Source organism: Microvirga brassicacearum, assembly GCF_008757455.1.
In the GTDB taxonomy this organism is placed as follows: domain Bacteria; phylum Pseudomonadota; class Alphaproteobacteria; order Rhizobiales; family Beijerinckiaceae; genus Microvirga; species Microvirga brassicacearum.
The window spans coordinates 200-83170 of record NZ_VCMV01000079.1; the positions used below are offsets into that span (position 1 = coordinate 200).

General features: G+C 60.4%; 70 protein-coding genes and 2 pseudogenes. 41 read left to right on the forward strand and 31 right to left on the reverse strand.

Annotation, left to right across the window (positions count from 1 at the left end; all coding sequences use genetic code 11):
- Positions 1 to 257: 257 nt before the first annotated feature.
- Together FEZ63_RS24150 and FEZ63_RS24155 are read left to right on the forward strand one after the other, a co-directional pair.
- Complete coding sequence (locus tag FEZ63_RS24150; RefSeq protein WP_150949889.1) at positions 258 to 1610, forward strand: aspartate aminotransferase family protein; 1353 nt, start codon at positions 258 to 260, stop codon at positions 1608 to 1610.
- 43 nt (positions 1611 to 1653) lie between these two features.
- Positions 1654 to 3138: a M81 family metallopeptidase gene (locus FEZ63_RS24155; RefSeq protein ID WP_244622972.1), complete on the forward strand. Its 1485-nt coding sequence runs from the start codon at positions 1654 to 1656 to the stop codon at positions 3136 to 3138.
- A gap of 17 nt (positions 3139 to 3155) precedes the next feature.
- On the opposite strand, the gene FEZ63_RS24160 is transcribed toward FEZ63_RS24155, so the two are convergent.
- The 6 genes from FEZ63_RS24160 to FEZ63_RS24185 are packed head-to-tail and all read right to left on the reverse strand — an operon-like array spanning position 3156 to position 9731.
- Complete coding sequence (locus FEZ63_RS24160) at positions 3156 to 4091, reverse strand: carbohydrate kinase family protein (RefSeq protein ID WP_150949894.1); 936 nt, start codon at positions 4089 to 4091, stop codon at positions 3156 to 3158.
- Entirely contained in the window at positions 4079 to 5176 is a 1098-nt protein-coding gene (locus tag FEZ63_RS24165) for an ABC transporter ATP-binding protein (RefSeq protein WP_150949896.1), read from the reverse strand. Before FEZ63_RS24165 ends, FEZ63_RS24160 begins: the two co-directional genes overlap by 13 nt.
- Entirely contained in the window at positions 5176 to 6690 is a 1515-nt protein-coding gene (argH, locus tag FEZ63_RS24170) for an argininosuccinate lyase (RefSeq protein ID WP_150949898.1), read from the reverse strand. Before argH ends, FEZ63_RS24165 begins: the two co-directional genes overlap by 1 nt.
- A 2-nt stretch (positions 6691 to 6692) precedes the next feature.
- Positions 6693 to 7550, reverse strand: coding sequence for a carbohydrate ABC transporter permease (locus tag FEZ63_RS24175; protein WP_150949900.1), 858 nt, complete (start codon positions 7548 to 7550; stop codon positions 6693 to 6695).
- Positions 7550 to 8467 carry a carbohydrate ABC transporter permease gene (locus tag FEZ63_RS24180; RefSeq protein WP_244622973.1) on the reverse strand — a complete coding sequence of 306 codons (918 nt, stop codon included), beginning with the start codon at positions 8465 to 8467 and terminating at the stop codon, positions 7550 to 7552. Before FEZ63_RS24180 ends, FEZ63_RS24175 begins: the two co-directional genes overlap by 1 nt.
- A gap of 10 nt (positions 8468 to 8477) precedes the next feature.
- A complete protein-coding gene (locus FEZ63_RS24185) occupies positions 8478 to 9731 on the reverse strand; it encodes an extracellular solute-binding protein (RefSeq protein ID WP_150949902.1) in 1254 nt (417 codons plus the stop codon).
- Between the two features lie 217 nt (positions 9732 to 9948).
- Between FEZ63_RS24185 and FEZ63_RS24190 the strand changes: the two genes are divergently transcribed.
- The 4 genes from FEZ63_RS24190 (at position 9949) to FEZ63_RS24205 (ending at position 17781) form a co-directional block, all read left to right on the forward strand.
- Positions 9949 to 11175 (forward strand): ROK family protein, encoded by a 1227-nt coding sequence (locus FEZ63_RS24190; RefSeq protein WP_150949904.1) that lies wholly within the window; start codon positions 9949 to 9951, stop codon positions 11173 to 11175.
- A gap of 23 nt (positions 11176 to 11198) precedes the next feature.
- The gene (locus FEZ63_RS24195; RefSeq protein ID WP_150949907.1) at positions 11199 to 13628 is read left to right on the forward strand and encodes a PIG-L family deacetylase; all 2430 of its coding nucleotides are present in this window, start codon (positions 11199 to 11201) and stop codon (positions 13626 to 13628) included.
- Between the two features lie 212 nt (positions 13629 to 13840).
- Entirely contained in the window at positions 13841 to 16741 is a 2901-nt protein-coding gene (locus FEZ63_RS24200) for a penicillin-binding protein 1A (RefSeq protein ID WP_150949909.1), read from the forward strand.
- The gene (locus FEZ63_RS24205; RefSeq protein ID WP_150949911.1) at positions 16741 to 17781 is read left to right on the forward strand and encodes a hypothetical protein; all 1041 of its coding nucleotides are present in this window, start codon (positions 16741 to 16743) and stop codon (positions 17779 to 17781) included. Before FEZ63_RS24200 ends, FEZ63_RS24205 begins: the two co-directional genes overlap by 1 nt.
- 60 nt (positions 17782 to 17841) lie before the next feature.
- Here FEZ63_RS24205 and FEZ63_RS24210 read toward each other — a convergent pair whose 3' ends face one another.
- Positions 17842 to 18339: a hypothetical protein gene (locus tag FEZ63_RS24210; RefSeq protein ID WP_162419838.1), complete on the reverse strand. Its 498-nt coding sequence runs from the start codon at positions 18337 to 18339 to the stop codon at positions 17842 to 17844.
- A 1179-nt stretch (positions 18340 to 19518) separates the two neighbouring features.
- Here FEZ63_RS24210 and pip point away from each other — a divergent pair.
- From pip to FEZ63_RS24265, 10 genes are read left to right on the forward strand one after another with little or no spacing between them, the layout of a single operon-like run.
- Positions 19519 to 20469: a prolyl aminopeptidase gene (gene pip / locus FEZ63_RS24220; protein ID WP_244622974.1), complete on the forward strand. Its 951-nt coding sequence runs from the start codon at positions 19519 to 19521 to the stop codon at positions 20467 to 20469.
- Between the two features lie 9 nt (positions 20470 to 20478).
- A complete protein-coding gene (locus FEZ63_RS24225; RefSeq protein ID WP_150949920.1) occupies positions 20479 to 22296 on the forward strand; it encodes a S9 family peptidase in 1818 nt (605 codons plus the stop codon).
- 25 nt (positions 22297 to 22321) lie between these two features.
- Entirely contained in the window at positions 22322 to 23767 is a 1446-nt protein-coding gene (locus tag FEZ63_RS24230; protein ID WP_150949922.1) for a M20 family metallopeptidase, read from the forward strand.
- A 34-nt stretch (positions 23768 to 23801) separates the two neighbouring features.
- Complete coding sequence (locus FEZ63_RS24235; protein ID WP_244622975.1) at positions 23802 to 25442, forward strand: ABC transporter substrate-binding protein; 1641 nt, start codon at positions 23802 to 23804, stop codon at positions 25440 to 25442.
- Between the two features lie 10 nt (positions 25443 to 25452).
- Positions 25453 to 26523, forward strand: coding sequence for an ABC transporter permease (locus FEZ63_RS24240; protein WP_150949923.1), 1071 nt, complete (start codon positions 25453 to 25455; stop codon positions 26521 to 26523).
- An 8-nt stretch (positions 26524 to 26531) separates the two neighbouring features.
- Complete coding sequence (gene nikC / locus FEZ63_RS24245) at positions 26532 to 27458, forward strand: nickel transporter permease (protein ID WP_150949925.1); 927 nt, start codon at positions 26532 to 26534, stop codon at positions 27456 to 27458.
- A complete protein-coding gene (locus FEZ63_RS24250; RefSeq protein WP_162419840.1) occupies positions 27451 to 28317 on the forward strand; it encodes an ABC transporter ATP-binding protein in 867 nt (288 codons plus the stop codon). The genes nikC and FEZ63_RS24250 overlap by 8 nt, the downstream gene beginning before the upstream one ends.
- Positions 28314 to 29114, forward strand: coding sequence for an ABC transporter ATP-binding protein (locus FEZ63_RS24255; RefSeq protein ID WP_150949928.1), 801 nt, complete (start codon positions 28314 to 28316; stop codon positions 29112 to 29114). The genes FEZ63_RS24250 and FEZ63_RS24255 overlap by 4 nt, the downstream gene beginning before the upstream one ends.
- On the forward strand, positions 29111 to 30130 hold the full coding sequence (locus tag FEZ63_RS24260) for a serine hydrolase domain-containing protein (protein WP_150949930.1): 1020 nt from the start codon (positions 29111 to 29113) through the stop codon (positions 30128 to 30130). The genes FEZ63_RS24255 and FEZ63_RS24260 overlap by 4 nt, the downstream gene beginning before the upstream one ends.
- Before the next feature lie 22 nt (positions 30131 to 30152).
- Positions 30153 to 31547, forward strand: a complete 1395-nt coding sequence (locus FEZ63_RS24265) for an MmgE/PrpD family protein (RefSeq protein WP_201274280.1) — start codon at positions 30153 to 30155, stop codon at positions 31545 to 31547.
- Here the strand turns inward: FEZ63_RS24265 and FEZ63_RS24270 are convergent.
- Positions 31502 to 32449, reverse strand: a complete 948-nt coding sequence (locus FEZ63_RS24270; RefSeq protein ID WP_150949932.1) for a LysR family transcriptional regulator — start codon at positions 32447 to 32449, stop codon at positions 31502 to 31504. The genes FEZ63_RS24265 and FEZ63_RS24270 overlap by 46 nt on opposite strands.
- Positions 32450 to 32712: 263 nt before the next feature.
- On the opposite strand from FEZ63_RS24270, the gene FEZ63_RS24275 reads away from it, so the two are divergent.
- From FEZ63_RS24275 to FEZ63_RS24285, 3 genes are all read left to right on the forward strand, one after another.
- Entirely contained in the window at positions 32713 to 33636 is a 924-nt protein-coding gene (locus FEZ63_RS24275) for a DUF6963 family protein (protein ID WP_150949934.1), read from the forward strand.
- A 523-nt stretch (positions 33637 to 34159) separates the two neighbouring features.
- Positions 34160 to 34696: a Fur family transcriptional regulator gene (locus FEZ63_RS24280; protein ID WP_150949936.1), complete on the forward strand. Its 537-nt coding sequence runs from the start codon at positions 34160 to 34162 to the stop codon at positions 34694 to 34696.
- A gap of 78 nt (positions 34697 to 34774) precedes the next feature.
- On the forward strand, positions 34775 to 35395 hold the full coding sequence (locus FEZ63_RS24285; RefSeq protein WP_150949938.1) for a class I SAM-dependent methyltransferase: 621 nt from the start codon (positions 34775 to 34777) through the stop codon (positions 35393 to 35395).
- 135 nt (positions 35396 to 35530) lie between these two features.
- Here the strand turns inward: FEZ63_RS24285 and FEZ63_RS24290 are convergent, their stop codons facing one another.
- Complete coding sequence (locus FEZ63_RS24290) at positions 35531 to 36334, reverse strand: outer membrane protein (RefSeq protein WP_150949940.1); 804 nt, start codon at positions 36332 to 36334, stop codon at positions 35531 to 35533.
- Between the two features lie 343 nt (positions 36335 to 36677).
- Between FEZ63_RS24290 and FEZ63_RS24295 the strand changes: the two genes are divergently transcribed.
- Positions 36678 to 37304: a DUF938 domain-containing protein gene (locus tag FEZ63_RS24295; RefSeq protein WP_150949942.1), complete on the forward strand. Its 627-nt coding sequence runs from the start codon at positions 36678 to 36680 to the stop codon at positions 37302 to 37304.
- Here the strand turns inward: FEZ63_RS24295 and FEZ63_RS24300 are convergent.
- A complete protein-coding gene (locus FEZ63_RS24300; RefSeq protein ID WP_162419841.1) occupies positions 37301 to 38104 on the reverse strand; it encodes a metallophosphoesterase in 804 nt (267 codons plus the stop codon). The genes FEZ63_RS24295 and FEZ63_RS24300 overlap by 4 nt on opposite strands.
- Positions 38105 to 38422: 318 nt before the next feature.
- Here FEZ63_RS24300 and FEZ63_RS24305 point away from each other — a divergent pair, with 318 nt between their 5' ends.
- The 4 genes from FEZ63_RS24305 (at position 38423) to FEZ63_RS24320 (ending at position 43925) form a co-directional block, all read left to right on the forward strand.
- Positions 38423 to 39268, forward strand: coding sequence for a hypothetical protein (locus FEZ63_RS24305; RefSeq protein WP_150949946.1), 846 nt, complete (start codon positions 38423 to 38425; stop codon positions 39266 to 39268).
- 381 nt (positions 39269 to 39649) lie between these two features.
- On the forward strand, positions 39650 to 40798 hold the full coding sequence (locus tag FEZ63_RS24310; protein WP_150949948.1) for a patatin-like phospholipase family protein: 1149 nt from the start codon (positions 39650 to 39652) through the stop codon (positions 40796 to 40798).
- Positions 40799 to 40890: 92 nt separating this feature from the next.
- Positions 40891 to 42621 carry a gluzincin family metallopeptidase gene (locus FEZ63_RS24315; RefSeq protein WP_150949950.1) on the forward strand — a complete coding sequence of 577 codons (1731 nt, stop codon included), beginning with the start codon at positions 40891 to 40893 and terminating at the stop codon, positions 42619 to 42621.
- Positions 42618 to 43925, forward strand: coding sequence for a hypothetical protein (locus FEZ63_RS24320; RefSeq protein WP_150949952.1), 1308 nt, complete (start codon positions 42618 to 42620; stop codon positions 43923 to 43925). The genes FEZ63_RS24315 and FEZ63_RS24320 overlap by 4 nt, the downstream gene beginning before the upstream one ends.
- A 70-nt stretch (positions 43926 to 43995) precedes the next feature.
- Here the strand turns inward: FEZ63_RS24320 and FEZ63_RS24325 are convergent, their stop codons facing one another.
- On the reverse strand, positions 43996 to 44403 hold the full coding sequence (locus FEZ63_RS24325) for a hypothetical protein (RefSeq protein WP_150949954.1): 408 nt from the start codon (positions 44401 to 44403) through the stop codon (positions 43996 to 43998).
- Positions 44404 to 44756: 353 nt separating this feature from the next.
- Here FEZ63_RS24325 and FEZ63_RS24330 point away from each other — a divergent pair, with 353 nt between their 5' ends.
- Positions 44757 to 45164 (forward strand): hypothetical protein, encoded by a 408-nt coding sequence (locus FEZ63_RS24330; RefSeq protein WP_150949956.1) that lies wholly within the window; start codon positions 44757 to 44759, stop codon positions 45162 to 45164.
- A 108-nt stretch (positions 45165 to 45272) separates the two neighbouring features.
- Here FEZ63_RS24330 and FEZ63_RS24335 read toward each other — a convergent pair whose 3' ends face one another.
- The 4 genes and pseudogenes from FEZ63_RS24335 to xth all read right to left on the reverse strand — a co-directional run bounded on the left by FEZ63_RS24335 (position 45273) and on the right by xth (position 50168).
- Positions 45273 to 45935, reverse strand: coding sequence for a redoxin domain-containing protein (locus tag FEZ63_RS24335; protein ID WP_150949958.1), 663 nt, complete (start codon positions 45933 to 45935; stop codon positions 45273 to 45275).
- A 27-nt stretch (positions 45936 to 45962) separates the two neighbouring features.
- A complete protein-coding gene (locus FEZ63_RS24340) occupies positions 45963 to 48965 on the reverse strand; it encodes an ATP-binding protein (protein ID WP_162419842.1) in 3003 nt (1000 codons plus the stop codon).
- A gap of 132 nt (positions 48966 to 49097) precedes the next feature.
- Positions 49098 to 49316: pseudogene (locus FEZ63_RS26345) on the reverse strand (hypothetical protein); the annotation flags it as partial.
- A gap of 30 nt (positions 49317 to 49346) precedes the next feature.
- Complete coding sequence (xth, locus tag FEZ63_RS24345; RefSeq protein WP_150949962.1) at positions 49347 to 50168, reverse strand: exodeoxyribonuclease III; 822 nt, start codon at positions 50166 to 50168, stop codon at positions 49347 to 49349.
- 213 nt (positions 50169 to 50381) lie between these two features.
- Between xth and FEZ63_RS24350 the strand changes: the two genes are divergently transcribed.
- Together FEZ63_RS24350 and FEZ63_RS24355 are read left to right on the forward strand one after the other, a co-directional pair.
- Positions 50382 to 50960 carry a GNAT family N-acetyltransferase gene (locus tag FEZ63_RS24350; protein ID WP_150949963.1) on the forward strand — a complete coding sequence of 193 codons (579 nt, stop codon included), beginning with the start codon at positions 50382 to 50384 and terminating at the stop codon, positions 50958 to 50960.
- 72 nt (positions 50961 to 51032) lie between these two features.
- Entirely contained in the window at positions 51033 to 51767 is a 735-nt protein-coding gene (locus FEZ63_RS24355; protein WP_244622976.1) for a DUF4336 domain-containing protein, read from the forward strand.
- A 71-nt stretch (positions 51768 to 51838) separates the two neighbouring features.
- Here FEZ63_RS24355 and FEZ63_RS24360 read toward each other — a convergent pair whose 3' ends face one another.
- Positions 51839 to 53107, reverse strand: coding sequence for an RNA polymerase sigma factor (locus FEZ63_RS24360; protein ID WP_150949965.1), 1269 nt, complete (start codon positions 53105 to 53107; stop codon positions 51839 to 51841).
- A 221-nt stretch (positions 53108 to 53328) separates the two neighbouring features.
- Entirely contained in the window at positions 53329 to 53751 is a 423-nt protein-coding gene (locus FEZ63_RS24365; RefSeq protein ID WP_150949967.1) for a YciI family protein, read from the reverse strand.
- A 347-nt stretch (positions 53752 to 54098) separates the two neighbouring features.
- Here FEZ63_RS24365 and FEZ63_RS24370 point away from each other — a divergent pair, with 347 nt between their 5' ends.
- Entirely contained in the window at positions 54099 to 54692 is a 594-nt protein-coding gene (locus FEZ63_RS24370) for an ankyrin repeat domain-containing protein (RefSeq protein WP_420846329.1), read from the forward strand.
- Between the two features lie 96 nt (positions 54693 to 54788).
- On the opposite strand, the gene FEZ63_RS24375 is transcribed toward FEZ63_RS24370, so the two are convergent.
- Positions 54789 to 55769 carry an ABC transporter substrate-binding protein gene (locus FEZ63_RS24375; RefSeq protein ID WP_150949971.1) on the reverse strand — a complete coding sequence of 327 codons (981 nt, stop codon included), beginning with the start codon at positions 55767 to 55769 and terminating at the stop codon, positions 54789 to 54791.
- Between the two features lie 254 nt (positions 55770 to 56023).
- Positions 56024 to 57778, reverse strand: coding sequence for a cache domain-containing protein (locus FEZ63_RS24380; RefSeq protein WP_150949973.1), 1755 nt, complete (start codon positions 57776 to 57778; stop codon positions 56024 to 56026).
- Between the two features lie 447 nt (positions 57779 to 58225).
- On the opposite strand from FEZ63_RS24380, the gene FEZ63_RS24385 reads away from it, so the two are divergent.
- On the forward strand, positions 58226 to 59608 hold the full coding sequence (locus FEZ63_RS24385; protein ID WP_244622977.1) for an NfeD family protein: 1383 nt from the start codon (positions 58226 to 58228) through the stop codon (positions 59606 to 59608).
- Positions 59609 to 59610: 2 nt separating this feature from the next.
- On the forward strand, positions 59611 to 60429 hold the full coding sequence (locus FEZ63_RS24390) for a slipin family protein (protein WP_150949975.1): 819 nt from the start codon (positions 59611 to 59613) through the stop codon (positions 60427 to 60429).
- A 43-nt stretch (positions 60430 to 60472) separates the two neighbouring features.
- On the opposite strand, the gene FEZ63_RS24395 is transcribed toward FEZ63_RS24390, so the two are convergent.
- The 3 genes from FEZ63_RS24395 to FEZ63_RS24405 all read right to left on the reverse strand — a co-directional run bounded on the left by FEZ63_RS24395 (position 60473) and on the right by FEZ63_RS24405 (position 62982).
- Positions 60473 to 61720 (reverse strand): glycosyltransferase, encoded by a 1248-nt coding sequence (locus FEZ63_RS24395; RefSeq protein WP_150949978.1) that lies wholly within the window; start codon positions 61718 to 61720, stop codon positions 60473 to 60475.
- 21 nt (positions 61721 to 61741) lie between these two features.
- Positions 61742 to 62383: an alpha/beta hydrolase family protein gene (locus tag FEZ63_RS24400; RefSeq protein ID WP_150949980.1), complete on the reverse strand. Its 642-nt coding sequence runs from the start codon at positions 62381 to 62383 to the stop codon at positions 61742 to 61744.
- Positions 62384 to 62451: 68 nt separating this feature from the next.
- Positions 62452 to 62982, reverse strand: a complete 531-nt coding sequence (locus FEZ63_RS24405) for a GNAT family N-acetyltransferase (protein ID WP_150949983.1) — start codon at positions 62980 to 62982, stop codon at positions 62452 to 62454.
- Between the two features lie 448 nt (positions 62983 to 63430).
- On the opposite strand from FEZ63_RS24405, the gene FEZ63_RS24410 reads away from it, so the two are divergent.
- Both FEZ63_RS24410 and FEZ63_RS24415 read left to right on the forward strand, forming a co-directional pair.
- On the forward strand, positions 63431 to 63739 hold the full coding sequence (locus FEZ63_RS24410; protein ID WP_150949985.1) for a hypothetical protein: 309 nt from the start codon (positions 63431 to 63433) through the stop codon (positions 63737 to 63739).
- A gap of 173 nt (positions 63740 to 63912) precedes the next feature.
- Positions 63913 to 64206 carry a GIY-YIG nuclease family protein gene (locus FEZ63_RS24415; protein WP_150949987.1) on the forward strand — a complete coding sequence of 98 codons (294 nt, stop codon included), beginning with the start codon at positions 63913 to 63915 and terminating at the stop codon, positions 64204 to 64206.
- A 165-nt stretch (positions 64207 to 64371) separates the two neighbouring features.
- On the opposite strand, the gene FEZ63_RS24420 is transcribed toward FEZ63_RS24415, so the two are convergent.
- The 5 genes from FEZ63_RS24420 to FEZ63_RS24440 form a co-directional block, all read right to left on the reverse strand.
- On the reverse strand, positions 64372 to 65592 hold the full coding sequence (locus FEZ63_RS24420; protein WP_150949989.1) for a TIR domain-containing protein: 1221 nt from the start codon (positions 65590 to 65592) through the stop codon (positions 64372 to 64374).
- A gap of 532 nt (positions 65593 to 66124) precedes the next feature.
- A complete protein-coding gene (locus tag FEZ63_RS24425; RefSeq protein ID WP_150949991.1) occupies positions 66125 to 66544 on the reverse strand; it encodes a hypothetical protein in 420 nt (139 codons plus the stop codon).
- A gap of 30 nt (positions 66545 to 66574) precedes the next feature.
- Positions 66575 to 69451: a hypothetical protein gene (locus FEZ63_RS24430; protein ID WP_150949993.1), complete on the reverse strand. Its 2877-nt coding sequence runs from the start codon at positions 69449 to 69451 to the stop codon at positions 66575 to 66577.
- Entirely contained in the window at positions 69448 to 70935 is a 1488-nt protein-coding gene (locus FEZ63_RS24435) for a site-specific integrase (protein ID WP_150949995.1), read from the reverse strand. Before FEZ63_RS24435 ends, FEZ63_RS24430 begins: the two co-directional genes overlap by 4 nt.
- Positions 70925 to 72196 (reverse strand): tyrosine-type recombinase/integrase, encoded by a 1272-nt coding sequence (locus tag FEZ63_RS24440; protein ID WP_162419843.1) that lies wholly within the window; start codon positions 72194 to 72196, stop codon positions 70925 to 70927. Before FEZ63_RS24440 ends, FEZ63_RS24435 begins: the two co-directional genes overlap by 11 nt.
- A gap of 693 nt (positions 72197 to 72889) precedes the next feature.
- Between FEZ63_RS24440 and FEZ63_RS26105 the strand changes: the two are divergent.
- The 3 genes and pseudogenes from FEZ63_RS26105 to FEZ63_RS24455 form a co-directional block, all read left to right on the forward strand.
- Positions 72890 to 73000 (forward strand): annotated as a pseudogene (locus tag FEZ63_RS26105) (arsenate reductase ArsC); the annotation flags it as partial.
- Between the two features lie 334 nt (positions 73001 to 73334).
- Positions 73335 to 73967, forward strand: coding sequence for a hypothetical protein (locus FEZ63_RS24450; RefSeq protein ID WP_150949999.1), 633 nt, complete (start codon positions 73335 to 73337; stop codon positions 73965 to 73967).
- Entirely contained in the window at positions 73942 to 74316 is a 375-nt protein-coding gene (locus tag FEZ63_RS24455; RefSeq protein ID WP_150950001.1) for a hypothetical protein, read from the forward strand. The genes FEZ63_RS24450 and FEZ63_RS24455 overlap by 26 nt, the downstream gene beginning before the upstream one ends.
- Positions 74317 to 74569: 253 nt before the next feature.
- Here FEZ63_RS24455 and FEZ63_RS26350 read toward each other — a convergent pair whose 3' ends face one another.
- The 4 genes from FEZ63_RS26350 to FEZ63_RS24475 all read right to left on the reverse strand — a co-directional run bounded on the left by FEZ63_RS26350 (position 74570) and on the right by FEZ63_RS24475 (position 77787).
- Entirely contained in the window at positions 74570 to 74842 is a 273-nt protein-coding gene (locus FEZ63_RS26350) for a glutathionylspermidine synthase family protein (protein WP_150950028.1), read from the reverse strand.
- Between the two features lie 149 nt (positions 74843 to 74991).
- Entirely contained in the window at positions 74992 to 76590 is a 1599-nt protein-coding gene (locus FEZ63_RS24465; protein WP_150950003.1) for a P-loop NTPase family protein, read from the reverse strand.
- Positions 76591 to 76983, reverse strand: coding sequence for a DUF6634 family protein (locus FEZ63_RS24470; RefSeq protein ID WP_150950005.1), 393 nt, complete (start codon positions 76981 to 76983; stop codon positions 76591 to 76593). It abuts the gene before it with no gap.
- Positions 76984 to 77094: 111 nt separating this feature from the next.
- A complete protein-coding gene (locus FEZ63_RS24475; RefSeq protein WP_150950007.1) occupies positions 77095 to 77787 on the reverse strand; it encodes a P-loop NTPase family protein in 693 nt (230 codons plus the stop codon).
- Positions 77788 to 78034: 247 nt separating this feature from the next.
- Here FEZ63_RS24475 and FEZ63_RS26355 point away from each other — a divergent pair, with 247 nt between their 5' ends.
- The 6 genes from FEZ63_RS26355 to FEZ63_RS24505 all read left to right on the forward strand — a co-directional run.
- On the forward strand, positions 78035 to 78277 hold the full coding sequence (locus tag FEZ63_RS26355; protein WP_150950009.1) for a helix-turn-helix domain-containing protein: 243 nt from the start codon (positions 78035 to 78037) through the stop codon (positions 78275 to 78277).
- A gap of 405 nt (positions 78278 to 78682) precedes the next feature.
- Complete coding sequence (locus tag FEZ63_RS24485) at positions 78683 to 79555, forward strand: substrate-binding domain-containing protein (protein WP_150950011.1); 873 nt, start codon at positions 78683 to 78685, stop codon at positions 79553 to 79555.
- The gene (locus FEZ63_RS24490; protein ID WP_244622978.1) at positions 79552 to 80994 is read left to right on the forward strand and encodes a sensor histidine kinase; all 1443 of its coding nucleotides are present in this window, start codon (positions 79552 to 79554) and stop codon (positions 80992 to 80994) included. Before FEZ63_RS24485 ends, FEZ63_RS24490 begins: the two co-directional genes overlap by 4 nt.
- Positions 80984 to 82306 (forward strand): sigma-54-dependent transcriptional regulator, encoded by a 1323-nt coding sequence (locus FEZ63_RS24495; RefSeq protein WP_150950012.1) that lies wholly within the window; start codon positions 80984 to 80986, stop codon positions 82304 to 82306. The genes FEZ63_RS24490 and FEZ63_RS24495 overlap by 11 nt, the downstream gene beginning before the upstream one ends.
- A 109-nt stretch (positions 82307 to 82415) precedes the next feature.
- On the forward strand, positions 82416 to 82868 hold the full coding sequence (locus tag FEZ63_RS26360) for a GNAT family N-acetyltransferase (RefSeq protein WP_201274282.1): 453 nt from the start codon (positions 82416 to 82418) through the stop codon (positions 82866 to 82868).
- Positions 82801 to 82971, forward strand: a 171-nt coding sequence (locus FEZ63_RS24505; protein ID WP_150950014.1) for a carboxymuconolactone decarboxylase family protein, incomplete at its 3' end; no start/stop codon positions are given. The genes FEZ63_RS26360 and FEZ63_RS24505, both read left to right, overlap by 68 nt.

The window sequence follows — 82971 nt, forward strand, 5'->3', positions numbered from 1 at the left end:
CGCCCCGCGGCACCCCTACACGAAGCGCCTGCTCTCGGCGATTCCAGCCCTCGAGACCGTCGCCGGCGGCGGCGTCCAGCTGAAATGGCGCTTCGAGAAGGAAGCCGACGGCGTGGCATTGATGCACGCCTGATCGCCGAGGGTGGTGCGCTCCTCCGATTGACCGATCATTTTTCCGCCTCGTGAAACAGCCGGCCGTTTACAAGAAACGCCTGATCGGGCCTTGCTAGGGGACATTGCCTCGGAGGGAGCCCGCCTTGCCCGTTGATTCCCAAGCGGAGAGCCACGCCACCCGTTTGTCTTCGCCCCTCTCGTTCGAGCAATCGGCACGGCAGGTGCGAGACAATTCCCAGTGGATCTCGGGTGGAGTGAACAGCAACTTTCGCCTGAATATCTCACCGACACCACTCGTGTTTGAGCGAGGGGAGGGGCCGTATCTCTACGATGTCGATGGCAATCGGCTGATCGATTATTACCTCGGCATGGGTCCGATGATTCTCGGACACCGACCCGAGGCTTTGTGCGATGCCGTGCGTGATCAGATCGAGCGGGGTATCCTCTTTGCCGGACAGACGCAGGTCGAAGCCGAGGCGGCCCGCCTCGTGTGCGAACTGGTGCCATGCGCCGAACGGATGCGGTTCGGGACCTCCGGCTCGGAAGTGGATCAAGCGGCGCTCCGCCTTGCCCGCGCTGCAACGGAGCGGCAAAAAGTCGTGAAGTTCGAGGGACATTATCACGGCTGGTTCGACAACGTCTTGTGGTCGACCGCACCCTCTCTCGATGTGGCGGGACCCGCCGACCAGCCCGTCCCCGTGGCCGGCAGCAAGGGGCAGTTGCCGCAATCCGCGGATGCGCTCGACGTCCTGCCCTGGAACAACCTCGAGATCCTCCAGCGCCGCCTCGCGAAAGGCGATGTCGCTGCCGTGATCATGGAAGCGGCCATGTGCAACGCCGGTGCCGTGCATCCGGCTCCAGGCTATCTCGAAGGCGTGCGCGAGGCTTGCACCCGTTACGGCACGATTTTGATCTTCGACGAAGTCATCACGGGTTTCCGGTTGGCGCCCGGCGGCGCGCAGGAGCGCTTTGGCGTCCTGCCCGATCTTGCGACCTTCGGCAAGGCGATTGCGAACGGCTTCCCGGTGGCGGCGATTGCGGGCAGAGCCGATCTTCTCGACATGTTTTCGAGCGGGGGTGTGGTTCACGGGGGAACCTACAACGCGCAACCGATCTCGATGGCTGCAACGGTCGCGACGCTGCGATCGCTCAAACCGTCGCTGTATTCGTTGATCGACCAGCGTGGCACGCGCCTCATGGAGGGAATGAGGGAAGCGTTCGCTTCGGCGGGCGTTCAGGCCGTGGTTACCGGCTTCCCGCAGATCTTCCACGTCGCCTTTGGCCTCGACGCGCCAGCGCGCGACTATCGGGATCTCGCTCGCTCAAACAAGAAGGCCTATGTCGCCTTCACCACAGGCCTGCTCCACCGCGGCGTGCGTGCGCTCGAGCGAGGCGCATGGTTCATGTCGGTGACGCATGATGACGCGGTGGTCGACGAGACGATTGCGGCGGTTGCCGATGTGGCGCGCGAGCTGAAGTCGACGGGCGTTCTGTAAAGGGCTTGCGACAACAGTCTAGGAAGGGTGCAGAGAAGTGCGCGTGTTCCTGTCGGGTTTGTTTCATGAGACCCATTGCTTCGTGTCCGAGATCACCGGCATCGAAAGATTTTCGCAATTGCACGGCAACGCCATTCTTGGCCGAAGGGGCGATCGATCCCAGATCGACGGTTTTCTGGAGGTTGCGGAGAATTATGGCTGGGATGTTTTGCCCGGGGTCAATTATGTAGCGACTCCATCCGGTACGATTGATCATCAGGTCTTCGAGCAGTTCTGGACGGAGCTGGAAGGTTCGTTGGCGGCGGCGTTGAATACCGGGCTCGATGCCGTCTACCTCGCACTCCACGGGGCCATGGTCACCGATTGCTGTTTCGATCCGGAAGGGGAGTTGCTCACCCGGATCCGTGCGCTCCCGGGGGCGGACGCTATCCCCATCTTCGGCGTCTTCGATCTCCACGCAACCTTCACCGGGCGCATGGCGGAATTGTCGAACGCTCTCGTTTGCTACCGCGAGAATCCACACATCGATGCCTATGACAGCGCGGTTCGCGCGGCCGAACTTCTGGCTCGAATGTTCGAGACGAAGCAATTGCCACGCACGTTCTGGCGTCAACTGCCTCTCATGTGGCCCCCGACCGGAACGGGCACCGCCGATAGTCCGATGAAAGATCTCGAAAGCCTCGCCCGACGCATCGAGGCCGAGGATCCGGCGATCTGGGCCGTCAACGTCATCGCGGGATTTCCGTTTTCAGACGTGCCGGACGCCGGCGTCAGCTTTTCGATCGTGACGACCGCCGGAGAGAGCACCGCCAACAAGGCCCTCGACCGCCTTCGGGAATGCGCCTGGTCACTCCGGATGGCGGGCTTGCCAAAGGAATTGCCCATCGATGACGCGCTGGCGCGGATTTCTCGCGATGGTACCGGGCCCGCCATCCTCGTGGAACCATCCGACAATATCGGCGGTGGCGCGCCAGGAGACGGCACCGCGGTACTGCGCGCGCTTGTGCAGCATCGGATACCTCGCTCTCTGGTGGTGATCAACGATCCGGAATCGGTGGCAGCGCTTAACGGCGTCGCGAATGGCGGCCGCGCAACACTCCGGATTGGCGGGAAGGGGAGTTCCCTCGACGAAGGCCCGCTGACGCTCGACATCGAGCTCGTGTCGCGCAGCGACGGGCGGTTTACCTTAGAGGATCGCCAGAGTCATCTGGCGGCATCGCAAGGCACCCGGATCGACATGGGCCCTTGCGCCGTCGTGCGCCATGAGAATGTGACGATCCTCCTGACAACGCGAAAGACGCCGCCTTTCGATCTTGGTCAATTACGGAGCCAGGGCATCGAGCCGACGGAGATGCTGGTCATCGGCGTGAAGGCCGCGGTGGCTCATCGCCGCGCCTACGATCGAATTGCGGCTGCGAGTTACACCGTCGCCACGCCGGGGCCGTGCTCAAGCGACCTATCGATTCTGCCATATCGGAATCTACGGCGGCCAATCGTACCGCTGGATCCGATTGCCGACTTTCGATGACGCCAAAGAGGCGCCGGCTACCGCGGCTCACCCGCCCGCCGCGTGGCAGGCTTGGAACCGTGGGCTAAAATGCTGGCCCCCCCGGCGGCTTGCACCGAACGGCTGCCTGCCGCGATGGCTGATTCAAGGCAGGCCGCTCCCTCTGCGCCAGAGAGCCAAAGGTGGAGAAAGCCTGCATTGAAAGCGTCGCCCGCGCCAGTCGTATCGATGACGGGCACTCTCGGAGCATGACGTTCGATCCGTTCGCGTCCCTGCGCAAGGGTGCCGCCGTCGGCGCCCCGCTTCAGGACGACGTGCGGAAAATGGTCGTTAAGCCGTTGCAATCCCTCGGCGACGTCGTCCGTGCGCGCAATCGCCATCAATTCTTCGACGTTGGGAAGAAAGACGTCGATCCCACGACAGGTGTCGAGAAAGTTCCCGTCATTGATGAGCGTGTCATCCCAGCTTGGATCGAGGGACACCGTCAGGTCGCTGCCCTTGGCTAAATCGATCAGACTAGGCAACTCGGCGAGCGTCGCGTATTCGGCGATGTGAAGATGCCGGATGCCGGGAGCACGCAAAGCGGCAGCGAGCGTCGCGGGCCGCCCGTGGCCGGCTCGGCGAGATAGAAAGGCGCGATCCTGAGGCTGCACGATCGCAATCGTCACTTGTGGGCCAGCGTCTTGGGCCCGTTCGGCGAATGTCAGATCGACGCCGCTCTCGACGATGGCCTTCTCCAGAGAACCTGATAGGGGATCGGTCCCTAAGCGGGTGACCAGCATCGCAGGCCTGCCGAAACTCGTCAGATGGGCGGCGGTGATGAAGGCGCCACCGCCTGGAACAATGGCGATATCGTCGGCAAACAGTTCACGCCCCAGGACTGGCAGGCCGCTCAGGCCCGTGAACACCAGATCGCAATAGGTTCGACCAAGGCAGAGGACGCCTCCTTCGGGCGCCGAGCTTACGTTCGACATAGGGCCCGTTCAGATTTGGCGTCGAACAGATAGAGACTTCCCTCCGGCGCGCGGACGGTCACCCTGTCGCCCGCTCGTGGAATGATTTTTCCGGGCGCGGTCGCGATCACTGCCGTCCCGCCGATCTCCAGATGCACCAATGTCTCCGATCCAAGCGGTTCGACCACCGATACCTCGCCTTTCAGGGCGATCCCGGTTCCAGCGCCGGCCTGATCGACGACAAGATCGTGGGGCCGGACGCCGACGAGAACGTCCGCACCAATGTCGGCTATGGGAAAGTTCGAGGGCAGGCGCACGCTGGCTTGCACCTGGTCCAACTCAGCCACTCGGTGGCCAGCCTGCTCGCGAAGCGTCGCCGGAATCAGGTTCATGGTCGGGCTGCCGATAAATCGGGCCGTAAACACGTCCGTCGGATTATCGTAAAGCTCCATCGGCGTCCCAACCTGCAGGATATGGCCATCACGCATCACCACGATGCGATCGGCCATGGTCATCGCTTCGACCTGGTCGTGCGTGACGAACACGATCGTGGTCCCGAGACGCTGATGCAGCTTCTTGATTTCGATGCGCATCTGCGCTCGTAATTGGGCGTCCAGGTTCGACAAAGGCTCGTCGAACAGGAAGGCGACGGGATTGCGGACCATGGCGCGCCCGATGGCGACGCGCTGGCGTTGGCCGCCCGACAATTGCGACGGCCTGCGATCGAGCAGGCTTTCGAGCCCGAGAAGCCGCGCTGTGTCGGCGATCCGCTTCGTCTTTTCTCCGTGCGTCAGCTTGCTGGTGTAGAGACCAAAGCCAATATTCTGCGCAACGGACATGTGCGGATAGATGGCGTAGTTCTGAAACACCATCGCGATGTTTCGATCCTTTGGTTCGAATTCATTGACCACATGGCCGTCAATGCTCACGGTCCCTTCCGAAATGTCCTCAAGGCCGGCAATCATGCGCAGGGTCGTTGATTTCCCGCACCCCGAGGGCCCGACCAATACGACAAACTCACCGTCGTTGACACGAAGATCAATGCCATGGACGACGGCCATCTTGCCGTATCGTTTGACAAGGCGATCGAGTGCGATCGTGGCCATCAGGCTCCTCCTAGAAGCGATTGGAATCGCGTATCGAGTTCGATCTGCGCCTGATCTTCCCGCAGGCGAATATGCTCCGCGGCGAGTTTCATTCCGGCAAGCTTTTCGCGATAGCCGTCCAACGCCGCACGGAGCGGCGCGGTTGCCGGGCCGCCGAAGCGCTGACGGACCGCGACGAAATATTCGGGCGATACGATCTCGGCAAAGCTCAGTTCATCGATTGTCGTCTCGCGCTGCGTTGCGGTCGAGAATGCCAGTCGGAAAGCCTCATAACCATCCTTGGCGAGGTCGCCTTCGCGTTGAACGACCGAGCGCGCTACAGCGGCCGCAATCTCATGGGCTTCGCGGAACGACAGGCTCTCGCGACGCACCAGGCTATCCGCCAGCTCGGTCACGGTGATGCAACTGCGGCGGATGTTCTCGCGCACACGCGATGCGTCGATGCTGATCGCGCCGGCCACGGCCGCGAGAAGATCGAGGACGCGCCCACCAGAGGCAAAAGCTTCGTAACCCGCGCCTTGCGTCTCGCCCTCGCTGTCGTTCATGTCCGTGAACGGCGTATTGTGCATCACGTCGAGCATCCCGCGCGCCCGGCTGAACGTCTGGGAAGCGAGATGGCGAAGGTGCTCGATGGGAACCGGGTTTCGCTTTTGCGGCATGATGGAAGAGATCTGCACGAAGGCATTCGGAACATAGATTTGTCCGACCTCAAAGCTGCTCCAGAACTGCAGATCTTGAATCGGGCGGCCGAGGTGAAGGAACATCAGCGCCACGGCCGAGTAGGTCGACGTCACATAATCGACCGCTGCGATGCAGCCATAGGAGTTCTCCAGCGGCGCCGAAAATCCGAGCAGCTTTGCCATCCGCTCTCGATCGATCGGAAAGCCGGACGTGGTTATCGCAGCAGCTCCCATGGGTGACTGATCGACGATTTCGCGCGCAGCGGCGAGGCGATCGATATCGCGGAGCAGCACCTCAATGATCGCGCCGAGATAATGCCCAAACGTCGTCGGCTGCGCGGGCTGACCATGGGTGTAGGCGACGATCAGCGTCGTTTCTTCGCGGGTCGCGACGGCGATCAGTGTGTCGGCGAGATGGCGCGCCTTCTCGAGCAACCGGTCGACATGATGCTTCAGCGCGAGCTTGAACAGCGTATGGTCGATATCGTTGCGAGACCGAGCCGTGTGGAGGCGTCCTGCGAGATCGGGCCCAAGCCTGTCCTTAAGTTCTTTCTCGATGAGGAAAAAGAAGTCCTCGACTTCCCCCGTATAAGTCAGAGACGAGACATCGAGCTCGGAGTCGATAGCCACGAGAGCCCGCGCGAGGTCCTGTGCTTGCCTCGCGTCGAGAATCCCCGTTTCCTGCAGCATGACGAGATGTGCGCGGTCGATGCGCCGGAATCCATCCATATGATGGGCTTTCGCACCCTCGAAAAGGGGGCGAAGAACCGTCTCCTTATAGATCGGATCGGGAAAGACGCTTGTGTCTGTGTGCTGGAATTGGTCGCCTGCCATGGTCAGCCTTTCAATCCAGCCAGCATCACGCCGCGCACGATATAGCGCTGGAGAAGCAGGAAGACGAGCAGCGTGGGGATGGTGGCGAGGCTGGCACCCGTCATGATCATCTCCCATTGGATCGCCTGTTCGACCGCGAAACTCGAGAGGCCGATGGGCAGCGTGTAGAGTTCCCGACTGTTGGTCACGATCAATGGCCAGAAAAAGGCTGTCCAATTGCCGAGGAATGTGAAGATCGCGAGCGCCGACAGGGCTGGCGTGACGAGGGGCATTGCGACACGCCACCAGATCGTAAATTCATTGAGGCCGTCGATGCGCGCCGCTTCCAGGAATTCGTCGGGCACCGTTTCGAAGAACTGCTTCATGAGAAAGGTGCCGAACGCCGTCATCATGCCGGGGAACATGATGCCCCAGTAGGAATCGATCCAGCCGAAGGTGCTCGCCATGAGATACCACGGAATCACCAGCATCTCGGTCGGAATCATCAAGGTCGAGAGAATCGCGATGAAAACCACGTAGCGGCCGCGGAATCGAAACTTCGCAAGCGTGTAGCCAACGAGCGAATCGAAGAAGACATTCGATACCGTGACGGCGACTGCCACCACCAGCGAATTGAGGAACCACCTCAGGAAACGCCCGTCCGACAGGACGGTCCAATAATTGTCCAGCGAGGGAGACGCGGGGATGAGCTTCAGATCGTAGACTTGCGAAGCATCCTTCAGCGATGTCGACAACATGAAGAGGATCGGCGTGACCATCACAAGTCCGCCCAGGAAAAGCAAAGTCCAGGAGACAATTCGGCTGGGACGAAAGGCGGTGTGCGACGATCTGGCGCCAGACAGCGTGATCTGAGGTGTCATCAGCGATCCTTCAAGACGCGCAGCTGGATCAGCGACACAACGAGCAAGATCGCAAACAGCACAACCGTCTGCGCTGCCGCATAGCCCATGTCGAAGGATTTGAAGGCCGTCTGGTAGATCATCATGACAAGCGGCTTTGTTGTATTGAGAGGACCGCCTGGATCATTGAAGTTGATATTATAAACCTGATCGAAGATCCGCAAAAAGCTGATCGACGAGAACACGACCAGGAAGACGATCGTCGGCTTCAGGAGAGGAAGCGTGATACGGCGAAGGATAGTGAACTCGGATACGCCGTCGATGCGGGCAGCCTCATAATAGGATGTCGGAATAGCGCGGAGCCCGGCAATGAAAATGATGATCTGGAATCCGAGGCCGGCCCAGACAGCCGGCGCCAGGACCGCTGGAAGCGCTTGAACCGTCGAGCGGAGGAAGGGTTGCTGGGGAAGCCCGACCCAGGTCAGGAAGCCGTTGATGACGCCAATGGGAACGGGTTGATAGAACCACCGCCAGACCCATGCCATCGCGGCCGCCGTCGTGAGAAACGGGAGAAAATAAATCGCCCGGATGAGGCCGTGCATGAATTGGACACGATCGAGATAATAGGCAATGGCGAAAGAGAGCAGCAGGCTGATCGGTGTTCCGATGATCAGATACAGGAAGGTGTTGCGAAAGACCTGCCAGAACAGCGGATCCTGCACCAGGCGTGTGTAGTTCTCGAGGCCGACAAAAGATGCCGGCCTCATCAGGCTCCAATTGGTGAAGGACAACGCGATGGCCTGCAGCGTGGGCCAGAACCGGATCACGCTGTAGAACAGGATCGGGATCGCCAGAAAGGTCCATGCCCACAGGACTCGCTTGTGGCTCAGGCTCAGGCCATCCCACAAGCGAGTTGATTTTGCACGCGCGGCGATCACGTTGCGTCCTTTACTTGGTCGCGCGATCGATGATCGCCTGCTCGGCTTTCGCCGCCTCGGCGAGCGAAGCTTTCGGATCCTGATTCTGGAGCAGAACGCGATTCACCATGTCGATGGCAGTCTGGCGCTGCGCCGCTTCGTCGACGAACATCGTCGTGTGCGCGTATTCCAACCCTTTGAGGAACGGACCGTAAATTGGATTTGTGAGGTTCTTTTCCGTCATCGCGGCTGCACGGCGCGCCGGCAGTTCCCCGACCACCTGCAGCCACAATTCCATGGCCTCGGGCGAACTGATGTAGGCCAGGAATTTCTTCGAAGCCTCGAGCTTCTCGCCCTGGACCTTGCTGGTAATCGCATTGGCGAAGTAGCTCGCGTAATTGCTGCGCATGCCCTTGGCATCCGCCGGCAATTCCGTGACGCCCCACTCGAAAGACTTGATGGACGCGAATGCGCCGAGGCGGAACGTGCCATCGATCGTCATGGCGGCGAGGCCGCCCTTGAACGCGGCCTGTCCTTCATCCATGAAGCCGGTCAGACCGACTTTATGCTTGGTCTGCAGATCCGTATAGAACGTCAGAGCCTTCAAACCCGCATCGCTGTCGTACGCAACCTTGCGGTCGTTGTCAGTGTACGGAACACCGCCATTCTGCCGGATGAGAACCTCCCGCCACCATTGGTGATCCTGCCCCGCCATATCGAGCGTGAAGCCCTCGGAGATGATATTGCCGGCGCTATCACGCTTCACCGTCTTCTGGGCGGCAGCGAGGAACGCTTCGAGCGTCTGCGGAGGCTTGTTTGGATCGAGACCGGCAGCTTCAAAGATTTTCTTGTTGTAGAAGAGCGCCAGCGAACGCACGGCGGTCGGAAGCCCGTAATATTCGCCGCCGCGCTGCATAGCTTTCACGATGGGGAAGAAATCGGCTTCGATCTTGTCATGCGGAAAGGCATCCTTCGGGAGCGGCTGGATGAGTTTGCCGGCGACGAAGCCATCAACCCAGCCGTAGAAGAGCTGAACCACATCCGGCCCCTGTCCCGCCGTCACGGCTGACGCGACCTTGGTCTGATACTCGGCGTAGGGGAAGGTCGTGTGCTTGATGGTGATGCCCGGGTTTGCGGCCTGGAACTTCTGGATCAGCTGATCCATCGCCTTCACGCGCGTCTCGAAAACATATTGCCAATATTCGATCTCGACGGCCGCGGCCGCGTTGGCGGCAAGGACACTGACACCGAAAGCGAGACCCGCGAGCATTTTCCGTAAGCGCATGGCGAAACCCTCCAACATGCCCGCCTGGCGTGTCGCCGGAGCGTGGCAAGTACGTTCCCATTATTGTTCCGAGCGGCACTAGGCGCTCGATTGTTCCGAGCGACGCAAAGGCGCTCAACCCAAGCAGGGTCGCGTTTGCATCACCTGCTGTCAATAAAATAATTCACTTGAGTTAATCGGCTGCGCTTGCCATCCTGGGAACGAGACAGGTCTAGAGATGCCGCGCACGAAAACGTTGCCGTCTGCAAAAGTTGCCATCGGCAACAACCCTGAACGCAACAGAACCCACAATCGCCGGGTGGTCCTCGATGCCGTCCGGTTGCATGGCCCTATCGGGCGCACCGACATCGCACGCCGGGCGCATCTCACCTCGCAGGCAGTCTCCAACATCGTGGGAGAGTTGCTGAGCGAGGGGCTGCTTCTTGAATGCGGCAGGCGTCGTTCCGGCCGCGGCTTGCCGCCGGTTCAGGTCATCGTCAATCCGGACGGCGGAATGACCATCGGGGTCGAAATGGCTGCCGATCACTTGGTCACGGTGCTCGTCGACCTCACCGGAAGAGTCCGGGCGCATCATACCATCGCCTTCAACGACCCCACACCAGACCAAGTCGTGCCCCGGCTCATGACGTCGATCGAGCACGTGTGCCAGTCGTTGCCGGGCGCATCGGAGCGATTGCTGGGGATCGGCGTGGTGATGCCCGGTCCTTTCGAAATCGAAGGCATGAGCTCGGTCGGGCCCACCACCTTACCCGGCTGGTCGGGTCTGGATGCGGCCGCGTTCCTGACGGAGGCCATCGGAAGACCGACGATCGTCGAAAATGATGCCACAGCCGCAGCTGTCGGCGAACGACTTCACGGGGCGGGCCGATCCCTCAAGGATTTCTGCCTCGTCTATTTTGGTGCGGGTCTTGGCCTCGGCATCGTCAGCGAAGGTCGCCCATTTCGAGGCGCTTTCGGAAACGCCGGAGAGATCGGTCACGTGATCGTGGCGCCGCAAGGCGAACTGTGCGCGTGCGGCAATCGGGGCTGCTTGGAACGCTATGCGTCCGTTCATGCATTGAAGGAGCGGCTTCGCAAGCACGGCATCGCATGCGACAGCGCGTATGATCTTGAAGCGGCACAGGCGAACCGGAATCCGATACTGGCAGCATGGGTCGTCGATGCTGCGGCAATGCTCGCACCGGTCGTCGGATTGCTGGAGAATCTTTTCGATCCGGAAACGATCGTTTTTGGCGGCGCGCTGCCGGACGCGCTGATGGACGAGCTCATCGCGGCACTGGCACCGCTGCCGTTGAGCGTGGCAAGCCGCCGTGAGCGCCGCGTTCCTCGTGTCATGCGAGGCGCGACGGGCTCCCTGACAGCCGCCTTGGGCGCCGCTGCGCTGCCGCTTCTCGAAACGATGACGCCGAAGCTCGATACGGGTGCTGCCGTTTCACCAACCTGAGCTGAACCAGGAAGGACCTTCCCATGCTACGGGATCATGAGCGTATTGCGCGGGAGATGAGCGATCCCGGTTTGGTCCGCCTGCATCGCAAACTTGAGCGACTCTCGTCCGTTCTGACGGTCATGAACACCGGCGCCCACCCCGACGATGAAAAGAACGGCCTGCTCGCGGCCCTTCGTTTCGGGCTTGGCATGCGGGTCGTGGTCGCCTGCTCGACTCGTGGAGAGGGGGGCCAGAACGCAATCGGCACGGAGCGCGGCGCGGCGCTTGGCGTGGTTCGCACCGGGGAGATGGTGGCGGCCGCCCAGGTGCTCGACGCCGACGTGGTGTGGCTCGGGCATGGCCCCGATGACCCGGTGCACGATTTCGGATTCTCCAAGAACGGCGACGATACGCTGGCTCGATGGGGCGAAGACCGCATCGTCGAACGTCTCGTGCGAACCTATCGCGAGGAACGTCCGGATATCGTCATCCCGACCTTTCTCGATGTGCCCGGTCAGCACGGCCACCACCGCGCCATGACGCGAGCTGCCGAAGCAGCTGTGATGGCCGCAGCCGATCCCGATGTTTATCCGCATCACTTCGACGAAGGCCTGAAGCCTTGGTGCGTGGCCAAACTCTATCTGCCGGCATGGTCGGGCGGGGGATCGACCTATGATGACGAGGTCCCGCCACCAGAAACGACGCTCGAAGTGAATGCCGGGCCCGTCGATATGGCGACAGGCGTGCCGTTCGCGCGCATTGGCGAATGGTCGCGCGCCGCGCATCGCACGCAGGGCATGGGCGTATGGCTTGAAGCACCCACCCAAACATGGCCATTGCATCTTCGGCTCGGTCGTTTGTCCCCCGACGGCAAAGAGACAGATATCCGCGACGGGCTCCGGGCTTGTGTCGGGAGCCTCGCCTCACTCGAGGGGATGTCGGCAGCGGCGGCAGACCATCTCGTGCGCGCTCAGCATTCCATCGCGTCGGCGCAAGCTGCCTTTCCTCACCGGGAAGCAATCCTCAAGGCGGCCCTTCACGCGGCCGAAGCGGTCGAGAATGCCATCGGCACCATGCCCGATGAGATGCGACATGTGGTCGAGCATCGCCTGCGACGTAAGCTGAGGGAACTCGACGCTGTCATTCTTGAAGCGCACGGCGTGCATGCACGCGCTTGGGCGGAGCCGACGGAGGTTGTGCCCGGGGGGAAAGTGATCGTGAGCGCAGCGCTCATGACAAGTGACGAGGATGCCTGGGCCAAACCCACCGCTATCCCTGCGCTGGCCGTATCTCACGGCTCGGTATCACGGGGGATTCACAATTTCGATCTAGCCGTTTCGGTGGACGCTAAGTTGACGAACCCATACCCGGCCTGCCACCGCGCGCTCGGGGGCAATGGGGAGTTGGCGCTTACGATCGGTACGGAGATCGGCGGCCGTGTGGTGCACACGATGGTGGATCTTGAAGAGCCACTGCGCATCGTACCCGAGCCACAAATCACCATCGAACCGCGCGCAGTGATCATTCGGCTGTTTGAAATACCATCGTCCATCGAAGCCCAAATGCTGGCCCGCAGCGCATCCGGGGTTCCTGTTCTGGCCGGTCCCGAGGGCTGGCACGCACGAACCGCCGGCGATCACATTTTCATTGAGCCGCCGCCCGACGTGAAGGCGGGTCTATACGCCTTCAACGGGACCTGGAACGGTGCTGCTGTCTTCCGGGGGACCTCGATCGCTTATCCGCATATCGGCCGGACCACCTTCTTCGAGCCCGAAACTTTGAAGATTCTCGCCCTCGACCTCACACTGCCTGAGTGCACCACGGTCGGCTATGTGAGTGGGGGGAGCGATCGGGTCGGTGACTGGCTCAAGGCGATGGGCTTTGATGTGACGGAGTTGGAACCGCTCGACTTACAAGGTGATCTCGCGCGCTTCTCGACCATCGTCATCGGTACGTTGGCGTTCTCCACGCGGACCGAACTCGCAGCGGCGTCGGAGCATTTGCGCCGCTATGTGGAGGCCGGTGGCCATTTGGTGACGCTTTATCAAAAACCCAGTGAGGGCTGGAATGCCTCCACAACGCCACCGCGCCCGATCGAAATCGGCTCTCCGTCCGTGCGGTGGCGCGTGACGAATCCGGATGCGCCCGTGAACGTTCTTTCTGCCGATCATCCGCTCCTGGCAGGGCCAAACGTCATCGGCGACGATGACTGGGCGGGATGGGATAAGGAGCGCGGAATCTACTTCGCGTCCGACTGGGACGATGCTTATGTGCCGCTAATGACCGTGGGCGATACGGGCGAGAAACCTCTGAGCGGCGGGCTGATTTCCGCCACGATCGGCAGGGGCCGTCACACCCATGTTGCTCTGGTTCTTCATCACCAACTCGACCGGCTCGTGCCCGGTGCGTTCCGGTTGCTCGCCAATCTCATGCAGCCAACCTCCTCATTCCTTGGCGGCGCCCAAGACTGACCATCAGGCTGTGGCCGCGACAGTGATGCGGGGCTTCGTGCACCACACGGCAGGAATCTATCGCTACCGAAACTATGTTTCGCTAACTTGTCACATTTTCGTCCCGGATCATTCCGGCGGCCGAGGCAGGCACGCGTCGACAAGTCATCTTAAAAACAGCCGCTTTTGGGGCGAAGCTTGTCTTGGATGATAAATCGGATTGTGGCGGTCGAATGAGCGCGATTATCGTCAAGATCTTTGCAGCGGCTCTCACCCTGAGCCAGGTCTTGATCGAGCCGGACTCCGTTCGGACATCTTTTGATCCGGAGCAGGATCAGGGCGAGGTGACGCAGATCCTCAAGGAGGGTTGCGCCCATATGCGGCGAGCGTTCGATATCGAGGAAATTAACCTCGACGATTTGATCACGACCGCGATGGACGACCCGCAGGCTGTGACAGGCGACGTGAAGGTGCTGCAGGGTCTGAGCTTTGGCGACCTGTATGCGGCTTACCGGCAGTTCTGCAAGAACGAACACGTCAGTCCTTCTCCGGTGAATTTGAGCGAGGTTATTACATATTACAATTTGGCACTGGCCGATCTTCCTGACGCCACAATGCTGAAAGGCCTGAAACTGCCAGGAGCCACAATCATCCTCGACGGAGCTGGCAGGCGGTTTGCGGAGGTTTATGAGCCGGACCATCGGCGCATCTGGGTTCCCCTGTCCGATATTCCCGAGCCCGTGCAGCAGGCTTTCATCGCGGCTGAAGACAAGCGGTTCTATCAGCACAGGGGAATCGATGAGCGCGGCGTCATTCGGGCATTCGTGGAAAACCTGGCGCGGTCCGGTCGGCCCGTCGGGGGGTCAACGATCACCCAGCAGGTCGCCAAGAACCTGATTGTCGGTGATGACGTCACCTACGAGCGCAAGATGCGAGAAATGATCGTCGCCTCGCGCATCGAACGAACTCTCAGCAAATCGGAAATTCTCGAAATTTATCTCAACTCGATCTATCTCGGGCGCGCCTCGTGGGGCATTGAAATGGCGGCTCAAAGCTATTTCGGGATCTCTGCACAAAAGCTGAGCGTCGAAGAAGGAGCGCTTCTCGCAGGCTTGGCGAAAGGTCCAAACTACTACAACCCGGACCTTTATGCCGACCGGGCTCGGGAGCGGCTGGCCTATGTGCTTAGCCGGATGCGGGAGGATGGCGCACTTACCCATGAGCAGGTGGGGCGGGCCCTCGGATCGTTGCCGCCGACCGTGGCGTTTCAGCGTCCCTTCCGCGATACGGGATTCTATTTTGTCGATCATCTGAGCCGTGACGCCCGGACGCTCGCCGGAATCGACCGCCTCACAGGCTCCTCTTATACCGTCCACTCTACCATCGATCCGGCTCTGCAGGAGGGAGCGGAGACAGCTCTTCAGGAAGGCCTCGCACGTTACGAGCTCAGTGTCGGTCGTCAGCGGTTCCAGGGCGCCGAAGTCAATCTTGCAAAACCAGTCAAGGACCTTGAGGGGTCAAGCCCACTGGATTCGACCTCTGCGCCCGCATGGCGCCGCGCTCTGGAAGCGGCACGCCTGCCGCTCTATGACGTGCAATGGTCGCCGGCGATCGTGGTGGCGAAGGGCAGAGAGCGAAAGAAAGGCGCAACCGTCGTCGAGGTCGGGCTCACGGACGGGCAAATCCTGCCCCTCGTCGTGTCGGATGCTGCTGCCCGTCGCAACTTGAAACTTTACGACGTGGTGCGAGTGCGGGTCACCAGCCCCAAAGGCAAGACCGGCATGCGGGCGGAACTCCGCACGCCTCCGAGCGTGCAGGGAGCGGCCGTCGTGTTGGAGAACAAGACCGGCCGGATCCTGGCGATGACCGGTGGTTTCTCTTATCCGTTAAGCCAGCTCAACCGCGCCACGCAGGCACACCGGCAGCCGGGCTCTGCCCTTAAGCCACTCACCTATCTGGCCGCCTTGGCGAAAGGCCTGCAGCCGAACACGCTGGTGTGGGATTCTCCCATCACGCTGCCGCCGCTCAGTGGCGTGGAGAATGCACGCGGAAGGGATTACTGGTCGCCGAAGAATTATGATGGAACCGGATCTGGCATCATGACCTTGCGGCGTGCTCTCGAGAGTTCGAAGAACCGTGTCACCGCTCGGCTGCTTGATGGTGGAATCGAGTCAGAGCCGGAGCAAAGCCTCCAGCGGGTGTGCGAGCTCACTCTTGAAGCGCAGCTTTATGTCGAGTGCGTGCCGCACTATCCGTTCGTGCTCGGTGCTCAGCCGGTACGCCTCCTCGACCTCGCCGCCTTCTATGCCGGCATCGCCAACGAGGGAGCTCGGCCAACACCCTTTGCAATTGAGAAGATCGAGGAGCGGGGACGCACCGTTTATGCCCGAAAGGTGAGCGCGCCAGTGCCGATCGGCTCTGCTGACGGCGCCGCATTCTACCAACTCAAGACAATGCTGCAGGGTGTATTGGAGCGAGGGACAGCTCGCGCCCTGCGTGCACTCGCGCCCTATGTAGCAGGAAAAACAGGAACCTCGGACAACGAGAACGACGCCTGGTTCATCGGCTTCACGAACGAGGTCACAGTCGCGGTCTGGGTCGGGTACGATAACGCCGGCGGCAAGCGTCGAACCCTCGGAAGAGGCCAGACCGGAGCGAAGGTCGCGATCCCGATCTTTCAAGCCATCCTTGAGGCTGCGTGGACGCACCATTCGCCGAAAGCCGTGCTGAACCCGCCTTCACCTCAGGCGGCTCGGCAACTTCTTGCCTTGCCGATCGACGTCAACACCGGCAACCGGGTGACCGATGGGCGTGCCGGAGCATTCATCGAGTACTTCCGCTTAAGCCGGTTCGGGCAGCTCCACGAGACGCAGTTTCGCCTCGTGCGGCCGGCCGAAGCGTATGCATTCAGGCATCCCAATCCGTGGGGCGACGGCGAGGAGTTCGGCGGCTTCGAAGACTCCCGCGTTGGTGGACCTAACCGTTTTGGACAAGGATGGCTGGAGGCTCCTCGCGCCGACGGGCCTCCGCAGCATCGTCCCGATGCGCGCACGCGATGGTGGGAGGAGGGCCGCCGCTTCCATCCTCGACGGATCGATCCGGATTACTTCTGGGGCAATGGGTGGATTTACTGATGAAACCGGAGCTATGGCTTAACCGGATAATTCTCGCCCTGGTCCTTCTCTCCGCCCCGTTCGGAGGTTCTCGTGCGGCGGAGTTTCGCATTGAGGAGGTTCGATCCGCCACGGCCGTGCCTCCGGCGCAGCTGCAACCGAAAACGATCGTCTTTAGCGATCATCGTGACGACAAGCTGACCGATCCGGGAACAGGCCTCATTCGCTTTGCGGATTGGTCGCGCGCGATGCCGCAGCGAAAGCGGCTGCTAAGTCTTTTCCCGGATTATGTTGAGCCGACGATCCAGGTCACCGTGAACGGCATCACGACATCGTACACGGAGAAGCTGCACATGTACGTGGTCGAGGCGCGGCTCCTCATTACAAAGCCGCCAGGGACGGTCGATCTCACCCGCTTTGCACGGCTTGACGTGTTGGAGACGATCGACCCTGCCATCAAACACCGCCCCATTGCGGCCGACCAGGCGCGTCCCTACACGACTCGGGAAAGCGCTCACAATCGCCACCCAGATCGGCATTGGTGTGAAGAGCCTCGGAGCCTTTGCATCGAGTCGCACTACGCCCTCGAGGGAAAGCTGCCCATCGGCATCCGGCTCGCCAACAAGCTGGAGGAGGGGGGCAAAAAGATTTCGGAGTTCATCGAGTTCCAGAGCGAGATCCACGTGTGGGAGCCACAGGAGATCGAGCGGAACGATCTTGCCTCGCTGACCGGCCTTCAATCTTCAGTCACCGGCGTGCTTGAGCAAACGATCTTCGATGTCAATCAAGTGATGCAGTTTGGCAAGTTGATGGCCGTCCTGCAGGAGCACCCCTCGGATAAGGGCACGACAGTCGCGACGGTTTTCATGGTGCTTGCCATTGAAACGGATGTACTGGAGCGAAAGAGGGAGTTTGAAAGCGTCCCAGTGCTGCGAAATCTCATCCCCGCGCAGGTGCTTATGGGAAAAAGCTCGTTCAACTCCGGGGATTCCATCAGCGCCGGACTGCCGAATTATACGCGCAATCGAATTCACGCCATCGCCAGCCTGCTTGAGCAATGATTGTCGAGCGTCCAGCCGACTCAATGCAGGCGCCACCCTGGCAGCAACATGGCCCGGTTTTTATGACGGGGGCGCGGCGGTGGAACTGTCCGCAGGGGCTGCCTCTCGAGGCTTCTCTCCCAACAAGACTCGCAACTCTTCGCTGAGACTATCGAGGGGGATTGTCTTGTAGTCGGAGACGGTCACACACTTGTTCTCGATGCTCGCCAAGACCACGGCGGAAGCAGACGGGCGATTTTCGTCAGCCTGCACACGCGCTGGGCCGCGTCTCTCATCAGAGACTTCCAAATCATCTTTCCTGACCGCGATGACGTACCAGACGTTTCCACCTTTTGCGGCTTCCGTCAGGGTCCGAATTTTCAGCTTCGCCTCGTTCAAAGCCTTGCGGCGTTCTTCGACCGATTCACCCCGCGTGAACGCCAGATTTGGTGGCGTATCTCCACTTTCCCCATAGGGATGGATAAAATTCAATGTCATCCTCAATCCATCCACCTTGACTTCTTTGACCGGGAGAGCGGTGGCCTCTCGCCGCCCCTGAACGAAATCGCGGACTGCCACATCGCACGACCTGAATTCATCCTGGTCCTGCGCAGCCTGGTTGGGCGGCGCGCGCTCCGGAGTGGGAGGGGGACTTCTTCGGCGCGTCGCACCCTCGGTTCCCGTGGTAAGCGCCATTGCGCACGCGAGAGCTAATGCGAACACGGGTGTCATGCCTCTATCCTTCCTGGAGTAGGAAGAACGTCGCCAACTCACCCCAAGCAAAGCTTTCTTGACCTGGGTTAAGAGCCGAGAACGCAGCATCTTGTACGATGTGAAATTTAGCACTTTGCCGATGGGGGAGCAATCAGATGGACGAGCGGACCTCGCATCGCTTGCACGTTATTGCGCGAGTGGGTGTGCGGTCGACGGCGATCCGGTGGCCTAGGTGTGTCTCTGCGGCTCAAATTGCCGAGACGGGAACGCTCGCCCGCGAGATTCGGTTAGGCCCTGTCAGAACCGGGTGCGGGGACCGACTGCACTCTCTTCGCGATAGGGTCGAGCCGGCCAAAAACGAAAGTCCCTCCCGACGGGCCGAGAGGGACGTATCGAGGATTAGAGAATACCCGAAGGCGCGGCGCCCTCAGGGAGCCCGCGCGCTAAAAAGCCCGCTCCAAGCGGGCCAGCTGCTGCCCTGCAGGCCCTGCCTGTGGAGCGCGCAACCTGGAGACCCCTTGGAATGGGCTCGACAGCCCGCCCAACGGTCAAGTGTACTATCCCCCGCCGATCTCTTCGATGACGATGCCGGTCCCGCCGCAAATTGGGCAATCTGTCGATCCGATCTTGCCGGTGCCTTGGCACTCCCGACAAACATTTTCGCCCGCACCGGGTGTCCCCGGATCGGCCTGGTCTCCAGGATGGAGCCTCGGCTTACCGGAACCAACGTTCTTCGGCCGTTTGTCATTCATGATCCCGCTCCAGCTACGTCCGTGATGACAACGCGGTCCAAAAACCATTGGTTGCCTGGGCTCGCTGGTCGTTCTCGTTCACGGCATCGGTGGACCTCTGCTGAGGTGGCATGAACTCGGTCATAGCCCGGATAACTATTCCAACCCGTCATACCCCAGAACGATTTCGCATTGGACATTCTCGCGGTGCGATCGAGACTGCCTCCATCGACGCGGGGGTAGTCGCCCCGCCGCGGATTTCGGTCCGGGCTTTCTCCGATCGAGCATACGGTTCAGCGCGTGGGATGGTGAAGTGCAAGAAGCGGTTACAACAATACAGAAATTTCGCCTGCGCGTCAGCGACTTGCATGAACTTCATGTCGAGGAACACGGAAATCCAAACGGAACTCCCATCGTGTTCCTCCATGGTGGGCCCGGAGGCGGAACGTCTCCCGCACAAATTCTGAGCTTCGACCCCACCCGGTTCCGCATAATCTCGTTCGATCAGCGTGGCGCCGGCCGATCCACGCCAAGTGCGGAGATTGCCGAGAACACGACCTCCGCTCTCATATCGGATCTCGAGGTCATCCGCGAAAGATTGCAGATCGAGCGCTGGTTCGTCGCCGGTGGATCATGGGGGAGTTGCCTCGCACTTGCCTACGGCGAAGCGCATCCGGAGCGTTGCCTCGGTTTTCGTCTTCACGGAATTTTCCTGGCAGGTCCGGCGGACATCGACTGGTGGTTTCATGGCAGCCGAATGATCTTTCCCGATCACTGGGAGAGTTTTGCGTCGTTTATCCCCGCGAATGAGAGGCATGACCTTCTTTCGGCGTATTATCGGCGTCTCGTTTCGGACGACCCGGAAACACGCCTTGCGGCCGCGATCTCGTTGCGAACGTTTTCAGCGACGACGCAGACGTTCCTGCCAGATCCTGATCACGTCAGTCGGTTGATCGAGCCGGCGGCGGCGCTCGCAGTGTCTCGCATCTTCACGCATTACTGCATGAACGGCGCATTTCTCGAACCCGATCAGCTGATCAAGAACATCGACTGCATTCGCCATCTGCCGTGCGAGATCGTCCAGGGGCGCTATGATACCGTGACGCCGATGGCATCGGCCTGGGCGCTTGCAAAAGCCTGGCCGGAGGCACGCTTCACCATCGTCACCGAAGCCAATCATCAGTCCACACGCGGGCCGATGGCCGAAGCGCTCCGCGAGGCAGCTGATCGGCTCTCGTTCACCCTCGCAACTGCAGCCGCCTGAGGAGATGAGATGCTGGAGCGTCGACGCGGCATCGTTGCCACTGACATTGAACCCTACCTGGAGATCCGCAGCGCGAGATCCCCAGCCCTCTCGTTCGACGGCGCTCTTGTTGCTTATCTCAGCGACGAGAGTGGCTTCAACCAGATCTGGCTCAAGCCAGCGGCAGGTGGTTCTCCGTGGCGATTGAGCAATACGGCCGAACCGATAGGCACGATCGCCTTCAATCCCAAAAGCCGCGATCTCATGTTCACAATGGATTGCGGCGGGGATGAGCGCCATCAGATCTGGTATGTGCCGGAGGCATCGGGCATTCCGGTGCAGCTGACCGATGATCCGGATACTGTGCATGTCTGGGGCTGCTGGTCGCCGGACGGCAAGAGGATCGCGTTCGCCTCCAATGCCCGCGTCAAAGCCGACATGGACATCTATGTCACCGACATCGCAACGCAATCGACCCGTTGCGTCCTGCAAGGCAGCGGCTTTCGCGAAGCCGTCGGTTTCTCCATCGACGGCAATACCCTGATGGTGCGGGATTCCAGCCGCGCGATGAACGATCAGGATCTCTATCGCCTCGACCTTCAGACCGGGAAGACCGAGTTGATCCTGCAGCGAGAAGGGAGGGCTCGTTACCTGGCGCCGAAGATGCTGAAGGACGGAAGCGGCTTCCTGGTGATCACCGACCGCAACCGCGAATTCCAAGGCATTGCCTTTTATCGATTTTCCGACCGCTCGCTCACATTCCTCGCGACGCCGGAAGCACAGGACGTGGAGGCCATCGCGCTCTCGCCAGATCAGTCGAGAATTGCCTATGTGGTCAATCGCGAAGGCTGGAACCGCATCGTGGTTCACGACCGTTCGACGGGGCTGGAGCGCACGTTGGAGGGCCATCCCGCGGGCGTGATCGCGTCCCTCGTCTGGACGCCCGATAACCAGGCTATCCTGTTTTCGCTCGAAGGAGCTGCCACGCCCTCGGATCTTTGGCGTGTGGATCCGGCGACGAGTGCCTTCGAGCAAATTACGTCTTCATCGAAGGCGGGGGTGGATCTCTCCTCTTTCGTTGAGCCGCGTGTTGAGCGGGCCCGGAGCTTCGATGGGCTTCCCATTCCGTTCCTGGTGTACGAGCCAACCCTTGCGGCTCCGCCGAAAGGCTATCCGGCCGTCATCATCATTCATGGCGGACCTGAGGCCCAGTGGACTCCCACGTTCCGGCCAGACATTCAGTTCCTGCTTGGACAGGGCATTCTGGTGGTGGCTCCGAATGTGCGCGGCAGCACCGGATATGGCCGCACCTACCAGCACCTCGACGATCGTGAGCTGCGCATGGATAGCGTGGCGGATCTCAAGGCTGTGCGCCTCGCATTGGGTGCGCGGGACGACGTGGACGCCAATCGTATCGCCATCTTTGGCCGTTCCTATGGCGGGTTCATGGTGCTGTCGGCACTTACTGAATATCCTGAACTTTGGAAGCTCGGGGTCGAATTCTATGGGATCGCCAATTTCCTCACCCTCCTTCAAACGACGGGTCCGTGGCGCCGAAACCTGCGTGCCGCCGAATACGGAGATCCGGCCGAAATCAAAGCAGAACTCGAGCGCTTTTCGCCCATCCATCGCATTGATCGCATCCGCGTCCCGCTGATGATCGCGCAAGGTCTGGACGATCCGCGCGTGCCGGCAAGCGAGAGCGAAATGGTCTATTCCTGCATGCGAGGCCTCGGCCAGCAGGTCGACTATCACCGCATCCCGCACGAAGGACATGGTTTCGCCCGTATCGAGAATCGCCGCACCGTATTCGGAGCTCTGGCACGGTTTCTCGAGCGGCATCTTTGAGTGCGATTTTGATCAGGAGAACGACGTGAAGAATTCGGGCCAAGTCTGGCAGTTGGTTGACTCGAAGAAGTCGATATTCGAAGCGTTGAGCGACCGCATCTGGGGCATGCCGGAGATCGCATACACCGAATATCGCTCGGTCGCCGAGCACACGGCGATGTTGCGGGCCGAAGGCTTCCGCGTAACAGAAAACGTCGCCGGTATTCCGACTGCCGTCATGGGTGAGTCAGGCGAGGGCGGCCCGGTCATCGCCATCCTTGGTGAATACGACGCGTTGCCCGGCCTGAGTCAGGAAGCCGGCGTAGCAGAGCACCGTCCTGTGCCCGGCATCGGCCACGGGCACGGCTGCGGTCACAACATGCTGGGTGCCGCCGCTTTGCTGGCTGCCACTGCAATCAAGGATTGGCTTGCTGAAAGCGGCCAGCAAGGCCGTGTTCGCTACTACGGTTGTCCTGCCGAGGAGGGTGGGGCGGCCAAGGCCTTCATGGTGCGTGCCGGAGCTTTCGACGATGTCGATGTCGCCATCTCATGGCACCCGGCTTCCTTCACCCGCGTGGATGAGGCGTTGTCGCTTGCAAATACCCGAATGGATTTCAAGTTTACCGGTCGCGCGTCCCACGCCGCCGCCGCGCCCCATCTCGGCCGAAGCGCGCTCGACGCTGTCGAGTTGATGAATGTCGGGGTCAACTATCTCCGGGAGCATGTTCCCTCCGACAGCCGCATCCACTATGCGATGCTCGATTCCGGTGGGATTGCGCCAAACGTTGTTCAGGCGAACGCCAAGGTGCGTTATGCGATACGTTCTCGCGATCTAGCCGGCATGCTGGCGCTGAACGAGCGCGTGAAGAAGGTGGCCGAGGGCGCCGCACTCATGACCGAGACAAAACTCGACATCAGCATTATGAGCGCGGTTTCCAACCTGCTCGGCAATACGCCGCTCGAAGAGGCGATGCAGGCGAACATGAACCATCTTGGGCCCGTGCTTTTCGACGATGCCGACCGTGCCTTCGCGGCTCAAATCCAAGCGACCTTAAGCGACGAGGACGTCGAGAACGATTATCTGCGGGTTGGCGTCGCCCCGAAACCCGACACTCCCCTCTGCGACTTCATCGTTCCGATGGATCTCAAGGGAGAACCGATGATCGGCTCGACCGACTTGGGCGATGTCAGTTGGGCGGTGCCGACCGTGCAGGCTCGCGTGGCGACCCATGCGATCGGCACCCCGGGTCATTCCTGGCAAATTACCGCACAAGGAAAAATGCCGACGGCCCACAAAGGCATGGTCTATGCCGCGAAAGCGATGGCCGGAACAGCGTTTGATGTCTTGTCCGACGGAACGCTGCTGGCGCGCGCAAAGCGCGATCACCATGAGCGTACTGCGCGTACCCCCTATGTCTGCCCGATCCCATCCGACGTGCAGCCACCGCTTCAGCCCCGACCGCGGGAAATCGCCGATACGAACCAACGATAATCGGCAGCCACAACGGACCGCCGGATCCATAACAATGACAGAGAGAACAACCATGCGCATGAACAGAATTTCCGCCCGCACCCACCGTCATCACCTCGCCGCGACGGTGGGCGCTGCCGCGCTCACGCTGGCGCTCGACGTTTCAGCCGCGACCCCGCCATCCGGGCTCATCATGGCGTGGAACATCGATGCGATCAGTACGTTCGATCCCGCCCAGATCGGCGAGGTCGTGACGAACGAGATCATCCAGAATACGTGCGATCCCCTTGTGGATTTCGACACCGCTGACGAGACCAAGATCGTCCCTCGTCTCGCTAAGAGCTGGGACGTATCGGAGGATGGAAAGCAGATCACGTTTCATCTTCAGGAGGGGATGAAATTTCCGTCCGGAAATAAAGCGACGGCCGGCGATTTGGCTTGGTCATTGCAGCGCGTCGTAAAGCTCGGCCTCGGGAATGCGGCGACACTCACTGAGTACGGGTTCACCAAGGGCAATGTGGACCAGATGTTCACCGCGCCTGACGATGCGACGCTGGTGATGAAGCTCGACAAGCCCTATCCGGTTACTCTGATCCTTCAGGCGATAGCAGCGAACCGTGTCGCGGTGCTCATGGATCGTCAGACGATCATGAAGAACGAAGTCAATGGCGATCTGGGCAACAAATACCTTGCGACCCGGACGGAATGTGTCGGCCCCTACCGGCTGGCAAAGTGGAACGCCGGCGAGGCTGTAATCCTTCAGGCCAATGAGGATTACTGGGGGAAGAAGCCCGCGCTGAAACAAATTCTCATCCGCCACGTCGCCGAGGCGGGCACTCAGCGTCTCCTTCTTGAACAGGGCGACATCGATGTCGCACGAGACCTTACACCCGAGGACCTCGCGGATCTGGAGAAGCGCCCAGGCGTCACGATCGACAAGGTTCTCAAGCCGCAGCTGCTTTACTGGAACATCAACAACGCGGATCCGATCTTGTCGAACGAGAAGGTTCGCCTCGCGATGCGCTACCTCATCGACTACGACGGACTGGCCAAAACCGTCATGGCCAATATCGGTGTTCCGCGTGCGAGCTTTGCGCAGATTGGCGCCGTCGGCGCATTGGACGAGAAGGAAGGTCAGCCTTTCAAGCTCGATTTGGAAAAGGCCAAGAAACTCCTGACAGAGGCTGGTTATCCCAACGGTTTCGAAGTGAGCCTTCTCATCGGCACGCATTCTTACGTGTCTCCGCTGGCGCAGAGCGTTCAGGAAAACGCCGCGAAGATCGGCGTCAAGCTTAAGATCGAACGCATGTCCAACGCTCAGTTGTTCAGCCGTGTCCGTGGCCGCGAATATCAGACCACGATGCAGGGTTGGCAGACTGGCGTTCCGGATGCTCATGGGAATGCCTCGCGGCAGATCTACAACCCGGACAATCGGTTCGAGGCAAAGCAAACCATGTTTCCGAGCTGGCGTGCTGCATATTTCTCGGAAGATGCGAACAAGAAGGTCGATGACGCCCTGTTCGAGAAGGATCCGGCGAAGCGTGTGCAGCTCTACCAGGCCTTGCAGCGCGAGATGATGGAAAAAGGCCCTCAGGCCTACATGTTCCAGATCTACAATGTTGCGGGCGTTCGCAATACGCTGAAGGGCTGGACGTGGAATGGCTTCCGCACATACTACGACATGACCTCCAAGTAGGGCCGGGGAGATGACCAGCCTTGTTGTGGCCCGCGCTCGGCTTGCCCGGACGAAACGGCAGAATGGCGTTCTGCGTTTTGCAGCCTCCGTCGGCCGAACTACTGTGTCGATCGCCGCAACCTTGCTCGGTCTCGTGACGCTTACCTTCTTCATCGGGCGGCTTCTGCCGCTCGATCCCGTGATCGCGATCCTGGGGGACAACGTCTCCCAGGAAGCTTACGACACGATGTATCGCAAACTGGGTCTCGACCAGCCGCTGATCGTCCAGTACGGCCTCTATCTCAAGAACGCATTGAGCTTCGATTTCGGCGACGCGCTGACCTCCGGCCGACCGGTTCTTGAAGACATCGCACGCGTGTTTCCGGCCACCATCGAGCTGGCGACGGTTGCTGTCGTGATCGGTACGGGCATCGGAATTCCCATGGGCGTTCTGTCCGCCATGTATCGCGACTCGTTGATCGACCATGTGGTCCGCATGATTGGGCTTATCGGCTATTCCACGCCCAATTTCTGGCTCGGACTTATGGGGCTCACCGTCTTCTATGCCAGCCTTGGTTGGGTAAGCGGGCCGGGGCGTGTCGACTTCGCCTATGAGTTCACCATCGAGCCTGGAACCGGATTCCTGCTCATCGACACCGCGCTGCAAGGTCAATGGGAAGCATTCCGCAACGTGGTCAGCCACATCGTGCTCCCTGCATCCATCCTTTCCTTCGGTGCGCTCGCCTATATCAGCCGGATGACGCGCAGTTTCATGATCGAACAGCTGGGTCAGGAGTATGTGATAACGGCTCGCGTGAAGGGAATGTCGTGGGCGCGCACGGTATGGGTCCACGCGTTCCGCAACGTGGCTGTTCAGGTCGTGACCGTTGTTGCTCTTTCCTACGCGTTCCTTCTGGAAGGTGCCGTGCTGACGGAAACGGTCTTTGCCTGGCCGGGATTTGGCCGCTATCTCACCAACGCTCTGCTGGCGGGCGACATGAACGCGGTCGTGGGATGCACGCTCCTGATCGGCATCATCTTTGTCGCGATCAATCTTCTGACTGATCTCCTCTACCGCATCTTCGATCCCCGAACCCGATAGAGGCCGACATGAGCATTCACCTCACCGCCGCGCCTCGCGCAGGAAGTCTGAAGACATGGCTCGCGGCGCCGGTTCCTGCTTCCCGCCTGCAGGCGCGTGCCCAACAGATATGGCGGGCCATCTGGCGGTTGCGGTCCAACACGTCGGCGCTGTTCGGATTTGCCATCATCCTCCTGCTTCTACTCATGGCTATCTTCGCGCCGTTGATCGCCACACATGACATTTATGCGCAGGATCTCAGCGCCCGGCTTCAGCCCCCGTCGCGCGCGCATTTCTTTGGGACAGACGAGCTCGGCCGCGACATCTTCAGCCGCATCGTCTTCGGCGCGCGCATCACGCTCTATATTGCGATTCTCACAGCGGCGATTGCGGCGCCCGTGGGGTTGATCGTGGGGACCACGGCTGGATACCTCGGTGGTTGGGTCGACATCGTCCTCATGCGCATCGTGGACGTGTTCCTGGCATTCCCGAGCCTCGTTCTTGCCCTTGCTTTCGTGGCGGCGCTCGGCCCCGGTATCGAAAACTCGGTCATCGCGATCTCGCTTGCGTCGTGGCCGCCCATCGCCAGGCTCGCACGGGCGGAAACCCTCACGATCCGCAAATCGGATTATGTCGCCGCAGCCCGTCTTCAAGGGGCATCTTCGTGGCAGATCATCCGGTCGGACATCGTGCCGATGTGCATCCCCTCGGTCGTCGTCCGCATAACGCTGAATATGGCTGCCATCATTCTCACAGCAGCAGGCCTTGGCTTTCTTGGCCTAGGTGCGCAGCCGCCGAGTCCGGAATGGGGTGCCATGCTCTCCACAGGGCGCGAGTTCATGCTGACGAGCTGGTGGATCGCAGCAATTCCCGGTTGCTCGATTCTCCTCGCCAGTCTTGCCTTCAACCTTTTTGGCGACGGACTGCGAGATATATTGGACCCGCGCCATGGATAGACCGCTGATCGCCATTGAGGATCTTCGCATCCGCTTTCCGGGGGCGCACCGAAGCAATGATGCGGTGCGGGGTATCTCCTTCACGATCGGGCGCGAGAAGGTCGGCATCGTGGGTGAATCTGGCTCCGGTAAATCGCTGACCGGGCGCGCGATCCTGAAATTGACGCCGAACTCCGCGCGGATCACGGCGCGGCGCATGGAGTTCGACGGGATCGATCTTCTCTCGGCCTCTGAACGACAGATGAGGTCCATCCGAGGAAACCGGATCTCCATGATCTTGCAGGATCCGAAATTTTCACTCAACCCTCTCATGCGGGTCGGCAATCAGATTATCGAAGCCTATCGCCTGCACCATCGCGTGGACGTAGGGGAGGCCAAGCGGCGTGCCCTTGCCATGTTGGAAGCAGTCCATATCCGTGAGCCCGAGCGGGTCTTTCGGCAGTTTCCGCATGAGGTCTCCGGAGGCATGGGGCAGCGCATCATGATCGCCATGATGCTGATCCCCGAGCCCGATCTTATTATCGCCGACGAACCGACCTCCGCGCTCGACGTCACGGTGCGCCGACAGGTTCTGTCGATCCTTGACGAACTCCTGACACGCCGCGGCACGGGCCTGATGTTCATCAGCCACGATCTTAACCTCGTGGCCGACTTTTGCGACCGCGTACTCGTCATGTACGCGGGAAGGATCATGGAGGATATCCCCGCTCGCGATCTGCACAAGGCTCAACATCCTTATACGCGGGCGCTGCTCGACAGCCTCCCGCGCCTCGATCATCCGGTCGATGAATTGAAAATCCCGTCGCGGGACCCGGCATGGTTGCTCGAGGATACGGCAGATGAGGGAGCCGTCGCATGAAGGACTCGACCGACAACCTCATCGAAACACGGGCGCTTTCCGTCACCTTCGGCGAGGGCGCCTCCGCCAATCGCGTGGTCAACGAGGTCTCGTTTCACATCGTGCGCGGCGAGGCCTATGGCCTGATCGGCGAATCCGGGTGCGGAAAATCGACCATCCTGCAAGCTCTCGTCGGCCTCAACACGGCCTATGACGGCGCGATCCTCTACGACGGCCAGGAGGTGCCGCATCGCCGCGAGAAGTCCTTCTTCCGCAAGGTTCAGATGGTTTTCCAGGACCCCTATGCGTCGCTGCATCCGCGCAAGATCGTTCACCAGGTACTCTTGGAGCCCTTGCGCATTCATGGCTTCGATCAGCACGAGGAGCGCATCTCCGCGGTCCTGGATGCGGTCGGGCTTGGTCGGGATTTCCGCTACCGTTATCCGCACGAGCTGTCCGGCGGTCAGCGGCAGCGTGTGGCCATTGCGCGCGCGCTGATCATCGAACCCGAGACCCTGTTGCTCGACGAGCCGACCTCCGCGCTCGATGTCTCGGTGCAGGCGGAAATTCTCAATCTCCTGAAGAAGCTGCGGCGCGAACGCAAGCTCACTTATCTGATGGTCACGCATGATCTCGCGGTCGTGACGCACATCTGTGGACGCGTCGGCATGATGAATCAGGGTGAGATCATCGAGGAGTTGAGTGCGGACGAAATACGCGACCTGCGCGCCGTCAAGGACTACACCCGCGTATTCCTTGCGGCGAGCATCGGGTCGCGGGCATCAAGATCCATTTCCCAAGAGGTTCTGCCATTATGACGAAGTACGAAGTTCTGTCGCGTTCCGCGGAGCATTGGCCGGAGCCAGGCTGGGGCGGCGGCGATGAGACAAGGGCTGCACCGGAATCTCGGTTTCGTGCTGTCCGGGATCACATCGGCAAGCAGTCTACGGACGCGCTGATGGTCGTCCAAAACGGAAAGGTCGTCTTCGCCAGTGGCGATATGACCCGCAAGTTCCTGTGCCACTCGGTCCGGAAGAGCTTTCTCAGCGCCTTGATCGGACAGGAGGTGCAGCGCGGGACCATCGACTTGTCGCCGACGCTCGACGCGCTCGGGATCAATGATCGGGAAGGCCTCACCGTGAGGGAGAAATCGGCCACGATCTATGATCTGCTGACGGCGCGGTCCGGGATCTATCATCCGGCCGCCTATGAGACCCCTTGGATGCAATCGATCAAGGAACCGCGACACTCCCATGCACCCGGCACCTTCTGGTGCTACAACAACTGGGACTTCAACGCGCTGGGCACGATCTACACGGCTCTCACCGGATTGAGCGTCCATGCGGCGTTCGAGCGGCACATCGCCCGGCCCATCGGAATGGATGATTTTCGCTTCGATGCGGAAGTCCAGGATGGGTGGTTCGCGGAGGACCCGCGCTCGATTCATCCCGCCTACGCCTTTCGCATGTCGACGCGCGACCTTGCACGATTTGGCCTTCTCTTCCTGCGCGAAGGCAGCTGGGATGGCCAGCAGGTCATTTCGCGCTCCTGGGCGCGCGCGAGCGTGTTGCCGCACTCGGAGGCGGGGGATCGGGGAGGCTATGGTTACATGTGGTGGGTGGCTCGCCAGGGCGTCGCCTTCCCCGGCACGATCCTGCCCGAAGGAAGCTTCTGCGCCATCGGCGCAGGTGGTCATTACTGCCTGGTAGTGCCCGCACTCGACCTCGTCATCGTGCACCGCGTCGACACGGATATTCCGACCAGACAGGTCGATCGATTCCAGTTCGGTTCGCTGATCGAATGCGTCTTGGACGCCTGCGGCAATCCCTCCTGATCTCTATCACATGGAAACAAAAATGCTGACTGTGATCGAAAGCATCGCGGAATGGAGCGCAACGCGCGACGATTTCAGCGACCTGGCGCGGGAGCGGGCGAGACACGCGATCATCGATACTATCGGTTGCATGATCGCCGGCCGCTGCGACTTCAGCACGCAAGCCGTGCGCGCAGCCTTTACGTCGAGCATCGGTAAGAGCGGTGCCGCATACGTCGCTGGCGGTGGGCGGGCAAACCCCGCCATCGCCGCACTCGTCGGAGCAACCGCCGCGCATGCGCTCGATTACGACGACAACTTCAAACCCGGCATGAGTCACGCATCGGCCGTTCTCGTCCCCGCACTTCTGGCAGTGGCTGAAGCAGAAAAAGCCAATGGGCGACGCCTCGTCGATTCCTATCTCGTCGGATTGCAGGCGCAGGCCTTCGCAGGCGCCGGCGTCTATCCGTCCCACTACACCGCCGGCTGGCACGCCACATCCACGATCGGATGCATCGGCACGGCCGCGGCGGTCGCTTGGTTGAAGGGGTTAGACGCCGAGGGGATTGCGCGCGCCCTCAGCATAGCGGTCAGCATGGCGGCCGGCACCAAGGGCCAATTCGGTACGCCGATCAAACCGCTCCACGCGGGATTTGCGGCGAGAAATGCCGTTGAGGCGGCCGAACTTGCCGCGGCAGGAATGACCGGCCGGCTGGATATCCTGGAAGGCGAGCAGGGCTTTCTCGAGCTGTTCGGCGGTTTTGACCCGAAGGGATGGGATACCAGCCGTATCCTGGCCACGAGCGCGCACGTCATCGAAACGGTGGGCGTCATGCCTAAGCGCCACCCCTGCTGTGGCTCCACGCATCTGGTTGTCGACATGATCCTCGATCTCAAGGAGAAGGTCGGGTTTGGTCCTTCCGACGTGGCAAGTGTCGAAACGTTGGTCGGGATCGCCAATCAACGCAATCTCGCTTATCCTGAGCCCGACGATGAGATGGAGGCGCGGTTCTCCATGCAATATTGCGTGTCGCGCGCCATCGCCAAAGGGCGGTTGGACTTGTCTGATTTTACACTTGGGGCGGTGTCCGAGCATGGGCGCGACGACCTCCTTCGGCGGATCGCCATGCGGTCCTATTCTCAAGGAGAGGAGAGTGCAGAAGGCGATTCTCTTCCGCACCGGCTTGTCCTTCGCCTCACCGATGGCCGCGTGTTCGAATCCGAACGCAAGTACGCGAAGGGAACGATCTCCGATCCGTTCACTGCGATGGATCGCACGGCAAAGTTTCACGATTGCTGCAGCGATCTCTCTCACATCCAGGCTGTCGAACTGCTCGGGCGGCTGGAGAATGTGGAGTGGGAAGGGGACATCAGCTTCATAGGCCAGGTTCTTCAGGCGGAAACGCGGACAGCCGGGCGCATGGCGGGAGCCGGATGACGGCTGCTGCTCTCGACAGCCCGCTGCCAGAACTGTTCCGCCCTCGGGCCCTTGAGTTTCTGTGCCCGGTAGACGCGGATTTCGACGACGAGGTCGAGGCTTGGATCACCGGCACGCAGGAGCGCTCCGGATGCGAGTTCGGCCACGATGAGACTCTCCGGAATCCACGCGACACCGCGCCCCGATAAGGTCATCGCCTTCAGCGCCATCGACATGCCGTTCTCGTAGACGGTCATCAGGGGAATTGGCCGTTTCGCGAAGGCGCCGGCGAGCAGGTGCGCGAAGAACGAGCAGTTGCCATAGCTCAAATAATGTGCCGGTTTTGACCCGAGCCCAACCGGGTGAAGCGGTGCGCCCGACGCGTCCGGTGCGCTGACGGGAATGACGCGTTCCCTGCCAACGTCGATGTACGAAAAACGACTCAGTTCGTTCATGAGCGACACGGATTCGTGCGCATAGGTGAGCAGGAATTCGCAATCTCCGTTCGTCAACGTGGAGATATTGCCGAGAAAAGACGGATAGGGATCGCTGAAGCGCGTCAGAATTGGATCTCCGGCGCTTTCGAGCGACGCGATCCAGCTTGGGAAGAAGGTGAGAGAGAGCGTGTTGAGAGTAGCGAAGATCAGGACTTCCGATGTTTTGGCGTGCCGTTCCTGAATGGTGCTCCGCATCGCCTGGATCAGCGCCACGACCTCCTGGATGCGAGGGAGAACGTCCTGCCCCTCCGGTGTCAGGTGCACCGGATAGGTGGTTCTATCGACCAGTGGGACCCCAAGCCAGCCCTCGAGTTGCTTGATGCGGCGGCTGAGCGCCGATTGAGTCACATTCCGTTCGCTGGCCGTCCTGGAAAAATTGGACGAGCGCGACAGGCTGAGAAAATCCTCGAGCCATTTCAACTCCATGCAATCCCCCTTTATACATTACAGCTTGCGACGGCCTTTGATTTTTGCGCCGGCAGGCTGATAAGAGGGGAACATGCCAGTGTCTTGCTTGCGTCGCAAATCCGTGAGGGGAAGGCCTTCAGCGACATTGTCCCGTGGGCGCCCAATCGCAGGAACTTGCACCACCTAATCTGGATGTGGCCGCCTTTGACAATTGCCTGACCACATGGTCACAGTTCGTCGCGACCTGGCTGTTTGAACGCCGATAAAACTGGAATGAAAATATGACGATTGGAGTGGCTGCAAGCGGCCCGAGCGCCGGCGCGGCGGTGCGCGACGCAGTGCTCGGGGCCGAATTGCTTGGTCGCGGCGCCATTGGCGGTTTCGCGGTCTTCGCGGTGCTCGATGAGCAAGGTCGTGTTGCCCATCGCACGACGCAACGGGGTGGCATCACGGCACTTGCGCTGCCGGACGCGTGGTTGGAAGCACGCTATGCTGCTGCAATCTCCAGCGGACCCGATCGACCGGAGCCGTTGGAGCAATTTCTGCCCGGCATCAGCGGCGTCGGCCTCGTCACGGGGCATCGCTTGCCAAACCTGCCCGGCGACGATGGGATTGCGTTGAACCAAGCCGTGCTGGCCCGAATTGCCCAGGGCGACTCTCCTCAACAGGCTGTCGACGCAATTCTTGGCGCCAATCCGGAAGCCGATGTCGGCTTGATCGCGCTCGACGGCGATGGGCGGCTCGGTTGGGGGGACAGCGCGCGCGTGAAAGGGCGGACGGATGGTGGCGGCGGCCATCGCCAGGGCGGCGGAGCGCGCATCGCGCTATTGCACAACTCGATTCATTCTCAGGATTGCCTAGCCGAAAGCCTGGTCGATCTGGCGTGGACGCAGCTGACCGGAGAGCTCACCGCCACGCGTTTTGCGTATGCGCGCGGCTCCATTCCCATCCGCGCGTCCGACCGCGATCGCGTTCACATCACGGGTGATGGAACAATCATCGCGATCGACAGCGCCAATCCCTTGCTGCCGGCGGCGAATCGACCCCGCGCAACGGCCATCTATCTCGGCAGCGAGATCTGGCAAGACGGTCGCCGGCTTGGTCACGCGGTCACTGAACTCATCGCTGAAGTGGCGCAAGGAAGGGTTTGCAAGCCGAACGCGGCTTCTTCGGTGGCGGTCGTCATGAAAACTCTTTCGCACTAGCACACGCGTTATGCCGAAATGGCGACTAACGCGCAGCGCCATCGCCTCATCGGAAAGCGACCGCCGCATCGCCGGATCTCGCGACGCTCGGAATTGGATAATCCATGCAACTTCTTGAACAGTAGCGAAAACTGCGCTATTAATGCGAATGACTTGCAATAGCAAAAATGCTCCAGGTTATGCGCAGCTGGTTTCGTGAGATGCCGAGCCGACGCAGCCTTCTCTGGGGCGGCTGAGGGCGCAAGCGGGTCGCTTCTCGGCAGCAAGCCGTCAGACCAAGACGTTGCCCACGGCTTGCCTGGAGCGACCGCCGACCCGAGCGCAGCATAGCACGGAGGCAAGATGATCACCGCCGCGAGGCCGAACGGGTGCGCAACGGCTTCGCCCCTTCGGTGCTTCTGACCGAGTGGGAGGCAGACACCGTCTCAACCCTGCTGGGGGCAGGAAGATCGTGTCGCAGGCCTCGCGCTGATGTACGCACCGCCATTCTGGCAAACGCCCAACGGTCGAGGGGATCGGTTCGATGGCAGTTCGCGAGACCGACCATTCGGGCAACCGAATTTCCGGGGAAGAGACGAGGACCGCGCGGAGGAGGGCTGTCGGTGCCGGAAGTCCCCTGGGATTGCGGGCAAACCGCATCGAGGCGGAATGTCGGGCGAAGGGCTTGAGGCTGACCGGCCAGCGTCGCTTGATCGCGCAGGTTCTCTCGGAAGCCCTGGACCATCCCGACGCGTTCGACCTCCACCGCCGTGTCGCCATGCTGGCCCCGCATGTCTCTCTCGCGACCGTCTACCGGACCATGAAGCGATTCGAGCGGGAGGGCATCGTCAAGCGGCTCGAATTTCGCGGCGGCCATGCGCGCTATGAGACAGCCGCGAAGCGGCACCACGACCACCTCATCGATTTGGAGACCGGGCAGGTGGTCGAGTTTCGGAATGCCGAGATCGAGCGCCTCCAGGAAGCGGTCGCGCGCGAGCTCGGATACCGCCTCGTCGGTCATCGCCTGGAACTCTATGGTGTGCCGGTGCCGGCGAAAGAGCGATCGGAAGAGGATCTGTGAGCGCGGATGCCCGTGGGCTCGCCGAACTCGCTCTGGCGGGCCCGCGATGCTCGTACCTGATGAGGCAGGCTGACAACGATGTCCGATTCACGACAAGCCCACTGGGAAAATATCTTCGCGACAAAGCCCGACGAGGCCGTGAGCTGGTTCGAGCCAGTCCCGGAGACCTCCTTGCGCCTGATCCGTTCCTGCGAACTATCTTCGAGCGCCAGCATCATCGATGTCGGGGCGGGAACGTCGCGCTTGCCGGACGCGCTGCTTGCGGAGGGTTTCTCGAACATCACGGTGCTCGACATCTCAGCGGCGGCCTTGGCCCGGACCAAGGATCGCCTCGGCCATAGGGCGGACGTGCTCCGGTTCGTGGTTGCCGATATCACGAAGTGGCAGCCCAAGCTTGCCGTGGATCTCTGGCATGACCGAGCCATGCTGCACTTTCTGACGGAAGAGGCAGAGCGGATGACCTACGCGAACGCCGTTCGACACGCCGTTAAGCCGGGTGGTTTCGTGGTGATCTCAGGCTTTGCCCCGAGCGGTCCCGAGCGCTGCAGCGGACTGCCGGTTCTCAGGGCCAGTCAGAATTCGATTGCCGGATTGCTGGGGCCTGACTTCGACCTCATCGAGGCGTTCGAAGAGGAACACCGGACCCCGCAGGGCGGCAGGCAGTTGTTCGTGTTCACACGATTTCAGCGCCGGGGGTAACAGTGTCGGGTGGGTCCGACGGTGCCCGCGCCCTGGCGACCTGATCCGCAGAGAGATATCACGTTGCAATCTCATCCAGACAGCCGAAAAGAGCCCGGGAACCCCCGGACTCTTTGTCGTTTCGGCAAGATTGCCTCAGTAGGTGCCGAACTTGAAGTTCAGCTTGGCGCGCGCAACGAAGAACTCGTTGTCATTGTTGTTGGCGACGGGGACAAACACGTTGACGGGACCGGCGCCCGGTGCCGGAACGTAGCTGCCGATGAAGCCGCCATTGTTGTCGTCATCGCGTTCGAGGCTGACCCACAAACCTTCGAGGCCGATCGTGGCTGCCGACCCGAGGAAGTTCGACGGAAGGGCCCACTCGATGCCGCCACCTGCTGTCCAGCCGGTGTTGTTGTCCGAGTAGGCGAAACCGCCGGTCGCGTAGATGAGGAACCGATCGAAGGCGACACCGGCGCGAGCACGGGCTGTGCCGAACCACTCCATATCGTCTTCGCTCAGCGCCGCCGGGATGAAGCTCGGCGGGAAGCCGGCCGGCACGACGAACACGTTGTTCTCGACGTTGAAGTCGGCCCATTGGATGTCCGCCTCGACGCCAACCACGAACGAGCCGATCTGATAGTTGTACCCGATCTGGGCACCGCCGACGAAGCCGTCGTCGTTCCCGCCACCGCCGCCGCCGCCGAGAACACCCGAGACGCCGGCGAAGGGCGGCGCGAAGGTTCCGGGTGGCACGAAGATGCCGGTGGTGTTGTTGTCGTCGAGCCAGCCATAGCCAGCATTCACGCCGACATAGAATCCGGTCCAGGTGAAGACCGGAACCGGCGCAATCATTGGAGGTGGCGCCTCCCGGGCCGGAAGGTCTGCCGCGGTTGCGGCAGAGGCAACAAACGCCAGCGCCGCGGTGCTGGCAAGCAGACTAAGAACACATTTTTTCATTAGTCATCATCCTTTGTGCGATGTCGACAAAGCAAACCTAACGTCACCTTGCACAACGATCTATGTCTTTGCTGCAACACCGGGGAGTTTATTTGTAGGGACGCATTAGTTGCCCGGTTGATGCTATGAGAATACATTGACATGATAGGACGAGAGCGTGCCCCTCGTTGACGACGACCTTCAGACATGTCTAACTTAGGTTGTTTTCGGAGCGGCATCCGAAGGCGAGGAGAGACTTCATCCTGCCCTTCCGGGGCAGGATTTTTTTGACTCTTAACCAGCCGCTCTGAGACAAGATTGTCCTGTGATGCGGCACCTGCACATCGGACAAGAGGATCATCCAATGACGACAGCATCCGATCCGCATGTCCTCCTGACATCGCCGTCGGTTGCGCGTAACCGCGAGCCTATTCTGGAAATTCTGCACCGCGTCCTGCCGAAGTCCGGAGTCGTTCTGGAAATCGCAAGCGGCACAGGCGAGCACGCGGTTTATTTTGCTGCCGCGCTTCCGCACCTCAGGTGGCAGCCCACCGACAGGGACGAGCGGGCGCTGAAAAGTATCGCCGCGCATCGGGCGATCTCCGGGTTGCCCAATCTTCTCGCACCGCTTGTGCTCGATGCCGCCGAGGTCGAGTGGCCCGTTCGCCACGCGGACGCCATCGTGGCGATCAACATGGTTCATATCAGTCCCTGGCGAGCAACGCAGGGCTTGATGGCCGGAGCAGGGCGCGTGCTGCCGCCTGGCGGCGGGCTCTACCTCTATGGCGCCTACAAGGAGAACGGCGCCCATACGGCTCCCAGCAATGAACGGTTCGATCAGGATCTCAGACGGCGAGATCCGGAATGGGGTGTGCGCGATCTGGAGGAGGTGACGGAACTCGCCGATCGCCACGGATTGGTGCTTGCGGAGCGCATTGCGATGCCCGCCAACAACCTGAGCCTCGTCTTTCGGCGCGAGCAATCCTTCTAAACGAAAGGATTGGGCGCCAGCCGCCACCATTTGGGAAGGATGGGCTGCGCCAAAACCACCGGAAGGACGACTTCGACGGCTGCGTTCATGGTGCCCGGCGTCGTGGCAACGAACTCCAATGTCATTGCTTCCCAGTCGATGATCAGAGCGGTCAGGCGTCCTGTGCCAAAGGCTCCGGTGTCGAGCGCAATCCGGCAGCCGGCGATCTCCGGGCGGAGGCTCTCGGTGATCGAATGCCCATGCACAACGAGATGGGAGAGCGGCCCCCTGTAGTCGAGAAAAGGTTCCCGGATCGTCAGGCAGTCCTGACGCCACTGTGTCGATATCGGCCGTGTCGGATCGATGCCCGCATGGACGAAGAGGAATGGGTCGTCGATTTCCACCAACGAGGCGTCACGAAGTAGATCGAGATGATGGGGATGGTTCTCCTGAATTGCGGTCAAGGCTTCCACGAGATCGCCAGGCCAACCGTAACTCACGAGGGTCGCTCCGCCGCCATTCAGGAACCAGAGGTCAAGAAGATCCGGGTCGGGATCAGGGTCCGTTACAATGCGCAGGAAGACATCATCGTGGTTGCCGAGGATCAGTCGCGATTGCGGCCATTGCTTCAGGGATTGAGCCACAAGTTCCAGGGCCCGCCGGCTGTCAGGTCCACGATCGAGGAGGTCGCCCAGAAAGACTAGCTTCGGCTCCCGGCCTCGCGCTTCGGCGTCTGTCTTGATGAAGGCGAGCAGGGATTCAAGAAGATCGGCCCGGCCGTGGACGTCGCCGATGGCATAAAGGATGTCGGAACGAGCCAACGTGCGAATCCTCCCATCATTCTTTGCGCAAAGTGCATCACTCCGGTCGAGCGACGTAACAAGAGATCTTCATCCGCGGGCGAGGTGAGCCGCGGATGCGCAAATCTTGACCCACACCTTGCCGATTGATCAGGTAATGCAAAAAATCGACAGGAGGAGGGCCTGTCCACGCAATCAGCTTTGCGTGATGGGCTGCTCGCCGCAAATCCTTCAGTCGTCGCCGAGCTCTAATTCGATCACTTTGCAGTGCCGGCCGTTCCAGACTGGGAAGTCGGCGTGTAGAATGTACGACCGACTTCACTGGGAATGGAGGCGGCGATGGTCGGCCTCACCGGCAGGATTGTTGCCAGCGGCTTGGTGACGTTGCTCACCGTCCTTCCTGCCAGCGCGGACCCCTTCTTCGTCAGGGTCTACGGCAGGACCTACAAGGTCGATCCTCCGCCCCAACAACCCAAGGGGCTGAAGCCCCAGGAGGTGATGAAGGCTCTGCCGAACGACATTGCGAGGGGCCCTGGATTCAGACCGTCGCATGAGCAGGTCCTTGCCGAAGTCGAGGAAAGGATCTGGATCACAAAACACCAACTTGACAATCGACTGGGGAAAACGGGAGGCTCCGGCGATGGGGACGACGCAAAGGCGGGTACGCAGGAGATCACTAGATCCCTCGCCACTGGAGCGGCACAGATCCGTTCTCCGGAGTTGCAGAAGCTTTACGATCGCGACAGGGCGCTGAACCTCCTCGTGAGAGAGCTGCGGCGGTCCTTGGATTTGCCAGTGAGGCCGCCGGAAGCTGGGTTCTCCCGGCCGAAGCTGACGCCTCAGGTGGAGGCTACCTACCGCGACCTGAACTTCGATCCCGTTAAGGCCTATTACGGTTTCAGACGCGTCAAGGCAGCCGTCCGATCGGGCGATGTCGACCTCCTCTCCCGCGTCGTCAATTATCCCCTGCTGGTAACGGGAAAGGTCAGGCGGACCGTCCGCAACCACGATCAACTGATCGCCGCGAAGGAAACAGTCATGGACCCGCGCATTCGGGAGATTGTCGCGAAATCAGTCTTCGAGACCGTCTTCGTCCGGGACAAGGGGATGATGCTCGGAGAGGGGGAAGTCTGGATCACCTACGACGGGACGGACTTTGGATTGGGAGCCATCAACCTGCAATGAACACCATGAGGAAGTCCCGCCGGAATGCGAAGCGGAACCGAGGCTGTCTCGCCAGACTAGCGGCGGTCAATGAAAGCTATCCCGCAAATTTCGTGAAATTGTCTCTCGAATAGAACGAGGAGCAAAGGCGCCGCACCAACAGGCGCGCAGCTCGGTCGGTCGTCACGCCGCGGAGGGCGGTTTACTCGACCGATCTGGGATTCCGCTCCCAGAGATTCCTATGGTAATATTACCGACCTTGGATCAACCGCAAATGCGGGCGCGACCAAACCCGCATTCCATCGGACAGAGAAGCGACGGGCAGGCTTCAAGCGCGTTCTGCGTAAGTGTCTGCAAGTGTCTGAGAGACGCGCGAGATCACCGACGAGACGGAGGCCTTAAATGCCCGAAAGTCCGTTGTTTGACGAGGCTCGTGAGCCGGAAGCCGGCATCGCACTTTGCCTTTCGGGTGGCGGCTACAGGGCGATGTTGTTCCATCTTGGGTCCCTCGTGCGACTGAATGAAGTCAGTCTTCTTTCGAAGCTGTCCCGGATATCGAGCGTCTCAGGCGGTTCGATCACCGCCGCCTATCTCGGCTTGCGATGGAAAGACCTCGCGTTCGATGGAAACGGCAGGGCAGCCGCATTGGACCTCGTGATCGACAAGATCAGGGAGATGGCCAGTACGAGCGTGGATGCGGGCGCAGTCATCGGCGGCATCCTTCTGCCGGGGTCGATCAGCGACCGGGTGGCGCGGGCTTACGACGAAACGCTGTTCGACGGCGCGACGCTCGCGGATCTTCCGGGCGACGGAGCCGGACCACGTTTCGTGATCAATGCAACGAACGTCCAGTCCGGTGCGGTGTGGCGCTTCTCGAAGGCTTACATGGGCGATTATCGCGTCGGCCTCGTTCCGAAGCCGACAGTCAAACTCGCGGTGGCAGTTGCAGCTTCGTCGGCGTTTCCTCCGGTGCTGTCGCCGCTCAACCTACCCATCGACGATCCGTTCGATCCCACCTTTGACGGTGATCTCAGCGGTCCGGCTTATCGAAAGGCCGCGGTTCTCAGCGATGGCGGTGTCTATGACAACCTGGGTCTCGAAACCGCCTTCAAGCGGTTCCAGACCCTCCTCGTGAGCGACGGTGGCAAAAAGATCGCCCCGGAGGAAGACCCCAGTCACGATTGGGCCCGGCATTCGATCCGCGTTCTCGACATTATCGACAACCAGGTCCGCAGCCTTCGGAAGCGCCAACTCATCGATGCGTTTGAGGAGAGGGCTCGCACCGGGGCCTATTGGGGTATTCGAACGCTCTATGCCGACTACGCGGCGCCTTCCGATCCGCTGGGCTGCACTCACCGCGATCCCACGGCACTCGCCGAGATACCGACACGCCTCCAGGCCTTGCCGGACCCCGTGCAGGAAAAGCTGATCAACTGGGGCTACGCGATCACCGACGCAGCCCTGCGCGTCCATTTCGGCCAGGATCTCAGAACGATGTACCGCGTCACAATACCGGATCCGACGTCCTTTCCTTATCCGGGGGGCTATTGAAGGCGAGGGCCGATTGATCGTGATTGGACGCATCCAACGAATGCTCTCGCCGAAGTTCATCTTGTTGAGATCTCATCATACGGAGAGACGAAGTGAAGAACGTCCTCGGCACACGCCATGGCCTTCGCACGAATCGCAGCCTGACGATCATTGCTCAGGATCCCTCGTTTCAGATCGACAACAAGATTTTACGGGCGACGATCGAGGTCCCGGCAGAGGAGTTGAGCCCCGGTCCGAGCGGCTATCGGGTGAGCGTCATCGACTACGACGCCACTGCGAATGTGCTTTATGCGCCACTGGAGCTGAATTCGGGTCTCGATGAGAACTATCCCGACCCTTTTGCGGATAAGTCTGACCAAGAACTGCTCGATAACCCGGGCTTCCATGCCCAGAACGCCTACGCGATCGTCATGCGCATTCTGGCGCGCTTTGAACTTGCGCTCGGACGACGGGTTGCCTGGGGTTCGAGCGGTCACCAGCTGCACGTCGCACCTCATGCGTTCGCTGAGCCGAACGCTTTCTACTCGCGAGAGGATAGGGCACTCTTCTTCGGCTATTTTGAAGGGGTTCTCGACGGCAGGAAGACTTCGCAAACGGTCTTTACCAGCCTGGCGCACGATGTCGTCGCCCATGAGACGACGCATGCGCTGCTCGACGGATTGCGTCAGCGCTATCTCGAGCCGTCGTCACCCGACCAAGCGGCGTTCCATGAGGGGTTCGCCGATATCGCGGCGCTGTTGTCCGTGCTGTCCCTCGACGCGATCGTCAGAGCGGTTCTGGACGGCAAGCCGGACGACCGGCTCATCGACGCGCGGTTTCTGACGCCGGAAGCCCTCATCGATTCGAGCCTCATGAGTCTCGCCAAAGAAATGGGCCAAGAGCTTTCGGGGATCCGCGGTTCTGCGCTTCGTCAATCGTTGAAGCTCGAGCCCGGCCACGACTACATGAACGACGAGGCATTCCAGGAGGAGCACCGGCGCGGCGAGATTCTGGTCGCGGCTATGCTGCGATCGTTTCTCGACATCTGGGTCGCGCGTCTCCAACGGGTCGGCACCATTTCCAGAGGCAAGAAAGATCGCAGCCTCGTGGTAGAGGAAGGAGCAAAGGCCGCCGACCACCTGCTGACCATGGCCATCCGCGCGATCGACTATTGTCCGCCGGTGGACCTGACCTTTTCGGCCTATCTTTCGGCGCTTCTCACGGTCGATCGGGAGGTCGTTCCCGACGATCGCTACGGATATCGGGAGGCGCTGCTGCGGAATTTCGCCAGCTACGGCATCGCCCCATCGAGCAGTGCGGACGTGGACGGAACGTGGCGGCGCTCTGATCGAGACATGGTCTATAGCCGCACGCATTTCGATTCCATGCTGCGTGACGAGGAGGAAATGTTCCGCTTCGTTTGGGAAAACCGCCGCGCCCTTGAACTGGGGGAGGTCGGGTATATCGAAGTGCAGTCCGTACGACCGAGCACGCGCATTGCACCGGACGGGTTCGTGCTGCGCGAGACGATTGCAGAATACGTGCAGATGCTGACCCTGCAAGCACAAGAGCTGAAGGACCTCGGCGTCGATATTCCCGACGGCCTGGACCATTGGCGGAACGTTACGCTCTTCGGCGGTGGGACGCTCGTCTTCGACGAATATGGCCAACTCAAATACCAGATCGCCAATCATTTGCTGAATTCGGAAGCGGATATCGGGCGACAGAGCCAACGGATCGCACATCTGTGGGAGAGTGGTTTCTACGCGGATCCCGCCGTCGCGGCGTCCCGCTTCGCCGAACTGCACATGGCAAGAGCGATGGCGGACAGGGTGTCGCTATGAAACCCAGTCGCGTGACCATCCGCAGTTATCAGGTCGGCTTCGGGGACTGCTTTCTCTTCAGCGTCCACTATGACAATGGCGACAGCCGCCATGTGCTGATCGATTTTGGATCGACCGGCCTTCCTGAGGGGGTGCCGAAGACCCGGCTGAAGGCTATCGCCAAGGATATTCAGACCGTTACCGGCAACAAGCTGACCGCTGTCGTGGCGACGCACCGACATAAGGATCACATCTCGGGTTTTGCAACCAACGAGGCAGGCACCGCCTCCGGCGATATCATTGCCAAACTTCAGCCGGATCTCGTCATTCAACCCTGGACGGAAGATCCGGAACTGGAGGAAACGGCGACGGCACCGCGTGCGCGGCGGGGAAGGAAAAACCTCTCCAGTGCGGCGCGTCATGTGCGGACACTCTGGGCGATGCAGCAAGTGGCGGCGCAAGTTTGGGCTGAGGCCAAGCGAAGTCGTTCGTTGCGACCCGAGATGAGGGCCATGCTCGGCTTTTTGGGGGAGAACAATGTCAAGAACCTTAGCGCCGTAAAAAACCTCATGACGATGAGCAAGAACAAAAAGAAGAACAAATACGTTCACGCGGGGACATCGAGCGGGCTCGAGAAACTTCTGCCGGGCGTCAACGTGGATGTTCTGGGCCCTCCCACGGTAGAACAGCACGAGGAGGTCGGGACTCAGACGAGCTGGGACAACGACGAGTTTTGGGTGAGACTGGCCGCTGCTGACCGGACATCGCCGCCCTCGGGCATGAGTGCCAAACCGCTCTTTCCCAAGCATGTGGTGAACAGGGAGAAGTACCGCTTCCCCGTGAATGCCCGCTGGTTCATCTATCGCGCGAAGCGCCTGCGCGGTGAGCAGATGCTGCGCATCGTGACGATGCTGGACGATGCGCTCAACAACACGAGCGTCATCCTCCTGTTTCGGGTCGGCGGCAAGAGCTTTCTCTTCCCCGGTGATGCGCAGATCGAGAACTGGGAATACGCATTGGCCCAGAGCAACGTCCGGAAGCTGCTCAAATCGGTCGACGTTTACAAGGTCGGGCATCACGGCAGCCGCAACGCCACACCCAAGACTCTCTGGAACCTCTTTGAGCACCGCTCGGCCGACAAGCACGACGCGCATCGTCTCACGTCATTGTTGTCGACCATGGCCGGCAAGCATGGACGCGAGGATAATAGCAGCGAGGTGCCGCGAAAGACGCTCGTGAGCAAGCTTGAGAGGGAATCGACGCATTTTACCACGCAGAATCTCGCGGCAAACGACCTTTGTTTCCAGGTCACATTCGATCTCTAGCCCTTTTTCGTCGATCGATTCCGCCGCGGACTGCGATCCTGAATCCTGCCTGCAAAACCAGGGCGATCCGTCATCTCACGCGACCGGTTGCCTGCGCTGACAACCGGCCGATGGCGACGATCTGGCGCAAGGAGCCGATCGTCGCCCGGATTTCGCTCACCGGTTCGATGACCCGCGTACCGCAATGTCTGATGGCCCGTTCGAGGATATCGTCCCCCGCGTCGGACAGACGATCAGCCTCATCGAACGCGCTCTGTGCCGCAAGAACGGAGGCTGCTTCCTCGGTCGGCGTTGCATTTCGGGAGGCCGCTGTCGCAATGCCATCGATTGCGATGGAGAGAGAGTTCAGCCGGTCCATGAACGGCGCAACCTGCGCAAGCGATGCCCGGCATTCGGCCGGGTTGGAGGGGGCGACCTGGGCAGCGGCGGGAACCGCTATCAGACCGGCCACGATGAGGCAGGCATGGGCGCATTTCATCGCTGACAATATGCGCCGTTACTCAATCACCGCCGAGGCTTTTTTGCATCCGTGCGAGTTAGACAGCGCCAGTGGTATTATAGAGTGAGGAAATTCTGCGTGCGGCTGGATTTAACAGCTGAAATGCAAAGCTTAGAGGGCTCGCCCAGAGGCGGCATTCTCACGGTTCGAAATCGTCCCAAGGCGATGTCAGGCCCCGGTGCGCCACGATACTGGCCGATCGCAACCTTGGCGGCAATAAAGTAGGTTCAGGCATCAGATTGGGGGGAGGGGCGGTGCACAAATTTGCAGCACGAGCGGATCCGCGGCTTCTTGTGACCGTTATTCCTATCGTCGATCGACAGGAGCAACGTATGAACAAATTCGCAATTGTCGTCAGTGCCGGTCTCTTAACGCTCGGCGCTATCGGAGCCGCTGAAGCGCAGCAGCCCAATGCTATTCAAGGCACACCGGGGTCAATCTTCCCCAATGCGGCTCCAAATGAGGTCCACATCATCAACGGCGTGCCTTGCCGCACTGTTCTCGTACAAGGCACCAACACTCGGGTCCCGGTGGAGTGTGCCGGTGCCGTCGCGAGTGGCGTTTTCGATCCGAGCACCACTGGCAGCATCCGGATCGATGAAATGAGTGGGCCTGCCCTTTCGGCTTCTCCATTCCCGTATGCAACTCCCAACGAGGTCCAGATCATCAACGGCGTGCCTTGCCGCACCGTGCTTGTTCAGGGCACCAACACCCGCGTACCGGTGGAGTGTGCTCGATAGCACCTTGGCCTCACCAAACAGGCGCGGGTTTTCTAACCCGCGCCATGAATCGCATGCCTTCCATCCAAGATGGCGCACCCGTTCATCAGCGGGGGCATAGTCGCTGATTCAAGCAGCAAGCAACGTGGTCCGTGCCGCCGCCAGGATTTCATCGCTCGAAGGAAATTTACCCACTCCAGCCAAGCCCTCCGTAGCACCTTCGATGCTGGCCCAGCGCACGATGCCATCACGGTCGATCAAGAACTGGCCTTTGAGCTGAGGCCATTGTCGCTCCATGTCGGCGTGGTCGATTTCATTGGCCGCATAGCCGTCAAGCTTTGCTACGGCCGCGGCAGCCTCGATGATCGGCAGCGGCTCCGGCAAAATTCCATCGGGATTGATGCGGATCTCGCCGAGCGCCTTCATGAGCTCAGGAGTGGACGAAGGTTTTGGCAGACCAAACGCCCGGTGCGTGGTGAGCTCGGGGTCCGCAGCCAATCGAAATCGGGTTGGTCGAAACTTGAAATAGAGCCGAGCGTTCTCGGGTGGCGTGGCCACGATCCCGAGGGTTTCAATGCCTGACGCCTTGAGCGCCTGTTCGGTCGTTCCAACCTGGGCGATGGCCCGCCGGCAGAAAGGGCACCACAGTCCGACGAACAGTGCAAGGAACAACGGGGTCTTCCCCCGATAATCCCCCAGCGACACGATACCGGACCCGTCCACTGCGGGGAGCGCGAAGTCCGGCGCCGGGTCACCTGGGGAAATCGTCGGATGCAATTCGGAAATGGTCATTGTGAAACTCCTTTGTCTGCCGATCTCTCAAGAAAGAAACGGCAGGATGATAAGAGCGTCGGGCTCGATGCCGGCCCGCTCGCACACCTCCTGCGACTTCGCCAGGTAAACCTCAGCCATCGCTGTATTTCCGGCGTCGAGATTGAGGGTAGCGAGCCCATCATAGCATGGAAAGAGAAGCTGTGGGTCTCCAGCCCGCTCAGCCAGACTCAAGGCCTCCTCATACGCGGCGAGGGCTAAGGCGCGATCGCCGTGGCATTGATAGATTTGTCCCAGGACGATCAGTGGCACTGCCAGATGATCAAGCAGCCCGAGCTTGCGGTCGAGGTTGATCGCCAATTGCGCCGCCTCGATTCCCTCCGCCTCGCAGCGATCCGTCAGCGCGCAATAGGCGACGGCAAGGTTCGCATAGAGCCGCGACTGGAAACCGAGATCGCCCACCTTCTTCGCAGTCTCGATGCCGCGGAGGCAGGTCTCGATGCTCCGGCGCGGGTCGAGTGAACTGTAGAGTACGGCGAGATTGGCGTAACCGCGGCAAGCCGCCTGCAGAAGGTCGTGTGTCTCGGCGAGCCGGATGCTCTGCTCGATCTTATTGACTGCGTCGATGGGCCAGCCCGTGCGTGCAAGCGCCACGCCCAACGTGTTGTAGGCCTGCACCCGCGTTGCCGCCGTCTCACGGGCGCGGCCGGGATGGGTTGGGGTCTCTTCCTCTCTCGCCGCTTCCGCGAGCGCCCGTTCGGCCCAGGCGATAGCGCCCGCGTTGTCGCCGACGCGAAATGCGAGTCGACCGAGTTCCTGGAAGAGCTGCGCCCGTTCGATTGGGCTGCCGTCCTCGCCCAACTGCTCGAGGCCCGCCGCAAAGCAGGCTGCCGCGTGCTCCCGATCGCCGGCCTCCCAGTGCAGGCCGCCGGTTTTGCGATGCAGGCGAGCGGCGCTTTCGCGATCTCCAGCCGCCTCGAGTTCCTGTCGCACCGCCTCATAATGCGCGAGAGCCTCAGCCCGCCGTCCGGTGAGCGCCCAGAGATCAGCAAGCCGCTCGCGCACCGTCCGCACCAGATCCTCGCAGGCCTGGCAGCCGGCGAGGGTGCGCAGAGCTCGCTCGTAATGGCGGATGGCATCATCGTTGGCGTAGACCGCGCGCGCCCGGTCGCCGGCCTCCATGAGGTAGCGCGCACCCTTGAGCTTATCCGGAGTGAGGCTCCAGTGATGGCCCAACGCCTCGAGGTCGCTCAGTCGCGACGGGTGACGGCCGACGGCGCGCTCAAGCGCGCGGCCCGCCCGTTCATGCAGCTCACTCCGGCGGGAAAGGAGGAGGTTCTCATAAACAACTTCATGCACAAGCGCGTGCGTGAACCGGTATCGCTTGCCTTCGCGGCCTTCTCCGGTCTCCTCGATCATGTCCGACTCGATCAGACGGTCGAGGGCGGTCGTGATGCTCCCTTCGTCGGTTGCGATGGCGTCGAGCAGCGCCTCGTCGAACGTCATGCCCAGAACCGCGGCCTCTTGGAGCAGCCGCCGGGCGTGGGCAGGAAGCCGATCGACCCGGGAGAGGAGCAGGCCGTGCAGCGTGGGCGGAATGTTCACTTCATCGCAGGCTCGCGTACAGGTCCACCGATCACCCCGGCGGACGAGCACTCCCGTACTCACCAGACTCCGAACGATCTCCTCGACAAATAACGGATTTCCTCCCGCCCGGGTCGCGACGAAGTGTTGAACGGATGCGAAGGCAGCTTCGTCGATCTGACCGAACAGGCGGATTACGAGCGCCTGAATCTCGTCCGAGGAAAGCGGGGCGAGCCGGATGATGCTCTGAGAAGCCCGGTTGACAAGAGGCGGAGGTGCGTCGGGGCGATGCGAGATCAGCATCATCAGAGGCCGCTCCGCCAATTGGTCGACAATGTCCCGAAGCAATTCCACCGAGGCCGCGTCGGCCCAGTGGAGATCCTCGACGAGCATCAGGACCGGCCCGTGCTCAAGCCGCCGCTCGACAAGCGTACAGGCGGCCAGCACAATCTGGCGCCTAAGCTGCTCGGGATCGAAGTCGCGCGGGCGCCCCTCCTCGACCGCGAGCAGGTAGCTCAGCACCGGGACTATTACCCCCGCGACCTCGGCTGGAGCCCCGAGCGAGCGCAGGCCTGCCGCCAGCTTCTGTCGTGCAACATCGAGCGAGTCACCCGGGTCCAGCCGGTAAGCCTCGCGGAAGAGCGCCGCGAAGACCCCGTAGGGCGGTTCGCCCAAGGACGAGCAATCAGCCTTACGGATGGCGGTGCCAGCCAACCGGCCGTCGCCCTCAAGCCGCCTCAGAAACTCCGTGATCAGCCGCGACTTGCCCGTGCCTGCCTCACCCATGAGGCTAACGACCTGCGCGCGGCCACGCTGCATCCGGTCGTAGGCCCCGAGGAGTTGCTCCAGCTCTTCGGTGCGCCCGACCAGCGGGGACGCAAGCCCGTGGGCGGCAAGCCCGCGCGCCGATTGAGGTTCGGCGAGCGTGCCGACCAAGCGGTGGACCACCATCGGCATGGCCTTGCCGCGCAGCGCAAGTTGGCTGGCCGGCTGGAAGGCAAAGCGATGCCGGGTGAGGGCATGGGTGGCGTCCGATACCAGGATCGTCCCGGGCGCTGCCGCTCCCACAAGACGGGAGGCGGTGTTCACCGTGTCGCCTGTCACATCGTAGGCCGCGCTGGCCGCATCACCGAGGCTGCCGGCCACGACCGGCCCGGTGTGAACCGCAATGTGCAGGGTCACCGGCTGTCCAAGGCGCGTGCGCCACTGCTCGCTCAGCACCGCGCCGCGGGCCAGCATGTCGAGCGCCGCATGGAGAGCCCGCGCGGGGTCGTCCTCATGAGCGACCGGTGCGCCGAAGAAGGCAAGAACGGCATCGCCGAGAAACTTCGCGACAAAGCCGTCATAGCGGGTAATCGCCTGGCTGAGGGATTCAAACAGCGCGTTCTGAAACGCGCGCACCTCCTCCGGATCGAGGCGCTCGGAGAGGGTGGTGAATCCGGAGAGGTCCCCGAACAGCACACTCACCTGCCGGCGGTCGACTTCCCGGCGCGGAATGTCCCGTCTCGCGGCCGGAGCAGTTTCCCCCGCGATCGGCGCGACACGAGCCCTCGATCCCGCCGGGATGGAGCCCTCGCTGATGGCGACCCCGCAACGAGGACAGAACGCGAATTCAGGCTCGCACGAGAAGCCGCACGCCGCGCAGATCCTCGGCTGTCGGCGGCCGCATTGCGGGCACGAGGCGAAGTCCGGTGATAGCTCGAATCCACAGCCGACGCACGTCATTGAAAGACCCGCAGCTTGGAGAGCGGCCCTAGCGCTTAAGGTATCGGGCGGCCCCAAGTGCCCGATCTTAGCACTTGGACTTGCCAATCGCATGCACGAGCCCGCGAGAGGGGCGGCTTTGGATCAGGGGCTCGTCCTCCTGCGCGAGCGGCCAGGCTGCCTGCTCGCCGGTTTGTCGGCCAACTCGATCCACGCCGGCGCGTGATCGCTTGCTTTCTCCCACCCGCGAACCTCGCGGTCGACATTCGCGGCGACAAGGCGCCCGGCAATCGCCGGGCTCAGCAGCAGGTGGTCGAGGCGCAAACCCGCGTCCCGCCCATAGGCGTTCCGGAAATAATCCCAGAAGGTATAAATCCGCTCATCAGGGTGGAGCTTGCGCAATGAATCGGTCCATCCTTGCGCAACGAGCCGGTGATAAGCGGCGCGCACCTCGGGCCGAAACAGCGCGTCGTCGAGCCAGCGCTCGGGTTTGTAGACGTCCAGGTTCGTCGGCATGACATTGTAATCGCCCGCCATGACGACAGGGATATCGAGCGCGATAAGCCCGGCCGCATATTCGGTCAGTCTCTCGAACCATCGGAGCTTGTAGTCGAATTTCGGTCCTGGGGCGGGGTTGCCATTGGGCAGGTACAGACAGCCGATCAAAAGGCCACCAATCGCTGCTTCGATGTAGCGGCTGTGCAAGTCGTCTGGATCGCCGGGGAGCCCACGGTTGGTCTCGATTGGCTGCGCGCCCCGTGCCAGGATGGCAACGCCGTTCCAGCTGTTCTGGCCGTGCCATACCGCGCCATAACCCGCTTTTCCGATCGCCGCTTCCGGAAACTTCTCTTGCGGTGCCTTCAATTCCTGAAGGCAAACGACATCCGGTCTGGCTTCCTGGAGCCATCGGAGCAGGACCGGCAAGCGTCCGTTGACGCCGTTGACGTTGAAAGTCGCGATTTTCATCGAGCAAGCCTTGCTCCGAGAAACGAGACACGGGCTTAGCTGTTCCGGCAACGGCGGAGCGAGCGCCAGCCGAAGCGGTGCCGCCCACATCGGCTTTTCTGGTCGCCGGACCATGGTAGGATGAGGGCAACGTTCCAAGACGCGAACGGTCCGAGGATCACGAAAATGGCATTCGGGAGCGTCGCGGCGGAATGCCAATATCGGAGGCAACCGATGTCCTCAATGGAAGTCCGAACTGCGAGCCGTCAGGACGAGGGCCGTCTCACTGCCGCGATCCTTCTCGCCTTCAGTGCGGACCCCGCGGCTCGTTGGACGTACCCAGCGCCCGACGACTACCTCCGGCATTTCCCCGAGATCATCGGGGCGCTCGGGGGGCGAGCATTCGATTGCGGAACCGCTCACTTCATCGGTGACGTACAGGCCGCCTCGCTGTGGCTTCCGCCCGGCGTAGAGCCTGACGAAGGTGCTTTTCTCGATGTTATTCACCGCACGATCCCGGAGCGGGATCAGGAGGCCCTGTTTGCGGTCATCGAGCAGATGGGGAAGTATCATCCTCACGAGCCGCACTGGTATCTGCCGTTGATCGGGGTCGATCCAGCAGTGCAACGAAGAGGTCATGGTTCACTTCTCCTCGAGCATGTCCTGGCGACCTGCGACCGCGACGGCAAGCCGGCCTATCTCGAATCCTCCAATCCGCAGAACATCCCTCTCTATCGACGACATGGTTTCGAAGTGCTCGGAACAATCCAGGTCGGCACCTCGCCGCCGATCACGCCCATGCTGCGCAGGTGACCTGACGGGAACAATCGCTTCAGCGGGTGTATTGGGCCTAGATTGTCGCGCTGTGTCCGACGGGCTGGGATCGTGAAGCCAGATCAAATTACCTATCCGCCGCTCAATGTCCCAAAAACGGTGATTGACGGGGTCTGGATCGTCGATAGCGGTCCGCTTCGCGCAATGGGGCTGCCCATCCCCGTCCGCATGACGGTCATCCGTCTGTCGGGCGGCGCGCTTCTCCTTCACTCGCCGACGCCGTTCGACGTCCGGCTCAACGACGATCTCGAGCAATTGGGCCGCATCGAGCATCTCATCGCTCCCAACTCTGGCCACTGGACTTTCGTGAGGGAGTGGCAGGCGCATCATCCCGACGTCGTGACGTGGGCGGTCCCAGGGCTCCGGGAGCGTAGGCAGGTCCGCCGTTCCGGCATTCGTCTCAACCATGATCTCGGTGCAAGCGCGCCGGATGAATGGCGGGAGGAGATTGAGCAGATCATCGTGCCGGGATTGGCTGGTTTTGCTGAAGTTGTTCTTTACCATAAAGCCAGCCGAACAATGGTTCTGACCGACCTTGTACAGAACTTCGAGCCGGAAAAGCTTCCGCGGCTGGTCCGTCCTCTCGCGCACCTCGCGGGCGTTACGGGCGGCAGAGCGCCCTTTTACCTGCGGACGATTGTCAAGTTGAAAGGGCTCGAGGCGAAAGCGGCGGCCGAGCGTCTCATTGCGCTTGGACCCGAACGCATCATCTTCTCGCATGGCCAATGGTTCGAGGAGGACGGGACGGCGCGGTTGCGGAAATCGCTGGAATGGCTTCTCGACTGAAGCGGGGAAGGATCCGGCGAGCGCAGCGCCGCGACGTGTGGTTCTCAAGGATGGCCGGAAACGGCGCCGGCCTATCGTCCGTCGGCGCAGGCTGCAGCTCTCCTGAGAAGAAAAGCCTTCTCGCGCTCGTTGGAGGTCAGGTCGGCCGCACGCTCGAAGTGGATCTTCGCTTCGGATAGCCGGCCCGCCCGGAACAGAAAATCTCCGAAGGCTGCGGGCAGGGGAGCATAGTTGCGCAATGCCGGGGACCGATCGATCCCCTCGAGGAGCGTCAGCCCGACTTCCGGGCCGAATGCCATACTGTGGGCCACAGCTCGGTTGAGGTCGACCACCGGCGAGGGCAGGACCGCTTGGAGCCTGTCGTATAGACCGGCGATTTGATGCCAGTCCGTCTCCTCCACCTTGCGCGCCCGCGCATGGCACGCGGCGAGCGCGGCCTGCAAGGCATACGGCCCGTCGGCGCCGCCCAAAGCCTCGGCGCGCTCGAGGGCGGCAAGACCGCTGCGGATCAGCACCCGGTCCCACCGAGCACGGTTCTGTTCGGTCAAGGGAACCAGCGAGCCGTCCGGTCCAGTGCGGGCGGCCAGTCGTGAGGCCTGGATTTCCATCAAAGCGAGAAGGCCGAAAACCTCGGGCTCCTCGGGCGCCAAACCTGCGAGAATACGGCCGAGGCGTTGGGCCTCGCCGCAGAGGGCCGGGCGGATCAGATCCTGGCCGACGGTAGCCGCATAGCCCTCGTTGAAGATCAGGTAAATGACTTCCAGCACCGAGCCGATGCGCTCTTCACGCTCCCTGCCACGCGGAACCTCGAAGGTGAGGCGGGCATTGCCGAGCGTCTTCTTGGCCCGAACGATGCGCTGGGCGATAGTTGCTTCGTTCGAGAGGAAAGCGCGGGCGATCTCACCCGTTGTCAGCCCGCCGATCAGGCGCAAGGTGAGCGCCGCGCGCGCCTCCGTGGACAACACGGGATGGCAGGCGATGAAGATCAAGCTGAGGAGCTCGTCGCCGACATCGTCGTCCATCGCCGACTCGATATCCTCGACACTGGTGTCCTGTTCACCCTCAAGGTCGCGAACGAGCTCGGCGTGCTTGCGAGCGAGCATCTTGGTGCGGCGGAAGCCGTCGAGGGCCCGGCGCTTCGCCGCCGCCATCAGCCAGGCGCCAGGATTTCTGGGCACCCCCATTTTCGGCCAATCGGACAGAGCGGTCACGAGGCCGTCCTGGGCCAGTTCTTCGGCAAGGCCAACGTCCCGGACCATGCGCGCCAGGCCCGCAATGAGCCTGGCTCGTTCGATCCGGAACACCGTCTCGATCGCCTCATGGGTGTTGGTCGCCGCCATATATCCCGTTTAGGGACGAGCGCGCGGCGAGGCAAGTTAGGGCGGGTCGTGGGTCCTCATTCGCGACGGCAGCTTTCCTGTTCGGCGAGCCCCCTGAGAACGCGTCGCCGCAGTGGCGGCGAGATCCCTCGACCAGTCGGTTGGCTAGCCCTGACCGAGTGTCAGGGCGCCAGTATCAGTCTGCGGCAAGAGACGGCCGCGCCGCCGCGCCCGGCGAAGCGTCAGCGGCGAGCCGTCTTCTCGCGGTTCCGGTCGTGCAGCTCGGCTACCTCCGGTGTCAGAGCCTCTGCGAAATCGGCCATTTCATAGACCGGGCGGATCTCGATCTCGCTCGGACCCGGCATGGGATTGGGACAGCGCTTCACCCACTCGACGGCTTCAGCCATATCCCGCACCTGCCAGAGCCAGAAGCCCGCGACCAGCTCGCGCGTTTCGGCGAAGGGCCCATCGACGACGGTGCGGCTTGGCCCTTCGAACGCCACGCGTTTGCCCTGAGCCGAGGGCTTCAGACCCTCGCCGGCCAGCATGATGCCGGCATTGACCAATTCCTCGTTGTACTTGCCCATGGCTTCAAGAAGCGTTGTCGAAGGCATCAGACCTTCTTCGCTGTCCTTCGTCGCCTTCACCAGAACCATCACGCGCATTGTCTTGTCTCCTCTGACATGGAGAGACCGCAGCGGTCTCCCTGCTGTTACGACGAACAGAAGACGCGGAAATCGACACCCCGTCGAAGTTTTTTTTGGTGAGTTGAGTAATCAATATTCTGCCGCTTAAATGGACCCGGACTGGCGGGACGGATAGGCGGTCGATCCGATGCACATTCAGCCTAGCGGTGCGTTGCCGCTATTGCTCCCCAAGGCATCGGTTATGCGTTCATCCTCCTTCGTTGTACCCAAACATGCTTGAGAGTGGATCCGTGCGGAGAATTTCTGCGATTTGCGCCGTTTTATTGGCTATCGTGATCTATCCAATGTTCGCATCAGGCCAGTCCATGAACGAAACCAAACTGCATACGGCGGCTGCGAACGATGATGTCGCGGCGATCAGGGACCTTCTGTCGAAGGGAACCAACATCGAGGCGAGCGACGGAAATGGACGCACGGCGTTGTTGGTGGCGACCCACGGAAACAAGGTCCACGCCGCCAAAGCGCTGATCCAAGCCGGCGCCGACGTCAACGCCAAGGACAATATCAATGACAGTCCATACCTCTATGCAGGTGCGCGTGGTCATCTTGAAATCCTCAAGATGACGCTCGCGCATGGCGCGGATCTCAAGAGCACCAATCGATATGGCGGCACTGCGCTGATTCCCGCATCGGAGCGCGGCCATGTCGAGACGGTGCGGACGCTGATCGAGGCCAGAATCGATGTCGATCATGTCAACAACCTCGGCTGGACGGCGCTTCTCGAGGCCATCATCCTCAGTGACGGTGGCGTGCGACACCAGCAGATCGTCGACCTGCTCGTAAGAGCCCGCGCCAATGTAAACCTTGCGGACAAGGAAGGCGTCACCCCGCTCCAACACGCCCGTAAGCACGGCTACGCCGAGATCGAGAAGATCCTCATCGCCGCGGGCGCTCGCTAGAGAGGCGAGAGCGTTCCGCTGTCAGCAACATCGCGAAAACTGCCGCCAGTGAACCCAACACAATCTAACGATGTCGAAGAGGGGCACTTCGGGATCTCATTCGATCACCACATCAGCACCGCTGATCAGCGAGGGCGGTACGGTGACCCCGAGGGTGCTGGCCGCCTTCAGATTAACAAACAGTTCCACTTTTGTGACCAGTTGGACTGGAAGGTCAGCAGGCTTCTCGCCATTCAGTATTCGTCCGGCGTAGACGCCGGCGCGACGATGCGATTGCGTAAAATCGCCTCCGTAGCTCATCAAGCCGCCTGCGATCGGGAAGTCGCGTGTTTGAGTAATTGCAGGCACCGCATAGCGAACGGCCAGCGCGGCCAGCCGCTGACTGCGGAAAGCAAAGTAAGGGTCGGAGGTAAACACAAGCCCTCCGACCTGGAGCTGAGACACGGATGAGAACACGGCGTCGAACTCTGGTTCGGTGCTGGCGCTCAGAACATGAAGCTGTAACCCGAGAGCAGCGGCTGCCATATGAAGGTTCCTCAACTGTGTATCGGCAGTCGGGCTGGTCGGGTTGGCGACAACGGCGAAGCCGGCAGCGGCTGGCAGCACCTCGTGCATAAATTCCAGCCGCTTGCGTGAGACTTCAACGCTCAGGCTCGATACACCGGTAAGGTTCCCTCCTGGCCGCGACAGGCTGTCCACCACTCCTAATGCGACAGGGTCGCCGCCCATCTCGAAGACAATCGTTTTTGTCGCCGTGGCCGATTTCGCCGCGAGTGCTGCGGGAGCGCCACCTGACGCGACGATGACGGCCACCTTCCGATTAGCCAGATCTGCCGCAAGCGCAGGCAATCGATTGTACTGGCCTTCCGCCCATCGATACTCGATCGCAACATTGCGACCCTCGACAAATCCGCTCTCGGCCAGGCCATCGTGGAAAGCCTTCAGGCGACTGGCGAAGGGCTCAGGTGACTCAGGAGCAAGATACCCGATGACCGGCAGCGGCGGTGATTGAGCGCGTACCGGGAGGGTCAACGCTGCCGCTCCGCTGATCAACGTGAGGAGATCGCGCCGCCTCATTCGATAGGCTTTCTCGCGCGAGAGCGGACTCGAAACGTGAAGTGGGCCATCATGTGGTCACCCCGAAGCGCTCGTGTGAACCCGACGAATTTGGCGGCATGATAGCCGCAAAGCTTGCGCCCCGAAACCGATTTGACTGATCCGAATGGGCCATGATCGGGCCATTCACGCCGAGGCGGCTCGCTGGAGAATGTCCCTACCGTTTCTCGGGGTATGGTAGGACGCAAGCGACGCACCTCGGCGGCACATTTCAGTTAAGTCGTTACGGTGGCATCGGCCCGTTCTTCGAATGGCATGCCGTACACGGGCAGCTTCTCGTCGTAGCCCTTGATGGGTCGCAACCCGAGCGGGATCAAGGCGCGCTTTCCTTTCACGGCTTCGGCAATGGCGACATCTGCCAGGATTTCCCGGTCCGCCGCTGAGGCACACAAACGGGCGGCGAGGTTCACAACGCTGCCGATGGCGGTGTACTCGAACCGGCTCTCGTATCCGATCCGCCCGACCGTGGCGGGTCCCATGGCTAGGCCGACTCCGAACCCGATCCGCTGACCTCGCGCTCTCCAGCCGACGATGAGCTCCTGCACACTCTGCTGCATCTCCACCGCAAGGTCGACCGCCCGGAGGGCCGGCTCCTCGATCGGAACGGGAGCGTTCACGAGCACCATCAGGCCGTCGCCTGAGAAGCTCGTAAGTGTTGCGGCATATTTCGTGATGATCCGGCCAAGGGCATCGTAATACTCCGAGAGCACGCTCATCACCTCATCGGGCGTTGCTCTCGCGGAGAAGGCGGTAAATCCTCGCAGATCGCAAAACACCGCCACCACTTCGGTGCTGCGGCCCTCGAGCACGCCGTCGTCGCCTTTGCGGTCGACCAATTCGGCTACTTGGGGCGCCAAGAACCGTTTGAGTTTGGCGATACGTTCCTGGCGATCCTGGGAGGTGGCGAGCTCGGCGGCCATGGTGTTGAAGCTGTCAGCCAGCCGCTGGAACTCATCGCCCGTTTCAATATGGATGCGGTGTTCGAAGTGCCCGGCGCCGATGCGTTCGGTGCCCTCCTCGAGCCGCCGGATTGGCTCGGTCATGCGGCTGGCCAGGACGTAGGCTAGCAAACCTGCGAAGGCGGCACCGGCGAGAAGAAGGCCTCCTGTCCTCCACAGGGCGGCATAGATGGGCCCGAAAGCCTCCGAAAGGGGTTGCGCAACGACGACTGTCCAGTCAGGGCCGGCAACGGGCGAGGCCGCGGCTGCAACCGCGTTTCCCTGTCCATCCCGACCTGTTGCGACATCCGCCCCGGCACGCCTAATCACCTCCCGGATTGCCCGAAAAGGAGCGAGGGTCGCCTCATCCGCCCCTCTCAGAACGAGGCTTATGTCCGGATGGGCCACGAGCCGTCCTGGGCGGTCGAGCACGAAGGCGTAGCCCGTTTCCCCAACCTTGATGGCCGAGATCACGTCCCAAATCAGCTTCAGGTTCACCTCGGCGACAACCACCCCAACGGACGGCCGGTTACCGGCGATCGCAATTGTCAGGTAGGGTTCGGAATCTCGATAGTAGCGGACCTCGCCATACCAGAGCCGGCCCGCGCGAGCTCCCGCGACGGCCTCGTCGGCAGAGCGATCCGTTCGGCTCTCAGTTCGGTTCAGGCCGATGCGCGAGACATACATACGTTCGCGTCCGGTGCCATCGAGCAGGGTGAGGTTAACGATGGCGGGCACCTGTCGCAGCAGGCGCAGGGCATCGATCCGCCGCCGCTCGTCCGGTTCCACGCTCCAGGGGAGTTGAACCAGCCAGCCAAGTTGATCGGTGATGCCGTCGAGAAAGCCGTCGATCTTGGCCGCCGCGGACCTCGCCTCGACGCCTAGCAACCGGTCGAGCGTTGTCTGTTGATCGCGATAGCCGAACCAAGCCTCGCTGACGCCATTGGTTGCGAGTGGAATGACCACGGCCAGAAACAGCACGAGGAAATACTTCTGAAAGAGGCTGCGGAACCGGAAAGAATGCCTGTTCATGACCACATGAGCGTCAGCCAATCACGCCGAAGGCCCGCTGGAACCGTGAGGGCAGCATCGCGCGGCATCAAGACAGAAGGCAAGGCGATCATCGGGAGCCCTCGACCCGTAATATGCATGCCGTCGATTATGAGGCCCGGTGCGGCGCCTCGCCAGTGGTTTGTTCCCGCAAGCTGTAAGGGTTCCTAGGAAGGTCGTGGTCGAGCAGGCCGCTCTCTGAGGTCTCGGGCTCATCTATGCCGCCTTGTGGCGGACCTGCTGGGCATGCGCACCCTCGTCCCGCTGGGGGCGGGCGCGCCTAGGCGTGCGCAGCTGGATGACTTTTTGATCCGGTCCGTTGTCGCAGGCAATCTCTTCTGCGGGCGACTGACGAACTCTTAGAGAGTCCCCGCAACCTCATCTTGAAAGCTCGACCGGGCACGCCATTTCGGTAGGACGGAGAGAAGGGTGTTCACCGCCCAGGCAGGTTTGATCGCAGCGGGTGTGACATTCGCTGCACTCTGTCCATCCATGGCCGCAGCCGAGAGCACCAGCCCGGCGGCGTCGGTTCCGCTGATCGCGATCGACGGACCCATCGGCCCCGCAACGGCTCGCCACGTCAAGGAAGGGCTTGCTACCGCATCGGCGCGTCGGGCCGAAATCGTCATCCTGAGAATGAATACGCCGGGCGGTCTCGCCGACAGCATGCGTGACATTGTCGTCGACCTGCTGGCGTCGCCTATCCCCGTCGTCGGGTTCGTCGCGCCGTCGGGCGCGCATGCCGCAAGCGCCGGGACCTATATTCTGTACGCGACGCACATCGCCGCCATGGCCCCGGGCACCAACATCGGTGCTGCGACGCCCGTGCAGATGGGGACGCCCTTGCCCGGTTTGCCTGAGGATCGCGACAAGGATGACAAGCCCGCGCAGAGCCCGTCGGCTCCCAAGGATGCTGCCATGGCGAAAGCGACCAACGACGCGGTCGCTTTCATCCGCAGCCTGGCGGAACTGCGCGGCCGAAACGCGGAATGGGCCGAGAAAGCCGTGCGGGAAGCCGCGACGGCTTCGGCCCAGGAAGCGTTGCAAGCACGAGTGATCGAAGTGGTGGCGCGCGACCCGGCTGATCTTCTCGAACGAATTGAAGGGCGCACGATCGAGGTGGCAGGAGTGCCGCGTCGTATCGCCACCAAAGGGCTTCCCGTCGAGGTTATCGAGCCAAGCTGGCTCAATCGCCTGCTCGCGATTGTGACCAACCCGAACGTCGCTGTGATCTTGATGCTCGTCGGCATCTACGGGCTCATTTTCGAATTCTCAAACCCGGGATCGCTCGGTCCCGGGGTGGCTGGAATCATTTGCCTCACGCTCGGTCTCTACGCACTTAACCTGCTGCCGATCGACTACACCGGGCTGGCACTCATGCTGCTCGGCCTTGCGTTTCTCGTCGCAGAGGCCTTTACGCCGACCTTCGGTGTCCTCGGGCTGGGCGGGCTTATTGCCTTCGTTCTCGGTGCAGCCATCTTGATCGACGTCGATGCGCCTGGGTTCCAGCTGTCGTGGACGGTGATTGCTACGACGGCGCTGATGAGTTTGGGTTTGTTGACGCTCCTGCTCGGTTACGTCGTCCGCACTCGCCATAGTCCGCTGCGCGTCGGAACATCCACGCTGTTAGGGCAACGCGTCGAGGTCCTGGACTGGTCGGGCGAGGCGGGCCACGTTCTAGCAGAGGGCGAGCGGTGGCAGGCCCAAGGAGGTGATCCTCTTCAGACCGGTGACACCGCAGAGATCGTCGCTGTCAACGGTCTCACCCTGACGGTCCGAAAGCGCACAAGTCTCACAGCCGCGGGAGATTGAAGATGCTCGTCCTCTATGCGCCGTTTATCGGTCTTGCCGTTGTCGTCGTCTTGTTCGTGGCGGCCGCTATCAAAATTCTGCGGGAGTATGAACGCGGCGTCGTCTTCACCCTCGGTCGCTTCACCGGCGTAAAGGGGCCGGGGCTTATCATCCTCGTTCCCTTCATCCAGCAGATGGTCCGGGCGGATCTACGCGTCGTCGTGCAGGATGTGCCGAGCCAGGACGTGATCTCGCGGGACAACGTCTCCGTAAAGGTCAATGCGGTTCTGTATTTCCGCATCGTCGATCCCGAACGCGCCATTATCAAGGTCGAGAACTTCATGGCGGCGACGAGCCAACTCGCGCAGACGACACTGCGCTCCGTGCTCGGCAAACACGAACTCGATGAGATGCTCGCCGAGCGGGACCGGCTCAATGCCGACATCCAGACGATCCTCGATCAGCAAACCGACGCCTGGGGCATCAAGGTGACCAATGTCGAAATCAAACATATCGACCTCGCCGAAAACATGATTCGCGCCATCGCCAAGCAGGCCGAAGCCGAGCGCCTCCGGCGTGCGAAAGTAATCAACGCGGCCGGCGAACAGCAGGCGGCCGAAAAGCTCGTCGAGGCGGGCCGGTTGCTGGCGCACGAGCCGCAGGCGATGCAGTTGCGCTATTTTGCGGCGTTGCACGACATTGCGAGCGAGCGCTCCTCGACGATTGTCTTCCCGCTCCCCACCGATCTTCTGTCGCATTTGCAGGCCCCGGCTGGGATCGTGCCATCACAACCGCCGGCGGAGCCAAGGGCGCGCGCGACCAGGCCGAAAGCGGCGGAGTAACACTAGAGGAGCGCGCGATCGCCTGCCGCACGAACCGACAAGGCTACGCGGTTCGCCCGAGTACTCTACGCTCGATGAATTCCGCCGCGGCCGTGACGGCATCTTCCTGACGGATCGCGGCGCCGAGCGCCGCTGCCCGGTCGCGCATCTGCGGGTCGTCCATCGCGGCGATTGCCGCCGCGAGACTTTCTGCTGACAAGGTCTTCCGATCGAGAGTCGGCGGCCCTGCACCCAGCTCAACGATGCGTCTTGCCCAGAAGGGCTGATCGCCGAAGAAGGGGCAGATAGCAGCCGGTTTCCCAGCGCGCAGCGACGCCGCTGTCGTTCCTGCGCCGCCATGATGGACAGTGGCTCCGACCCGTGGAAGCAGCTTGTCGTGCGGCGCGCCCGTAAAGATGTGGACTTTGGCGGAAGTGCTCTCTGACCCAAGTGCCCCGCCGCCCGTCGCCAACAATCCGCGCTTCCCCACTTTCGCGAGTGCTTCGATGACCATTGCCGTGAATCTCTGCGGGTCGAGCCCAGGCATGCTGCCGAAGCCGACATAGATCGGCGGTTCGCCAGCATCGAGAAATGCCGCAAGGGCTTCGTCGGGCCGCCAGTCCTCGCTGTCGAGGAACCAGTAGCCGCTGACCAGGACATCACGGCCCCAGTCGGGCGGCACTGGAACGACCTGCGGGCTGTAGGCATAAAGCGTACCCGATGGCGCGCCAACAGAAGTGCGAGGGCCATGCAAGCCCACCCACGTCTCCCGCCACTCGCGGATCAGTTTGCCGAACAGGAAACCCGGTGCCTTGATGGCGAGGGCGTGGCTGACCCTGTTAAGCGGCCCCAAGGAAGCGAACGGCAGCATCGGGCTCGGGAAGGCGGCGGTCGGCGTGAAGCCGGGCAACGGCGACGCAAGGATGAAGGGACATCCCAGGGCCTCGGCCATGTGCGGCGCCGCAATCGACTTCGGATGGTAGATGACGGCATCGGGTGCGAAGGCCTTCACCGCTGCCCATTCCGCATCCAGCAGGTCGCGCATCAGGGGACGCACATGCTTCAGGAGCTTGAATCCGGCACTGAAGCCTCGACCGCCAGCGATCGCCGCTTTGCCTTCCGGCGTGTCCATCAGCTCCAGAAATTGTCCCGGGAGCGCACCAAAGGCGATGCCGCGCCCCCGGATCATAGTCTCGAACTGAACCGGCGCCGCGATCTGCACTTCGTGGCCGCGCCTGACCAGCTCCAGCGCCAGGGCGACATAAGGTTGAACATCGCCTCTCGTGCCGAGCGTCTGGATCGCTACGCGCATATCTCTCGTCCTGGACACTGCTTACAGTTCAATTCTGTCCGCCCAACCGGAGACGGTTTCCGCCATTGTTCTCAGATGATCGCCCGCAGAAAAGCCCGAGATGCTCTTTCGCGGCTTCAGGTCATGATCGCCGTCTTCCAGCCAGAGGATCTCGATGGTTTTTGAGAGGTCGTAGGTTGATACCTCCTCTCGGGTCCCGAAGGGATCTCGTGTCCCTTGCACGATGAGCGTCGGGGTCTTCAATTCAGCCAGATGGGCCGTGCGCAACTGGTCGGGCTTGGCCGGTGGATGGAAGGGATAGCCGAGGCACAGCAGACCAGCGATCCGGCCGGTCGCGTGGAGGTCATCGGCGATCATGCTCGCGACGCGCCCGCCCATCGACTTGCCGCCGATGATGAGCGGTCCATTCGTCTCGAGTGCATTGATCGCAGCGATGTATTCCGGCTGGAGCTTCTCTGCACGCGGCGGCGGCTTGCGGCCCGTCTCGCTCCGACGGCTCGCCATGTAGCCAAATTCGAAGCGGGCGACGCGGAAGCCTGATCCCGCCAGACTTTCCGCAATCGCCGTCATCGAGACGGAATCCATCGGGGCGCCGGCACCGTGGGCGAGGAGGATCGTATGTTTTGCCTGAGCAGGCCCGTCGATCAGGAACGCCGTCGCCATTCAAACCCCTCATGTTGCCCATTGACCAATTGCGAGTTCGCCTCGCGATCTGATGTGGCGGCTGCCCCTCAATCAGCAGCGTCGCGCCGCAGCATGATGACCTCGTGGTCCATATAGGTCGTGCGCGAAAATTCGCGGTATCCGCATTTGTGCGCCACACGCAGCGACGCAAGGTTTTCTGGCGAGATGATACACGCTGTCGAGGGAGCCAATTGACATTGTTCGCTCCACGAAAGTACGGCGCCGATCGCCTCTGTCGCATAGCCTTTGCCGTGCATCGCGGGATCAAGAGCCCAACCGATTTCGGGAGCGCCGTCGAGCGAAGGCTCGATACTTCGCTTGAAGTTCCCGAAGCCCACATCACCGATAAATCGGCCGGATATTTTCTCCTCGATGGCCCAATAGCCAAAGCCGAGGAGGTGCCAATGCCCGGCATAGCGCAAGATCCGCGACCAGCTTTCCTCTCTGGTGGACGGCTTCCTGGTGATATGCGCGACGACGATCGGATTGCTCCACATGACGAAGCTCGCATCAAGATCCTGAATGCGGTGGCCCCGCAGGATCAGGCGCTCCGTTTCAAGCGCAGGGGCCTCTGTCATTGATGGTTTCATTCCGACCATGGATTGGACTCTTGATTTCGATGCGATTCCCGAACGGGATGTTTAGAGATCACCAGACCAATAGTCACCCAGGACGGAATCTGCCTGCTGTCACGCCCGGGTTGATCCCCGGATCAAGTCCGGGGACGGCGATGGCGGGGAGGGTGGTGATGGGAGTGCGCCCGGAGACCCACCGGACATTGACGCCTCGCATCCGTTGCGTGTTATGTCGTCACTGGAACCGGCGCACCGGTTCCGGGGCTTAGTAAACCTCATCCGAAAGCGGCCGACATCGGCCGTGACGATGTCTCCCTCGCTTATGGCCGGGGAGGCGATGGCGCATGTTCAGGGCGAAAGCCTAAAGGTCATCGCAGCCGTCTTTCGGCGGTTTACTACTCCCCGGTCACCAGCAAGCGCTGGTGGCCGTTCTCGTTTCGGGGGGTGGACGATGGAGCCTTACAGCGCATGGGCCGACTGGCTCAACAAATTCCACACGGCATCGGAGGCGATCCAGGCGCTGTGGATCGTTGCGGGCGCCGCGACGGTGATCGGGGTGACGTGGGTGGTGATGCGCGGGGTGGTGGAGGTGGTGCGGGTTTGGCGGGGTGATCGTTTGCCCGAGGACAATCCTGCCACCGACATCGAACCGCAACCCTGGACCAAGCTTCCCGTCATCCCCGGGCTTGACCCGGGGACCCACGTCTTAACTCACGCTGCCCAAGAAAGACGTGGGTGGCCGGATCAAGTCCGGCCATGACGGTGGAGGGTGGCGTCGACGAAAGTCGCTCATCACTCACCGCTCCACCGCCGTCATGCGCGGGCTTGTCCCGCGTACCCACGCCTTAACCGCGTCGCATAAAGACGTGGGTAGCCGGGCCAAGCCCGGCCATGACGGTGGAGGGTGGAGTGAGAACTGAGTAACATCGATGAATGCAGAAGGGCGGCTGGGTTTACATCATGTCGAACAAGCGCAATGGCACGCTGTATCTCGGCGTCACCAGCAGCCTGTCGCATCGCGTATGGCAGCACCGCGAAGCGCTGATCGAGGGCTTTACGAAAACCTACGGCCTCAAGCGCCTCGTCTATTACGAATGGTTCGACGACATCCGCAACGCCATCCAACGCGAGCGCAATATGAAGCACTGGTCACGCACTTGGAAAGTGCGCCTGATCCACGGTATGAATCCCGAATGGGACGATCTCTACGAGACACTGAACCAGTAAGCGCCGCCGCCTCCACCCCCACCGCCGTCATGCCCGGACTTGATCCGGGCACCCACGCCTTTGCTTCGCGCCGAGGCGGAAAAGTCGCGGATGGTCAGCCTTGCCATTGACCGGTCGAAGCCGCCTCCGCCGTGGCAAACCAGCCGAGCGAATTACATAAGAAAGTTAGTCGCCTTCGTTGTCGCTATCGCTGGGAAGCGAGTAATTTTTGATATCTTTCATCGCCTCAAGAAGCTTTATAGTGGACGCTGCATCTAACGTATCTCCGGGGTACCGCACCTCGTATAATCCTTGGAGATTCGATGGAAGCTTGACGCCGTCTTTGACGAGCAGAATAAACCTTCTTCCATAGAATGCCATTGCTGCACCAATCTCAATTAGGACGTTGGGGTTGAGAACAACGTGCTCAACACCATCCGCGCCAGCTACAATTTTGTCGGCGTCAACGTGAATAATAGCAGCGCCGCAGCGCCTCATGTCGTCCATAACTTTTTCTGGCACCGGTTTAGAGACTGTCTGCCGTTCAACCGAAACAACGGGCTCCAGCTCACCGTATTCAAGAAGCTTTTTGATTGGGTCGACTAAAGCTCGGTCTTTGCCATGCGTGACAAAAACCCGACGACGCCGTTGATCGTCAACGACGGCGGCAGTAAGGGCCGCGCCTTTTGGTTGGTTCATTGGGGGAGGCGCGATCACTCGGAGCGAAGGCTCTTCGATTGTCGTCTCGCCATCGGCATATTCCAATGGCTCGTCAGTTTTGACATCTGTATGTGCGTGGGATGCGCTATCAATTCTTACGTAGTATTTCCCCTTCAACTCCTCGATGAAGCCTACGGAACGAGCGCTATCGCTCATTCGTTCCAAGACTTCCTCGGTCTTGCTTCTGGGAACGCCGCCCATATCTTCGAGGACATTTATTGCCAGATCCTGACGGGGGAAAACGTTACCATCGTAATTCCTGAGGAAGTCTCCAAAAATGCGAGGCTTCAAAACTGCCTCTCGTCTCGCTGTGAGGTCTTCGCCATCTACTTTTGGTCTGATTATCCGTCGCGCTAGATCGGTGACACTTATCGTGCTTGCTTGGGCTCCCCCTTCAATCAATCCAAAAGCAATGGCGGCACCCGATAAAACGCGTAATTGAGAACCTTTCGGATCTACATTGAGGGCTTTCGCTACGTTGAAAGGGGCGGTCGGTTTTCCGGCGTACTGGTCAAAGATTACCAAAGGTACTCGGATTGCCTCATCCAAGGAGGCAATTGGTACGTCGGTCTGACGAAGATAACTCCGCTTAGAAAGCACTGTTTCCTCTTCGGATTTCTTCGCAGCCTCCTTTCGTGATGTGCGCGATGCGCCTTCACCGTTGGGTCGAGTTTCTGCTTTCGCCACTGGAGCCCTTTCTATTTGCCAGATCGATACCTTGCCTATTTGTGCTCGGTTTGTTCACTCAGCCACAAATGGGTTCAAGACAGAGTGTCTTGAACCCATTTGTTACCCATAAGCGGACAGGCTAACTGCATAGTAGGAATCTGCAAATCGTAACTGTTTGTTACGTATCTAATTCTGCTGAGAAATTTCGCTGGTACCCTTCTCGGTCAACAAAAAGCGTAAACTTTTCCAGGAAATTGCCCGCTTTTTCTGGGCAAAGTTGACATTCCTTGTGGATCGCAATTTGTCCCCACGCAACAATGTGGTCTGACGATTCCGGGTGCATCCATCCGGTACCGTCGCTGCGGACCAAGAAGAACTGCAACTGCGGGCGAAGGCTAACGCGGTTGATCCGGCTCAAATATCGACTTTGCGCCACCAGCGCGAGCTGGATTGTTCCAGTCCTCAGAAGGGTTAGTTCAGAGTTTTCTAGTTGCGCCAAGGTGATCAGCCATTGTCCTTCGCGCCGGGGCTTTTCGTCGTATACACCCCCTCATTGCTTCCGCTTCGGCAGGGGAATGTCGAGGATTTCACGGGTGACACCTCGGCTGGCTGCATTGTATTGCCAGCGCAAGAACTGCTCGAGTAAGTTATGGTTTTCCCGCTTCAGCAGTTCAATTTGCGCGCGGAGATTCTCGGTTTGATCGATCTGATAGGCGAGGGCGATATCGCCGTGTTTTTTGACCTTCCCCTTGATCTTGCGACTTTGCCGATTGTTTCGCGCTCTTGCCTTTGCGTCTCTGAATGCGTCTACGATGCGAGGATGGCTTTTGTAGATCGCCTGTCTTGTGATGCGACGGCCGAGCACAGTTGAGAGCACCGCCACCAAGGCGTCCCAAGTGATTGGGGCATGCCAGTCTGTCACGACGTTGACCGCCAGTGCCACGTCATTGTCGGTGAGATGCCTCGACATCGCTGCGTCTAATTAATGTTTAACAGGTATCTATGGCAGTCGCACAGGCTCGTCATCCTCATCGAAAGATGCGGGTGAGTTTGGAGTCTTCTCGGGATTCCGAGCCTCTGCATCATCCACAGCCAACCCGGTCCTGGTCTGGTCCATTGCCGGCGGCGATAGAGAGATGATGGTCCCGGCTGGTGTATTATCGTCCGTCATGAGGTTTAAAGCTTCCATCCATCGTTTGAGCTTGTACTCATGGACCTTCAACCAGCGCTCGACCCCTGGCTCTTCGTCATCTATGGCCTTCAGGCAGCTCTCGACTGCGTTCTGGTGGACTTTGATCTGAAACTCCGCCTCTTCGATCATGCGTTCGTCATGGGCGATAAATAGGCTCTCACCGCAGTCAATGCAGTTCTTGTCCTTGGGACACGGCGTTAGAGCGTAGTCGTGTCGGCAGAGGCCGTAACGGGTGACGTGGATGGCCCCCAGCTCAAAGCGAAGAGCTTCCTCGTAGCTGATCATTTCCCTCATGGACCGTTCGGCGGCTTTCTGGTCAAGGGTGCCGGACACCTTGATGTCAACGCCAGACTGCTCCTCCATGAATTGCCAGGCTTCAATAAAGACCTCTTGCGGGACGTGGTCGTAGACTCGGTTCTGGCTGATGCTCTTGCGCCCGGACCAGAACGCAATGAGGGTCTGGCCTAGATATTTACCTTGCGCAATCGTGTTCAAGAGATGTCTGAACTGGTTGGTCGCGACCTTCCACGGCTTCTTGGTCTTCGGATTGATCAGCCCGTTGCGCGTGAAAATGGTCAGACCGGGTCTGCCTTTCTTATCTTGCCCGCTGAGCGCGGTCACGATGCTGTTGTAGTTGACCCAGAAAGGCACGTTCCAGAACGTCGCGTCATCGGCGCTCTGGATGTTTCTTGGCAAGCAGAAAAGGGCGTCCGAGTATTTGAGATTGGACTCAGGGTCGACGACCGGGAATTGAGCCTGGATCATTTCAAGAACAAAGACCTCCAAGCTTTCGAAGGAGTATAGAGCCAATCGTCCCGTCTCCAGCTTCACTCCACGTTCGGGATCTCTTGTGGTCCCGACGTCCGTTAACGCATCGCTAGTAATGTATCTAATGGAAGAGGGCCGTTCCAGCGCATCCGGAGTTACCCCGATTAGCGATAACGCTTCCGGCAGGGTCAGCGGTTCGCCGCGCAGATGGCTCAGGCTTTCTGGCAAATGTAGTTCGTCAGGATGCTCCTCATACCAGTCGGCTACCTCCTTGAAGGCCGCTGGAATCGGCCGAATGAAATCGGCAAGGAATCGGCGGACGAAGATGCGAATGCTATTCTGAGAGTAGATTGCCGTTTCGTAGCTCCAGCTTGCGGCTTTGTCGTAAGTGCTTCGCTTGACCCCGCGCGCAGGGTCCGTCGTTGTCCCGACGCTCTTGAGCTTGCTGCCACGCAGCCCGCTCAGCGAGTTCAAAGGCTTGACGTGGTCACTGTACGACTGGAGGATCTCGATCACTTCTGGCCCGGTGAGCGGCTGGCCATCTAAGTAAGCTAGACGTTCGGGCATCAACAGACGATCGGGTCTCAATTCGAACCAACACCGGGCAATAGTGTTGTTCGGCCCTTGACGGATGTTGGTGGCGAATACACGCCTCTTTGAGGTCTCTACAACGCTTTCATAGCTGTATAGCGCTAAGTGTCCAACTGTTTGGATGCGTGCCTTCGGCTGCTTCACTTCGCGGTCTGGGTTATTGGTCGCGCCGACCTTCTCCAGAGCTTTCACCATCGAGCGGGCCAGCCGGAAATGTGGGTTGTCAATCGGGTCCCACCCGAGGATGTCAGCTATTTCGAGGAACGTGACCGGCTGACCTCGCAAGTGTTCTGTGCCAGGGGGCAGGTAGAGTTGGTCGGGGTTCTCCTGATACCACTTAGCGGCAGCGCGGGCAGTCCGACCTATTGTCGATAGTCGGCTAACTGCGTCGGTAGTGATGGGCTCCCAACCTTCAGTGACCGCCAGCTTGGTGAGAGGGGCAGCGCCTTTCGAAGGCCGCCAGCGCAACCCAAGACGTTCTCTACCCTTCTTCTCGTCATAGACAGATGTAATGCAATTGGTCGGCAGTGTTGTGATCTCGCCCTGACGCTGAGGCGCGAACATCGCCAGTACCGCCCATGAGGTGAACACGCTGTTGTATTCTCGGTACTTTTCGGTCGGATTGTTGAACAGAGTGGCAAGATCGAAGATCGCGTGGAGGTGTGGTAGCCTAGACTTACCCTGTTCCGCTTCGAGCTTATGGTTTTCAACGATGGCGCTGCTTCTCCAAACGCCCGCGTCACGCCATTTGTATGGAGTCTCATAGTAGATCGGGTAGACAGTTAGGCTGCGCGGGCAGAGGATTCGGTTGACGATGTCCCGGATCTGGTTGCTGAGTGCATACCATTTCGATTTCGCAAACTGTTCGACGTACGGCCCCAACTGATCGAGCAGATGTTGATCGATCAGAGTCATGTCGAGCTCCCGTCCGCCGACCGTGAGGGCTTGATAAAAAATGCGCAGGGCCTGCATTACCTTTCCGGGCTCCGCGCCGGCATTGCACCGAACGCTCTCTGCAAGGATCGCACGCGCTTGATCGAGAAAGGGTTGCGGGAATTGTATCTTCGTTTTGGCAACCGTATTGAAAGTCGCGGATTCCTTGCTAGTCTTGCCCCTGGGAAAATCAAAGTACCAAGTCATGTCGGACCACGACGATCCGGTATCGACACGCAGAAAATTGGCGTGGTTCTGGTTATGTTGGATGAACGCCGACATGTTCTGACGGGCCGTTGCATAGGAAGCAGCCCGCCAGTCCGCCTCCAAGCTGAAGGCGCCTCGGTCGGGACGCTGTGCCGTCGGGACAAAGGGGATGATGAGGGCTGTCATGCGTTCATCTCATTGTTTTCTCGACGTCTTGCGTTACAAGCGGCTTTGATGAGTTGAATGCCAGCTACGGAGTCGCGGCCGATCTGTTTGATCCGTTCCTCAGTTTCCTGCTCAACGTCTTCTTGGACTCGCTGTTCGAGGATTCCCCAAGGCGCATCAAGAAATGGTTCGAAGAGGAAGCAGGTGAGGCATGCGATGGGTGCGTCCAGATGGCACGAAGCGAAAGATCCGCATGCGCCGATTTGTTGCCCTGTCAGCCGCTGAAAGTCCCGGATGAGCTTTTGATAGTCGTTGCTATGAGTCGCTTGGTCGAAGTCATCGATGATGCGGCCCCGAAAGATGTCTGCAAAGAAGTCCATTTCCCCGCCAATTGCGTCTTCAATCGGAGCTTGCAGCATCGCCATGGCTGCCCTGTAGCTTGCTACGCTGTTCGTAGTCCTATGCGTCAATAGGCGGGCGACCTGCGCGTCTGATGCGCCTTGCGCGATCGCGCGCGTGCCCAACGTGTAGCGAAACCGATATGGTGTGATGTGGATAGGTCCCCCAGTGCGGACTGAGTATGTGTTCAGCTTCGAAAAAATTCTCGTCAACTCGTAGGCGACCGTCTGTCCTAACGCGTGGAACAGTGGGCTCAACGGACTAACCTGGCTTTTCGATCCGACAAACCGGATCAAAACGTCGGCTAGTACAGATGGAGCCCGCCGGGCCCATTTTTCGGTCTTCGGGGCCCTCGTGCCTTTCGTCAAAGGGACCATCAACATGACCTCGCGCCCTTGGCCTGCGGGCCCGTCTTGAATGATGACGTCCCCAAAGGTCATGCGAGCCAATTGTATCGGTCGCATTCCAGTTGCGATTAGGGTCCACGTGAACGCGTAGTCAAAGAAGCTTATCTGGCCCTCGGAGTAGGCTTGGTTTAAAGCCGTTTGGATGTTTTTTAGTTCCTGCTCAGTTAGAGCCCCCCGGTGTGGGTCATTGGTTAGAAGTGCGAAGTAGGCACCTTTACCGGCTTCTTCGAATTGCTCCGGCGACTCAAGAAAGGTCCGCACCTCGTCGTCAACCAATCTTTTGGAGCGAACGATGCTAAGTTGATACAGATAGAATTTAACGAAAGGCCAATAAGACAGAGGGGTTTGGGCCGCCCACCTTTGTATGTCGGCTAGAACGATCTTGCGGTCGAGGTGAAACACGCTGTTCACAAATGCCCGCCGGATCGCACGCGATATCTCGTTCGTGTAGTCTCCGGAGTAGGTCTTGAGCGTCGTAGCTAAGATACTGAAGGTCACTTGGCTCAGAGGCGTATGAGTTTCAAGGTAATCCAAATTGAGGTTAAATGCCGAACTTCCCTCAGAGGAAGGGATGTAGGTCGTCCTGCCCGGCGTCAGTTTTACAACTTGGCCGTTGAGCATCTTGGCGACGTGAGGGCGACCCCATTCCTCAACATTGAGATGGTCTTCGACGCAAAATTTCTTGATTCTAAGCGCCATTCGTGTCCCCAATTTTGTCGCCAACTATCTCGACATCTTGAAACATCTTCTCGCTGATCTCATCAGCCTTCCGACGTGTATGTCTACGGAGGTACTTCTCTGCCATTTTGCTTTGTGGCGTCCAGCCCATGAGGCGGTTGCGAATTTTACGTTCCTGTTCCTCCGTCGATTTATCATCGCCGGTTTGGGCATCTATCATCTCAGAGAAACGTTCGTTCCAGGTCCGCCGCATGGTGTGGGGTGTCACCCAGTTTGGGATGTCCGGGGCCACGCTGCGAAGTGTTTGGAAGAGGAGATTAATACTGCGCAGTGACAGGCGGTCACCGTCTCGGCTTGTAAATAAGTATCCCGCGCGCCGCGCCGTTTTGGGGAGATGCCGCCAGTGTCGCTCGATGTACTCATGCACCAAAGCACTCGTCTTCGGTTTGTATGGCACGGTTCGCGGAATCGTCTTAGAAACTCGCAATGTCACGCGATACTTTGAGAGGTCGAAGTCGCTGACTTTGATATTGTGGATCTCGCCGCGGCGGGCGCCTGTCTCCAAAAACAATCGCCATATTAAATAGTTGCGGTCCTTAACGAAGGCGTCTGCCCATGGATTCTCCTCGCTCCCGGGCAGAACGATCGATTCGATGATCAGACAGTGATGGAACTCCATCGCCCAGAGCGATTCGTCGTCGTCGCCGGAAGCCTTGACCCTGGGGGTTTGCTTCCGGAAATGATCCAGTCCTTCTTTAGCGAGGATTTGGCGCTCAGGATCAAAGTTGGCTAATCTGTTGGGGTGCTTTCGAAGTGTGTAGATCCAGTCCAGATAACCGGCGACGCCGCGGATGTTGGCCGCCGCGGCTGCGGCACTCAGGTGCTCTCTTGGACTTTCAGTCATCACTTTGTGACTTGTGCGGACCTTTTCGAGACTGTTGCTCACGTTAGGCCGAGGCGAACTGCCTGTTCGTGCTGGTTCGACTTTGAGCCAATCCTTTTGGGCACGGATGCTGAGAGCCAAAAAATCCGCGAGAATGCTGGTTTCCTCAAACAGCAGAGGGTCCTCGTGGATCATCCGCTCGCTGAAATCCCTGGCCTGCGAAGCCATCCAATCAGTGGCCATGCCTATCGGCCGGAGGATGTTGTAGATCGTCCTAGGTGATCGGCGGGTGTTTCGGAGTTTTTGGGTTGCATATAGGTTCGGCCAGTAGGCCGGCGAGCCATTTGCATTGAGCAGAATGTTCATCTCGTCGCCATTGCTGGTGACGAACGTCTTCACGCGGCAACGCTCCATTCTGAGCCCCTGCACGATTAAGCGTCGAATGATCGACCCTCGGAAAATTCAAGCCGCAGGGATCTTCGGCCTATAGAAAAGCCGGCGGCTTGGTTTCGACTAGGCTCTACTGCGCCGACGAGTCTGATATTCGTTGTGAAGAGATTCCACGAAATGAGACGGGCGGGCGGAGCTCCTTGCGAGCGCTGTTGGCTTACACGAAGAGGGTGGTTGATCAGTCAAACGCCCTGCTTGGTCCGGGCCGAAACGCAATGCATCGTGCTGGAACTATATTCGCTTATATCGCTCATGCTTTCGTCCTCAAGGCCATATTGTACCGCTGCGGTGATTAGAATGAAAGTTTACCCTAGAAGTCAAGGCGTTTTATCGATGATTGAGCAGTATAAAAATGCCTATACGATGGAACAAATTACGAACCTTTTGAGGTGGTTTGATCTGTATGGAACACAAGGACTCGTTAGCGCCGTGACGATGCTTGGTGTAGTTCTAATGATAAGTAAACCTCGGCGCTCTTGAGCAATTAAATGGCTTCGGCAAAGGACTGAATCCTTTAAACTATTGGAATGAAGGATTCCCGGCTGACCGCCAGCAAGGTTTCTTCGCACTTGCACGTGTTATGGTGATCCGGGGCATTTTGACGAAATTGGCGGTAATGCCGAACCCCATACGAAGGCGGCGGCGGCGGGAAAGAAATCCTTCCCTAGATGCGGCCAACCGGTGACGGCGCACTGGGGCGTCGAGGATCCGGCTGTCGTTGAAGGCATCAAAATCGAGAAGGTGCGGGCGTTCTTTACGGTCTGCTTGGGCGTGACGTATGTCCAGCAACCGTGCATTCGGTAGCAAAGACCGCCGAATGCCGTGGCTCTTGCTGATCTCGTCGACGTTGTTGGCGAAGCGGAGCACGCTCATGTCGATCCCGACCACTCGACGGGTCGGCATAGCTGGCGGTTTCTCGAATCGGCCGACACGATCCCACAAGTCACTCCGCAGTACCAGACCCGCACAGACAATGAAGAGCGCAAGCTACGTTGAAGGTCGTTTTCTCGCCCAATTAATAAGTTTGGTTCGCATCGCTCGCTCAGTGAGTAAAGACCACTTTTCTAAATAGAAATATGAGGAATAAATGGCTTATAAGACGAACAGCGTATCGAACTTCAACTTCGACGCCTCTGTTACAATCAATGGTATTACATACGATCTGCTCGATTTGAACTCGCCAATTAGTTTTGATAACGAAGAAGGGCATTGGAATATTGAAGTTTCTCGATCGGAGAGCACGGAAACTGCTCTGGACGGGAATGTGGACGTCACGTCTTCCGAGTCTACTGAAACAGATAATTCGCTCAACTCGGCCGCATCGGTGGAAGGCACCGACCTGACCGATGTGACTGAGCCGACCACCGATGTTACCGAAACCGTGACGACTTCGGACGAGACAATCGAGAGATCGGAGCCAACGGTCGTTTCGCATGCTGACCTACTCGTCTCGACATCCGATGAGACGGTCTCCGACCCTGCAACGGCCCTCGACAATGACGCCGAGCCTGTGACAGTCGACCACACCGACGCCGATGCTACGAATTCGGTGACCGCAACGACGGAGACCTCGGGGTCTGTTGTCGACGATCAAACAAATGTCGCAACGGTGGCCGACGCAGAAGCTGCGACAACAATTGAGACGACCGAGACAACCGTTGCGGAAGAGCCTGCTACGGACGATGTGACTTCCGTTGAGGGTCGTCGGCACGACCTCTGACGTTGCCGCTGGCGCCGAGGAAGGCGATGCCGATGTCGACGGCGATACGGCCGGGACGGGTCTAACTGCGCCTAGGGATGGCTCTCCCGATTTAGGGCATCGACTGGCCTCCTGGTTGGCTGATCTCGACACGCTCGTTTTCGATAAGAAAGCAGGTACGACCGACCTCGATGCCGATGCACTTCTCCCGCAACAAGCAGACGCCATCGCAGATGTGTTGGGCGAGTTGCAAACCTGTCTTGCAACGCCGCACGAGGCGAGCGTCGATCCCGTTGCGGCTGAGGCCGTGTCCGACTATCTCGCAGGACTCCAGAAAAAGATTGCGAGCGCGGGCGACCTCCTCATCTAAGGCGAGGCACTTGCCCAGGTGCTAAACCGGCACCCAATACACTCTGGAGCGCCCCGGTGAAGAGCCGGGGCGCTTATCCATTTCGAAATTCCGGCCGATCGTCGCTCTCGTGACCTGCCCCGAGCGGGCACGGATCGCATTCGGATCCTTGGCAGCGGGTATCACTCAGTTCGAACCGTGAGCGGAAGCACTGTCGCGGAGGACAGGTCAAATCCGCCGGCGGAACCGGCGGCTTTCCTGACTGTGAAGTCTGTCATCCCAGAATGACGTGAGGAATGAACCTGGACATGTCCATGGTAATTGCAGAGGCATCCTCACGAATTCCGATCCCGCAGGGCTCGTCCCCGACGATCCAGCTCCCGATCACGGCGTGACCATGTTCGGACGCGAACAGACGGGTGGCCTCCTGCACGACGAATGGGCAATCGTCGTAAGGCCCGTCCACAGACACTGTTTGACCGTCCCGTACCAATGTGACGTTCGCCCCTTCACGAGAGAAGATCGGCTTCCGGACGAAACGATCTATAGGGTAGCGTAGCCTAGGCGGTTACAAATGCTACTGCCGATGAAGACTGCTGCTCTGACTCCTTCTTGAGCTGGTAAGATGTGTACGGTCCTAGCAGCCGCGAGAAGCTTTTGTCACGCCGTGGCCAGTGAGGCTGCGGGTTGCGACCATCAGTGCGACTTCCGGGAAGACAGAACGCCTTCGATCATTCGGCTGAGTTGACGCAGTGACCCGCCGGTCCACACCTGCAAGATCGCATCCATCTCTGAATCATCGAGAGGCGTGACCCAGCGACGATCGAACCCCTGGTTCTCTAAGATATCTGCAATGATCTGGCGACTAAGAACGGGCAGGTCCTGTGATCGTGGTATTGGGAACTGCACAATTTGACAGCGATCTCGAAACGGCGCTGAGAGCCCTGCCAAGCTGTTGGCCGTCATGAGCCAAGTCACGTAAGAGATATCGCAGCCGGCCTCGACGTATGGATCAAAGAACTGACACGCCGTTTCCCTCTCCAGCATCGCCAGCAGCGCGGCATGAAGATTACCATTGTGATGGGATGTTCCCGCCTTTTCGATTTCGTCGAGAACGGCGCCCGGGCCCGCGAGCTTGTACCGCGTGATGAGTGCTACCGGCAGGGATGGCTCTCCTGAGGACCAGCCGCGCGGAGTTCCCGCCAGACGAGCATCAGAAACTCCGCCGCACGGGATGATATCGTGGGGTACATTGAGGAGCGTCAAGAAACGGCGAGCAAAACGGGACTTCCCGCACCCTTGAGCTCCGACGAGGATGGTGGGCTCGAGTTGTGCATGCTTCCTCTGCGCTGCGTTTAAAAGGAGGCGATCGATCGTCTCCTCGGCATAAGGGAATTCCCAACGCAAGGTTTGCCGGACGTCCGCGAGATCGGGTTTTTTGACGAGGGGTAACGGCTTTCCAAGAAGGTCTTTCAGTTCTTTCGCGACCTTCTTTCCACCGTCGGTCTGGTCATTGCCGACCTGCCTGAACACCACGGCTGCGGGCGCGCCATCGCAATCAGCTAGTCGCGAACCGCATTGAAACTGGCCACTCTTCGTCTTCTCGGAGTCGAGATTTCTTTGCTGTTCTTCTGCTGCTTTCTGCGCCGCTTGTCCCGAACGCCTCGTCGCCTGCTCGATCAAGTGGACCAAGGCGTCCCCGCTCTGTCCCGCGAAAGTCGGGCGCGCTCCTTTGGGGTGAAGGTTCCGCTCTTTACCCAGATAGAGGAATGCGACATCGCATGCTGCAAACGAAAGCCAGCCCAGCGCCACTCGCAGCATCTCGACAGACTGTTCTGTCGAGTCGTCTAACCCTTCTATCGAGGCTGCCATTATTAAAGCATCGCGGGCAAGATCCAAGGCCGCCCCATGGTCCCCAAGGTGTGCCAGATAAATGCGGCAGCGCTGCTGCCAGGATCGCTTCGTGGCGGGCAGGGATCCCCACGCGCCGGCGAGCGCATTCGCAACGTTCCGGATCTCGTCCGCTTCTGCACCAACGGTCAGTTGCTCCAGATGATAGACCACGGCCGCCACGGCAATGTTGTCAGCCTTCTGCCGCAGCCGGGGCACCAATCTCTCCGCAAAGGCGCGGATATCGTGCTGGAGATCGTCAGTGAAGAATGGCATCCCCATTAGAAGTTCGTGCTCGGTGGGTAGGTGCATGCCCGCAAGTGCGGCCTTCCTTCGGCGATCGAAATACTTTTTTTGCAGTTCTGCGCGACGGGCAGAGTCGTCGAGTGAGCGTTTGGAAGTCATCTACGCGCCCTGCTCATCAGGACGACAGTCCAACAGATTCCGCTGTCGTCCAAGACGATACCAACGCGAGAGCGTTCTGGCCCAGCCTTGTTGCTCCGCAAGCACCCAAAGGTCCGAAGAGATGATGTTGCGGGAGGTTCCACGCAATAAAGGATGTCCGGACACATCGCCATTGAGGCACAGGGTCGGTCGGATCGTCCGCGCCCAGTTGTCGAGGATCGGGGCGTCGCTCAGATCGGCATCCGACGGGCCAGTTCCTTCTCGGATTGCCCCAAGATCAGCCGCCAGTCGCAAGAGGCGATCAATCTCTTGTGCGACTCTGATTCGATCAAGCGGATGACCATCAGTAACAAAGATCATTTCATCCTCATAAGGGCGGATTAACTGGTCCACAAACTCTTTGGTCTCGCGAACAGCGAAACGTTAGGGGTTCGGACCTGCGAACAGGATCGGCTCGGGTGGATTAGATTTTTGTCGCCGTCATCGGTTCGGCCGGAGTCCATCTCATCCGAAGGCTATGTGGCTTAGTACCGATCGAGCAAGATTTTTGGCCGCCTCACGTTCCCTCGGTGTCAACTGGAACCGTTCCCCACGACCGGTCATCAACAAACTCATTGGATCCAAATTCGGGATTCCTTGGACGATAGGAAGAGGTCGCATCCCATCAAAAGCGACCCCCCGTCGGCTTAACATCGCTGCGAAGTCTTCTATTTGAATGTTTGGCGACCAACCAACCGGGAGGAATCGCACAGAATGGGTCGGCAGGACTCCGTCTTGACCACGTTCGAGGGATAGACAGAACTCATCCCAAATGTCGCAGTAATCCCGGGCCGCACGCTCGATCTCAGCGACTCCATCTCTTATCGGGATGAGAAGTTTCGCCTGCACAAAGGCTAACATTGCCAGCGTTGACCGGACCGGTTTGGCCGGCGTGTCAACAATGACGGGGCAATTCGTTGGCTGATTTTGCGCATGGAAGCGGATCCGATCAGCCGCAGCACTAAAATCGTCGTAGAAAATCAGATCCGCATCAAACGGGAGGTCTTCAACGCCGTCCAATGCTGGCGGTCGACCTTTCGGTAATAACTGAACTATTAGTGGTCTGAGACCGATCTCGCGTGCGCCAGCAGCGAGAAGGGCGCTAGATGAGGTGCGCGCGGCTCCTCCCTTTGATGAAATAAGAACTATCGGTTCCATTCCTATCCCCGCAATTCCGCCCCCATCCCTATCAGGGGGAGGCTTGCTCCCGACCGACCGGATTGATCGAGGCTGAAGGTTTCCAAGGATCCGACCGAATCGAATCCTTAGCGGTATACGACCGCAAGCAAGATCCGTCTAGTGAGATGTCCGTTTTATGGACATAAAAATGGAGAAAAAGGACGTAAAACGCCGTAAAAAGGACAATTGTTGACAAGGTCGCGACCTCGCTGCCGATGTGGTCGGCATGTACGTCACCCCACGAGCCCTCAAGGCCGCCCGAATCCTACTCGACCTTACCCTGGAGGAAGTCGGAGAAGCCGCAGGGTTGAGTGGAAAGACGGTTGCCCGCGTTGAGGCTGGGGGCGCGAAGGTGAGCCTCCAGGCTGTCGTAGCCATCCAGGCCGCCTTCGAGCGTCGAGGCGTGCTTTTTCTTCCGCAAACCGAGGAATATGGGGAAGGCTTACGTCTGCCGAGAGTCCGAAGATAGTTCACGATTTGAATGGGGCGGAAAAGGTCAGCCAGTCGGAAGCGGTTCGTCCTTGCACCAATAGCCATCTGGGAGGTGCCGGAACTCACTCGCTCTACCAAATGACCTTGATGGCCTGCTTGGCAGGCTCCTTGGCGGCAATGCGGTTCCCCTCGTTTCAAGCTGCTCGAGCAGTCGCGTCCTGTTAAGGGGCGCCCCGCGTCCCTGAGGATGGTACGAGTCAGCTCTCGCGGCCGGAGAGCTGACCACTGGTTCTGGCGAGAGCATGTGAGCGAGCGCCTCTGGTGTCGTCTATTGAAGAGGGCAATCAACGCCATCACGTAGAGCAGCCGCCTTGCCCACTCTATGGCTCACCGCATAGCATGCATGGAATGACACGCTCCGGATGACCGGTGGGAGGAAACAATGTGTCGTCTCGGCCATTCGCGCCGAGAGGCGGTTTCAGGCATTATGGCGCTCCTGGCGGTTGCCGGCAGCCGTTCGGCTGCGGCCGCGTCCGGCGAACTCAAGTTCGGCCTCACTCCCGTTTTTCTCACCTCGGACTTCGAGCTTCTCGACCGTCTGCGGTCCTACCTGGAACATGCGACAGGCTCCCCCGTTCGGCTGATCACCCGACGCACCTATCAGGAAATCACGGCCCTCCTTCTCTCCGGGCAGCTCGACGCCGCCTGGATTTGCGGCTTTCCTTTCGTGGCAAATCACCCGAGGCTTGCGCTGGTCGGCGTACCCGTCTGGCGCGGTAAACCGCTCTATCGTTCCTACTTGATCGCTGAACGCGACCGACGGGTCAGTGGCCTCGATGATCTGAAGGGCGACACTCACGCCTTCTCGGATCCTGACAGCAACTCCGGCTGGCTCGTGACGGCGGCGGCGCTCGCTCGCCGGAACCTGACTCCCGAGCGATTTTTCAGCCAAACGATCTTTACCTATGGTCATCGCAACGTCGTCAGGGCCGTCGCATCCGGGCTGGCCATGAGCGGCAGCGTTGACGGGTACGTCTACGAGGTCATGCGGGAAACGGAACCGGGCCTCATCGCCAAGACTAGCATCGTCGAGCAGTCGGAACTTCTGGGCTTTCCTCCCGTCGCCTGTTCTGCCGCGGCGGCGGACGACGCCCGGACCAAGCAGCTTCGCTCGGCGCTGGTCGGGATGGCCGAGGATAAGAACGGTCGGGCGGTGCTCCGGATGCTTCGACTGGATGGGTTCTCGATCGAAGACCCGAGCCTGTTCGATGCGATCGCCGCCGAGGTCGCGATCGTCAAGGGAGCCGCAGGGTGAGGGCGGTCCGGATTCCACTCGCGATCAGGATTCCGGCCGTCGTGATCGTGTTCATGGCGGCGGTTGCCGTGTTCATATCCGAGCGCGTGCTGACCCGGTTGCAGGAAGCGCAGACGCGGCACCTCGGCGACCTCGCGGCGGTTTACCTCGATGGGCTCGCGCCGGCGCTGGTGGCTCCCGTGGTGCGCGAGGACGTCTGGGAAGTGTTCGACATCGTCGATAGGGCGCGGCAGGTCCACGCCGGTCTGAAGCCGACCGAGACGGTGGTTGCGACCGCCGACGGCCGGGTGCTTGCATCATCTAATCCCCGCGAGCACCCGACGTGGTCGCTGCTGCCATCCTCCTTCTCGGCGGAGCGGGCAACGGCGCCGGCCATCGTGAGCCATGATACCGAAGGCGAGGCAGTCGCCCGGCGCGACCTGTCCTCCGGCGACCGGATCGTCGGGTCGGTCCATGCCACGTTCGACATTTCGCCGCTGCTGGCGGAACGGCGCTCTGTCTTGATCACCCTGATCGGCACGAATGCGGCGCTGACGTTCGCGCTGGCGCTGACCGCCTGGCTGACCGTGCGCCGGATGATGCGACCGGTGCGCGTGCTTGCATCCCACCTCAACGCCAGTCCCGAGACCCCCGTCGAGCCGATTGCGGATTCGCTCATCAAAACCGCTCCTCGGGAATTTCGCGGGTTGTTCGCGGCCTTCAACAGGATGGCCGAGGCGGTTCGGGATCGGGAAGCCCTGTCGCGGCACCTGGCCGAGGAGGAACGGCTGGCGAGTCTCGGTCGTCTGGCATCAGGCATGGCGCACGAGATCAACAACCCGCTTGGCGGCCTCTTCAATGCGATTGATACGCTCAAGGAGCATGGCGAACGCTCGGACGTCCGCAGGCGCACCATCGATCTGATCGACCGTGGCCTCAAGGGCATCCGGGACGTCGTCCGAACGACCCTGGTGACCTATCGAACCGACCGCGACGTCCGCTCGTTACAGCGCGCCGACATCGATGATCTCAAGCTCCTGATCGAGCCGGAGGTCCGCCGCAAGAACCTGACCGTGCGTTGGCGGAACGAGAGCCACGATGAGCTGTGGGTGTCGCCATCGGTGGTTCGACAAGTTCTCCTGAACCTGCTTCTCAACGCCTGCCAGGCCACCCCAACGGGCGGAGAGATTTCTTTCGAGGCGCTCGTCGAGAATAGCAGCCTCGTCGCCGTTGTCGGCGACACCGGACCGGGCCTGTCGGATTCGGCTCGTGACGTGCTGGTTGGTCAGCACGATCACGCGGTCGTTGGATCCGGGGGCGGCCTGGGTTTGTGGATGGTGCGCCGCCTGATCAAGGAGGGTGGAGGTACCATCGTCGTGTATCCGAGATCGCCCACGGGGACGACGATCCGCGTCGCCCTTCCGATTGGCGATGAGGAGGGCCTTGCCCATGTCGCTTGAGGAACGAACGATCGCGCTTATCGAGGACGATCCGATCATGGGCGAATCGTTGATGGAGCGCCTGACGCTCGAAGGCGCGAAGGTGCTCTGGTGGCAGGACTGCCGGACCGCCTTGGAGAACCTGGCGGCCTTCGCTCCCGACCTTGTCGTCTGTGATATCCGGCTGCCCGACGGCACGGGTGAGGACGTGTTCAAGACTGCGTCGGCCACCCCCGAGTGCCCGCCGTTCCTTTTCGTGACGGGACACGGCGATATCGACCAAGCGGTCCGACTGATGCGTAACGGCGCCGGGGATTACATCACCAAGCCGTTCGAGACCGCGCGATTCCTCGACCGCGTCGAACAGTTGCTGCGTCCTGTCGAGCAGGGGGCGACGCCCATCCTCGGCGTCAGCCGACAGATGCACGAGATCCAGCGGCTCCTCCAGCGGATCGGGCGCCTTTCCGCTCCGGCGCTTCTGAGCGGCGAGACCGGGGTCGGCAAGGAGGTCTGTGCCCGCTACCTGCACGGCGTGCGCGATCCGGCGACTCCCTTCGTCGCCGTGAATTGCGCCGCGATCCCCAAGGACCTGATGGAAAGCGAGTTGTTCGGGCACGAAAAGGGAGCCTTTACCGGGGCATCTTCGCGGCATCTCGGTTATGCCGAACGCGCCCAGGACGGCATCCTGTTCCTGGACGAGATCGGCGAACTCGACCTGAAGCTGCAAGCGAAACTCCTCCGCCTGATCGAGGACCGTTCATTTCACCGGATCGGGGGCGAGACCGCGGTCGCTTTTCGGGCCCGTCTGATTTGCGCCACCAATGCAGACTTGCAAGCCCGGATAAAGACAGGAAGCTTCCGGGAGGATCTTTACTACCGGATCAACGTGCTCACGGTAACCATTCCTCCGCTCCGGGAGCGTCCGGACGACATCGAATGGCTGGCGGAGCGTCTCGTGGAGGCGCTTGCTAACGACCTCGGCGCGGAACTTGTCGGGTTGAGCGGTCACGCGATAGACGAACTGCGTGCCCATGACTGGCCGGGCAACGTCCGGGAATTGCGAAACAGGATCGAGCGCGCGGTGTCGCTGTCACCCGGGCCAAGGATCATGCCGGGCGATCTCTTCCCCGACCGTCATATAAATCCGTCCGTCGCGGATCCGAAGGTCGGATCACTCGAGGCCGCCCGTGACGAAGCGGAGAAACGTGAAATCCTGCGCGCGCTCCGGCAGAGCGGCGGCGCGATCGTCGAGGCAGCAGGCGCACTCGGCATCTCCCGCACGACCATGTGGGAGAAGATGCGGCGACATCGCATTGAGGGCCTGCCGAACTAGGGTCATTCCTCCGGGGATACAATCAGGTCATGTCCAGCGCCCATGACGCTCCGCCGCCTGAGGCCTGCCGACATCCCGCTTCGTCGCAGGCTGAACGGACTATTCGGCGATGCATTCGCCGACCGCGCGACGTACACGGCGGAGCCACCGAGCGACGCGGATTTGCAGGGCCTTCTCGAAAAAGGAACACAAGGTCGTTCTCGTGGCACTGGCGGGGGAAGACGTCATTGGAGGGCTCGTCGCCTACGAACTCGCTATGTTCGAGCAGGGCCGGCGAGAGTTGTATATCTATGACCTTGCCGTCAGCGAAGAGTATCGACGATGTGGCATAGCGACAGCCGCCAGCGGACGAGGCGATTGTAACAAGTCGCGGTCACAGCCGAGGTTGACTCCACACGGCCCGGTCAGACGGTCGAATAATACCGCTCAGATGTCACAATCAGCTTTGCTATCTCGTCTTCAGAACGTGCACCTTTCTGACAATGGAGTTGACGATGACACCGCGACTGGAAAATCTCTTCAAGGCTGCCCCGGACGGCATCAAGGCCATGATGGCGCTTGAGTCGACCCTGAAGGCCAGCGGCCTGGAGCCCGGCCTACTGGAGCTAGTAAAACTGCGGGCCTCGCAGATCAACGGCTGTGCCTACTGCATCCACATGCATGCC

Excerpts from the sequence above, each read along its gene's own strand:
- FEZ63_RS24295 (WP_150949942.1), top strand. The coding sequence starts at position 36,678 with ATGACGACAGCATCCGATCCGCATGTCCTCCTGACATCGCCGTCGGTT.
- FEZ63_RS24465 (WP_150950003.1), bottom strand. The coding sequence starts at position 76,590 with ATGACTTCCAAACGCTCACTCGACGACTCTGCCCGTCGCGCAGAACTG.
- FEZ63_RS24485 (WP_150950011.1), top strand. The coding sequence starts at position 78,683 with ATGTGTCGTCTCGGCCATTCGCGCCGAGAGGCGGTTTCAGGCATTATG.
- FEZ63_RS26355 (WP_150950009.1), top strand. The coding sequence starts at position 78,035 with ATGTACGTCACCCCACGAGCCCTCAAGGCCGCCCGAATCCTACTCGAC.
- FEZ63_RS24475 (WP_150950007.1), bottom strand. The coding sequence starts at position 77,787 with ATGGAACCGATAGTTCTTATTTCATCAAAGGGAGGAGCCGCGCGCACC.
- FEZ63_RS24265 (WP_201274280.1), top strand. The coding sequence starts at position 30,153 with ATGCTGACTGTGATCGAAAGCATCGCGGAATGGAGCGCAACGCGCGAC.
- FEZ63_RS24390 (WP_150949975.1), top strand. The coding sequence starts at position 59,611 with ATGCTCGTCCTCTATGCGCCGTTTATCGGTCTTGCCGTTGTCGTCGTC.
- FEZ63_RS24270 (WP_150949932.1), bottom strand. The coding sequence starts at position 32,449 with ATGGAGTTGAAATGGCTCGAGGATTTTCTCAGCCTGTCGCGCTCGTCC.
- FEZ63_RS24375 (WP_150949971.1), bottom strand. The coding sequence starts at position 55,769 with ATGAGGCGGCGCGATCTCCTCACGTTGATCAGCGGAGCGGCAGCGTTG.
- FEZ63_RS24495 (WP_150950012.1), top strand. The coding sequence starts at position 80,984 with ATGTCGCTTGAGGAACGAACGATCGCGCTTATCGAGGACGATCCGATC.
- FEZ63_RS24435 (WP_150949995.1), bottom strand. The coding sequence starts at position 70,935 with ATGGCGCTTAGAATCAAGAAATTTTGCGTCGAAGACCATCTCAATGTT.
- FEZ63_RS24380 (WP_150949973.1), bottom strand. The coding sequence starts at position 57,778 with ATGAACAGGCATTCTTTCCGGTTCCGCAGCCTCTTTCAGAAGTATTTC.
- argH (WP_150949898.1), bottom strand. The coding sequence starts at position 6,690 with ATGGCAGGCGACCAATTCCAGCACACAGACACAAGCGTCTTTCCCGAT.
- FEZ63_RS24400 (WP_150949980.1), bottom strand. The coding sequence starts at position 62,383 with ATGGCGACGGCGTTCCTGATCGACGGGCCTGCTCAGGCAAAACATACG.
- FEZ63_RS24450 (WP_150949999.1), top strand. The coding sequence starts at position 73,335 with ATGGCTTATAAGACGAACAGCGTATCGAACTTCAACTTCGACGCCTCT.
- FEZ63_RS26360 (WP_201274282.1), top strand. The coding sequence starts at position 82,416 with ATGCATTCGCCGACCGCGCGACGTACACGGCGGAGCCACCGAGCGACG.
- FEZ63_RS24325 (WP_150949954.1), bottom strand. The coding sequence starts at position 44,403 with ATGAAATGCGCCCATGCCTGCCTCATCGTGGCCGGTCTGATAGCGGTT.
- FEZ63_RS24405 (WP_150949983.1), bottom strand. The coding sequence starts at position 62,982 with ATGACAGAGGCCCCTGCGCTTGAAACGGAGCGCCTGATCCTGCGGGGC.
- FEZ63_RS24185 (WP_150949902.1), bottom strand. The coding sequence starts at position 9,731 with ATGCGCTTACGGAAAATGCTCGCGGGTCTCGCTTTCGGTGTCAGTGTC.
- FEZ63_RS24350 (WP_150949963.1), top strand. The coding sequence starts at position 50,382 with ATGTCCTCAATGGAAGTCCGAACTGCGAGCCGTCAGGACGAGGGCCGT.
- FEZ63_RS24365 (WP_150949967.1), bottom strand. The coding sequence starts at position 53,751 with ATGCGCGTGATGGTTCTGGTGAAGGCGACGAAGGACAGCGAAGAAGGT.
- FEZ63_RS24360 (WP_150949965.1), bottom strand. The coding sequence starts at position 53,107 with ATGGCGGCGACCAACACCCATGAGGCGATCGAGACGGTGTTCCGGATC.
- FEZ63_RS24290 (WP_150949940.1), bottom strand. The coding sequence starts at position 36,334 with ATGAAAAAATGTGTTCTTAGTCTGCTTGCCAGCACCGCGGCGCTGGCG.
- FEZ63_RS24165 (WP_150949896.1), bottom strand. The coding sequence starts at position 5,176 with ATGGCCACGATCGCACTCGATCGCCTTGTCAAACGATACGGCAAGATG.
- FEZ63_RS24235 (WP_244622975.1), top strand. The coding sequence starts at position 23,802 with ATGACAGAGAGAACAACCATGCGCATGAACAGAATTTCCGCCCGCACC.
- FEZ63_RS24175 (WP_150949900.1), bottom strand. The coding sequence starts at position 7,550 with ATGACACCTCAGATCACGCTGTCTGGCGCCAGATCGTCGCACACCGCC.
- FEZ63_RS24305 (WP_150949946.1), top strand. The coding sequence starts at position 38,423 with ATGGTCGGCCTCACCGGCAGGATTGTTGCCAGCGGCTTGGTGACGTTG.
- FEZ63_RS24310 (WP_150949948.1), top strand. The coding sequence starts at position 39,650 with ATGCCCGAAAGTCCGTTGTTTGACGAGGCTCGTGAGCCGGAAGCCGGC.
- FEZ63_RS24410 (WP_150949985.1), top strand. The coding sequence starts at position 63,431 with ATGGAGCCTTACAGCGCATGGGCCGACTGGCTCAACAAATTCCACACG.
- FEZ63_RS24255 (WP_150949928.1), top strand. The coding sequence starts at position 28,314 with ATGAAGGACTCGACCGACAACCTCATCGAAACACGGGCGCTTTCCGTC.
- nikC (WP_150949925.1), top strand. The coding sequence starts at position 26,532 with ATGAGCATTCACCTCACCGCCGCGCCTCGCGCAGGAAGTCTGAAGACA.
- FEZ63_RS24330 (WP_150949956.1), top strand. The coding sequence starts at position 44,757 with ATGAACAAATTCGCAATTGTCGTCAGTGCCGGTCTCTTAACGCTCGGC.
- FEZ63_RS24335 (WP_150949958.1), bottom strand. The coding sequence starts at position 45,935 with ATGACCATTTCCGAATTGCATCCGACGATTTCCCCAGGTGACCCGGCG.
- FEZ63_RS24430 (WP_150949993.1), bottom strand. The coding sequence starts at position 69,451 with ATGACAGCCCTCATCATCCCCTTTGTCCCGACGGCACAGCGTCCCGAC.
- FEZ63_RS24195 (WP_150949907.1), top strand. The coding sequence starts at position 11,199 with ATGCTACGGGATCATGAGCGTATTGCGCGGGAGATGAGCGATCCCGGT.
- FEZ63_RS24200 (WP_150949909.1), top strand. The coding sequence starts at position 13,841 with ATGAGCGCGATTATCGTCAAGATCTTTGCAGCGGCTCTCACCCTGAGC.
- FEZ63_RS24320 (WP_150949952.1), top strand. The coding sequence starts at position 42,618 with ATGAAACCCAGTCGCGTGACCATCCGCAGTTATCAGGTCGGCTTCGGG.
- FEZ63_RS24370 (WP_420846329.1), top strand. The coding sequence starts at position 54,099 with ATGAACGAAACCAAACTGCATACGGCGGCTGCGAACGATGATGTCGCG.
- xth (WP_150949962.1), bottom strand. The coding sequence starts at position 50,168 with ATGAAAATCGCGACTTTCAACGTCAACGGCGTCAACGGACGCTTGCCG.
- FEZ63_RS24225 (WP_150949920.1), top strand. The coding sequence starts at position 20,479 with ATGCTGGAGCGTCGACGCGGCATCGTTGCCACTGACATTGAACCCTAC.
- FEZ63_RS24285 (WP_150949938.1), top strand. The coding sequence starts at position 34,775 with ATGTCCGATTCACGACAAGCCCACTGGGAAAATATCTTCGCGACAAAG.
- FEZ63_RS24190 (WP_150949904.1), top strand. The coding sequence starts at position 9,949 with ATGCCGCGCACGAAAACGTTGCCGTCTGCAAAAGTTGCCATCGGCAAC.
- FEZ63_RS24275 (WP_150949934.1), top strand. The coding sequence starts at position 32,713 with ATGACGATTGGAGTGGCTGCAAGCGGCCCGAGCGCCGGCGCGGCGGTG.
- FEZ63_RS24205 (WP_150949911.1), top strand. The coding sequence starts at position 16,741 with ATGAAACCGGAGCTATGGCTTAACCGGATAATTCTCGCCCTGGTCCTT.
- FEZ63_RS24260 (WP_150949930.1), top strand. The coding sequence starts at position 29,111 with ATGACGAAGTACGAAGTTCTGTCGCGTTCCGCGGAGCATTGGCCGGAG.
- FEZ63_RS24395 (WP_150949978.1), bottom strand. The coding sequence starts at position 61,720 with ATGCGCGTAGCGATCCAGACGCTCGGCACGAGAGGCGATGTTCAACCT.
- FEZ63_RS24425 (WP_150949991.1), bottom strand. The coding sequence starts at position 66,544 with ATGTCGAGGCATCTCACCGACAATGACGTGGCACTGGCGGTCAACGTC.
- FEZ63_RS24160 (WP_150949894.1), bottom strand. The coding sequence starts at position 4,091 with ATGTCGAACGTAAGCTCGGCGCCCGAAGGAGGCGTCCTCTGCCTTGGT.
- FEZ63_RS24280 (WP_150949936.1), top strand. The coding sequence starts at position 34,160 with ATGGCAGTTCGCGAGACCGACCATTCGGGCAACCGAATTTCCGGGGAA.
- FEZ63_RS24240 (WP_150949923.1), top strand. The coding sequence starts at position 25,453 with ATGACCAGCCTTGTTGTGGCCCGCGCTCGGCTTGCCCGGACGAAACGG.
- FEZ63_RS24415 (WP_150949987.1), top strand. The coding sequence starts at position 63,913 with ATGCAGAAGGGCGGCTGGGTTTACATCATGTCGAACAAGCGCAATGGC.
- FEZ63_RS24250 (WP_162419840.1), top strand. The coding sequence starts at position 27,451 with ATGGATAGACCGCTGATCGCCATTGAGGATCTTCGCATCCGCTTTCCG.